Genomic DNA, 89,421 nt, shown 5'->3' with positions numbered 1-89,421 from the left:
CCCTTCCGGAAGAAGGAGACGATAACCGTTGGTTTCCATAACTGATAATGATTTGTTGTTCTCAAAGATACGATTTTATCGAATTTACCCCTCATATTTTTACGTTGATCCATTATATGACTGCCTTCAAGAAATGAGTGGATTAACTGATGGTATGAATAGAATATGAGATTATCTAAATTTATCCTTGAAAAGTTTGTTATCTAGAAGTATATTTCTATATTTGCAAAAAGAGTTATGTGAAACTTTTTATTGAAGTTGAAAACCTAGCTATGAAAAAGACCGATTTTGCTAATAAGCCTATAGCTATGATTAGTAAGATTTTTGAAGGTGATTGGTCTTTGGGCTAATCACCTTTTTTTGTATAGCTAGTCCAGTAAATATATATGATTCTTTTTATGATTGTTTATTTCCTGAATGGATAAAAATAAATGAATTTTGCTATAAAAATATTGCGATTTAAAATTTAATTCATATATTTGCAATGTGAAGATGATGACGGTTTAAAATAACCATTTTAACTTGATTACTTGATGAAATATTTTGTTAACCAAATTATTAATAGTGGTTAGTGAAATTGTATTGAAATAATACGCCGATAGTATTGTTTTTATCACGTTGTAAAGATCTTTGATATACTGTGATGTTGATTCATATTATAATAATCAATTTTTATTATATATGTTTGTTGTATGAAAATTTATTTTTATATTTGTAACATAAGATAAGGCCAGTACGTTAACTATGAAATGGTGGCTGTATTCAAGGCCACCATTTATTTAATAGCCTTAGATTCATAAGAACGTTAAATGAATTCTTTATGCTGGTGCTTAGCGAATAAATAATTGGTTATAATGAATTTAGTTTTAAATTGAGTTTATTTATTTTATTATATCAAATCAAGTCCCTGACTATGAAGAGGAAAAGGTTTCGGTGCGTTTTACATGAAATTATAGAAACCTTTTGAGGAGAGCACATTTAATTGTGTTCTCCTTTTTTTATGGCTTAAATTGTATTAGTATTTTGATACATGAATATATTCAGTTTTAGATTACCTTTTAATAAGAAAGGCATGCCAGAATTCCTGACATGCCTTAATGGTTATTGGTATTTTAAGAGTTTAATTCTGTAGAATTAGAAATTACCAACATTTGCTTTATCCCACCAAACTCGAGTTCCTCCAATATCTCCAGTGAATTTTGAGCTTGAATTTTCTTGATTCAGAAGTTCAATGCCTTTTTGTAATTCTGCATTGTTTGTATTGATTTCGTTATCTGAATAAATCAGACGACGAATCTGCTCGTCTGTATCAATTGTTCCATTACTTAAATTAACACGATTAGGGAAGAATTTTGGATAACCTGTACGGCGATATTCAGCCCAACCTTCGCATGAGATAGGGAAGTTTGCAATCCACTTCTGAATAATGATACGTTGTAATTTTTGTTCATTAGAAGCTCCTTCATCCCATTTAACACAAACATCATTTTGAGCTTTAATGCTATTTTGACTGTCGACGGGATCAACGAAATCTTCTTGTAAAGTTGTTCCATTAATATATGCATCAATTTCAGCATCTGAAACGGAAGTAACTCCGGCAAGAACTTCAATGCCTTTATAAGCAACCTCATTTTTGATGGATGTACGGATACCATCTTCATACCATTGTTGAGCAGTACCACCACCCATGTTCCAACCACGAAGAATACCTTCTGCTCTTAAGAAATAACCTTCTGCTGCTTTCATGACAGGGAATGCTGTTGTATAAGAGCAAACGATTTTTGAGAAGTTACCCCATTGATTAGGTTTGGCTGGTAAGTTACAACCTCCACGGATACCTAAATATTTTGTTCCTGATGCGATTGTTGAGCCATCTTCGCAAGTTACGTCTGCTTGGTTTTTGGTTACATATAATGGAAGACGAGGATCGTTATAACCTTCCATGATAGTGATCAAATTAGCATTCATACCAGAGTCACCCCATTCAAACATGCGAGTTTGTTCATTACTGAAACCTTGATTAATCAAGATATCCTGAGTTAATACGCCAGCTTGAGCTGCCTCTTCTGCCTTTTGTTTAGCTAATGTAGGATTGGCTTTTACAATTCGCATAGCCATACGTAACTTTAACTGATTAGCAACCTTGATCCATAAGTCCAGATCACCATTACACCAAAAGTCGAAAGACTGTCTAGACGCTAAATCTGAAGTTGGATTCTGGAAGTTCTTAATTGCTTCATCCAATAAAGCGAACATCGAATTGTAAATGTCTTCCTGTTTGTCATAGTAGAAAGAAGCACCGTTGGTTGGATCTTCAATCGCTGATGTATAAGAAACCGGACCATAAACATCTGTTAGCATCTGAATGGCATAAGCCTGAATGACGCGCATCATACCTGCATAATCAGTAAAACCTTGTTCTTCGCAAGATGTAATCAAGCGACGAGTATTGTTGAAGATATGCAGGTAAACATTCTCGTACATACCTCCACAGAAACCACGATTCAAAGCATAATCGACGTTACCAGAACCATTGAAGTTATGCGGGGTCATGAAGTAACCACTGAACAAGTCTATATTTAAGCTGAAACAATACTGAAATAAGTTTTGTTGTGGGGCATAAACATAAGACATCGGTTCTTGGAACTGAGCAGAGAACGGAAGTGCATCTGGATCCAATTCATACTGGTCTGTATTCAACTCTTCAAAATTATCTGTACAGCCGACGGTCATTACACCTGTTGCCAAAGTCAGAGCTGATACTGCTGTATATTTTAAAAGTTTATTTAGTTTCATACGATATTCCTCAAAGATTTAGAAGTTAAGTTTTAAGTTTAATCCAAAGCTACGAGATGTTGGTAATGCAAACATATCAACACCTTGCCAGCCGTTACCAGTTGCAGCTGCTACATCCGGATCCATCGGGGCATCTTTGTAGAAGAAGAATAAGTTACGGCCAATAATAGACGCATTCAGGTTTTTGCCTGCACCAAACAGGTTACGGAAAGTATAACCGAATGATAATTCACGCAGACGAACGTTAGTTGCGTCATATACATATTGTGATGTCAAGATATTTGAGTTATAACTTGTACCTCCTGTTGTTGAGTAGTAAAGTTGCGGATCAAAAGATACACCGTCAACGACAACTTCTCCGGCATCACGAGCGGCTCCTGAACGTTCTGAAACGCCCCAACCGTCTAATGTTGCTTCTGTCATAGAGAATACTTTACCACCTACTTTGGCATCGATCAAGAAAGATAAAGTGAAATCTTTGTAGTGGAATGTGTTAGTCCATCCCATGTTTACTTTAGCGTTCATATCGCCTACATAAACCAAATCGTCATTATCTGTTCCACCTAAAACAGGAGCACCATTTTCTCCTTTTACAGGAGCACCATTTTCGTCACGTTCAAAGTCACGAACATACAAGTCTCCGAAATGTCCACCTTCTTTCAAGATGATTTTAGCTCCAGTACAGTAACTAGCCAATGTCCATTCAGGTAATTCCTCAGATAATTCGATAATTTTGTTGTTATTGTAAGAGAAATTGAAGTTTGTACTCCAACTGAAGTCATTTGTGAACTGATTGTACCAACCTAAACTAATTTCAAATCCCTGGTTTTCTACGTTACCAGCATTGATATAGCGGTTTCTCAGACCTGTTTCCCATGGAGCTGAGATGTTGAAGTATTGGTTCTTTGTATTTGTCTTATAGTAAGTCAAATTAACATTAAAACGGTTCTGGAAGAATGTTCCATCAAAACCAACTTCCAAAGAATTTGTTTTTTCCGGTTTCAATGTGCGGAATGAAGAACTTTCAGGAGGAGCGATTGAGCCGGCTGTTTCGCCGAAGTTATAAAGTTCATTTGTTACACCGATAGGTACGTCGTTACCTACGATAGAGTAAGTAGCACGTAATTTGAACAAATCTACATTTTGACCGAAATCAACAAACTTGTCTAACAAAGCACTGACACCAAATGAAGGATAGAAGAAGGATACGCCATCTGTAAATGCTAAAGATGAAGACCAGTCGTTACGTCCACTGATATCAACAAATAAACCTTCTTTGTAGCCAAATTGTGCTGTAGCGAATACAGAATTCAAGCGTTTTCTTTCTCTTGAGAATGTTGTTTGTACTGTATAGTAGTTTTTGGGATTGAAAACGTTCGGGAAGTAAGCTCCTGGAGTAACAACACCGTTATTTACTGAGTAAACTTTATCACCCCAACCAATGATTTCTGAACTTGTTCTTTCAGTCTTCTGATAGCTACCACCGGCTGTTACTGACAATGAATAGGTATCATTCCATGTTTTATTGTATTGTGCTAACAAGTCTGCATATGTCTGATCACTGAATGTACGTGTGTCTTTTAATGTTCCCAGCAAGTTACGGTTTGCTGTACTTGAGGCATATTCATTCAATGTCCATTGTTCTTCACCACGTTCATAACGTAAACGACCTGTTACTGATAAGCCTTCGAGGATATCGTATTTAACGCTACCACCAAATTCATAACGGTTACGATCAGTTACCGGTTTCTGACGGTTTAGCATCCAGTATGGATTCGTAAACTGTTCCTGAAGTGTATTGGTCCAGTTGTGTACATTGATATTGCGTGTACCATCATAAATTTCATAGTTATTCTTGTAATAATCCCAATCTTCGCCTCTAGGGAACAGATATGCACCTGTGATTGGGTTACTCAGATAACCGGCAGCAGGCTGGTTTTCGATATGCTGGTTGTTGTAACGAGCAGATACGTCTACATGGACTTTTTTCCATAAGTTAAAGCCAACCTTTGCCATCAAGTTGTGACTCATATAATCATTTTCTGGTACGATACCATTTGATGACACGTTTGCGTAAGAAAAGTAAGAAGAGATATTTTCATTTCCACCAGATAAGGCGATAGAGTTGTTGGTTGTATAACCCGGCTGATAGAATTCTTTCGCATAATTAGGAGCCGGAGACGCCAATTTATCACCCCAACTGAATGTACCTTCGTTACTTACACCATATGTATTTTGGAATTTCGGTAATACCATTGGCGTTTCAACAGTTGTATTACTTGATACATTGATGGAAACTTTTCCTGATTGTGCTGATTTTGTTGTGATCATGATGGCACCGTTGGCTGCAACTGCACCATACAAAGCGGCTGCTGATGCACCTTTCAACAAGGTAATCTGGGCGATATCATCAGGGTTAATGGTTGACATGGCATCACCACCATCACGTTCACCACCATAAGCCATGGTTGTTTGAGCTGTAGAGACGTTCATCATCATAGGAACACCATCTACAACGATCAACGGTTGGTTACTACCACTAATTGACTTATTACCGCGGAACAGGATCTTTGAAGAACCACCGGCACCTGTTGAGTTCGGAGTAATCTGTAAACCTGCACTCTTACCTTGTAAGGAGTTGATCATGTTTACGTTCTTGATTTCATTCAAATCTTTACCACCTACGGTTTGTGCTGAATAAGTCAGGGTCTTAGATTCACGCTTAATACCCATGGCTGTTACAACCACTTCTTCCAGCGCTTCTGAATCAGAAGACATCTCTACATTAATTGTAGAACGGCCGTTAATGGATTCTTCAACGGTTTTCATACTAACATACGAAAATACAAGTGTACCGTTCCCTTCTACATCGATGGTATAATTACCATCCATATCAGTAACAGTTCCTGTTGTAGTACCTTTTAGAAGTACATTTACGCCAATCAGCGGTTCTTTTAAATCTTTATCTGTAACTGTACCGCTAATCGTTCGCTTTTGTGCATAACCTACTATGCACAAAAAGAATGTCATAAATAGGATAATTGACTTTCTCATGAAAAATCGATTTTTGGAGTTAAATAAATGTTTTAAATTTTTTGTTTTAAGATGAATCAGATGGATATAATAATCCATACGCGTTAAATCTTTTTCTACTACATAGGCATTTCGTTTAAAAACGGTTAATATATATGAGTTCTTTTCTCTTTATTTTGTTAGATATAAGACAAAGGTATGAATTTTTTATGACATTAGGTAATATTTTGTTTGTAAAAATTTAAGAATATCTTTAAATCAGAATTTGATTTTTAATAAAATGAAAGAAAATCCTGGTAAATAAAAAGCTTTTAAAAATAGATTTGACGATATATGGGGGTAAATAGTAACTCTATGGCCTGGTTAAGTATGAATTTGCTAGTATGGATAAATATTTATTTGATCTATTATAACATGATGAATGCTATTTTCGGAAGAGTGATTCTTGAAATAATTAGTTTATGGTTTTATAAATTTAAAATCTTTACTATTATTCTTTAATCCACGTTGTGGATTACTTAGTTCACGGCGTGAACTAAAGAATTTCCAGTGAGAGAATGAAGTTTTATTGATGAGAAATAAAAAAACCGTTCGGATTCCGGACGGTTTTTTAAACTGCATATATAAATATGTATATCAGAACAAACTCCAGGTGACGGTCAGGCCTGCCATGACGATAGCAACCATGCTCATGAGTTTGATGAGAATATTCAGACTCGGACCGGATGTGTCTTTAAAAGGATCGCCTACGGTATCACCTACGACGGTTGCTTTATGTACTTCTCCTCCTTTGCCGCCGAAGTTTCCTTCTTCGACGTATTTCTTGGCATTGTCCCAGGCGCCTCCGGCGTTGGCCATGAAGATAGCTAATACGAATCCGGATGACAAGCCACCAATCAGCAGGCCAATGACTCCGGGGACTCCAAAGAAGATTCCGGTCAGGATAGGAGCGGCAATAGCCAGTAATGAAGGAAATACCATTTCTTTTTGGGCTCCTTGAGTGGAAATTTGTACACATCGGGCGTAGTCGGGTTCGGCTTTCCCGTCAAGAATACCTTTGATTTCACGGAACTGACGGCGTACTTCTTCTACCATGTGGGCTGCGGCGCGACCTACGGCATTCATCGTCAGTCCGCAGAAAAGAAAGGCCATCATACTTCCGATAAAGATGCCTGATAGGACTTTCGGATTCATCAGGGTAACATCATAATAAATCATGAAGTCGGTAAAGCTGGCTTTGTCCACGGCTACTTGTAGTCCGTTGGGTAATTCCAAAAGGCTTGTCCCGATGCGGCTGAGCCCGATACGTATTTCTTCAATATAGGATGCCAGCAACGCTAATCCGGTTAAGGCTGCCGAACCGATGGCAAAGCCTTTACCTGTAGCGGCAGTTGTGTTGCCTAACGAGTCGAGTGCGTCGGTTCGTTTGCGGACATCTTTCCCGAGTCCGCTCATTTCAGCATTACCACCGGCATTGTCGGCGATTGGTCCATAGGCATCTGTTGCTAAAGTAATACCTAAGGTAGAAAGCATGCCGACGGCAGCGATACCGATTCCGTATAATCCCATTCCGATATTGGCAAAATCGAATCCTGAAGCCAGCCAATAAGAAAGAATGATACCGGCAACAACAGCCAATACCGGAATTGTGGTCGAAATCATACCTAATCCGATACCGGAAATGATCACAGTGGCTGGCCCTGTTTTCCCGCTTTCCGACAAACGTTGAGTCGGTTTATAGGACTGCGAGGTGTAATATTCGGTAGATCGGCCGATAATGATACCGACAATCAATCCAACGACAACGGCACACGAGATCTCAATCCAGTTTTCCAAGCCTAATGCCCAAAGGATTGTAAAAGTGGCAACTACGATCAGGGCAGAACTGAGATTTGTCCCGACAGCCAAGGCATTGAGTAATTCTTTCATTCCGGCATTTTCTTTCGTCTTCACCGAGAAAATACCGATAATCGACAAGATAATACCAACGGCAGCGATCAACATCGGAGCAATTACCGCCTTGAATTGCATTTCCGTATTTCCGGAACCGATAAATGCGGCTGCTCCTAAAGCCGATGTTGCCAAAATCGAACCACAATACGATTCATACAAGTCTGCACCCATTCCGGCTACATCTCCTACGTTATCACCTACATTATCGGCAATAGTTGCCGGATTTCGCGGGTCATCTTCCGGAATGCCTGCTTCTACTTTACCTACCAAATCAGCTCCAACATCGGCAGCTTTGGTATAAATACCACCACCCACACGTGCAAACAAGGCTTGTGTTGAGGCTCCCATACCGAAAGTCAGCATGGTTGTTGTAATGATACACAGTTTAGCTGTAGGATTCATGGCGTCTGCAGGAATCAGATTTTCCAGTAACAGATACCAGAAAGAAATGTCGAATAAACCTAATCCGACAACGACCAATCCCATAACGGCTCCGCTACGGAAGGCAACCCGTAACCCTTTGTTCAATGAATCTCTGGCCGCATTGGCAGTTCGGGCCGAAGCATAGGTGGCTGTTTTCATTCCTAAGAACCCGGAAAGTCCGGAGAAGAAACCTCCCGTCAGAAAAGCTATTGGCACCCAATGATTCTGTAGGTTAAATCCATAGGCCATTATCGAAAAGAGAATGACCAGACCCAAGAAGACCATGCCGACAATCTTGTATTGTTGCTTCAGATAAGACATGGCGCCCTGCCGGACATGCGATGCAATCTTCTGCATGGCAGGGGTTCCTTCACTTTCACGCATCATTTGCTTGTAGAAGTACCAAGCCAGTACGAGTGCCAGAATTGATGAGAATGGCACAATCCAGAATAGTGATGATTCCATAACGGGTAGATTTTAATTGTTATGAGCCTAAAGATAACGATTTTATTTGTAATAGAAAAGGGATGAAGGTGAAAAACAGTGCTCTATTTTCCGGAATAATCAGGAGAAAAATCCCTACCTTTGTCCGGTTTTTAGCTGAAGAGTACAAAGAAGTTATGCTTTATTCCAGTCGTCAGAATATTTTAACGACCCCGTTTACCGTTTTCTATCTGCTGATAGGTTGTATTGTCTGCTGGATAGCGTGTTATATCACTTCTACGGGTTATCCGGTGTATGGTGAAGTGACAGCGCCCCCGTTGTGGAATCTGATCTGTCAATATTTACCGGGTAAATGGGGAACATACGCCATCGGTTTTCTCTTGATGTTAGGTGGAGCTTTTATGATTCATCGAGCTAATTATGTATTGATGCTGATCCGGGAGAAGACCTTGTTGCCAGTTCTCTTCTATATTTTACTGATCAGTACCAATAAGGACTTTCTGCCTTTGAAATCAACTTCATTTGGTGTATTTTTCCTGATTTTGGCTATTTATTATCTGTTTACTTCCTATCATGATCCTAATAACAAGCGGAATGTGTTTAATGCAACGTTCGTGATAGCAATTGGAAGTTTGTTGTGGATTCATATCTGCTGGTTCCTGCCACTCTTTTGGTATGGAATGTATAAATTCCGGACACTGACATTGCAAACCTTCTTAGCAAGCCTGATGGGTTTGGCAGTAGTGTATTGGTTCGTCGGGTTTTACTGTTTATGGCAACAGAACTTTGATATGTTTACCATTCCGTTTGATTCCCTTTATAAAGTTCGTCCGTTGAGCATCAAAGGAAATGGTTGGCAGGATTGGCTGGCGATTGGCTATATGATTGCTCTTGTGGCAATAGCATCATTCAATATTCTGGCCCATGAGTATGAGGATAATCTGCGGACTCGTCAGTTCTTGTCTTTCCTGATTTTGTTGGCTATTTCATCTTTTGCTCTTTATTTTCTATACGAGCAATCATCGGAAGAGTATCTTCAGATTGCCTGTTTCCCGTCTTCTATCCTGATTGCCCACTTCTTTACGGTGGTACGGAATAAATATGTCTATTGGATGTTTCACGCATCTGTGGTTGTTCTTATCTTATTATTGTTGTTGCGAATATGGAGTTTTTAATAGATTACGGTTATATCGGCGTATTCATTGCCGCTTTTCTGGCAGCCACAGTTTTGCCTTTCAGCAGTGAGGTTGTATTGACGGGTGTTCTGTTGGCGGGTTCATCTTATTGGCCTTGTATGATAGCTGCTACCTTGGGAAATTTCTTGGGCGGAATGAGTTGTTATTGGCTGGGAATGCTGGGAAAGATAGAATGGATAGAAAAATATCTGAAGCTTGATGCTCAAAAGGTTTATAAAGTGCAGAATTGGATCAAAGACAAGGGTTCGTGGATGGGATTTTTTGTCTTTCTTCCAGGTATTGGTGATTTTATTGCTGTCGCTTTAGGCTTTTTGAGAGCAAATATCTGGATTGTGGCGATCTCGATGTTTTTAGGAAAAGCCATACGTTACTGGATCTGGATGGAGTTTGTATTTAAAGTCCAATCTCTTATCTGAAATACTGAAGAAAATAGTAATTTTGTGCCCATAATTTATCTTTGGAGATGAACGCTAATATTTCTAATTTAACTAACAAGCAAGTATTGTTCCGTGAGGCAAAGGACTATGTGATGATTGCCTTGGGAATGATTTTGTACGGCATTGGATGGACCATTTTCCTTTTGCCGAATGATATTACAACCGGCGGTGTTCCGGGTATTGCTTCTATTGTGTTCTTTGCAACCAAATTACCGGTTCAGTACACTTATTTTGCAATCAATGCGTTTTTGTTATTGTTGGCCTTAAAGATTCTCGGATTTAAGTTCTGTGTCAAGACAATTTACGCAGTTTTTGTCCTAACGTTCTTTTTGTCGGCTTTACAGGGGTTGGTCGGAGAAGTTCATATTCTGCAAGATCAGCCTTTTATGGCGTGTGTCTTAGGAGCTTCTTTTTGTGGTAGTGGCATTGGTATTGCTTTTTCGGCAAATGGTAGTTCGGGTGGAACCGATATCATTGCTGCCATTATCAACAAGTATCGGGATGTTTCGCTGGGCCGAGTCGTCATGGCTTGTGATATGATTATCATTACTTCCAGTTATTTCGTATTGCAGGATTGGGAAAAGGTCGTTTATGGTTATGTGACGTTGTATGTCTGTAGCTTTGTGCTTGATCAGATAGTAAATAGTGCACATCAGTCCGTACAGTTCTTTATTATTTCCAAACATTATAAAGAAATCGGAGAACATATCAATAAGGATATGCATCGCGGTGTGACAGTATTGGATGGAACAGGACTTTATACCGGTAATGGGGTGAAAATGATGTTTGTCTTGGCAAAGAAACGTGAATCGACAGCTATTTTCCGTCTGATTAAAGATATTGATCCAGATGCTTTTGTTTCGCAGAGCACAGTTATCGGTGTCTATGGAAAAGGTTTTGATCATATTAAGGTAAAATAAAAACGACAGGTCGCTGTCTTTTTTCTTTTGTGGGCCTTCGAAATGATTTCGATGGCCTTTTTTTATTGCATAAGGCTTTCGAAATCATTTCAAGGTTTAAAGGTGTTTGTTTGGGGATTTGAATATCAGTATTATCTGACCTTATCAGATGCCCAGATTGCTTTTATGGTTTCTTCCTGGTTATATCCGTAAGGAGACTGTGCACTTCGGGTATTGGCCCGATAGGTATTTCCTGTTTTGTTTGGACAACAGCTACCACGAATACCAGGCATTTCAATATGACCATCCGGATCCGTCTTCTTCATCCATTGCCAGACATACTGTAACCATTCATTCCGATACTTTTCCGGTTGTTTGGCAAACCAGGATATTTCGTCCCAACCCCACGGGAAATAAGACGTAGTGTCTGCTACATTTACAGGTTCTTCTTTCCCGTAATTATCAATCTCAACTAAATAGGGCAGATGCTCGCACGACCAACCTGAAGGCGTCTGACAACCCATGCTCTTCTTATAGAGAGCATCTAAGTGATTGACTCGTAGTTCTGCGGGTTGTATATCTCCTTCTTTCCAAGGAGTAGCTGTTGGAAGAGCACAGATACGCATCGGGAATGAATTGAAATCAATCAGGCTTTTCCCATTAGTCACCATACCTCCTTTGGGCGTGTGTGCATCCAGAATCACCCATTGCCGGCGGGCATGCTGGGCAGCGAAGGAACGGATTTTGTCAATCAGTGTAATCCAGTGTGTCCGGTCAGGATCATTCATGCCCATCAGTTCAATTTGTCCTAAATGAAAGGCTTCACAACCGATACGGATATAAGAACAAGCCAGGAAATAGAACCATAATTGTGTTTCCTGCCGGCTGATATCCGGCACACTTCCTCCCGTATGCCAGTGATCCACATATTTCCCTTGCAGGTTCAGCATATCTTCATACCTGAAATTCCTTTTCTCAGGTTTCAGTCCGTAACTATCAAATACCCATTCCGGGATTTCAATCTGGCTGACTTCAGTAGAAATAGCTTCGAACAGACAGGCTTGAAATACCAGATCCGGATCATCTGCGTGCATTCTTTGGATGATCTGTTCTGCTTTCGTCCAGAAAGTAGGGTCTTTTAATATCTGTTCGTTTTCCCACAGGAGAATGGAACGTCCCAAGAATTTGGCTCCGATATTCTGTATCATGCGGATATCGTCGTTGAGTTGTTCTTCTCCTTGATTGGGTACCAGTAAGTTCGTGACTGTTATGGAACGATCCAGGTAATTTTCCAGTACTTCTTTTTGAATACCGTTTTTATCGAATGAATAAGGTGAAGTTGATTCTCCTTGTGCCTGTCCGGCAAAAGATACGAGAATCCAAATCAAAAGTAGTGAGAATCGTTTTTGAATCATATATCAATCGTTTTTATAAGTAATAGGACTTCCTTTCGTCTGATAAATAGTTTGTTGGAACTGCTGAGGAGATATCTGTACCTGATCTCGAGTCAGTTCTGGCACATTGTAACTTTTGAGTCGCTTCATATTATGTTCCGGATCTTGTTGGGGCAGAATAAAAGCTTTGCAGGCTTTTCCTTTTGGATTGAAATAAGTTATGTAAAGTCGGGTATAAGAACCGTCATCACGTCTGGAACTGAAGACGATCCATCGGCCGTTACTACTCCAGCAATGATAACTGTCTGCATCTGTGCTGTTGGCTTCTTGCAGCGGATAGACAGAGTCTGCTTCCAAATCTTTTATATAGAGGTCTGCGCTTTTATGCCAGATATGGAATTGTCCGTAGGATCCGGCTGTAAATAACAGATAACGTCCGTCTGGACTAATCCGGGGAACGGAGGCACTGATTCCAATAGAATCGCAGTTGATTTCGGTAACTTCTTCTCCGAAACTTTGATCGGAGGGCTGGAATGTCCGACTGACAATATTATAACGTAGGGTATTGAAGTCTTTTGGACGAACAGTGCCCATAGATTGATGGTCATAAAGACTGCCTACGCAATAATAGATTTTATCACCGGTTGGCGACCAACAGGGGAATGTTTCGAGTAGACTGTCTGTGTGACAGACATATTTCACTTCCTTCTGATTGGCATCATAGAAGAGCAGGTCGGAAGCCATATCAATTACTTCTACCTTTTCTTCATTCAAGATATGGAAGGCTTGTCCTGTCTTGTTGGATGAAAACAGGATCCAGTTTTGTGTCGGATGCCAAGCTGGATAGACTGCTCCGAATGGGATGGAATCATGCTGGAAGTTGATTTTCTCTATAGTCTTACCTTGAGCAAGGATGGTTCCACTATGGTTCGTACGAACGTGAAACAGCATCTTCTGGGTACTATAATTCTGGTAATTATGGCAGTTGATGCAATGATTATCTTCGTAATCGAATGTCCGGTTATTCTCATAGATCACTTCTTCCTGGAAGTTCGTGAGGTTACGCTGATATAAGCCCAGTTGGCGATAGTAGGAATAACCGGGCTCGATCAACCGATAGGAGACGAACGGATCAATCTCTTCTTCGGCCACATGCCAGGTAAAAGGTTGGAAACGTAGCCATTTCTTTTCCGTATAAGTATAGACCTGTATTTGTATCTCTTTTCCTCGGGAAACACTTAAAAGAGATTTCCATTGTTCTACATTGAATTGTAATGTTGATCCGTGCGAAGTAGAGGCCGACAGTTTCTTTCCTTCACTGGAAGTCAATACGGCTACAAACTTCTCACCTGGTGTACGGACCAGAAAGTTCAACGGAGCGATATTGGGTGGAATGATAATATCTTTATAATCCGGATAAATAGATGCGGGTTGTCCCACTTCTGTAAAGTTAGCAGGCTCGTCTGTCTTAGAGGAACATGCTGTCTGCATTCCGATGATGACGTACATGAGTACGGAAAGTATATAAGGTATTGTTTTCATCAGTTTACTCCTCCTTTCATCAGTATTTGGTATCGTTTCATCTGTTCTTCATCTATTTTATTCTGGCAGAAATAATAGAACGGGTAGAAATGACCGTATTCTTCCTGTAGTTGAGGAATCAGTTCATCGGCCACTTTCCCGTCTTTGACATATTGAGAGAGGAAGTTTTCGACTTGTTGGATTGTGCTCGGACGAATCTGGAACTGTGACAACAGATTCGTTGTTCGTTCTTTTTGCAGATAAGTATATAGAACAACAGCCTGCTCTACTATGAGCGGAAGCTCCTTCCCTTTGTAAGGACGCGTTCGATTCACCACTTCATCTAATAATTTGGTATATAAGCATGCCGCCATGGATACATCAAATGTTTGCTGATTACGGATATGATTTCCAGTAATAGGATATCCGATGAATAAAGGTGAGCGATATGATTGTTCAAAGCTGTCGTTCGTTGGTTTGAGTGCCAGTATGCGATTGAAGAAAGGTTGTTCCAAGATGACTTTGGGATTGGCTACCAAAGGCATGTATTTCCGTACAAAGTCGGATTCAAAAGGAACTTGCTGTAACAGGTAAAGATATTTGTTGGCAAGAGCATATTCTTCGTTCAGTAAGGAACAGAAAAAGAGTAGCTTGAGCGTGTAACAACTGGGTCCGTCGATAACCATGCGTTCCATTGCTTGGTGATAAGCCGTATTCACTAAGCCGGAAGAAAGGCAACAGTCGCTAAGGTACAGATCTGTTCCGTCGTCGGGTAATCCACCTCGATTGATTAAGCCTAAGTCAGGATATTGATAAGGTATATCGAGCAGATTATTTAATAAACGTCCGGTTTGTAACAAGGCGATGGCATGATAGGCAGCAACATTTCTGGTGGGTTGTTTTGCCTGTTTGGCTTGTTGAATCATTTTATCCCAATTTTGTTCCTGATATGCACGTTGCATGGAGGCGGTTATCCTTTCGTTCTCTTTTCCCGTCCAAGTATAGAGATAAAGTCCTAGAAACAAAACACCACAAATTCCTTGTCCCCATCGGGAAGAAGAAACCGGTTGCGAAGGTTTTCCGGAAATAAAGTGGAAAGCTATCGATACCAGGGCTGCCAGTATAAAAACAGCGAGTGGCCATAAAAAGACTACTGATGGTTCTTGTTGGTAATACAGGTTTTGTCCTTTCAGGATGAGATACCACAACACCAGGATGGAAGGAAGAAGAGAAATCCATTCCCATTTACCTTGAAGTGCGAAACTCTTTCTGACGAGGCAGACTGTTCCGGTGAGCAAAACCGACATCAGAAATCCTCCAATCCAAGGTTCATGATAGGAGAGTAACAAAAGGCGACCGAACCAATAGAGTTTTCCTCCTGGCTGGTCGAGTATGAACTCCATGATTTGTTGGTCGAAAGCAAACAAACTGTATTGTTCGGCCATATAAAATACATCACCATAAAGAATGGCTGCAAAAATCCAGAATCCGATGAAGGCAATGACCGGAGTGGAACTCAAGATTGTTTTGATTTTCATCCTTTTCATGTAATTAGATCTAGTCTTTTAAAAGCAGTTTAAAGGTAAGATATTCCTCGAAGGAATGTACAGCCGGCACGGCTGTTTTGCAACATAAAAAAGCGACCTGCCCAATTGGACAAGTCGCTTCGATGAAGTTATTAAAAGTTCTTATGTGATTAGTCTTTCAATTTAGCCTTCAAGAACTCACGGTTCAAACGAGCGATGTTGCTAACAGAGATGTTCTTCGGACATTCCATTTCGCAAGCACGCGTGTTTGTACAGTTACCGAAGCCCAGTTCATCCATTTTGGCAACCATAGCTTTTGCACGGCGAGCTGCTTCAACACGACCCTGAGGCAATAATGCCAACTGGCTGACTTTGGCTGAAACGAACAACATAGCTGAACCATTCTTACAAGCTGCTGCACAAGCACCACAACCGATACAAGCTGCTGCATCCATAGCTAAATCTGCATCTTTCTTAGGAATAGGAATTGCATTAGCATCAGGAACACCACCTGTATTAACTGATACGAAACCTCCGGCCTGCATGATTTTATCATAGGCAGTACGGTCAACCATCAAGTCGCGGATAACCGGGAAACCAGCTGAACGCCACGGTTCGATAGTGATTGTTTCGCCATCGTGGAAACGACGCATGTACAACTGGCAAGTAGTAGCACCTGTTGCCGGTCCGTGCGGATGACCGTTTACATACAGAGAGCACATACCGCAGATACCTTCACGACAGTCGTGATCGAACACGATCGGTTCTTTACCTTCATTGATCAAACGCTCGTTCAAAATGTCCAACATTTCCAGGAAAGAGACACTCTGATTGATCTTATCTATTTGGTAAGTCTCGAACTGTCCTTTTTCCTTCGGACCTCTTTGACGCCAAACTTTAAGCGTTACTTTTATATCTTTATCCATAGTGTTTTCTAATTATTTTTTGTAATTACGTGTTTGCGGAACTACGAATTCATAGTTCAAATCTTCTTTCAGCATAACCGGATCTTTATCTTCTCCTTGATATTCCCAGCAAGCAACATACATGAACTTATCATCATGACGCAAAGCTTCGCCTTCTTCAGTCTGATGTTCTGTACGGAAGTGACCACCACAAGATTCTGCACGATTCAATGCATCGTGAGCCATCAATGTACCGATTTCAATGAAGTCAGCCAAACGTAAAGCTTTTTCCAATTCAACATTCTGATCATCACCTGAACCCGGGATATATACATTGCTCCAGAATTCTTTCTTCAGGTCTTTCAACATGTTGATTGCTTCCAACAAACCTTTTTCGTCACGAGCCATACCGATGTGTTCCCACATGATGTGACCTAACTTACGGTGGATAGTATCAACTGTTTCTTTACCCTTGATGTTCATCAATTTTTGGATACGAGCTTTGATTGCGTTTTCTGCTTCAACAAATTCCGGCAGATCTGTGCTGAAACGCGGAACCTGAATCTGGTCAGACAAGTAGTTTTGGATGGTGTATGGCAATACGAAATAACCATCAGCCAAACCTTGCATCAACGCAGAAGCACCCAAACGGTTTGCTCCGTGGTCAGAGAAGTTAGCTTCACCAATAGCGAATAAGCCCGGAATTGAAGTCTGCAATTCATAGTCAACCCACAGACCACCCATTGAATAGTGCAATGCCGGGTAAATCATCATCGGAGTTTCATATGGATTATCGTTGGTAATTTCTTCGTACATATCGAACAAGTTACCATATTTCTGCTTAACAACTTCCTTACCTAAGCGGTTGATAGCATCAGAGAAGTCCAGGAATACAGCTAAACCAGTGTTGTTTACACCATATCCTGCGTCGCAACGTTCTTTAGCGGCACGTGAAGCAACGTCACGCGGAACCAAGTTACCGAATGCCGGATAACGACGTTCCAAATAGTAGTCACGGTCTTCTTCCGGAATATCTTTACCTTTCTTGGTACCTGCCTGTAATGCTTTGGCGTCTTCCAGTTTCTTCGGAACCCAGATACGACCATCATTACGTAATGATTCAGACATCAATGTCAATTTTGACTGATAGTCACCTTTTACAGGAATACAAGTCGGGTGAATCTGAACCATACAAGGATTAGCAAAATAAGCACCTTTCTTATAGCACTGCCATGCAGCTGAACCATTTGATGCCATCGCGTTAGTTGACAAGAAGAATGTATTTACATAACCTCCAGTTGCAACAACAACAGCGTGAGCAGCATAACGTTCAATTTTACCGGTGATCAGGTTACGGGTAATGATACCACGAGCGCGACCGTCAACCAAAACAACGTCCAACATTTCGTGGCGAGTGTACATTTTTACTTTACCTTTACCAATCTGACGGCTCAATGCAGAATAAGCGCCTAACAATAACTGCTGACCGGTCTGACCGCGGGCATAGAACGTACGGGATACCTGAGCACCACCGAATGAACGGTTATCCAACAAACCTCCGTATTCACGAGCGAAAGGTACACCTTGAGCTACACACTGGTCGATGATGTTATTTGATACTTCAGCCAAACGATATACGTTAGCTTCACGAGCACGATAGTCACCACCTTTGATTGTATCGTAGAACAAACGGTAAACAGAGTCACCATCATTCTGATAGTTCTTAGCAGCATTGATACCACCCTGTGCTGCGATTGAGTGAGCACGACGAGGTGAGTCCTGAATACAGAAGTTCAATACATTGAATCCCATTTCTGCTAAAGAAGCTGCTGCAGAAGCACCGGCCAAACCTGTACCTACTACGATAATGTCCAGACGACGCTTGTTAGCGGGGTTCACCAATTTCTGGTGATCTTTATAATTTTTCCACTTGTCAGCCAACGGGCCTTGAGGGATTTTAGAATTTATTTCAGCCATATTGTTTTTAGTTTTTTAAGTTTGTTAGTTTCTTAGTTTTTAAGTCATTTTGTTTTTGAGCCTGTTCGTTTTGAATGTTTGATTCCAAACTCATAAACTTATAAACTTATAAACCTATAAACTCAAAATTTACGCTCCTACACCATTCAGGTAGAATACAATAGTAATAATCGCGAACAAACCGCAGATGATTGTTGCTACCCATTTAGAAATGCATTCCCAACGGCTCAACCATACAGTGTTGTTCCAGCCTAATGTGTGGATTGCTGACCAGAAACCGTGAGTCAGGTGGAACCATAATGCAGCAAACCATACCAGATATAATACTGTGTTTACAATATTACCCTGGAAGTAGAAGTTGATGAATGCAGCACCGTCCTGAGGATGGATGTCTCCATGAATACCAGCTAATTCTGCAAACATCATGTTGTACCAAAACTGTGTGAAGTGAAGGATCATAAACAGAATTACGATCAAGCCCAGTACGAACATGTTCTGTGATGCCCATTCAACGCCTTTCGGACGAGAATTCAGTGCATAACGGTCGTTACCACGAGCTTTTCGGTTCTGCAATGTCAAAATCACTGCATACACGAAGTGAACTACTACACCTGCAGCCAGAACGAGTGTTCCTACGATGGCATACCAGTTACTTCCCAGCAAACCGCAAATCGTGTTATACGCTTCGCCTGAGAATACTGCCGCTACGTTCATCGACAGGTGGAACAATAAAAACAGAATTAGGAAGAGACCTGATATACTCATTATCAGTTTCCTCCCGATAGAAGAATTAAGTAACCACATAAGATAATAATTTAAGTTATTTAATTGTGTATAAAAATCACACTTATATAGCATTTAATTATGCAAAGGTAGTTTAATTCCATGGATCAACCAACAAGATTAAATAAATATTTCTGTAATAATTCGTCCCCCTCCGGGGAAAAATAGTTGAATCGTAACGAAAAGAGTTCTGTTTTGAAGAGAATCTTTTATACTATAATATGTGATGCTGAAAAATGCATTGCGCGAAATGGGCGGTTATGAGGCTGATGAGGAAATAGATTAAGGAAGAAAATGTATCTTTGTACGCAAAATAGTATTGATTTTAGATGAATTGCGTATGAGAAGTAAAGTGGTTATATTTTTGTTGCTGATAAGTCATTTCATAGGAGCTCAGCAAGTGACGGAGATCAAATCGTTGGATGGTGAGTATTGGTGGGGTGGCGTAACGGCCTTAGGCTCAAAGATGCCTTACATACAGCCGATGGAATCTTTTGATCTTTCTTCTCAGAATAATAATAACCAGGTTGTTCCGCTATTGGTCTCTAGTAAGGGACGGTATGTCTGGAGCGATTATCCATTTACGTTTTCAGTTACGGAACAGGGTATCCGGATTGATTCCAAATACGAACAGGTAAAGGTACAAGAGGCGGGCCGATCTTTGCGGGATGCTTATTTGGATGCTTGTCGTCAGCACTTTGCCCCCAGTGGTCAGTTACCGGATACTTTGTTTTTTACGAAGCCCCAATACAATACATGGATCGAACTGATGTATAATCAGAACCAGGCGGATGTGTTGGATTATGCACGGCAGATCAGCAAACAGGATTTTCCGGGTGGAGTAGTGATGATTGATGATAACTGGCAGAAGTATTACGGAAACTTCGAGTTTAAGCCGGATCGTTTCCCGTCGCCTAAAAGCATGGTGGAAGAGTTGCATGCAATGGGTTTTAAGGTAATGCTGTGGGTTTGTCCGTTTGTTTCTGCTGATAGTCCGGAGTTCCGCGAACTGGAGAAGAAGAAATACCTTTTGAGATGGCAGAATGGAGAAACAGCGATGATCCATTGGTGGAACGGTTATAGTGCCTGTTATGATCTGACGAATCCGGAGGCAAGGGATTATTTTATCTCTCAGTTGAAGAAGATGCAGGACGTTTATCAGATTGATGGCTTCAAATTTGATGCGGGTGACAATGGCTTCTACAGCCATGCGGAACTGAAAGCCTGGAAGTCGGATGCCATTTCTGTCGATCATACCCGGGCTTGGGCGGAAATCGGGTTGCATTTTCCTTTTAACGAGTATCGTGCCTGTTGGCAGATGGGCGGTCAGCCGCTGGTACAGCGTTTGGGCGATAAAGATTATTCCTGGGATGCGGTTCGTCTGTTAATTCCGGAAATGATAGCTGCCGGTTTGAACGGGTATGCGTATGCCTGTCCGGATCTGATCGGAGGCGGACAGTTTGCTTCGTTCTTGGGCATTGATCCTAACCGCTTCGATCAGGAACTGATTATCCGCTCGGCGCAGATTCATGCCATGATGCCGATGATGCAATTCTCGGTCGCTCCATGGCGGATATTGAACCCGGAAAATCTTTCGATTGTTCGCGAAGCGGCTCGCCTTCATGTTCGTATGGCTTCCTATATTATCCGGCAGGCCCGTCATGCAGCTGCCACCGGCGAACCAATTGTCCGGCATCTTGCCTACGAATTCCCAGATCAGGGCTTTGAAACCTGCAAGGATCAATTTATGCTGGGAGACAAATACCTGGTGGCGCCGATGGTAGAAAAAGGAAACAGCCGGGTTGTCAGATTGCCGAAAGGACGATGGAAGGATGACTTGGGAAAGATTCACAAAGGGGGAAAGTCGATCACAATCGATGTTCCGCTGAATCGTTTGCCTTATTATGAAAGATTGTGTGATTAAAATAAGAAGCCTCTGTTTCTTTTATAGTTTTGTATAAGAACAGAGGTTTATTTGTTTACAAACAATCGTCCTTATAAGAATAATTATAAAGTGAACGAAAATGTATATATAATCTCCCAATATAACAGAAATGATATATATTATCTCCTAAAACCTCCCTTTTCCCCATATCCTAAATTTCAAACAGGGGTTCACACATCCCTCTATATGGATAATATTCAATGAATTATTGTGAAGGGTGTGAAACTACCCTATATAAATTGCCATAACGGGTATGGATGCGTTCTATACCGATGGCCGATAGGGTTTGTGCCAAACGTTGGACGGATATGTTGCGCATTGACTCCGGACTTTTCTGTTTCAGTCGGCGGTAGATTTCTGCTGCGGAATACGTCTCGACGGATTCCCCGGGAAGAGGTTTGTGATAGTAGCGGTTGAAGACATCTTCTTCGGCAGAGATCCGATAAAAGGATTGGTTGACTTTTTTCCAGGCAGCTTCTTCTTCCTTGTTCATCCAATATCGTTCACCTTGGTCCAGCAGCGTTTTCAGTTGGGCATATAGCTGGGCGTAATCAATGAGAGATAGGAGGGAATTTGAAAGGAATAGACAAAACGGCTGACATCCCGGTCCCAACAGTTGATCCCTTGTTTCTTGGCTTCCAGGCACAATGTATTCATTCCCCGTTGGTCGATACGGATAAAATCATCGTGCGTATTCCGTTTGCGAAATTCAGTACAGTCTTTCAACTGATTATAACGGAACTCATAATTTTCAGTCAGAAAAGTTTCCAATGAGAATAATACTTCATCCGGATTTTCATTTCGACCAGACAACAGAGGGGGCTTCTGTTTTACCGCTTTATCCATCTCACCAAAACATATTTTTCTGATCCATGCAGACCACTGATTCCAATAGTTTCTTACATTCATTTTCTGTGTTTTCATATTCGCTTATTTTTTGTTTTGAGACAAAAATAAGCCTATACACTTATGATTTGCAAATAAATATACAAGAATCTAATCTATTGAAAAACAGATGTAAATTAATGTAAATCTCGTGTAAAACTCATGAAAAAACAGTTGTATATTATTTGATTCACCAATGTGATGCAATCAATTCATATTGGTAAATTAATCAAATCATATTTGTGAATTAATTAATTCACATTAGTGAATCAATTAATAAATAAGATATAAATAAGAAACATTCGTTAGAAAAATATGAGTTTTCTTTGAATTTACTATAAGTAAATGAATTTCCAACAATACTTTGAATTATAAGTAATCCAACTTGACATTGCCGATTTGAGAAATAAGATCATACAAAAACACTCAGAATTACTAATAAAATAGCTAATTTTATCACCTATTTTTACAGCAGTTAATTCGAGCGAAGAACACGATAAATTATAAAAGCACTTTTATGTATACTAAGAAATTTACCTTTTTGATTTTGTCCGCATTATTGAGTATGAACGTTGGTGGACAAGAAGAAGTTACGAATGCATTCCATGATTTGCAACGTACGGGAATTGTTCAGGAAGATCAGTCCATCATGAGAAAGGTGGCATCTGAGCAGCAGGTAGAGGCTTTGATCCAGAAACGACCTGATGCCGGTTTCTTTTGCTTTACGGAAGATCGAGAACATGATATCCGGCTGAAAGATCAAATTCCTCTTCACTGGATCGAACGGACAGAACAAGAACGTTCCTTGTTTAAAGGGAAGGCTTTGCCTGGTGAATTTTATACCTGGCAAATCGGAGTGTATGCCCCGTATAATAAACTGGAGCATATATCGGTTTCTTTTTCTGATTTGAAGAACGAACGTGGAGATAAAATTAAAGCTTCCGCCTTGACTTGTTTCAATACGAATGGAATTGATAAATATGGTAAACCGATTCAATTTCCAGTCCAAGTAGAAAAAGGTGATGTGCAACCTCTTTGGATCGGTATGGATATTCCAACTCATGCTAGTGGTGTTTACAAAGGGAATGTATGGATTCATGTAAACGATGAGAAGAAGGCTTGTGTTTCCGTCGAATTACGTGTCAGTGGAGAAGCCATTGCCAATCATGGAGATGATGAAGGGTGGAGAAAAACCCGACTTCGCTGGCTGAATGCAACGATCGGAAATGACGATAAGCCAACAGCTCCTTATACGCCCGTAACGGTAAAAGATAAAGTCTTAACCTGGCTTGGTGGAAAGATCCATCTAACCGCTACTGGTTTGCCATCTTCTATCACTACTTGCTATGATGCCAATAATAATTTGTCGGACGCTACGAATGAAATATTGGCAGAAGAGATGAAATTCATCATTGAGACAGATCAAGGAGAGGAGATTCTTAAAGGAGGGAAAGTTCGCATTCTGAAACAAAACCAAACGAATATTACTTGGAGTTCCGAACAGTCCAACTCCCGTTTTCAAGTTAGTTGTAACGGCGATTTCGGATTTGATGGAATCAGCAATATTTCGATTCAAGTAAAAGCTAAACAACATGTTTCAGTGAAGGATATCCGACTGGAAGTTCCTTATTCCAGCTATGCTTCTAAATATATGATGGGATTAGGACATAAAGGAGGTTTTCGTCCGGATTCTTTAATTTCCTGGAATTGGGACATAGAAAAGCACCAGGATAAAATATGGATGGGAAATGTCAATGCCGGAATGAATTTACGATTCATGGATGATCACTTTGTTCGTCCGCTTGTCAACATTTACTATGCGCTTGGAAAACTTAATCTTCCGGAATCATGGGGTAATCAGAATAAGGGAGGAATTAATATCTATCCTACCACCCATGGAACAACCAAATTAGTAGCTTATAGTGGCGAACGCTCGATGGAAAAAGGAGAGAAGTTATCTTATAACTTTGATATGCAGATAACTCCTGTCAAACCCATTAATTGGAAAAAACAGGTGACTAACCGGTTTTACCATTCCAATTCCGATTTAAGTGCCAATTATATCGATGAAGCGCTCAAAAACGGAGCCAATTTGATTAATGTCCATCATAAAAAGGATATTTATCCATTTATCAATTATCCGTATCATGATGATGCAGTATCTGATCTGAAAGCTTTTATTCAGAAAGCACATCAGAAAAATCTGGGAGTTCGTTTATATTATACAACTCGAGAACTGACTGTTAAGATTCCGGAGTTATGGGCTTTACGAAGCTTGGGAAGTGAAGTAATACATGACGGACCGGGAAAAGATACACGTACGCTTATCCATCCGAACGGACCGAATGAATGGTTAAATAAGAACCTGACCACTCATTTTATTCCTGCCTGGTATAATGCGTTTAATGAAGGGAAATATGCTGGCGATATGGACATTTCTGTCATTACGACTCCTGATTCTCGTTGGAACAATTACTATTTAGCCGGATTAGACTGGATGGTTAAGAACTTAGGTATCGACGGTGTTTATATTGACGATAGTGCTTTGGATCGGAAAACAATTCAACGTGCCCGCAGAATTCTTGATTCAGACGGAAAAGAGCGACTGATTGATATTCACTCTTGGAATCACATGAATAAATGGGCTGGCTTTGCCAACTCTCTCCATCTTTACACAGAATTACTTCCTTACGTAGATCGGACTTGGATTGGTGAAGGTTTCCCGGCAAACAATACGGCAGATTTCTGGCTGGTAGAAATGTCGGGTATTCCTTTTGGCTTGCTTAGTGAGACATTAGATGCCCGGAATCAGTTCAGAGGATTAGTCTATGGTATGTTACCTCGTTTACCATGGAGTGGAAATCCGGTTCCACTTTGGAATCTATTTGATCAGTTTGACATGAAGAATGCTTCCATCCACGGATACTGGGATGAACAATGCCCTGTTAAAACAGACAATAAAGATTTACCAGCCACAGTATTTGTCAATGGAGATAAAGCGCTGGTCGTTATCGCTAATTGGACAGATCTGCCTCAAACAGCCAAAATTCAGATTGACGAAAAGGCTCTTGGATTCAAACCAACCAAGTTCACTTTACCGGAAGTCAGAAATCTTCAATGGGGAGGAAAGCTATCCAACCTGAACAATTGTGAAATTTTGGGTAGAAGTGGTATGATCGTTTGGTTAGAGAAGTAAGTTTAACCACAATTGTTAATACAGTCACATACCTAAAAACATAGTTAAAATGAAGAAGTATTTATTGTCTTGCTTATTATGTTTCTTTACGCTTGTTCCTTTTTATGGGCAACGAGTATTGTTTCCAACTCCTTCGTCTTATTCACAAGATAAAGGGAATTGTAATATTGGCCGGTTGGCAAATGTTTCAGGAACAGGAAATGAAGCCATTCAGTTAGTCGAAAGTCTGAAAGCCGAATTACAACATCTTCCATTATCAGCAACGGAAGGAGGAACTATCCAATTCGTTTTGGATGAAAAGAATGGATTATCCGAAGAAGCCTACCAGCTGACGGTAACAGCAGAAAAGGTATTACTTGAAGCCTCAACGGTTTCCGGTTTGTTTCATGCCAAAGAAGCCCTTTTACAGATGCTCCGTTTCGGAAAAGGAAGCCTGCAATGTTGCCGGATTCAGAATCACCCGCGTTATGCCTGGCGTGGATTTATGCTAGATGAAAGCCGGCATTTCTTTGGAAAGGAGAAGGTGAAGCAATATCTGGATCTGATGGCATCGCTGCACCTGAACGTATTTCACTGGCACCTGACGGACGAACCCGGTTGGCGCATTGAAATCAAACGTTTCCCAAAACTGACACAAGAAGGGGCTATCGGAAACTGGCATGATCCCAAGGCTCCGGCGGCTTTTTATACACAGGAAGATATCAAAGAGATTGTAGCTTATGCAGCAGAACGTCAGATCATGGTTGTACCGGAATTTGATATGCCGGGTCATGCGACTGCTGTTTGCCGGGCTTATCCCGAAGTATCGGGTGGAGGAGAAGGTCGTTGGGCACACTTTACGTTCCATCCTTGTAAAGAAGAGACGTACACCTTTATCAGTCAGATCTTCGATGAACTCTTTGCCTTGTTTCCTTCTCCTTACATCCATATAGGAGGAGATGAAGTTCATTACGGTAACCAAAGTTGGTTCACGGATCCGGAAATACAGCAATTCATCCAAGATAAACAGTTAGGCAACGAAACCGGTTTGGAACATTACTTTATCCGCCGTATTGCCGATATCGTTGCTTCAAAAGGGAAAACGATCATTGCCTGGGACGAAGCCATCGACGCGGATGTTTCTCCCGATAAATTAATTGTCATGTGGTGGCGTCACGACCGTAAGCATCAATTGGTAAAGGCTTTGGAAAACGGTTATCGGGTAATCATGACGCCACGTCGGCCTTTCTATGGGGATTTCATCCAATACGGAAGCCATAAAGTCGGACGTTTCTGGAACGGCTATAACCCGATAGAAGACGTTTACCGGTTTCCGTCGCAAGTATCCAACCTGACGCTGGGTTATGAAGATCAGATTCTAGGTTTGCAATTCTCGTTGTGGACAGAACGCGTAGCGGATAACAAACGACTTGATTTCATGACCTTCCCCCGTTTGATTGCAACGGCCGAAGCCGGTTGGACCATCGAGAAGAAGAAAGATTATAGTTTGTTCATGCAAAAACTCCCTTATTTCCTGGAATTACTGGATACATACGGAATTTATTATTTCAATCCGTTTGCCCCGGATACAACTCCGGAACCATCTGCTCCTGAAAAGGAAGATGTTCTGCAAAACGGATAATATATTCGTATAGACCAGCTTTATCATTCTCGTAAAATATACGTCATATTATTTAATTCACTATCGCGATGCAATCAATTCACCAATATGATTTAATTACATCACAATAGTGAATTAATTGATTCATATTGGTAAATTAACTAAATTGTAATAGAAAAAACACGAAAATCCACCGACTAAACAAGAGTTTCTCAATGTATTAGGGAAAAGCTGGGCAGTAACTTTTCTCTGTTATTCAATCCTTCTTCAGGCAAACCATTCATAAAAATCAGAAAATCAAAAAATAAATCGGGAATTTGATTTTTCCTTTCGGATACGTATCTTTGTGAAAATTGTTCTTAAGCGGGCATAAGACTTGGGGAAATATGGAATGGAGTTGCGAAGAAGACATCATCCGTGATCTGCAACACGGAGACAGAAAGGCTTATTCTTTTCTGTTCAAGAAATATTACCCCATGCTATGTGCCTATTGTTCACGTTTTGTCTCACTGGAAGATGCCGAAGAAATTGTGCAAGATACCCTGTTTTGGTTATGGAAGAGCCGGGAAGAGATTTGTATCAACAAGTCACTGGGGCAATACCTGTTACGAACAGTTTATCATAAAGCACTGAATCAGATTGAACACCAAAAGGTTCAGACAAATGCTGAAACTATTTTCTACGAACAAATGCAATACCTGCTGCATGATACCGATTATTATCAGCTGGAAGAACTGCAGAAAGTGATGAAACAGGCCATAGAAGCGTTGCCTCCCAGTTACCGGGAGGCATTCGTCATGCACCGCTTCCAACAGATGAGCTATAAGGAAATTGCCGATCAGCTGCATGTTTCCAGCAAAACAGTAGACTATCGTATCCAGCAAGCCCTAAAACAATTACGGACAGACCTGAAGGATTATCTTCCATTGCTCATTTTATTGTCTTTGAATTAAGCCATTTTTGTACTTTTTCCACCATAGGTAATTCATACAAAAAGAGCCAATCGCTATTCTGAGACTTAGCCGATAAATGATTATGATGGTTCATGTCTTCTATATAACCGGCAGGCTGCTCCATAAATCGTGTCTTGGAATAAACCTCTTCCAGACGAGTTCGCATAGACGAAAAAGAGGAACAAACTTCCGCCAGTTTCATCTGGGCCTCTTCGCGCTGCTGTTCATGAGTTGCCAAATCATAATCCCGCAAAGCCAAGATCAGGCGAACCGGATAATTCTGTAAATAATTATTCTGTTCATAAACTTCTAATGTATAGCGGTTCCTGCGAGCCATCTTTCGGGCATCCGTCAATTGTTTCCGGATCTTCTCAAAACGAAGAGATTCCTTTTCTGCCTGGATAATCTTTTCTTTATACTTTTCCGCCCACTCACCCGGTTTCTCTTGGTCCGGCAAATCGATGAGAGTAAAAGTTGTTGTTCCCCAAGCCGGATTTCTGCGTCCGCTTTCTACCAACGCTCCATCAAAAAAGAAGAAAGCCTCTTCCAGTTCCTTCAAGAAGTCCATCCTGTTTTCACCAGCCTTAAAACCAAACTCCCGTTGGCCGTGCGCTTCCATAAATTCATCAATAGTCCTTCCTGTAGGATTCCAGCCAAATTCTCCTTGTGCGATGTATCCTCGCCAGACTGTTTCCAAATGCGGAGAGCCATCGTCCCAAGCTGTTGCCAGGATTCCAGCCAAATGATTCTCAACTACCAACCGACTAAATCCTTGAATAAATCCGGCTTTCGTATTATTACGAGGTAAAAACGGAGAATCTCCCGAAGAAGCCGCAGTAGCAGCCATTACTTGCAAGCCTTTTTCCTTATACCAGTTCAGCAACTTCATATGTGCCGGCTTCGTCGCGTCTCCATAGTTCCAACGCATATAGATACAATCTTTCGGGAACAGTTCGATCGCTTGATCCAACTTTTTGGTATTCCAGGCCTTATCCAGTTCTTCACCCGACATATCACTTAAAATCGTAGTCCAAAGGCCTGCATATTTCAATGGCATATCATCCCAGAATATTGGAACACGCCCTTTCTCCTTCGCATAATTACATACATTCTGCAACCAATACATTTGCAACTCAAAAGCCGTTTTCCCGGTATCCTTACAACGTTTGTCTATCCCGATTGCAGTAATCTCATCCCCGCCGATATGCAAATACTTACCATAAGGCATCGCTTCCAAAGCATCTGCATACAAATCATACAGCAAATCGTAGGTTTCCGGATTGGAAGGACACAGTTCCCAATCGCTTTTCGGATTTTCTCTCAATTCCCAATGATGTTTCAGGATAAAACTGGCATGTCCCAATCCTTGTACCAACGGAGATACATCGATATTTCTTTCTTTGGCATAACGACATAAAGCCTGCATCTCCTGTTTACTGATTGCATTGGGAGAAGCTATTTCCGGACGTCTCGTATATCGCAGCTTATCTTCCAGTTCCCAAATAACCGCATTGATCTTATATCGGGCCAGCTTGTCCATCATGGCATAATAATATTCCATACGGTCCAGATGATGTTTAGTATCCAAATGAACGGCCCGATAAGCAATCGAAGGGAAGTCTGTTATCTTCATCGCCGGAATAGGACAGTTATAATCACGGCTGTCTTCCAAGACTTGCTCCAGCGTCTGACAGCCATAAAACAATCCAGCCTCACTCCGAGCAGCAATAACAACTCCTTTTTCATTTACCGACAAGACATAACCTTCTTCCGATTCCGGGACATCCTTATCCGTAATCGTCAGATAAACTCCTTTTCCCTGCATCTCTGCCTGGGGCAAAGTGTTCAAGATAGGACCCAAAACCGGCATTTCCCCGGACGACTGATTAACAATAAACTGTAAATCTGTACCGGAAATTCCTTTTCCTTTCAATTCCTCTATATGCTGAGGTTTAGGAAGAATCTGAAAAACAGAACTGATGGCCTGAATCTGTGTTATTCCAACACTGACGAGCATCAGAATACTTAGAAAAAACTCTTTATGTCTCATTTCTCTGGATCAAATTGAATGCTGAAATCTTGAATAGATGAAACCAATGGGAAACTGCCCAACTTCTTCGGCAAACCTATTTCCGCGGGAGTAGGAGGCAAGAAGTTTCCTTTCGTTCCCTTCATAGACATTCCCTTCTGACTCAAGGAAACAATTCCGTATAAAGGCTTATCAAAAGTAACCGAATACTTCAGCAACGAATATTTCTGATTAATCTCTTCCGGATAACGTTTCTCGGTTTGAGTTTCATCTCCCACCCAAACATAAGAGGCACTATTGATCTGAACATAAGTAATTCCGTTGATCTCATCTACATAATTACTATGATTATGCCCGCTAAATGCGGCAACAACTTTCTTAAAACCAGCTCTTTTATTTTCAGCTTCCAAGACATCTCTTACATCATATCCATTCCCCATCGCCCGGTCAATGCTCTGATGAGAAAAAAGAATACACCGTTTGTTGGTCGCAGCCAAATCCTTCTTCAACCATTCCATTTGTTCCGGATCCATAAATTCCCTCATTTTCATATCCACATAATAATTCGCTTTATTATAAGGGATATATTTTTCTCCGTCAAACAAGTTATTCCCATCCAGTACAATGAAATGGAAATCTCCTTTATCAAAGGAATAATATCGTCCCGGCATATTAAATCCAGCAACAAATTCTTCCTTCGAATATTTATCCAAATCATGATTTCCTAACACATGAAACGTCTCTCCTTTAAATCCATTCCAAACTTCTCTTAAAGGCATACTGACACTATCCAAACGAATAAAGTCGCCTAACTGAATCAAAAAGTCTACATCTTCCTTATTGGCTGCCTCTACGACCGCTTGCATACGTTCCTTTCCATCAGGCAAATCAGGAGCATGCAAATCCGAAACAATAGCAAAACGGATCTCTTCCTCTTCTTTCTGCGTAGAACAAGACAACATACATAGACAAACGACACACCATAATAAATATCTTCCTGCTAATTTCATTTGTTTTTCATTTTATATTCAACAATAACTAAGATTTAAGTCTAGCAAAAATACGAATTTACCTGAAACTTATTGGAACGCTATCAAAAAATTCCTACTTTCGCTTTATAATGATTCACGTAACTATTAAATTCATATTTTATCATGACAAAACAAATGTATCTTTTCCTATGGGTGTTAATTTGTTTAATGCCTTTTTCTGTTACTCGGGCAGAAGCCAATAAAAAGCCGTTTGTGATTCCTGAATTGAAAGAATGGAAAGGGGCAAACGGTGATTTCATCCCTGGGAATACGACTCGTATCACTTATTCGGAAAAAGAGAATGGAAGCCGTCAGGTAGCTGAACAACTGGCTGCCGATTATCAGACTTTATTTGGGAAACAGATTCCGGTTGTTGCCGGTAAAGGAAAAGCCGGAGACTTTGTCTTACAGCTTAAAGCCGACAAGAAACTGGGAGATGAAGGATATGCCATTCAGATTAAAGACCGGGTGATATTGACAGCCCCTACTACCAAAGGGCTTTTCTGGGCAACTCGTACCTTGCTTCAGCTGGCAGAACAAGACGAACAGCAGGTATTGCCTAAAGGAGAGATCCGAGATTTCCCGGATTATGCCATCCGAGGTTTTATGTTGGACTGCGGACGAAAGTTTATCCCAATGTCTTTCCTGCGGGATTATGTCAAAATCATGTCGTATTATAAAATGAATACCTTCCAGATCCATTTGAATGATAATGCCTTCAAACAGTACTTCGAACACGACTGGATGAAAACCTATGCAGCTTTCCGCCTGGAATCAGAGACTTTTCCGGGATTAGCTGCTCCCGACGGACACTATACCAAGAAAGAATTTATCGAACTGCAGTTACTGGCCGACAGTCTAGGTGTAGAAATTATTCCGGAAATAGATGTACCGGCTCACTCATTGGCACTTACCCAATATTGTCCGGAAATAGGAAGTCAGGAATATGGTATGGACCATTTGGATTTATTCAACCCAAAGACATACGAATTTGTGGATGCCCTGTTCAAAGAATATCTGGAAGGAGAAAATCCGGTGTTCCGAGGACCACGTGTACATATCGGTACAGATGAATATTCCAATAAGAAGAAAGACGTCGTAGAGAAGTTCCGTGCCTTTACCGATCATTATATCCGTTATGTAGAAAGTTTCGGAAAACAAGCCTGCGTTTGGGGCGCTTTGACACATGCTAAAGGCGATACGCCTGTCAAATCAGAAAATGTACTGATGTCTGCCTGGTATAACGGATATGCTGATCCAGCTGAGATGATGAAACAAGGTTATCAATTGATCAGTATTCCTGACGGTTTATTATACATTGTTCCGGCAGCCGGTTATTATTATGATTATCTGAATACAGAAAAACTATATCAGGAATGGACTCCGGTTCAAATAGGAAAGGCGGTCTTTGAAGAGCATCATCCACAAATATCCGGCGGTATGTTCGCCGTATGGAACGACCACTACGGAAACGGAATATCTACCAAAGATATTCATGACCGTGCTTATCCGGCAATGCAAACATTGGCTGTCAAGATGTGGACAGGTAAAAGTACAGCTCTGCCTTACCAAGAGTTTAACGCAGATCGCTTACTTCTCAGTGAAGCTCCAGGCGTCAACGTGGCCGGTCGGGTAGGAAAGGAACCTGCTTGTGTAATGGAATTACCTCAAATTGAATCCGGACAAACGACCGAATTAAAAGAAATCGGTTATCCTTATTCTGTCTCTTTCGAAATTGAAGGAGCGAAAGAAGAACCGGGAACCGTCTTGTTCCGTTCAGCCGATGCCGTAGTTTATCTGGCTGATCCGATTACCGGACGTTTAGGATTTGCACGCGATGGTTATCTGAATACCTTTAATTATTATCTTCCGGTAGGACAAAAAGTAAAGCTAACTATTTCGGGAGACAATAAACATACAGCATTATATGTCAACGACCAACTGAAAGACGATCTGACGATCCAGAAACGTTGGTTCAATGAAGGTAAAGACAAGATGAATTACGTCCGTACCTTAGTTTTCCCTCTGCAGAAAGCCGGACAATTCAACAGCCAGATCCGCCAATTGAAGGTGTATAATTATTGGGTGAATGACTGAATAACTTCAGAAATTCATAAATAAGACGATTAATCAAATTACAAAGGTAAAGCATGGAAACAAAGATCTTGAATAAGATCATGTTCAATACTTTACCTTTGTTCTTACCTTAACTAAATATTCCTATTCATATTTATATACTCCATTTTTACATCTCTAAAAAACAAAACTACAATTATGGCAAAAATTAAAGTTCAAAATGCAGAAATATCTGTCGTATCATACAATGACAATGACTATATATCGCTAACAGACATGACCCGTAGCCAAATGCAAGACCATATTATCTTTCGATGGCTCAGTTTAAAAAGTACACTAGAATATATCGGAGAATGGGAAATCTTGTATAATCCCCATTTTAATTGTACCGAATTCGGTACAATTAAAAATATGGCGTGAACAGCATCCAGAACTTAAAGGAAACATCCGTGATTATGCTTCTATTAACGAACTTATTTGTCTATCCAATATGGAAAACCTAAATGCCGTCTTTATTGACCAAGGAATGTCTCAACACGAACGAATATTTAAACTCAATCAAATAGCTATTCAACAAATGCAAATACTTGAAGACGGTGGAAACAGGAAACTACTGAAATAAAGAATATCCGATAAATAATTAAGATCCAGATAAATATAATCCATTCCACAAAATATATTGAAATTAATGAGCTTTTTCTGCAACCAAACTATTTTGAGGTGCGTCTTATAGATAAACAAATAAAATAAACAGATATGAAAACAAAAGGTATGGTTGCATGGATTGCTCTGATAGCAATGACAATGGGAGGTTTCGTAACTCCGCTACACGCAGAAAACATCGAAGGAAATGAAAATCTGATAACAAAGGATATCCAAATTGACGATTATACGGCAATTCAGATAGGGCATATCCATCAGTCGGGAGGTTCTTTCAAGTCGCTGTTCGCATTTATCATGTCGGGCGGAAATTCTTCTAACTCACCTAAGGTATATTACAAGCAAGGAAAGGAGACAACACTGACTGTAACTACCGATGAAAATATTTTTCCTGTATTGACTTTTCATGTAAAAGGGAATGAATTACAAATACAGACAAAAGAAGGTGTACAGATTTCTCCGAGTAAACTCGTCATTGAAACCTCTTCCAAAGACTTGAATAAATTATCAATCGGCGGAGGTACCGATTTCTATCTGCAATCAGCTTTGGATATTGCCTCTTTAGATGCTTACGTTTCCGGCGGAGGGAACATGGAAATTAAAGAACCAGCTCACATAAAATCTGCCAGTTTCTCAATCAGCGGTGGTGGAGATCTAGACGTTACCCAATTAACCAGCGAAGAGGTTTATGTTAAAGTTTCAGGAGGCGGAGATGCGAATGTTGCCGGAAAAACCCAAAAAGCAGAAATGAAAGTATCGGGTGGTGGAGACTTAAATGCTCAGGATTTACAAGCGAATCATGTTATTTGTAACGTTTCCGGTGGGGGAGATGCGACTGTTTATGCCATCAGTCAATTGGATGCTCATGCATCTGGAGGCGGAGATATCCGTTATAAAGGAAATCCAAAAACAGATACTTCATGTTCTGGTGGCGGAGATATTCATCATATCAACTAAATTTTTCCTACATTTGTACATGTTTGTGTAAATAGAGTTGATGTACAACTGTAAATGGAGGAAAAATGAAAACAAAAGGATTCTTATTGCTGGCATTCTTATTCGGTCTGTTTTTGAATGCTAAAGCAGCCGACAATGTAAACGGCAACGGTACATTGAGTACCAAGACCATTAAGATTGATGATTTCAACGAAGTGCGGATTGACGGTATCATGGACTTTAGTTATGTTCAGTCGGATGATCCCGGTAGTTTGGAAGTAACATTAGATGAAAATCTTCATCAATATCTGAATGTAGATATTCATGACCGTATATTAACCTTAAGCTTTGATAAGAAAGTAAAGGTTGGCAAACTGACCAAGTTTGTGGTAAAAACCAACTCGAAATGGCTGAAAAAGGTCAAAGCTGCAGGCAACGCCAATTTCATGGTAAACAGCAAACTGTCTGGTGATGAACTGGAAGTAAAAGCCAATGAGAATTGTTTAGTACAGTTTAAACAGCCAATTGAAGTAGGAGTCTTGGATTTAGACGTTTCAGGTAGTGCCAATATGGTCGTTGAAAACATGAAGGTCGACAAACTGAACTGTAATATGGGAGGTTCTGGTTCTATCCGTCTGAAAGCCGGATCAGCCAATCAAGGGAATTATACAGTATTAAGTAGTGGTGACATTCATGCTTATGGCGTAGCTATTCCGGATGTAAAATGCAAAATGGCAGGCAGTGGCTTGGCTGAAATTCATCCGACAGGTAATCTGAATGCCACCTTGGTCGGTAAAGGAAACATCCGTTACAAAGGTCCGACCGCTGTACAACAACGTGTCATCGGAAAAGGAACTATAGAAGAAGTCAAATAAGAATATCGGGAATATTTCCGAAAGCATGATTCAAAACCAACGAGGATTGATTCTGATTCTCGTTGGTTTTATTTTTAATTCCCGTTAGATTCAGTAAAGAACCTGCCAACATTCAAATCAGACACTCAGACACGGTCTGACGATCCTGTTCCAACTGAGATTTCAAGGCCAATAAGGAAGGGAATTTCCGGTTATCACGAATCTTAGACACAAATGAGACTTCGATCTCTTTACCATACAAATCACCGGAGAAATCCAATAAATACACTTCTATGGACTGACTATTCCCATCATCCAATGTCGGTCTGTTTCCTATAGAAAGCATACCTTTATAACGTTTACCGGAAAGAACAGCCCAGACTGCATAAACACCATTTCCGGGTAGGATCTTACGAGAATCTTCTACCGAAAGATTGGCTGTCGGGAAACCGATTGTACGTCCTACCTGATGCCCCTTAACGATCTTTCCCTTCAAAGAATAAGGATATGATAACAAAACTGACGCCTGCTTCACTTCGCCCTCAGCCAAAAGCCGACGAACTTCAGAAGAACTTACTTTCGTCTGCCCATTATCATAAGGTAGAGCCTGGATCACATCCATTCCCAAAGCCTTCCCATATACAACATACTGATCAAATCCTTCGGCCCGATCATGCCCGAAACGATGATCATAACCTATCAGTAAAGCCTTTACCCGAAAAGCTTCGGCCAATATTTTAGTAATAAATTCAGCTGCCGAAAAACGGGATAACTCCAACGTAAAATCGAGAACCAGACAATAATCCACCCCGGTCGTAGCCAATTGAGCCAACTTTTCCTCCCAAGTATTCAACAGCTTCGGTTGATAATCGGCATGCAAGACAGCCCGAGGATGTATCCGAAACGTAATCACGGCCGAAGGCAAGCCTCTCTCCGCTGCCACTTTCTTCAACTGGTCTATCAGGAAACGATGTCCCAAATGTACACCATCGAAAAAACCAATCGTTGCCGCCAAAGCCTCCGGACATTCCTTTTGTCCGTTTCTATCTATTACTATCATTCCGCTGTTTTCTCCCTATTTTTACGCGCCTCTTCACGGGCTTTCAGTTCTGCCTTGCGAGCTTTTTCCCGTTCTTTCAGCTTTTGCTTATAAGCACGTTCTTTCTCTTTCCGTTCTTTTTCCTTCTGTTTCAGTCGTTCTTTATAAGCACGTTCTTTTTCTTTACGCAATTCTTCACGAGCTTTCAACTTCGCTTTCCGATCAGCTTCAGCCTGTTTCAACTTCGCCTTACGATCAGCCTCCAATTGCCGCTCGCGTTCTTCCTTAGCCTTCAACAGTTTTGCCTCTTCGGCTTGTTGCTGAGCCTCTATTTCTGCCCGGATCTTCGCATTCAGTTCCAATTCTACCTGTTCGGCTTCCTGCTCAGCTTCGAATACCCGTCGTGCCTCTTCCTTCTGCATTTCCTCAGCTTCTGCCTGCAAACGGCGAATTTCTTCGATATCCTCCAATGTCAAACCCTTGTCTTTTTCAGGTTTAGGAGCTGTAAATACAGGTTCTTCTCTCTCTGGCAACGGTTGTTCTTCCAGAACAGGTTGCAGGGTATCAGCCGGTTGTGCAGTCAACGTATCCGGAGAGATAACAGGTATGACCGTATCTGTAGCCAACGTATCTGTTGGAGCTACCTGTGTTTCCGGTACAACCTCAGCTTCTTTAACCGCCGGAACTGTATCCGTCGGAACCTTTTCAGTCTCCGTTTCTTCCGCTTTCTGGGCTTCCTTAGCCTGAGCTTCCTTACGAGCAGCCCAACGGGCAGCTAACTCAGGAGCCTGATCGTGGAAATGTTCATCAAAGAAAGCAATATATTCATCCAGCGTTTTACCATGCATCAACGTTTCATAATTATCTTCCGAAATAGGCAAAATATCAATGGCTTTATCCAAGCTAGAAGCATAACCACCCTTGTCATATATCATCTTATAATAATGCCAAGCCTCATCGAAATTATAGAAACCACTCAACACGAAAATACTAGCAATACCAGATTCCTCAAACGACATATCCAGCTGCTTGACCATAAAGTTGGCAAAGTTGTAAGCTGCCACCGTAAAGAGCAATTGGTTACGATCTACCAACCCCGTCGGGTAAATCATAATCATCCGATAAGGAACATTTGGCTCAGCCTTAAACGTCCGGGCAGAATCAGCTGCCGACAATGAGCCATCTTCTCCTGTACCAAAACGCAGATTCCATGTCATACCCGTAACACCGCCCTGAACCATCTGACGGCCACGTAAAACACCTTTCAACATCTCACCGGCAAGTTCCGAAACATCCTCTGAAGGATATTTATCCAATAAAGCTTTCAATGCCTGCTTAAAGCCTTCGGCATCGCCAGCCTGTACATAAGTCAATGCATCCAGGAACATAAATTTCGGCAACAGTTTTGCCAATGGATACTTCTCGCTGACCATCCGGAAATTCCGTCGTACAGTAGAAGTATCTTCTGCCAGATAACGTTCGTATGTCTGTTCATAAATAGAATCCTGCACCACATCCATCATCCGGATATTATATTCATAATTCGGATCGGAAATAGCCACGGCATAATCACTTTCAGGGAACTTGGCCATCATCTTCTGTTTATACTCTTCCGCCAGTCCGACATCCTTCAGACGCAAAGCCATTAAATAAATCTGATAATAACTTTCCATCAGATGTGAATTATCCGGGAAGCGTTTCTCCAAATTCTGAAAAGCTTCTATTGAAAGCGACAGATCTTCCAGTTTATCCTTATAGATCATAGCCATGTTATACAAACCATCTTCAATGATTACGTTCGAAGCATCTACATCTTCGGGCGTCATCGGAAGCTGTTGTAAATAATATTCCCGTGACTTCGGATCGTCTGAACCTACGACAGAAGAAGTATCGCCTTCACCGCCGGCAGCCAAATCCTGTGATTGCTCTCCCTCCATTCCTTCTTGGGCGGTTTCCTCGTCCATGTCATTCGGATCATTAAATGTCGTGAGTGTTTTCTTCCGTCTTCGCCAATCATCTTCCAGCGGACGACGTCCCCATTTTCTTTGGAACTGAGTTTTACCTTGCGCTACGGCCTGCGGATTATAGAAATAGAACGAAGTACTACCCGACGCCGTAGGGAGTGTAATTGTATTAGCTTCCGTTCCAGGGCGATTGATACCTGTTCCTTTAGCACTCTGTTCTGCCAGAAAAGCCTCCTTTTCGGCCTCTTCCTGAGCTTTCTTTTCCTCTTCAATAACTTGTTCGATGATCTTATCGATAACAGCCAAGCGTTCTTTTTCCGGCATCTTGGCCAACGTCTGTAAACTATCTTGTAAATGGACTGCTTCTACATGAACAACCAACTCATCCAATACAGCCGACAACTTGGAGATCCGTTCATAATCTTTGTATTCCTTCTGAATACCGGCTAAAGCACCACTGAAGTTAGGTTGTGCCTTTACATAATCACGCTTCTCGAAATACAAATCGCCCAATCGAATCTGGCAAAGAGCCTTATCCAGTCCATTCTGTGTGCTTTTCTCAACCCCCAACTCATAATTCTTAATGGCATTTACCGTATCTTCCCGGCTCATATATACATTTCCCAGGGCATAATACACCTGATCCAGCATATCTTTATTCTTCTGGTTCTTGGCCATCCGTTCCAAACGTTTTACCACCTTCTGGTAATCACTGCCCGAAAAGACTTCCGTCTGACGGATACGAGCGGCAAATTCCAATTCATACGGAGGATTCGAACGTATCACTTCGGCAAAGGTCTTGTATGCCATACCATCCATCTCGAGGGAAGCATACATTTGTCCAAGCAGATACCGCATCCGACTCTTTTGTAACCGGTTCTTTTCCGCCTTGATCGCCGTCTTCATATAAGGAATTGCATCTTCGAACTGCTGATTCTTGATCAAATAATCCGCATAAACAGCCGCATATTGATTCAGGCATTTCTTCGGAATACCGTTTGTATTCAGTTTACCCAAAATATCTTCCGCTTCATAATTCCAGCCCATCTCTGCATAACAACGAGCTTGCCAGAGTTTGGCAGAAGCGACCAGTTCTTCATCTTCCTTGTAATGACGGGTAATATAAGAGAAAGTTGCAGAGGCTTGAAGAAAGTCGGCATTGTAAAACTGAGCTTCCCCCATCAGCATCCAGCATTTCTTCAGAAACGGATTATATTCTTCTTGATTCTGCCACTTGACTTGTTTCGGGTCATTCCTCCAGCCCGCTTTCTTCTTAGGTTTTGTCTTTATCGAATGTAATTTGATAGCCTTATTACTTTTCTCGATAGCCCGGTCGAAGGGACCACCGGTTTCTGCTTTTTCCTTTGGTTGTGCACTGATCGGATACATCAGAATCATATCTGAATAATTCTCCTTATATCCTTTCTGCATCGACAACAAGGCTTCATCAAACGAAGTTTTCCCGTTATAGTAGATATTAAAGCGAGAATTCAACGCATGATAAAAACGATTGAACCGGGTATTTTTCTTCGTACTGCACGACCAAAGAAACGATACCGCAAATAAAGCGACTATGTAATAAAAACCTTTCTTCAAAATAACAAACGACTAACGACTTCTCATGAAGTAAATGCGTATATATTAACGTATCAGAAGCGCTTTTATTGCCTTTACTGCCAAAAAGAGCAGTACCAATACCAGGATAATAAAAGCTCCTGAAGGAATATTCAAGTAATAGGATAAGAACAGACCGACGACAGACCCGACAAAACCAATCAGAACACTGCCCCACATAATCTTTCGGAAATCGGAAGTCAACAGGTTGACCGTGATTTGAGGCAATGTCAGTAAACTCATCAACAACATAATCCCTACCATACGGATCGCCAACACAATGGTTATGGCAATCAGGCACATCATCAGATATTCTATCAAACGTACAGGCAATTGTTGTGTCTTGGCAAAAGCCGGATCAAAAGCCACATAAATGATCTCCCGGGTAAAAATACCAAACAACAGCAAGACGACAACCGACAAAACAGCACTCGCCATGATATCTGCCGGAGCTATCGTCAGGATATTTCCAAAGAGATACGCCGAGAGATTAGGAGCATAACCTGGTGTCAGAAAGATAAAGATCACACCCAAGGCCATACCTAACGACCAAACGCCCGCTATGGCAGAATCTTCCCGTATTTGCTGAGTCCTGCTGGCCCATTCTACCCCAAAAGCAGCCAGAATAGCAAACAGCATAGCCGAAACAATCGGATTCATTCCGGTATAAAATCCCAATCCCAAACCTCCAAATGAAGCGTGGGTGATTCCTCCGCTAATGAATACCAAACGCCGGGAAACAATATATGTTCCCACAATTCCACAAGCTATGGCTGTAAATAAACTACCTAACAGAGCATATTGGAAAAAAGCATATTGAAACAATTCCATCTTTCTTTCCTCTCCTTAATGAATTCGTCGCTCACCGACAATCAGAAAAGCCTCGTCTTTCAGCTCATCCGGCAAACAAATACCACGCAATTGCAAACTGCGTAGCCATCCGGCAACTTCAACTTCCCGCAAGGTAAAAAGGACTTCCCGAAACTCATCTACTGCCGACTCATCATATGCGTCCGATTCTACACCTTTGAAACGGTCGAGTTCCTCATCATTATAGTACTCAATAGACTTACTGACTGCCGCCAATAAACTATCCCGCTCACAAACTTCATGCTGACCGCAACATTCTTCCGGAATCTCTTGAGGTTCCGGTATTTCAGTAATTTCGCCACGTTCCAGCATTTTCTGTAATTTCTTATTGCGGAAATAACCCAAAATGGCAGCAACAATACCTAAAACAACCAGACTTAATAGGATATACCACATGACTTATGTATGTTTTATTCTGTCTTTTCTTCTATCAGGAAACCCGCTTCTGTTAAATGTTCCCAATAATGCGGATAACTCTTGCTAACGACTTCAGGATGCATAATCTCGATTCCTGCCGGACGAACCAAAGCCAACGGAGCAAAGGCCATAGCCATCCGATGGTCTTCATACGTTGCTATCTGTGGATTCTCTTCGGCTTCGCATCGCTCTCCATCCCATTCCAGAATACTGTTACAACTATCTTTCAACACATAGCCTAACTTATGTAATTCCTGTTTTAAGGCTTCGATCCGGTCGGTTTCCTTAATCTTCAAACTTTGTAATCCGGAAAAGCGGAAAGGAATATTCATTCCAACACAGGTTACAACAAAGGTCTGTGCCAGATCCGGCTCATTCACGAAATCATATACTAACTTCCGTGTTACATTCCCGGTCTTTTTCAATACAACTCCGTCGGAAGTAAATGAGGTACCCACACCCAATTGGGCAAACAATTTAGCTCCTGCAGCATCACCCTGTAAACTTTGTTTGAACAAACCTTTGAGTTGAATCTCGGCCTGACGCGACAAAGCCATCATTTCATACCAATAAGAGGCGGCACTCCAGTCTGATTCTACCGTAAAAGGTATAGGCTGATATTCTTGAGGTGCTACCCGGATGGTCGATCCTTTCCATTCCGACTGGACACCAAACTGCTTCATCAATTGAAGGGTTAATTGAATGTAAGGCTTTGAAATAATATTCCCTTCCAAATGAAGGACTAACCCTTTCTCCATCAAAGGAGCTACCATCAATAATGCAGAGATATACTGAGAACTTACACCACCAGACAAAGAGATTTCCCCACCTTGCAGCGCACTACCCCAAATACGTAACGGAGGAAAACCCTCTTTCTCCATGTATTCAATACGAGCCCCAACCGCATTAAGGGCATCTACCAATATTTTAATCGGCCGGTTTTTCATTCGTTCTGTCCCGGTGATAGTCCATTCACCTACAACCTTTGCCAAAAAGGCCGTCAGAAAACGCATCGCTGTGCCGGCAGCCTGTATGTCAAAATCCCGGTCATTCGAATTTAAAGCCTTTACCAGCACTGCCGTATCATCACAGTCTGAAAGATTTTGAATAGGATAGGAGCTATAACTAAGTGCATTCAATATCAACGCCCGGTTACAGATACTTTTGGAAGAAGGCAGTTGAACAACTGCCTTCATTTCTGTTTCCGGAGATTTTATTCTATAGTTCATACTTACCTGTTATTTGGCTACAAAAATAAGGATTTCCACACGCATAAAAAAACGGAAGGCAATCTGTTTTCACAAACAACAGCATAAGTACAAACTTAACGTCCAATTGATGCTGGAACTTCGCCAGTCCAACAAGCCGGTTGCTTAATCTTGAACAAATGTAATATGACAGCAGCTGTATTAACTGTATTATTCGGTTCCTCCATCTTCTTTCCCCGAGGAATATCCGGACCGACAATTCCCCATGGAACAATCATTTCATCCGTACTAACGCCGCCATGTCCGTATTCAATGCCTCCATGATCTGTCAGGAACATAAAGTGTGTATCTTCATACAGTCCTTCTTCTTTCATCTGATCCAAGAGTTTTCCGATTTCTACATCGGCTTCTTCAATCGACTGAATATACTCAGGCGACATCCATTTATGTTTATGCCCGGCATGATCTGTATGAACCGAGTATAAGAATACTACCGTCGGAGATTTCCGATTAGCCTTCATGAATGCCAGTGCCTTTTCATAATTCGGCACATACGCATCGTTTTCCAAGTAACTTACTTCATCCAAGTATTTCTTATTATAGGGATAAAACAAATTAATCCAATTATAATAGAAAGCTGTTTTGACATCCGGCAGGTTATCTTTCAGGACTTTAAATAGAGAAGGATAATATCCAGACCTGTCTTTTTCGACTGCGGGCAATTTGAATTTCGTGATTTCCCAACTATTATCAACAACTCCATGCTGTTCAGGTCCGCTTCCTGTTAAATGACTCGTCCAATTAGGCAAAGTGACTGATGGCATCACCACACGTGTCTGTAATGACAATACGCCTTCTGCCAACAAGGCATCGAGGCGAGGTGTATGGGCTTTTAAAAAACCTTCCACACAAATTCCATCCCGTGAAATCATCAAAACCCGTTTCGCTCTTTTGGCTTCTACCATTGATGTCACAGCCTTTGCAGAATGAGATAAAGAAGCTGTGCCCAAGACCAATGAACCCATCAATCCTTTCTTAAAGAAGTCTCTTCTTGATTTTTCCATGATATAATCTTACGTTTTAGAGTTAGTAAGTCTCCGTTTGTTTACCAAGTAAAAGTAACCATTATATCTTTATCAAACAAGTGATGTGTCTGTAAATACCCCCAATAAGACTTCAATAAAACCATTAAAGGCCGTTTCATTGACTTGGGTTTTATACCTTTGTATCCAAACATTCAGTATTATTCAACATGTATCATTACTTATTCTTAATCTTCCTTTTAGGATGGCTGAGCCTTCCTGAGAGCATTCTGGCCCAAACAAAGCAGGAACCTTTGAAAGTAGCACTTATACAAGCCCAACTTGCCTGGGGATATGTTGACGCTAATTTGGATGCCTTCGGCAAACGTATCGAACAATGTCCGGACTGCGACCTGATTGTCTTTCCTGAACTTTTCACCTCCGGTTGCGAAATGAAAAAGAGAGATGCGCAAGAAAAGGCTGATACCAAAGACATCGTTTCACAACAATACCTGAATATCATCGAGAAAATGCAACAATGGGCCAGACAGACAAATGCTTTGATCGTCGGTTCGACTATCTATAAAGAAGACAATCTTTATTTCAACCGCTTGCTGGCTGTTTATCCGGACGGTACATACCAAATCTACGACAAGCACAACTGCTTTAAGAAAGGAAGTTTTTCACCAGGAAAGGAACGGCTTATATTTTCATGGAAAGGATTCCGTTTCTCTCCTTATATCTGTTATGATCTGAGATTTCCCGAGTGGAGTAAAAACCAGAACGAATACGACATCGCCATCTATATTGCCAACTGGCCCGAATCTCGTCACAACGACTGGATAAAACTATTAGAAGAGCGTGCAACCGAGAATCAAGTGCATATCATTGCCGTGAATTGTGTCGGAACAGATCCGGCAGGTATTACCTATCGGGGCGGTAGTTGTTTATTGAATCCAAACGGAGATGTGATCGTTCGGTGTCAAGATTACAAAGAAGAGATTCAAACCGGTCAAATTGTAGAAAAATGAACGTATATAAAATAAAAAAAGGTGCATTCCGACGCCTAAAGGAATGACACCTCTTTTAGCTCTGCAATGAAACAATCTCACGACTCCTTCCTAACAAAGACTTGTTAACCTTAGATCTAAAATACTATGAAAAAAACTCGATACAAAGATAATGTATTTACTACATCATACCTCGTTCGAATGTATCAAATTATTATAAAAACCAGAGGCAAAATTTATACTTTCTTTTAAAAAAGGCTAAAATCGTCTCAGATTTCGAATTTTTCGGGAATTGAATCCATAATTTCGAACAATTCTTTAACCGTTTCAGCTCTCAGCATAGCTACACGCGTCTGCTTAAAATCGGGTATTCCCTTAAATAAAGTAGTCGCTGCCAGATGCCGGCGAATATGTAAAATTCCCCGACGTTCGTCCAATCGGTTCACACTGTCCGTAACTTGTTCTTTCAGGATATCTAAATACCAGTGAAAAGACTCTTTAGGCAATAATTCACCAGTCGTGAGATAATGTTTGACTTCACGGAAGATCCATGGACGACCAATACTGCCTCTGCCGATCATGACTCCATCTACTCCATACGAATCAAAACGTTCCTTACAGATTTCAGCACTGGTTACATCGCCATTTCCTATAATCGGGATAGAGATTCTCGGATTTTGTTTAACCGCTCCAATTAATGTCCAATCGGCTTCTCCGGTGTACATTTGGGCACGTGTACGGCCATGTATGGACAAGGCTGCAATACCACAATCCTGTAACTGCTCGGCCAATTCCACAATAATCTTATGATCGGCATCCCAACCCAAACGAGTCTTCACCGTAACCGGTATATTTACAGCTTTTACTACTTCCCGTGTGATTTCCAACATCAAGGGAATATTCTGTAACATACCAGCTCCGGCACCTTTTCCGGCGACACGTTTGACTGGGCAACCGAAATTGATATCCAATATATCAGGATGCGCAGCTTCGCAAATACGAGCCGCTTCTACCATCGACGCAACATCTCGACCATAAATCTGGATAGCAACCGGACGTTCCTCGTCTGATACAATCAGTTTTTGCTGCGTTTTGCTGACACTACGGATCAAAGCGTCACTCGAAACAAACTCCGTATAAACCATATCTGCCCCAAAACGCTTACACATCAAGCGAAACGCAATATCCGTTACATCTTCCATCGGCGCCAAAAACACCGGCCGTTCTCCCAAATCTATATTTCCGATCTTCATATATTTACCTTACACATCGTTATTCTGTGCAAAGGTACGGAATTTATTTGTGGCCTAAAAAAGATCGCCCCTCGCTTCAACGCAATAAGATTGCCAACGTCGGGTTAAGCGAAGCTTTCTGGATCGACAAGCGGAATTCATCCACCAGCTGTTCGCAATCCTCGATGCTCATACCTTGTTCCGGTTGATTCCAATGCCACATATTTACACGTTTCTTTTTATTTTCTTTCTGTTCCATAATCAAATTCTCCTTTTAATTTATTTGTATCCTTCTTGAATGCTTTCTTCGTTGTTTTACCCATAAGACACCTTATTTCGAAAAACCCCTATTCATCCCTCAGATTTTTTTCTTACCTATTAAGAAACAGAAAAAATGATGTTTATGTTTACAGAAAGAACCGCTGTTTTCCTTTTCTTTATAACTTTGCCGTATTATGTTAGGAACTATAGTCAACACCGTTTGTATCATGATAGGCAGCACGGTAGGCAGTGTAGCCAAGCGTGCCATCAAGCCTCAATATCAAAGTGCATTGTATCATGCCATGGGATTGGCAGCCTTAGTTTTGGGAATCAATGCCGTTACTTCACATTTGCCGGAAAGTAATTATCCGGTCCTGTTTATCGTCAGTCTGGCGCTGGGTACGTTAGTCGGCACATTATTAGATATAGCCGGCAAGTTCAATCGTATCGTACAGCATTTCTCTAAATCCAAACTGGCAGAAGGACTCTCAACAGGTATTTTATTATATTGTATTGGAACCTTGTCGATGGTCGGACCTATCATGAGTGCTCTCTACGGCGATAATACATATTTGTTTACCAATGCGACCCTTGATTTGGTAACTTCTACCGTCCTGGCCAGTACCTACGGATTCGGAATGATTCTGGCAGCACCAGTCTTGTTCCTGTCCCAAGGATCGATTTATCTGATTACGTCTTTGGCAGGAGATGTGATCTCGGATGAACTGATGAATGAGATTTCCATCGTGGGTGGAGTATTGATTGCCAGTTCTGGTCTGGCTATCCTCGAAATCAAAGACTGCAAAACACTGAATATGCTTCCGTCATTGGTTGTTCCGGTATTTTTCTTTATTGCTAAATATATGATTGGTTTTTAGAAGTTTAGACCCAATAAGTAAATTCTTAATATATGTAAATAAAAAAGCCGGCGTATTTTTGTCAATTTACGCCGGCTTTTCAGCAAAATACGCCGGCTTTTGATGAAAAGATAAGGTAGATAAAAACAAAACCAACGAGAACCCAAAACAATCTTCGTTGATTTCGTTTTCGATTCTCGTTGGTTTTACAAACGCCTGCTTACAACCTTCCTGATAAAAGCCGCAAGCCTAGGGTCTTTTTATCGGATATTTCCTACTTTCAGCAAATATTCAGCAATCTGAACAGCGTTTAAAGCGGCACCTTTACGAATCTGATCGCTTACTGTCCAGAACGACAAACCATTCGGATTTGTTAAGTCTTTGCGGATACGACCTACATACACTTCATCGTGATCGGCAATAAACAACGGCATCGGATATACTTTATTAGCCGGTTCATCCTGCAGAACAACACCTTCCATCGTAGCGAATGCCTGACGAACCTCTTCTAATGAAAGCGGACGTTCTGTTTCTACCCAAGTAGCTTCACTATGGGCACGCATAACCGGAACACGTACACAAGTAGCACTTACTTCGATATCCGAATGCATAATCTTACGTGTTTCGTTATACATCTTCATTTCTTCCTTAGTATAACCATTATCAGTGAAAACATCTACATGCGGAATCAAGTTGTAGGCCAACTGATATGCGAATTTTTCAACCGTTGGTTCTTCACCCTTCAATAACTGTTCGTATTGCTTCTTCAATTCAGCCATAGCTGTTGCACCTGCACCACTGGCAGCCTGATAAGTAGCAACATGAACACGTTTGATATGTGATAAATTTTCGATAGCCTTCAAAGCAACCACCATCTGAATGGTTGTACAGTTCGGATTAGCAATGATTCCACGCGGACGGTTCAAGGCATCTTCCGGATTCACTTCAGGAACCACCAGAGGAACATCGTTTTCCATACGGAAAGCGCTGGAGTTGTCGATCATTACAGCACCATGTTTGGTGATAGTTTCAGCAAATTCGATTGAAGTACTGCCACCAGCTGAAACGAAAGCAACATCGATGTCCTTAAAATCGTCGTTGTGCTTCAGTTCCTTGACAGTATATTGTTTACCACGGAACGTATATTCACGTCCTGCACTACGAGACGAACCAAATAAAACCAGGTTGTCCATCGGAAAATTTCTCTGTTCAAGCACACGCAAGAATTCTTGTCCTACGGCACCACTTGCACCAACAATTGCTACATTCATTTCAGCAAAAATTTTTAGTTTAAAAAGTTTGTATATTCGTTTACAATTTTTATCTTTGCGATTAATTAATAACAAGCTGTTATCAAACAGCGTGCAAAGATAAACAATTCTAAAACAAAACTGGCTGACTATGAAACAAATTTTACTTTTCTTCCTCGTTAATCTTCCTCTTTTGGTATTTTCGCAGTTTCTGGAGACGTTTGATGGACCAGACATTACATCAAGAAATACTTGGCAAGGAGATTTGTCCGATTTTATCATTAACGAAAACGGTTGGTTAGAATTAGTAGGAGATTCCGAGAAAAGTTCTTCTCAATTACAAGTATCATTAGCTTTTTCTGATACTATGGTATGGCAATTCGACGTAAAAATGGATTTCATTCCAAGCAACTATAACCATATTCGCTTTAATTTACTAACAGACAGATTATCAATAGTTGGTATTGATGAAACATACTACGTACAAATAGGAAGTAATGATAAAACAATCAGTTTACGCCGTTTAAGAGAGACGGAAAGTAGCTCTAAACGATATATTGAACAAGAATTAGATATTTTAAAAACAGAAAATGTCAAATTAAGAATCAAAGTAACTCTCGAAAACAGTAAAAAATGGACACTGTATGTTCAAGAGGAAGGAAAATCCTTTTTTTCTACCATTGGAACTTTTGAACAAGAACTTCAGTCCAGACAATTGAAATATATTAAGTCTGGTTTTGATTTTCATTATTCTTCAAAGAAAAGAGGGCATTACATTGATAATATAGAGATTTCTTCACAAATCATTCCTACGGCAGAACCTGAAACTCCTATAGAAAGCGAAGTTCAATTTATCGATATTGAAGCTCTTACTTATGCCAGTGCCAAACTTTATTTTTCAGCACCCATTAATATCGAAAACGCAACATTTTATGCAGAAGGTGAAGGTTTCGAGGGAAAAGAAATGATAGATCGAAAGAAATTATATAATGAGAATAGTGTTATCATTGATTTCCCCCAAGAATTATCTTTTAATACGCCTTATACTTTCTATTGGGAAGGTATTGTAGATGAATTAGGTTTGCCAATCAAAGACGGAAATGTCAGTGTTAAATTGGTGAACGATGAATCCGAAGAAGAAGAGGAAGAAACACCCGAAACTCCGGAAGACCAACCCGAAGATCCCATAGAAACGTATCCAGAAAAGGCAATCCGGATCAATGAAGTAATGGCTGATCCGGATACATGTGGATGGCCTGAATACGTGGAATTATATAATACCCAAGACAAAACCATTTCTTTGGATGGTTGGATATTCGATTATGGAAACGGATACAGAAGAAAGGGACTAGATGGATTTTCTATTCCTGCCAACGGTTATGTTATTCTATTTCATGCCAAACATACCGATATATTCCCCGAAAACATAGCGATTCCGATCGAAACCTTTCCTCAATTATTTAATAACGGAAAAACATTGGCTTTATATGCTGGTGAGGAATGTATAGATTCTTATTCCTATCTACAGGCTAAACCCGCCTGTTCGTGGGAGTATGATGAGGATGGCTGGCATCTTTCAACCGATCCACGTGGTGGAACACCAGGAGAAAGCAATTCGGAACCTACTACAACGGAAGAGGAACCGGAAGAAGAACCAGAGGAACCGGAGACACCAGTCGTTCCGGAAGAACCGGAACAGCCGGAAGAATCTTATCCGAAAGGAAGTGTCATCATCCATGAAGTAATGGCAGATCCGAAAGGATTGACAGCCTTGCCCGAAACAGAGTACATTGAATTATATAATAAGGTAGATCAATCAATCGATCTTTCCAACTGGATACTCAACTACGGAACTACTCCGATTGCTTTAACCGACGTTGTCATCCCGGCACATGGATGGGCCGTTCTATATCGTTCCGGACGGGGAATAGAGGTGGGAAACGGACAAGCCTGCCCTTTGGATAAATTTCCTTCTGCTTTGGCCAATACCGGAAAAGAACTTTCTTTATACGATGCCAACGGTCAACTGATGGATCAATATACCTATCCGAAAGCAAAACCCGCTTGTTCATGGGAATTTGATGAGGAAGGCTGGCATCTTTCAAGCGATCCGCGTGGAGGAACACCGGGAGAAGCCAATTCGGAAGCGGAGGAGAATGAAGAAGAACCTGATGAAACGCCCGATGAACCAGAAGAAGAAACCAATCCTGAACCGGAAATACCGGAAGCACAACAACCTCAACCCGGTGATATTATCATCAATGAACTATTGCCGGAACCTTTTGTCGATGGCAGTGAATACATTGAACTGTATAATCGCTCCGAACAGGAATTAAGTCTGAAAGACGTATGCATTTCTACCCGGAAAAGCGATGGTTCTTTAAACACCCGTTATCCTTTGGAAGCTTATCCGCAAACACTGCAGGCAGGTGATTATCTGTTGCTGACCAAATCAATCGAAGGTGTAGAGAATTTCTATTCACTACCGGCTTCTCTGAATTGGTTGGAATGTAAATTACCTGTACTTTCCAATACTGGTTCAACCGTTGTTTTATATCGGGAAGAAGGAGAAATAATTATCGACGAAGTAAGTTATTCTCCCAAATGGCACGCACCTACCGTCAAAAACAAAAAGGGTGTTGCTCTGGAACGGAAAGATCCGGATAAAGATTCACAGAATGCCGACAACTGGACTTCGGCTGCTTCGTCGGCTGGTTTCGGTACACCGGGTTTGGAAAACTCACAATATCTGAATGGAGAGACAGAATCTGATTCAGAAGAAATTGATGATCCGATTTATCAGCCAACCGGAACTTTTCAGATTCCGTATCGGCTCAATCAGTCAGGCTATATGGCACGAGGATGGATTTTCGATTTATCCGGCAGGAAAGTAGCTTTAATAGCCGACAACACCTCGCTCGGAACGCAAGGATATTTAGAATGGAACGGAAAAGGGCGCGATGGTTCGCCAGTCAATACAGGTATTTATATCATATATCTCGAACTATGGCATCCCGGCGGAAACGTCATTCGTAAGAAACAAGTATTATTAATTCCATAGATTTCGTTGTTTTCTAAGTTCTTTTCAACATAGGAGTTGTATTTAGAACATGGAAGGCACAGCATGCGATATGTTGTGCCTTCATTTTTTCCCCGCAAATCTTTGAAATGACTTCAAAATACTTTCTCTTCCGAAAACTCTCTGAGCAACTATAAGGATTTATAATTTTACCTTCTTGCTCTTACCCTTCGGACTTTCATTATGGAAACGATCAACTGCCGTCACAACATAACGATATTTGATTTTACCCTCATCATAAGGCAGTTTATAGAACGTATTTCGAGTAATCCCTACGATCTTAGCCGGATTATTCAAATCAATTTCTTCCTTAGGATCGAAACGATAGACCACAAAATACCAGGCTAATTCCGGATTCGTCTTACTTTGTTCGGCTTTCCAATGCAACATGAAACCATCGGCCGTCCATTCTGTCTTTAGTTTCTTGACTTCTTCAGGAGCCCGGTTATGCATGTTTGTATAAGCCGGAATCAATGCCGGATACCGATGATAATGACGTTGCAGACTATCTGCTACCCCTTTATTATTCCAAAGAATTTCATTGGCCGGCCAGAAACAGTTACCTGCAATATGCGGCAAACGACGTTCATAACGCATTTTCTTAGTCAATTGATCTGCTTTCATCGTACGTGCAACATCTTGTCCGATATATAAATGACCGCCATACGCATGTTTGCTCCACCATTTAATCAGGGTTGTGTAATCAGCCAGCGGATGTCCCATCTCCCAATAAATCTGAGGAATATTATAATCAATCCAGCCTTGTTTTACCCAATAGGTAATATCGGCATACAAGTCGTCGTAATTCTGCAGACCATTCGTATTACTGCCGGAACCGTCTGGCGTACTCTTCTTATTCCGATAGATACCAAACGGACTGATTCCAAAGCGAACCCACGGTTTATTTAACAAGATCGTCCGCTTGATTTCACGGATCAGCTTATTGACATTCTCACGCCGCCAGTCGGCTTTCTGTTCAGGTTTATATCCTTTGGCTAAACCATACTTACGGAAACTCTTATCGTCCGGAAAGAATTGTCCGGCTGCCGGATACGGATAGAAATAATCATCCATGTGAATGGCATCCACATCATAACGAGAAACAATATCTTTTACCACCTTGCATATAAACTGACGTGACTGTGGTAAACCCGGATCAAAGAGAATCTGTTTGTTGTAAGTAACAAACCATTCCGGATGCTGGTGATAAATGTGCGAATCAGCAAACTTGGTATTTCCGGCTGTACTGATCCGATACGGATTCAACCAGGCATGAAACTCCATATTCCGTTTGTGACATTCCTCAATCAAGAAAGCCATCACATCGAAATTACCTTCCGGAGCACGACCTTGTTCACCTGTATAGAAACGACTCCAAGGTTCTAACTTCGAACGATAAAAAGCATCAGCTTCCGGACGAACTTGGAAAATAATGGCATTTATACCGCATTTCTCCAGAAAATCGAGTTTACGGATAAAGCTCCGCCGCATTTCCTTTACCGACATTTCCTTGTATTCTCCCTGGAAAGCCGTCTGAATCCAGGCACCCCGAAACTCCCGCTTCGGATTTTCTCCCAATACAAATGATTGTTTAACAGGCTGTTGTGTTGTTTTACACGATGACAAAATCGCTACAAACAAGACGAACATCCATTTCCAATACTTCAACATAAATAATCTAGAGTTAGTAAGTTCCTTCATTTATACGTTTTCAATATAGATAAGATACAAGCAAACGAGTTGACAAGGTTTTCAGGAAATCTCTATAACAGAAAAGAACCTCACACCCTGTCAACTCGTCAACTTATCAACTTATCGCTTCAATTATAATCCTTGAATCAGATAAGGCATACGAGCCTGAACACCGGTCTGCGACTTCATGCGCTGAATATTGGAATAAACAGCAAAATCTTCCTCACCTAAAGCTGTACGAATGAATGAAACCTTCGCTTCTCCCATCATCTTTTCCATATATTCCGTAAAGAAGTCTTTCTTGGTATTGGCTGTTGTTACGGTATAAGCAGTAACGCCTGCCAACGAAGCTGCCTCTTCGATCGCAACATCCATGCCACCCAGTTTATCAACCAAACCACGATCCAAAGCCTGTTCACCTGTCCACACACGACCTTGTCCAATATGATCAATTGAATCCTTCGGTAAACCGCGTCCGTCAGAGCAACGAGTCAGGAACAAATCATACGTATGCTCAATTCCTTTCTGTATCAACGCTTTTTCATCTTCCCGCATCGGACGGCTCATATCACCCAAGTCTGCATACGTATTCGTCTTGACTATATCCGTCGTTACATCCAACAACTTAAAGGTTCCTGCCATATTCCGGACAACACCAAAGACACCGATAGAACCTGTCAGTGTAGAACGTTCTGCAATAATCTTATTAGCGGCACACGAAATATAATAACCTCCCGAAGCAGCATAATCACCCATAGACACGACAATCGGTTTCTTGGCCTTCAGATCTATTACAGCTTTCCAGATCTGTTCAGAGATATACGCACTACCACCCGGTGAGTTTACACGGAATACAACGGCTTTTACATCATCGTCCTTAGCCAGTTTGCGCAATTCATCTGCCATATCTTCCGAGATAACGGCTTCATCCATGCCCATGGCTGAATTACTCTTTTCACGGATCTCGCCTTCGGCATACAAGACAGCTATCTTATTGCTGCTTTCCTGAGTCTTTTCCGGAATGGCAAGCATCTTTTTCACATCGGCCGATACCATCTTATCGTCCAAAGACTGTCCAGCCATCCGTTTTACGCAATCTTCAGCTTCTTTCCGATAAGCCAAAGCATCCACTAGCTTATAATCGACCATTACTTGCGCATCATCAAAGGCCAGCCCCTGATTCAGGAAAGTATCCAGATCGGCAGGAGCGATATTACGAGACGCACAAATAGCAGATGTCATATTTCCCCAAATACTACCTAAGAAAGAAGTCAGCTGTTCCCGGTTTGCATCACTAAACTTATCCGTCATATACGGCTCAACCGCACTTTTATAAGTACCTACTTTGAAGATATAAAATTCCATTCCCACTTTAGCAGCCAGATTCTTAAAGAAGATTCCCTGAGAAGCTAATCCAACCAAAGCAACTGTTCCCTGCGGATTCACAAAGACAGAATCAGCCACACTGGCCAGATAATAAGTTCCTTGTGTATAAGCATCAGCATACGAAACAATAAACTTTCCGCTTTCCTTAAAGTCTTCCAATTCCCGACGGATCGCTTCAAAGCTAGCAAAACCACCCGACATACCACTGGCATCCAAATAGATTCCCTTGATCTTATCGTTTGTCTTTGCTTTACGGATAGCCTTTGTAATATCAGTTAATGACATTGGTTCAACTTCTTCACTAAATAAACCGCTAAAAGGATTCTCGGTTACCTGATCAGAAATTGTACCTTCCAATTTCAATTTAAACACCGTATTATCCTTGGGTTTATATTCCGTCGAAGAACTGCTGGATGCAGCGACGCCAATCAAAAAGGAAATGCCAACCAAGATCAGCAAGCCCATTGCTATCAGCACTCCAAATACGGAGGCAAACATGGTTTGAAAAAAGTGTTTCATAAAACTATCTATTAATGTTTATCAGATTCTTCCTAAAAATTCATCCACTGTATAATTCAGAAAACGATTGAATGGTAACAACAATTGGAAATCGGCTACGGTCTTCTCCATCCAGTCCGGTTGCGTAAAGAAGCTATCCGGTTTTTCCGAACAAACACAGAAATCTTTGTGCCGTAGTATTTCTCCGTAAGCAAAATCAGCCGGATAACCGACAGGCATCCGCTTTAACGTTTCACCTTCCAATATCGGATAAGTTGCCCGAAAGACAGGATCTTCCAGGATGGCTACAAATTCATCTATATGATCATAAATATCCCGGCGCAGCATCTTCAACAATTGGGGAGGCGGGCACCATACACCGCCCGACAACATACAATGTCCGGGTTCCAGATGAATATAATAACCTCCACGTTCACTGGCCCTTCCGCCCAGGGCGATATAAGCCGCAAAATGACTCTTATAAGGTGTCTTATCCGGTGAAAAGCGGATATCCCGATAAATACGGAACAAACAGCTCTTTGCCTCCACATTCTTTACCTCCGGATCAAACAACGCTATCCGGTTGATCAGCTTTTGTACATCATCAATAAAAGCGTCATGCAGCCGGTCATACCGAGCCTTATTTTCCTGAAACCAGATACGATTATTATTTTCTCTTAATTCCGTTAAAAATCGAATGATTTCTTCATTCATAATTCCCACATATTTAATTCCCGCAAAGGTAAAAAAATTCAATTACCAACCTGCTAATATGAATAAATACTTCGACATTCCTATGTAAAATTCTTTGTCCCCTGCATAAAAGTTTGGGTATATCCCTCCCAAATTATCCGGTATTCATCGAATTTGAGAAGAGAAATAAAAGTTCGTAACCGTCTGTCTGAATACGAAACCAAGCACTTTGGAGTATCGATGTCGTTAACAATTAATTTTTTGACAGATGTGCTAAAGCTTTATCATATATGTGCTAAAGCTTTTTGACTAATGTGGTCAGGGCTGACGCATTACAAACTTCCAGACCTTTTAAAAAGTATTTATCTTTAGAGAGTCAAAGGGATAATAATAAAAATCAAAGAAGTAATGGAAATATTTTCTATATTAGAAAAAGTATCAGATCCTCGTAGAGATCATTTGAAAAAATATAGTTTGGAAAGTATCTTTTATATTACAATATCCGCTGTTTTATGTGGAGCCGAAAGCTGGAATGAGGTAGCGGAATTTGGTCGTGTACGGGAAGATTTTTTCAGAGAACGGATAAAAGACTTCCAAGGAATTCCATCTCATGATACATTTAACCGATTGTTTTCATTGCTGGATCCCAAAGAATTAGAATTAGGCTTTCGCTCCTGGATACAGGATATATGCGGTAAATATAAAGGGATAGTTAATATAGATGGAAAGGAAATATGTGGAGCCAAAGAAGAAAAAAGGAACGGAAGTTTTGATTCTCTTCGAATGGTAAGTGCATGGTCTTCAGAGAACGGAGTAAGTCTTGGACAAGAGCGGGTTGATAAGAAAAGTAATGAAATAAAGGCAATCCCTAAACTAATCGAATCTTTAGACCTGCAAGGGTGTATCGTGACTATAGATGCAATTGGTTGCCAACATGAGATAGTCAAAGAAGTGACCAAAGCCCATGCCGATTATCTTATCTGTGTGAAATCCAATCAAAAGACTTTGCACAAGACAATCACGTCGTGGTTTAACGAAATAGACATGGAAGGAAACAAGGTGGAAGGCCACGGACACATTCCTTCCACTCGTTATCAGATGGCTTACAAAGAAGAAAAGCGAGCTCACGGACGGGAAGAGAAACGCTTCTGCCAAGTATATAATAATGGTTGTACAGCAGCAGTATTAGGTTGGGAAAATGCAAATTCCGTCGTTTGTCTGACAAAAGAAAGTACTCGTATAAAAACAGGAAAGACGACAATAGAGAAGCGTTATTTTATTACCTCTTTACCCCTGGATTCAGAAGGTATCCTGCAGGCCATCAGAAGTCATTGGGGCATAGAAAATAAGTTACACTGGCAACTGGACATCACTTTTAATGAAGATGATCAGCGAAAGAAAGGTAATGCCGCACAGAATTTCTCTTTGATAGCCAAGATAGCCATGACCCAATTGAAGAATAATCCACGTAAAGGGAGCATGACTATGAAAAGAAAAATGGCAGGATGGAATTCTGATTTCCTCGTAGAACTACTTGATGCAGACTGGAATCCTCCTTGTAATAAAATTGATTCCAATAAAAAATGATTGTAATGCGTCAGCCCTGATCCCATTACTTTTTAATTTTTTGACAACTGTCGAAAAGCTTTACTACATATATCGAAAAGCTTTTTGACAAATGTGATAAAGCTTTACCACATCTGTCAAAAAATTAATTTCTCATAGATTTTAGATGCCGATCTTACTATCAAGGTTGCTTTTCCACCTATTCTTGTTGGCTCATGCTCAATTATCTGACACGAAATGACAACGAACCGAAAAAAATAACTACATTTGCAAGTAATCTTTTATAAACTATACCATTCATTTACTAATCTTTTAAGGTAATGAAAAGAGACAACATCATTTTTGACATCATTGAGAAAGAACATCAGCGCCAGCTGAAGGGTATTGAACTGATTGCTTCAGAGAACTTTGTAAGTGATCAAGTTATGCAGGCAATGGGTAGCTGCTTAACAAATAAGTATGCCGAAGGTTATCCCGGAAAACGTTATTATGGCGGTTGCGAAGTCGTTGACCAAAGTGAAACGATTGCTATCGAACGCCTGAAGAAGATATTCCATGCTGAATGGGCCAACGTACAGCCTCACTCAGGAGCTCAGGCTAATGCTGCTGTTTTATTGGCCGTTCTGAATCCGGGTGATACTTTCCTGGGCTTGAATCTGGCTCATGGCGGTCACCTTTCTCACGGATCAGCCGTAAACAGTTCTGGTATCTTGTATCACGCTACAGAATATAATGTAAAAGAAGAAACGGGTCGTGTGGATTATGACCAGATGGAAGAAGTTGCTTTGCGCGAAAAACCGAAATTGATTATCGGTGGCGGTTCTGCTTATTCACGTGACTGGGATTATAAACGCATGCGCGAGATTGCCGACAAAGTTGGTGCTTTGTTGATGATTGATATGGCGCATCCGGCAGGTTTGATTGCAGCAGGTTTGTTGAATAATCCGTTGGAATATGCTCATATCGTAACTTCTACAACTCACAAGACGTTGCGTGGTCCGCGTGGTGGTATCATCTTGTTGGGTAAAGACTTCGAAAATCCTTGGGGAAAGAAGACTCCGAAGGGCGAAATCAAGAAGATGTCTCAATTATTGGATTCTGCTGTATTCCCGGGTATCCAGGGAGGACCACTGGAACATGTTATTGCAGCTAAAGCCGTAGCTTTCGGCGAAGCTTTGGAACCGGAATACAAAGAATATCAGATGCAAGTGAAGAAGAATGCAGCTACTATGGCACAAGCATTCATGGATAAAGGATACAAGATCATCTCGGGCGGTACCGACAACCACAGTATGTTGATCGACCTGCGCACGAAGTTCCCTGATCTGACTGGTAAAGTAGCAGAAAGAGCCTTGGTTGCTGCCGACATTACAGTCAATAAGAACATGGTTCCGTTTGACAGCCGTTCAGCATTCCAGACTTCTGGTATCCGTATCGGTACGCCGGCTATTACAACTCGTGGTGCCAAAGAAGAACTGATGGGTGAAATCGTTGAAATGATTGATACCGTTTTAGCAGCTCCTGAATGCGATAAGACGATAACAGCCGTTCGCGAGAAGGTAAACAGCATCATGAAAGAATATCCTATTTTTGCTTGGTAATATCTAACACAACTTTTTATTATTTCAAAAAACACAGAAACATGAAGAAGCTTCTTGCAACATTTTGTGCCGGTATGGCCTTATGTTTTTTAGCTTCGTGTGCCGAACCGCAAGGTGAAGTGAAGTCGTATAATCAGGGAATCAACATCATTCCTACTCCACAAAGCCTGGTTCAGCATGATGGATTTTTCCGTCTGGGTAGCAATACGGCCATCGCAGCGGCAAGTCCTGAAGCTAAAACTGTTGCCGAATTCTTTGCGGCAAAGATGAGAACAGCTACTGGCTTGAACATCCAGGTAGCAGAAAAGGGAAATATTCAGTTATCCGTAGATCCGTCATTGGATGTCGCTAACGACGAAGGTTATACGCTGGATGTAACGAAAGACGGTGCCGTTGTTGTTGCTAAGACGGCTCAAGGTTTGTTCTATGGTATGCAATCGTTCTTACAATTGCTGCCGGCCGAAATCGAAAGTCCGTCGAAAGTAAACGGAATTGCCTGGCAAGCTCCGGCTGTAAGCATCAAAGATGCTCCTCGTTTTGGCTATCGTGGTATAATGTTGGATCCTTGTCGTCATTTCATGCCGGTTGAGAATGTAAAGAAATACCTGGATGTATTGTCTTTATTCAAGATGAACCGGATGCACTGGCACTTGACAGACGATCAGGGCTGGCGTATTGAAATCAAGAAGTATCCGAAGCTGACTGAAATTGCTTCGAAACGTATTGATGGCGAAGGTACAGAACACAGTGGTTATTATACGCAAGAGGAAATCAAGGAGATTGTAAAATATGCTGCCGACCGTTTCATCACGGTTGTTCCTGAACTGGAATTACCGGGACATGAAATGGCTGCCATTGCTGCCTATCCGAACCTGTCTTGTAAAGGAGAACAGGGAACTCCGCGTGTTATTTGGGGTGTAGAAGACATTGTGATGTGTCCGGGTAAAGAAGATATGTTTACCTTCTTGCAGGATGTTATCGACGAAATGGTACCTCTTTTCCCAAGCGAATACTTCCACATCGGTGGTGATGAGTGCCCGAAGATCAGTTGGAAGAACTGTCCGCTTTGCCAGAAACGTATTAAAGAAGAAGGCTTGAAAGCAGACAGCAAGCACTCAGCTGAAGAAAGATTGCAGAGCTATGTCATCCAACGGATGGAGAAATACCTGGCAACAAAAGGCAAAAAGATTATCGGTTGGGATGAAATCCTGGAAGGAGGTCTGGCTCCTTCGGCTACAGTGATGTCATGGCGTGGTGAAGATGGCGGTATTGCCGCTGCTTTGATGGATCATACCGTTATTATGACTCCGGGCGGTAACGGAATGTATCTGGATGCTTACCAAGGAGATTCTAAGATCGAACCGGTAACTATCGGTGGTTATACGTTGTTGGAGAAGACTTACAGTTACGATCCGATACCAGATACATTGGTAGCTATGGGCAAGAGCAATTATATTTTAGGTGTTCAGGGTAATACCTGGTCAGAATACATGTACGACGAAGCCAAACGTGATTATATGGTTTTCCCGCGTATCCTGGCCGTTGCTGAAATTGGTTGGACGAATCTGGACCGCAAAGACTATAAAGACTTCGAACGCCGCATTGAGAATGCCTACGTTCGTTTGGATGGTCATGCTATCAATTACCATATTCCGCAGCCTGAACAGCCTAATGGTTCATGCAATTTCGTAGCATTCACCGACAAGGCTTCGCTGGAATTCAAGACAACCCGTCCGATCAAGATGGTTTATACCTTGGATGGCAGTGAACCGACTCCGGCATCAACAGCCTACACGGCTCCGATTGAAATTACCGAAACTACAACCTTGAAGATCGCTTCTGTATTACCTTCGGGTAAGATGAGTCCGATCCGTACAATCCAGGTAGAAAAGCAGTCGCTGGCTCCTGCCAAGGAAGTTGCGAAGACAACTCCGGGATTGAATATGGAAGTAACTGACGGCATGTATCTGAACGTTAAGGAACTGGAAGCAGCCCAAAAAGAAACGAAGAAATCGGTTATCAAAGACCTGAAAGAAATTCGTTCGGTTGTTAAGACATCCGAGTCTATGCGTGGTGTTAACCAATATGCAGCCGTTGCAACAGGTTATGTAAACATTCCGGAAGACGGTGTTTATTTCATTTCTTCTGATCTGGAAGAAGTTTGGATCGATGGTAAATTATTGGTAAACAACGGTGGTGAAGTAAAACGTTTTTCTCGTCATGACAGTTCAGTTGCTTTGGCAAAGGGATTACATGAAATCAAAGCTGTATTTTTAGGTCATATCATTGGCGGTTGGCCTTCTAACTGGAACGACGGAAGCATCAAGCTTCGTAAGTCGGATGCTAAAGAATTTACAGCGATTACACCAGAAATGTTATGTCATTGATTGTGTGTCTGAAATTCAGATAATAGGAAGCCAGCCTTTCGGGGCTGGCTTTTTTTATGTCCAAATTCTGCGTAAAATAAACTTTACCCAAAGTTTTTTATTACATTTGCTCCTATTCAAGTGGCTGATAACATGAAGATATTAATTATAGAAGATGATCCGTCGTTGCAGGAGATAATCAAGAAGTCTCTGGAAAAGGAACGGTATGTTGTCGAAACTGCCGATAATTATCAGGCAGCTCTATTGAAGCTGGACGATTATGATTACGACTGTATCCTGTTGGATATCATGCTTCCCGGTGGAAGTGGCTTGCAAATACTGGAATCACTCAAGAGAGAAAAACGGAAAGAGAATGTTATCATTATCTCTGCCAAAGATTCTCTGGAAGATAAAGTGGCGGGATTGGATTTGGGAGCCGACGATTATCTGGCCAAACCCTTTCATCTGGCCGAACTGAATGCGCGGATCAAGAGCGTGATCCGCAGGAATAATCATGGAGGAGAAAAACTGATTACATTGGATAATATAGAAGTTAATCCGGCTACGTTTGAAGTAAAGGTGAATCAACAACCGATTGATCTGAGCCGGAAAGAGTATGATATCCTACTCTATTTTATCAATCGTCCGAACCGATTGATTAATAAGCAGACATTAGCCGAATCAGTGTGGGGCGATCATATTGACCAGGTTGATAACTTCGACTTTATCTATGCACAGATAAAGAACCTCCGGAAGAAACTGAAAGAAGCCGGGGCTAATCCGGAGATCAAAGCCGTATATGGTATCGGGTATAAATTAAATACGAACAACTGATTATGAAACTTTTCTATCGCGTCATAGGACGTTTATCTGTCGCCTTGATTGTAATCCTGGCTATTTGGGCAGGATTGTTTTACTTTGCCCTGATGGATGAAGTCAATGACGAGGTAGATGATGCGCTTGAAGATTATTCGGAAGTAATCATTACCCGACATTTGGCCGGAGAGAAATTACCTTCTCATAATAATGGTTCCAACAACCAGTATTTCCTACAGGAGGTTGACGCGGCTTATGCGGCTTCACGTCCTCACATTCTCTATGCCGATTCGATGATCTATATAACAGAAAAGAAAGAAACAGAACCGGCCCGGATTCTGACGACAATCTTTCAGGACCGTAACGATCGTTTTTATCAACTGATTGTATCGACACCTTCCATTGAAAAGGCCGACTTGATTTCGGCTATCTGGTTCTGGATCATGTTCCTTTATGGTGTTTTATTGCTGACCATCTTGCTGATTAATATTCTGGTTTATCGGCAGAATATGAAACCTTTATACAAACTCCTGAACTGGTTGGATACTTATACGCTGGGGAAAAACAATCGTCCGCTGGATAATCCGACCGATGTAACCGAGTTCCGTAAACTGAATGAGGCTTTGATTCGCAGTACTTCCCATAACGAAGCTATTTATGAGCAGCAGAAACAGTTTATCGGAAATGCTTCGCATGAAATACAAACTCCGTTGGCGATCTGCCAGAATCGGATTGAAATGCTGATGGACGATGACTCTATGTCGGAACGTCAGCTAGAAGAATTGAGCAAAGTCTACCAAACTCTCGAGCATATCTCGAAACTGAATAAGTCGCTGTTGCTGATCTCGAAGATTGAAAACGGACAATTTCCGGAAAGTTCGAGGATACAAATCAATTCGCTCGTGCATAAATACCTGGAAGATTTCAAGGAAGTATTCGATTATAAGCATATCCATGTGTCTGTAGAAGAAAGCGCTTCTTGTGAGGTTTGCATGAATGAATCGTTGGCGTCTATCCTTGTTGCCAATCTGTTGAAGAACGCGTTTGTCCATAATTCAACAGACGGACAAATTGATATCCAAATATCTGCTCATGATTTTGTGATCAGCAACACCGCCGAGAGCGGCGCTTTAGACGAGAAACAAATCTTTACCCGTTTCTATCAGGGGAAGAAGAAAGAACAATCTACCGGATTAGGCTTGGCCATTGTCGATACGATTTGCCGCTTATATAACTTCTCTATACATTATTATTATCAGGAAGGAAAACATTTTTTCCACTTTTCTATCTGAAAACTGAATAAAAAGCCGAAAATTTCAAATTCTTTTCAGAATTGACCTCCATCTTTGTCTTAGAAATTAAACGAAAGTATAAGGAGGATTTGAAATGAAAAGAATATGTATGACTTTAATATTGGCAAGTACGTTGTTAATACCCGTTCATGCCGACGACGATAAACCCATCCAGTTCTCGGAATTGCCACAGACTGCTCAACAGTTCGTCAAGCAGAACTTTGCAGACAAGAAGGTGGCGCTTGCCAAAATGGAATCCGATTTCTTCGGGAAGAATTATGATGTCATCTTCGTGAATGGTGACAAAGTTGAATTCGACCGTTCGGGTAATTGGGAAAAAATCAAATGTAAATACAGTCAAGTGCCAGCTTCTCTGATCCCGAATCAGATTATGGTTTATGTACGGGATAACTATCCAGACAGCAAGATCATTGAGCTGGAGAAAGAAAGAAACACCTACGAAGCCAAACTTTCCAATGGCTGGGAACTGAAGTTTAATAAGAATTTTGAATTAATTGATTTAGATAAATAAAATGAAGAGAGTTATGAATATCAAGTTGTTTACGATGATTGCCGCAACAGTATGCGGAATGAGTTTTGTAAGTTGTGATGACGATGACAACATCAATGTGTCTAATCTGCCAAGTGCTATCCAGGAAGAGTTTTCAACCAAGTATCCGAATGCCCAGATTGAGGAATGGGAACAGAAGAACGGTTATTCGGTCGTTGATTTCCGCTGGGATGGTTTTGAAGCCGAAGCTTGGTTTGGAACAGATGGTTGGGTAATGACGGAAACAGACATCCCTTATCAGTCGTTGCCGGAAGCTGTAAGAACTTCGTTCGAAGCCAGCCAGTATGCCAACTGGAAGATAGAGGATGTTGACAAAGTAGAACGTCTTAATACAGAAACGGTTTATGTGATTGAAGTGGAAAGCGGAGAAACTGAATATGACCTTTATTATTCGTCGAATGGAATTCTGATTAAAGACCAGCCGGATCAGGGCGGTAATGATAATCCGTATCTGCCGGAACAGACTCCGACCGACATTGAATCGAAGGTAAAAGAAATGTATCCGAATGCGGTTATCATCGAAACGGATCGAGATAACGGGAACATCGAGGTGGATATTATCGACCAGAATATCGGGAAGGAAGTTGTATTCAATTCTGCCAACGAATGGATTTATACCTCTTGGGATATTCGTCCGAACGCATTGCCCGATGCAGTTAAAACAACGGTTACGACCAACTATCCGGACTATATGATTGATGATGCCGACTTTTATGAGACTCCGACAGGCAATTATTATGACATAGAAATTGAAAAGGGTGACAAAGACGTGCACATCAAGGTTTCTGAAAGTGGAGAGCTGCTGAAATAATCATTTTCTTCTCGTCTTGGGAAAATAAGATCTGAAAAACGCCGTGGTTAATACTTCTTAAGTGTAAGAAGTGCTAACTACGGCGTTTTTTATGCTCCTTTTGAAAAAGGAGTGCTGTCAACGGTGTTTTTTGTGCTCCTTTTGGAAAAGGAGTGCTGACAACGGTGTTTTTTATACTTCTTTTGGAAAAGGAGTACCATCAACGGCGTTTTTATCTGAATCAGAAACGATTTAATTCAGAATCGATGTTGGAATGCTTTTCCCGGCGTTTTTCCGAACCGCCAAAGGTGTAAGTGAAGTTTAATCGGACCATACGCGATTCTCCATAGCCGTAATTGATGGATTCGAAGCCGCCGAAGTAATTCATACCGTCGCCCCAGCGGTTGGACCAGAAAATATCTGATACCGACAATTTGACAGCTGCTTTTCCCTGACAGAACTTCTTCTGAAAGCCAATATCCACAAAGCCGGTCGGATTCATAACTTCCGTCGAGCCACCCAGCCGTTTGGTCAGATATACACCCAACACTTCCGAGCGTATGCCCCAAAATAAGGGAAATGAGGTCTGCAAAGAGAAATTTCCGGCCCAGCGTTTCCGCTGATAATACCGCTGCGCGTCGAATGCCATTTGATTATCCAGATAATAGGCATTTCCCGAAAGTGTCAGATTCCATCCGGGCAATAACCGCAGACCCTGCGAAACCGAGAAGCCCCAATAGGATTGTTCTCCCAGATTACGGGGTTCCATCACGATTTTGTCCGGTCCCAAGGTGTCGGTTACCTGTACTTGGTAATCGGTCGTATGGGAATAAGAAACTTCTACCGAAGTCCGGTCGTATTGATATTGCAGACTGATCCGGTTCGTTTTCTGAGGTTTCAGGAACGGATTCCCTTTCCAAGTCGATAAACCGTCAAGCGCTTGCTCGATCGGGTTCAAATCCGAATAGACCGGACGGTCGATGCGCCTCCCGTAACTCAACGACCAGCTTTGTTTCTCGTCCGGCTTGAATGTAACACCTGCCGAAGGGAAAAGATCCACATAATCCCGCCGCACATGGCTTTCTTCGTTCGTGCTCCCCGCTACCGGCATCAGATGGGCATCCGAATGGGTATATTCGGCACGAAGTCCCACGTTGGCATTCCATTTCTCCCCAAAATGGAAATCATATAAAAGGTAGGCAGCCAGAATTGACTCCAGATACGAGAAATCGTTGGAAATATCCTTATCCAGCACGTCTTCCTCAGGTAATACTTGGAAATATTGATACGTATTCTGTGAGGAAACATTGGAAAACTTCATGCCACCCCGAATTTCTCCTGGACCGGCAGTCTCAGTATAATGGGCAGACAAGGCATACAGATGGATGTCTCGTCCGCCCAACGACCGATAATTCCCGACAGAATCCAACACGCCATCCGGCGAATAATAGGTATTGGGCTGATAGATGCGTGAATTTCCATCGAACCAGCCATAATCCGCATCGAAAGTAAACGTCCTTTCGTCCGGTAACTCATACGTATAATTGAAGTTGAAGTTATATCGGGCCGCTTTCTGGTGTTCATACTGGCTTTCCGAAGCCAGAGAATACAAGAGGTGGCTGCGGGCATAATCATCATACACATTGGTGTACGTATAGATTGAACCCGGACCGAATACAAAGTTCCCCGTTCCTTGTACGCCGATCGCATGATGTTCTGCCAATTGATAATCCGCACCGAGAGTTGCCGCTACCGTATTCCGCTTATCTGTATCTGTGGATTGGCTGTCGAAGAGTTTCCCGTTCTGCTTCCGTTCACTGCCGTAATACAAATTCGAATGGCCGAAGTTATGGCTGTAATTCCCATAGATATTCCATTTCCCCGTAGCATAGTTGAACGCCGTCTCCAGATTCTGCTTCGGATTGAACCAATAAGCCGCCCCGACGTTCATCATCATCTGGAAGCCAGCCTCTCTCCTTTTCTTCAGAACAATATTCAGGATGCCACCCGAACCTGCCGCGTCATACTGCGCAGACGCGTTCGACATGACTTCGATTTGCTTGATATTCGCAGAAGACGTCGATTTAAGCAGATCCACGATTTCTGCCTGCTGCATATACGTTGGTTTGCCATTCAACAAGATCAAGATGCTACTCCTTCCGTTCAGACTGATGGTCTTGCTCTCTTCCTGGACGGAAATTCCCGGCAACTGCTTTAATACATCAAAAGCATTGGAGCCTTGCGCATTGATGCTATTCTCTACATTAAATACCAACTTACCGGGTTTCTGTTCGAGTACCGGCTGTGTCTTCTCTCCGATCACCACGACTTTTTCCAATATCTGCGATTCTTCTTCCAAAACAATTACGGGAAGATCCCGCTCTTCTCCAACGTTCATTACCGCAGAGAGATAAGGTTTGTATCCCAGACAAGTAACGGATAAACGCATATTTCCCGGCGTACAGGGAAAAGAAAACCTTCCTTGCGCATCCGTAATGGCCTGGTTGACGGGCTGCCCTTTTGCGGAGTCAATAAGACAGACAAAAGCAGCTTCTATGGCTTGATGTTGCTTGTTGATGATTCGTCCTGTTATTCCTTCGGCTTTCTTTCCTGCCGTACCGGTCTCGAGTGATTGTATTCGAGGTCTGTTCTGTTTTTTCCGGATGATAATCAAGTTTTGTTTGCGGATATAAGTCAGCGGTAAATCTGTTAAGAGAGAATCCAAAGCTTCTTCGATTGTCGGTTTCCACTCCGTCATCTTTACCTGAAATTTACTGACATCATCATATGTAAAGACAAGAGTCTGTCCGTAATGGGTTTCCAACGCCTTCAATGCTTCGATTAACGAAACGCGATCTTCCTTATAATACTCCTTGTTGAGACAATCGACTTCCGGCAAAGCTTGTATCCACATACAGCTACCCCACCACAAGACCAGCGAACAACCGATAATTCTTTTCATGATTCCTTCTTTTAAGTTCCATAGAAAGGCATTCTAATCGTGCCTTTATGGTAAATACAGGTAAAATGAAAATCGGGTACTGTATTTATTGCACAAAAATGGTATTTTCTTTCTTTACCAGCCGAAATCCACCCAGTTCATTCAGGATTTCAAGGATATCATCCAGTTCCAATGAACGTTTACATTTGAAATGAAGATTTCGTGTCGTCGCTTCCGGATGAAGAACCGTTACATTGATATTATACCAGCGCCCTAATTCACAAAGGACTTCCGATAAAGGAGCGTCATCAAACGAAAAGTATCCGGATGTCCACATCGGACGAGACGTCTCTCCTTTTTCCTGAATGATAATCTGTCCGTCTTCCAGCAAAGACGCATCATCTCCCGGCTTCATGATTTCCGGGGTATTTGTAGCTTCCGATTCAATAGCCAGGCTTCCGGTCAGCAAGGTGATATGTATTTGTTCCTGCTCGTAATGCCGGATATTAAAGCTTGTTCCCAATACACAGGCTCTGGCTGTTCCTGCCTGCACGACAAACGGATGTTCTTTGTCTTTCCTGACTTCAAAATAAGCTTCACCCTCCAATGTAGCAAGTCGTTTCTCCTTCTGCGTATAATTCAATCGGCTATGCGCGTTTAAGAGCACTTGACTGCTATCCGGCAATATCACCCGAAGGTTTTTCCCCGATGGTGTTTCTATCGTATAATGATCTTTCCCTTGATAGGTTTCATCCAGTAAATTCAACTCATCCTTTACAATAACTTCCATTGATCCATCCGGACTAGTCAGGATACATCCTGTTTCTTCTTTAGTGGCAGTAAATAGGTTATAGCTGGAGGTTCCTGATTCTGATATGAAAGAACGGTATCCGATTACGGCAATGAAGATAACAGCTGCAGCTCCTACCATTGCATAAAGAATGCGTTGTCGGTTTGTCCGTTTCCTTTTACGGGAAAAATCTTCCCAAGCTCGATCTGCAGGGAACATCTTTTCAATATCTTGCTCAGCACATATACGTCCGGCCTCCCGTAACAACTGGACATCTGTATCGGACAAGGATTCAAATTCCTTTTCCGAGGTTTCTGTTTGGTTCCTTTTGTCTTTTTGATCTTTTTCTTCCATAACCACCATGATTGTTGATTTTATTCAGACTTCCGTACGGCTTCCCGTAATATTTTTAAGGCTTTCACGATATGTTTCTTGACGGCATCGGGTGTAATTTGTAATTCCAAGGCTACTTCTTTATAAGTCTTATGATGAAAGTAACATTGGCTCAATATATATCGGGTTTTATCCGGTAGCTCTTTACAGACGGATTCTATCTTTTCCAGTGTCCGTTCTTTGTCTTCCCAATCCATTTCTTCCTCAAACAAATCTAATTCTGAGAAAGAAGTTCCATATTGTTGTTGTACTTTCCGATGTTCCAGCAAGTTTAAACATCTGTTTCTAATGCTTTTCATCAGATAAGTATCTATAGTATCCATCTGAAGCGTATGAAATTTGTTCCAAACTATCTCGAAGATATCATTTACGACGTCTTTTGACTCTTCTACATCGTTCAGATATTGATAAGCGAGCCCGCATAAACGAGAATAATTCTTCTTAAACAGTTGTTCGAAGAGGCTTCTTTTGTCCGATTGGTTCAACATTTATGGAAAGGTATAATAAAGGAAAAAAGTTCCTGAAGTAGCATCTGCTCTAGTGGGACTGTCCCACTAATACGGGTAGTTCATAAACACCTGTCTTGATGTGTCAGTCTCACTAGAGCTAGTGTGTCTATTCAGGCAACGTTACTTTAAAGTCCGGACTTTCGATGTGCTGTTTTGCAATGACTTCTTTCATTTGCTGAACAATATCCGGATGTTCGGCAGCTACGTCATGATCTTCATGCAAATCGGTAGCCAGGTTATATAAATGTGGCTGGCCTTTCTTGACAACCATTTTCCAGTTGCCCATGCGGACACCGATTTGATCGGTCTCTTCAAATTCCCAGTACAGGAAATCATGCTGCTTCTGTCCGGCTTGCCCTAATAAAGTCGGAGCAAACGAAATGCCATCGAAATAATCTACCGCTTTTTCCGGATTCATGTATTTAGCTACATAATCCTGTTCTCCTATCAGATCACAGAACGTAGGCATGATATCGTAGAATGCACAGATATGATCATTCACTGAACCTGCTTGAACTTTTCCTGGCCAACGGACGATAAACGGTACACGAATACCGCCTTCATAACACTGACGCTTCAATCCTCTCAGTTTGCCGTCCCTACCAAAGAATTCCGGATCAGCTCCGCCCTCTTCATGAGGTCCGTTATCACTCGAGAACATGACAATGGTATTCTCTGCCAAGCCTTTCTTATCCAGCAATTGCATGATTTCACCTACATAAGTATCCAAACGGGTAATCATGGCAGCGAACTGGGCATGTGTATGCATTATCGGATTATATCGCGAACCTTCTGAACCCGGATAAGATTTGTCGTTCTGGAATTTCTCCATGTAATACTGTACAATCGAATCTTGCGGTTGTACCAACTCGGCATGAGGTAAAGTATAAGTCAGGAAGCCATAGAAAGGTTGTTTCCCGTCTTGTTTACCAATCCATTCCATCGCTTGCTGGTGTATCAGATCTGCCGAATATTGAGTACGGTTGCGGTAATCATCACCATACATGGCATGTTCAATATTCTGTTCCAAAGGAATACGGATTACCGCTGTATCTCCTGCCGATTTACTATACCGGTTCATGAAGTTCGGATAATATAAATGAGCCTGGAATTGGCAGATATATCCGTAGTATTCATCGATTCCTCGTTTATCGGGTGTTGATTCCGAGCCTTCATAACCGCCTGCCCATTTACCAAACATACCTGTTGTATATCCATTAGCTTTCATGATTTCGGGAAGAATGATATGAGCGGTATCGTAAGGCATCTGCCCTGTCACCGTGTATTCCTTATTCTGTCCGTACATCATTTCGCCACTCCAGTATTCCTTGTTTCCACGGATCTTGCAATGTCCGGTATGTTGTCCGGTCATCAGCGACGCTCTCGACGGGGCACTGACAGGACTTCCGGCATAGGCCTGCGTGAAAAGCATACCTTCTGCAGCCAAACGGTCCAGATTAGGCGTCTCAATGTATTTCTGTCCATAACAAGCCAAATCACCGTATCCCATATCATCGCATAGAATGAAGATGATGTTTGGTTTCTGTTGTTGCTCTACGGTTGTCTTTTCCGAAGTTTTGGAATGACATCCGGTTCCTAACGCTAAAATGATTGTGCCTGAAACCAGCACAACTGAGTTTGTTTTATTCATATATATTTTACTATTACAGGTTGCCTGTTTTTCTACTTCATACAAAAGTATTCTTATCTCAGCAAACCTCAAAATCTTTTCCTTAGTATTTAAAAATAAAACTCCTGAGAATCGATTTCAAAAGTAACGAGATTTGAAAATGATTCTCAGGAGTTTTATAATTATCATAAATCAGGCTTTACGACCTACACCTCTGATTCCGGATTTACGGTCGCTGTCGCTGCTATTTTTATGTCCGGAATATCTGCCGGAACCTTTGGAAGGATGATCCTTTTTATGATCTTTATCCTGTTGATAAGAAGGACCTTTTGACGGTTTCTCCGGTCTGCCGGACGGCCTTCCTTCATGAGCCGGAGGAACAGGCCTTCCTACTGGCGGCCGAGGAGCAACGGGCTTTTCTGGCCGAACAGGTTGATGATGAGGTGGCCTTGGTGCCGGCTTATGTGGTGGCGGAGGCGGTGTCGGACGGGAATATTTGCCGGGATACCAACCGTGGGCATCGAAATGGCAAACCCAATTTCCCTTGGCATAAGTCCAGTTCCCTCTCCAATACGAATCTTCATACCAGTAACAGTTTCGTGTGGGATGATAGTTCGGATAATGCGGGTTATCATACCAACCGATATAATCGTGAATCCGTTGAGGAGTTTCCCGAATATAATATACATACAGTTCAAATTGACGGGGTGAAAGAATCCGTTGTAGTTTCCGGTCTCTCTCCATACGCAGACGATAGATAATCTGAGCTGAATGATCCCAATACCGGCAATCTTTCAGAGCCTCGTGTTCTATCTTTCGACCATATTTATGAATGATCTTATGATACTCTTTGGCTGCCCAAGGAGATAGATGTAATGTCTGTTCCATCCAGCGACATTCACGACACGTCGGGGCATTCCATTCAAAATGAATCCAGAATTGACTATAAGCAGGTAAACTAAATAGCAATACCAAAAATCCTATCCAAATTAATCGTTTCATAGCTTACTCTCTTTAAAAGTGAATAATAGGAAATTCTTTTAGTAATAAGACCTGACAATAGTCCGAAAGTTTATCGTCCTTTCCTTAATAAATCTTTGGCATTTGCTAAAGATGCTTTCGTCAGCGATGCACCGCTCAGCATCCGGGCTACTTCGTTGATTCGTTCTTCATCCGACAGGCGTTTGATTTGTGTAGCAGTGCCATCTTCCCGATCTTCCTTATAAACAAAGTAATGAGCTGAACCTTTTGCGGCAATCTGAGGTAAATGGGTAATGGCAAAGACCTGCATCTTCGAGCCTAAATCCTGCATGATATTTCCCATCTTGTCGGCTATATCGCCTGAAACTCCGGTATCTATTTCATCAAATATAATGGTTGGTAAAGCTGTAAAACCAGCAATCATGGCTTTGATACACAGCATTAATCGGGAAATTTCACCACCTGATGCTGTTTGAGCTACGGGTTGTAACTCTCCATTCTTGTTGGCTGAGAACATGAAACAGATATCATCCATTCCTTCAGCTTCCGGTTCCGGACGGGTAGTCATATCTACCTGGAAACGGATATTCGGCATTCCCAATGGCGAAACCATTTTCACCAGCTGTTCTGCAATCGTATTTGCCGCTACTCTCCGTTGAACACTTAAAACACCTGCCTGCTGCAATAACTCGGCATGTGAAACCTCTAATTGCTGATTCAAGTCTTCAATCAACTGATCGTATGAACTGATTTCACTCAATTGTTTCTCATATTGTTCCTGCAGTGCCAATAGTTCGTCCACACTCGAAACCCGGTGTTTTTGTTCCAACGTATAAATCAAATTCAACCGGTCATTAACCCATTCCAGACGCCCGGGATTAAATTCAATGTCTTCCTTCTGACTGTCTGCTTCTGAAGCCAAGTCGTTCAGGTCAATATAGGCAGATCGCAACCGTTCAGCAAATTCTTTGGCTTTCGGATAATAGCGCTCCAATCCGTCAGCCAACGACAAGGCTTCTTTAATCAATTGGACACTACCCATTTCTTCACCATCCAGCAATTCACTTATTTTATATAGCGAACCTTTTATTTCTTCTGCATGGGATAAAGTCTCCTGTTCCTGTTCCAGTTCTTCCTGTTCGCCGGACGAGAGAGATGCTTCTCTCAATTGATCCAGTTGGAAGCGGATGTAATCTTCATCCTGTTTACTCTGTTCCGCTTTCTGCAACAACGCTTTCAATTCCCGTTTTAAGCCTTGGTAACGCAAGAATTCTTTTTTATAGAGAATCAGCAGAATATCATTTTCGGCCATGACATCCAAGACTCGCAATTGGAAACGGCTGTCACCCAACAGTAAATTCTGATGCTGGGAATGAATATCAATCAGTCGGTTTCCCAATTCTTTCAGGATAGAAAGAGAAACGGGTGAATCGTTGACAAAAGCACGGGATTTTCCGGAAGAAAAGAGTTCTCTCCGCAAGATACAGCTTGAAGCGTCGTACTCCAGATCGTTTTCAAGGAAAAATGGCTCGAGCTGATATTTGGAAATATCGAATGAAACTTCAATAACACATTTGTCTGCTCCCTTTTTGATACTTTTCCCGTCAGCCCGTTGTCCTAGAACTAACGATAAAGCTCCGAGAATAATGGATTTTCCGGCACCGGTTTCACCTGTAATGACTGAAAAACCTTTATCAAATTGAATATCCAGGCTGTCAATTAAGACAAAGTTCCGGATAAATAATGAATTCAGCATAGTTCTATTACTTTTGCAATGATTCCAGGCGCTTGGTTTCGGTCGGATACAATTCATATAGTAATTTATATCCTTCCTGTTTTTCCTGCGTAGTCGCCTTTGAATAAATCAGGACCAATTCGTCTAATTTCGCATCCGAGAATACACGCATGATCACAGATGTCGGACGGGCACTTTTTACTTCTTTCAGAACCGGCAAAGCCTCAATAATCGTAGTTCTTCCCCGATCCGGATTACCAGCCATTTCATCCAAACCTTTCCGATGATACGTGTACCAGAAATTCCGGAACTTCTCTGATGTATTGTCGGTCAAGGCCGTAATCAATCCATGTCGGTTGTCATCTTTGTCGAAAGCTTTCCAGCCACTCCATGTGCCCTGAGACTGAGCCATGTTGACGATTTGCTGGGCTCTCTCGAAATAAGCTTTGCCTCCAAGCGGAGAAAAACTGTCAAAATCGAGTCCCAAGATAACATAAATGTAGAACATCACCGTTGCAGTCAGATTACTGCTTAACGAGTTCTCATTATATTCCAATTGTTCAAACTGGGCATATTCGAAATCAAGCTCCGTGTCCCGATAATTGAATAGCGTAGTCAGATAAGAGGAATTATACACCGGCCGGGTAGCCTGTACCTGGATTTCTCCTTTATAACTATTGTCGGATTTCTCACTCAGGATGATAGTCATTGAACAATCGATCCGTTCGTTGACAGCAAACGTGGCGTCAGTCCAGCGTCTGTTATTGACAAACTCGGTCAATGCCGTCTGCAAAGTCGTAAAAACCGATTTGTCCGTTCCCTGTATCTTGTCACTGTTAATAGTGATGCGGGCATTCAACTCTCCGTTGTTCGACATTTGTGCCATCGCAGAGACTGAACATATTCCTGCTACCAACAATCCCAATAGTTTTCTTCCTCTCATTTCAATCGTGAAACTAACTTATTAATAATATCTACAGCTACCTCCTGTTTACTCTTCAACGGATATTCAGTCAGTGTTCCTTCTTGATCCAGAATCGATATTTTGTTTGTGTCACATCGGAAACCGGCGCCCTGATCACGCAAAGAATTCAATACGATAAAGTCCAAATTCTTTCTCTTTAGCTTATCGGTTGCATGATGCACTTCATCCGATGTCTCCAGAGCAAAACCGACCAATATTTGGTCTGCCATCTTTATTTGTCCTAAAGATGCGGCAATATCCTTATTCGGAACCAGCTTTAACGTCATCTCTCCTGTCGATTCCCGTTTGATCTTTTCTGCAGAAGTCATCTCGGGTCTGTAATCAGCAACCGCTGCACATAAGATGGCTGCATCGACCGAAGGAAAGACATCCATGGCACATTGGTACATCTCTTCTGCCGATTCGATGGAAATCCGATGGATTGACGGGTGTTTGGCCTGTAAGGAAACCGGACCACTCACCAGAAATACTTCTGCCCCACGTGCTGCACACGCTTCAGCCAAAGCATATCCCATTTTCCCTGAAGAATAATTTCCTATAAAACGGACCGGATCTATCTTTTCATACGTCGGACCGGCAGTTATTAAGATTTTTTTATCCTTTAATGTCATCGACTCATCAAAGAAGGTTTCCAGTGTAGCTACAATTTTGTCGGGTTCCTCCATGCGCCCTTTTCCAACCAGATGACTGGCCAGTTCACCTTCGGCTGGTTCTATAATATGGTTGCCGAATGAGCGGAGTCGATCCAGATTCTGCTGTGTCGTCGGATGGGCAAACATATCCAAGTCCATGGCTGGAGCAATGAATACGGGAGCTTTACAAGACAAATAAGTTGTCACTAACATATTATCTGCAATACCATTTGCCATCTTTCCAATGGTAGAAGCGGTAGCCGGTGCAATCAACATCGCATCAGCCCATAATCCCAGATCTACATGACTATGCCAAGAACCGTCTCGATTGGAAAAGAACTCACTGATGACCGGATTACTACTCAATGCCGATAAAGTTATCGGGGTGATGAATTCTTTTCCGGCCGGAGTGATAACAACTTGTACTTCTGCCCCTTTTTTGACCAATGCCCGAATAATATAGGCAGCTTTATAAGCCGCAATACTTCCGGTAATTCCTAAGATGATATGTTTTCCTTTCAGCATACAAATCAGACTTTATTTTGCATTAAATCCGCGCAGTTTGATTTCTGTCAGTTTCTGCTTGGTGTTTAACGGGAAATCTCCGTTCATCATCCAACTGTAATAAGCCGGTTCTTGTTTGAGAACTTCTTCAACCAGGCGACCTTTGTACTTACCAAAATTGAATACTTCCTGATTCTTTTCATTATAAACCATCCGGCCGGCAAAATCAACGTTGTTGGTGAAGCTGGAGAATTCAGATAAAAATGTCACATCATTCTTCAATTCCGGATAACGATCCAGCTGGGCTTTCAAAACCTCATAAGTGGCCATCGTATCAGCTGCCGCCGTATGTGCATTCTCAAGTGATTTCTGACAATAGAATTTGTAGGCAGCAGCCAACGTACGTTGTTCCATTTTGTAGAAAATAGTCTGCACGTCAATAAATTTTCTTCGTGTCAGATCGATATCAACGCCGGCACGCAAGAACTCTTCTGCCAAGAGAGGAATGTCAAAGCGATTTGAATTGTATCCGGCCAGATCGCACCCTTCGATTTGGGCAGCCAATTGTTTGGCTACGTTCTTAAACAACGGGCAATCCTTTACATCATCGTCTGTAATGCCATGAATAGCTGTAGAAGCCGGTGGAATCGGCATTCCCGGATTAATACGCATGGTTTTACTCTCTTCTTTTCCGTTCGGAAAAACCTTAACATACGATATCTCTATGATGCGATCCTTGACAATATCAATTCCGGTTGTTTCCAAATCAAAGAAAACCAACGGATTTTTCAGATTCAATTGCATAGTATAACGCTTTAATCGTTCAACATCATTGGCATCAGCAAGGTCAATAAGTCCTCATTTTCCTCATTTACTTCCGGTACGATAACACCTGCACGAGAAGGATCTGCCAACTCGAATACAATTGATTCCGAACTGATGTTGCTTAGAATTTCAATTAGATAAGTAGAGTTGAAACCAATACTTAATTCCGGACTATTATATTGACATGGAATATGTTCTTCTGCAGCGATCGAGAAATCGATATCCTGACCAAAAATAGTCAGCTCATTGGTCTTTAATTGTAACTTGATCAAACTGCTTGACTGTGAAAAGACAGAAACACGTTTCAGGGCAGTCAGGAAAGATACACGGTCGATCGTTACCTTATAAGGATTTTCCTGTGGAATAACGCTATTGTAATTCGGATAACGTCCTTCGATCAACCGGCAAACCATCTCAAAGCTGTCACTGATGAAATGCGCATTGTTTTCATCGAATTTGATCATTGTTACGCCTTCGTCTTTCGACAGAATATTTTTAAGCAGATTGGCCGGTTTCTTTGGTAAGATAAAAGCTGCCCGTTGTTCACTCTTTACTGAGAAATTACGCAAACGAATCAGCTTACGGCCATCTGATGCAACGAAAGTCAAATTATCAGGCTGGATATCAAAATAAACACCATTCATCACCGGACGTAATTCATCATCTGCCGTAGCAAATAACGAACGGGAGATGCCACTTAGCAGCGTCTTGCTATCCATGGTCATGGAAATGGCATTTTCTTTCAACGGTTTCTGCTGAGGATATAAATCACCTCTGGCTCCGATGAAGTTATATTTTCCATTCTGGAAATAGATAAAGATTTCCAGATTCTCGTCATTAATATCAAAAGTCAAGGGCTGTTCCGGCAACTCCTTCAACGGATCAAGAATGTTTTTGGCAGACAATGCAAAAACACCTGAACCTTGTGCGTTCATCACCTGTACAGTTGTTACCAAACGTGTTTCTGAATCAGCTGCTGTAATTGTCAGCATATCTCCTTCCAGACTAAAGAGAAAGTTGTCCAAAATGGGCAATGAATTTTTCGCAGCAATTACCTTGCTCGCCACTTGCAGACGAGAAGACAATGCAGTACTTGAAACATCAAACTTCATAGTATATGTGTTTATATTTTACATCCGTTATAAGTACCGTATAAGCCTGTTGCTTTGTACGGCTCAAGACACAAAGTTAAGGATTAATTTGGGAACAAAAAAGAGGCTTTCTCCCTTTTTGGCGGGAAAAAGCCTCTTTTCTTATTTCTTTATCCTCAAGAATTATTTGCTGAAATAATCTTTAACAGCTTCATTCGGGATCATTTCTTCCTGGAAGATGTAAGCACCGGTTTTCGGAGACTTTACCATCTTGATTACTTTAGAGAAAGTACGTCCATCACCTTTCTTAAATGTTGCAACTGCTTTCTTTGCCATTGTTTAAATCTCCTATTACTTAATTTCTTTATGTAAAGTCATCTTCTTCAGAATCGGATTGTATTTCATCAATTCCAATCGCTGAGTTGTATTCTTTCTGTTTTTAGTAGTGATATAACGAGAAGTACCCGGCATACCGCTGTCTTTGTGTTCAGTACATTCTAGAATAACCTGAACTCTGTTTCCTTTTGCTTTCTTTGCCATTGTTTAAATCCTCCTATTAAGCGTTTAAATAACCCTTTTCAGCAGCCATTTTAATAGCAGCATCCAATCCTAATTTGTTAATTGTACGCAAGCCTGCTGCAGAGATCTTCAGGCTAATCCAGCAATCCTGTTCTACCCAATAGAACTTTTTTGTAAACAGGTTAACATCAAACTTACGTTTCGTTCTTCTCTTAGAGTGAGAAACGTTGTTGCCAACCATTGCTTTTTTTCCGGTAATTTGACAAATTTTAGACATCTCTATCTTCTTTTTATTACATGTAATGATTCGAAAAATAATCTCTATAAAGAAAAAGACCTGCACGCCTCCTATGACATACAAATCGTATTTCTTTTTCTCAGAAACTTCTTTTCTGAACTAGCATCACGAACAGAGCGGAAGTGTTTTCTTGGATAGCGGTTATTTACCGCTTACGGGGTGCAAAGGTATAAATAAATTTAATATTCTCACAACTTCTCTCTAAAAAAATCGACAAAAAGAATAAAAAATCAGTCCTTTAGCCTTTACTTATTGTTTTCAGAGAGTTGTTTAAGCAGATTAATTAGGCTATTGACAAGGATTTATCCTTCTTCTCTTAAATCAATACTTAAACAACTCTCTGTTTTCATGATTAACTGGGACGTAATGCCCGATTCAATCAATAAGCATATATTCCTGTATTTACATCCATCTTCTTTCCGGATGGATCATATACGTTGAGTTGCAGCAATCCACCGTTATAATCAAAGTATTGTACTTCTATTGGATGCAAGCCTTTCGCCAGTGCTCTTTGTCCGGATATTTCGGCCGGAGCATGAGGCCCGTCGTTGTTCACGACGATTTCATCGTCAATCTTCAGAATACTTCCGTCGTCCGAAAGCAATGAGAACGTATAAACTCCTTCAGCCGGAATATTAATGTAGCCTTTGATTACTAATCCGATATCTCCTTTCACTTCCGATGGAATCGTTACATCTGTGATTTCGAATGTTTCTTTTGCCGGAATCTTTTGAATGGCAGCACACGAGTCAAAACGTCCTTCGTGCCATGTAGCCTGAAGTCCGGTCTTTTGTGGCTGGGCATTGGCATCAGCCGGAGCATATTCCTGCTTTATGTAACGGGTACGGAAGATATCTCCTGCCTTTCCGTTTGCTTTAAAAGTACGGAAGACATAATCGGTGGATTCGTTTATTTTCATCGGTCCTGTATAAGCCGGCGATTCCAATGTTGGTATTGTACCATTTGTGGTATAATGGATTTCCACACTTGGATCTGCGCATGTAACACAAACGTTGGTTTCTCCAACGAAGGCATTGACAGCATGGAAACCTTCCAAATCCGGAGTACGATAATTTACATCCAGTATATTCAAACGTTCGAATTGACCGATCATGCGTTTTTGGAAATCATCCCAGTAACACATATCCGGATTGCTCCATGTTTTCTCCGCCAGTGCCATTACCCGTGGGAAAGCCATATAGTGCATTCGTTCACGAGACGGAATCCATTCGCACCAGATATTTCCTTGAGCGCCTAAGATCAGACTACGCTGTGCCTCGCTTAAAGAATCAGGAGCCAGCACATATTCATAAAGGTTTCTGACGGATTTACGATCTTGTTGTACATCCAGATAGAAATTTGCATTCGGACAATAAATAGCCTGATTTCCCTGGGCCGTTGCTTCCGGCAACGATTGCGGATACCAATTGCGCCACCACATAATAGTTGCCGTTTCTGAAAGTCCACCTTCCAATATTTCATCCCAACCGATCAGATTCTTGCCGTGTTCGTTGAAGAAGTGTTCCATATAATGAACAAACCACGATTGCAATTCTTCTTCGGTCTTTAATCCTTCTTCTTTCATCCGTTTCTGGCAGTCCGGACATTTCTTCCAATTCGTTTTTTCTACTTCATCCGCTCCCAGGTGAATATATTTATAAGGGAACAGAGGAATGACCTCGGCGTAAACGTTTTTACAGAACTCTAAAGCCGATTCTTTTCCCGGACAAACCGGCGATGAAAACGTCTTTCCCCAGCCCGTTTGTGCAAAGCAGGAAACACCGCCATAGTTACTGACTGCTGCCAGCATGTGCCCCGGCATATCAATTTCTGGTATCACGTCAATTCCGCGAATACCGGCATATCTGACGATCTCCTTGATTTCTTCCTGTGTATAAAAGCCTCCATACAAAGTGTCTCCCTGAACGATACGCAGCTTCTCGGCGGGAATCTCAAAATCAGAGTTGTCTTCAGCTTGGGCCCGACGCATACATTCCCGGTCTTGCGAATTAAACGGACGCCACGCTCCTTTTTCAGTCAGCAGCGGATATTTCTTGATTTCAATACGCCATCCCTGGTCGTCTGTCAGGTGCCAGTGAAATTTATTTAGTTTGTAAAGAGCCATCAAATCGAGCAATTCCTTCACTTCATCCGGAGAATAGAAATGACGGGAAACGTCCAGCATCACACCTCTCCAACTGAAACGAGGCTCGTCTGTAATGGTTACGGCAGGTAAAGTCCAGGTATTACCCGGCAGTTCCGTCATTGATTCAATCTCGGCAGGGAAAAGCTGGCGAATTGTCTGGATTCCGGCAATAAAGCCTCCGTAATTACCCGATGAAATCGTAACCTTTTTCTTGTCTATGTGTAGAGAATAGCTACCTTCCTTCGGAGAAAAGCTGTCGGCCAACGACAATTGGATATCTCCTTCCTCTCCTTCCTGGATGGATAAATGATAGCCTGTTGAACGATTTAGCAGCGATGATAAGTACTCGGCCGCAGGCATTAATAATTTGTCTGAAATACCAATCGTCATTCCGTCTTTCAATAGAAACGAACCGGATTCCTGGGTGATGGAACTGGGCAAAGGAATGATGTTGATCTCCGATACCGATGTGTCCGATGTACTTGTACACGACATATTGGCCAATAATGCGCCAGCCAGCGTGCAAGCATAGAAAAGTCTTTTATACATTTTAATTTGTGTTTTAGGTTGTTTGCAAACTTACTGATTAATCTTGGGATAACCTCGCTTTTTGACTAAAAAACGTCCAAGATAATCTGAAACAGACTTTTTAATTCTATTCCGGCTCACTGGGAAAGATACAGAAATTACCGGTAATTCTTTAGTTCACGCCGTGAACTACTTAATCCGCGTCGTGAACTAAGTAATCCACGGTGTGAACTAAGTAATCCGCGACGTGAACTAAAGAATATCTCGGCGGTTTTCCAACTTTCATGTACGATCCGGATACTTTTCCGCCGGACAAAAAATACTTTATCCTAAAAATATCTGTATCTTTGTTCCGCACATATAATAATGTATAGAAGATGAAAATACTCTTTTTTGATCTGGAAACGACCGGGATTCGTTATTGGCGAAACGGGATTCATCAAATCAGTGGTGAAATTGTAATTGATGGAGAATGCAAGGAATCCTTTAATTTCCATGTCCGTCCGAATCCTCAGTGTGATGTTGATGAAGAAGCATTGAAAATATGCCACGTAACCAAAGAACAGATATTTGCCTATCCTCCGATGGAGGAAGTCTACAAGCAGTTCACGCAGATGCTTTCCAAATATGTCGATAAATATGACCGTAGTGACAAGTTCTTTTTGGCCGGTTACAACAATGCTTCGTTCGACAACTATTTCCTGAAAGCGTTTTTCGTTCAGAACGGAGACAATTACTTTTATTCCTGGTTTTGGGTAAACTCGATTGATGTGATGGTCTTGGCTACCCAACATTTATTGGAAGAACGCCATAAGATGCCCGACTTCAAACAAGAAACAGTAGCCCGTGCGTTAGGAATCGAGCTTGAATCCGACAAGCTGCATAATGCTTCGTATGATATTTATTTAACCCGGGAAATTTATAAACGCCTCATAAAATAAAGATGAAACACAAATACATTATATTATTGATCTTACTTTTCTTTGTGCTTCCAGCAAACTTGGGAGCACAAGAAAAAGCCTATCCCAAAAATGGAGAAGGAATCGAACTCTTTCTGAAACGATTCAACCGGACAGGCAGTTATTATCAGAAAGAATTTATCCGGCTTAACAAATCAAAGTTAGGCAGAAACAATATGCTGATCACCGGTGTCAAATACACCATTCCTCCATTGAAGAAGGATGAACAACCGGTGAAATCGGAATCGACTTCGAAACGGCGCAAAGGATATGAGCCTTTATTTGGAAAAAACTTAGCTTCCTACAACGTTGAATCTAACGAATTGAAAGGAGCTTGCTTTTATCTGGTTAGCGGACATGGCGGACCAGATCCGGGAGCTATCGGAAAAATGGGAAATCATGAACTGCATGAAGATGAATACGCCTACGACATTATCCTCCGCATTGCCCGAAACCTGATGATACGCGGCGCCAAAGTACATATCATTATCCAAGATGCAAAAGACGGTATTCGTAATGATATGTATTTAAAGAACAGTAAACGGGAGACTTGTATGGGGGAAGCTATTCCTCTCAATCAGGTCCGTCGCCTGCAACAACGTTGCGACAAGATCAACCAACTGAATAAATCGGATAAGGAAAGTTATAAAAGAGCATTGTTCATTCATGTTGACAGCCGAAGTCGGAGCAAACAGACCGATGTCTATTTCTATAATACCGGTTCGAGAGCCAGTCGGAACTTAACCAATACGATGAAGAATGTCTTCCAACGTAAATATGCTCATCACCAGCCGGGAAGAGGTTTCCGTGGAACAGTCAGCAAACGAGATTTGTTTGTATTACGGAATACAACTCCAGTGGCTGCCTTTATCGAATTGGGAAACATCCAGAACAAATATGACCAGCAGCGGATTGTATTGAGCAATAACCGTCAGGCTTTGGCCAACTGGATCAGTGAAGCATTTGTTATTGATTACAAGAACTACAAGAAAAAATAAAATCGAAATCATGAGTAACATTTCACCTTTCGCACGACCTGTGTATGTCATGCTGAAACCTGTTGGTTCGGTATGTAACCTGGCTTGCGACTATTGCTATTATCTGGAGAAGGACAAACTTTATCCGGATGTCAAGAATCATATTCTGACAGACGAACTACTGGAAAAATTCATCCAACAATATATGGAATGCCAGACGATGCAGGAAGTCCTGTTTACCTGGCATGGCGGAGAAACATTGATGCGTCCGATCAGTTTCTACCGGAAAGCACTGGCTTTGCAACAGAAATATGCCAAAGGCAGAAGAGTTGACAATTGCATTCAGACGAACGGAACCTTGTTGAACGACGAATGGTGCCGTTTCTTCAAGGAAAACAACTTTCTGGTGGGTGTGTCGATTGACGGTCCGCAGGAGTTTCACGATGAATACCGGAGAAACCAGCAGGGTATGCCTTCCTTTTATAAAGTCATGAAAGGAATAGAGCTTCTCAAGAAACATGGCGTGGAATATAACGGAATGGCTGTCGTAAATGATTATAATGTAGATTATCCATTAGAGTTTTATCGTTTCTTCAAAGAGATAGATTGTCATTATATCCAGTTCGCTCCTATTGTTGAACGTCTGGGCTTTCATGCCGACGGTACCAAATTGACGTCTCCCGAGCAGCAGGATGCAAGCATTAAGTTGGCTCCTTTCTCGGTTGATCCCGGCAAATGGGGCGACTTCTTGTGTGCCTTGTTTGATGAATGGGTACAAAAAGATGTAGGAAATTTCTTCATTCAGATTTTTGATGCGACTTTAGCCAATTGGGTGGGTGTGCAACCGGGCGTTTGTTCGATGGCAAAGACCTGTGGTCATGCCGGAGTGATGGAATTTAATGGCGACGTATATGCCTGCGATCATTTCGTTTTTCCTGCCTACAAACTCGGAAATATCCGGACACAGACATTGACAGAAATGATGTACAGTCCGAAACAGCTGCAATTCGGTGCTGATAAGTACGAAAAACTTCCGCAAGTGTGCAAACAATGTGAGTTTTTGTTTGCCTGCAACGGAGAATGCCCGAAGAACCGTTTCCTGCATACTGCCGACGGTGAGTCCGGACTCAATTACTTATGTAAAGGTTATAAGAAATATTTTGCCCATGTGGCTCCATTTATGGATTTCATGAAGAAAGAACTGCAGGCCCAGCGCCCACCAGCCAACATCATGGATCATATCCGTATGGAGAATGGGAATATAATACTGAAAGCATGATGAAAGATAGTAAACAGCAGGCTTCTTGGCAAGCCTGTTCATTTATAATGGAAGGAAAGACCTTTTCTATGGAAACTTATAGAAAAGGTCTTTCCTCTTTTCCAGATAATCCCTATCAGGAATTGTTGCAGTTTCTGGATGAATGGTTCGACGAATCTCCTACGCTGCGTGTCTTTACTTCCGGTTCTACCGGAACGCCCAAAGAACTGCTTGTCCGGAAAGAACAGATGATGAACAGTGCACGTATCACTTGCGAAGCCTTACATCTTCAAAAGGGAGACAAAGCGTTGCTATGTATGCCACTCCGATACATTGCCGGCAAGATGGTCGTCGTAAGAGCTTTGGTTGCCGGTTTGGAACTCATTGTCCGAGAACCTTCCGGTCATCCGTTGGCAGATGTCAACGAACATCTCCGGTTTGCCGCTATGATTCCATTGCAAGTATTTAATTCGTTGTCGGTGCCCCAGGAAGCCAGCCGACTGGAAGATACGGATATCCTTATTATTGGTGGAGGAGCTATCGACAAGCAACTGGAAACAGCCTTGCGGAAAATGAAGAATACGATTTATTCTACCTACGGAATGACCGAAACGCTTTCTCATATTGCACTGAGAAGACTGAACGGAACAGAGGCATCTGAACGCTATACACCTTTCCCTTTGGTATCCATATCGTTATCCGCTGATCATACATTAGTCATTCATGCTCCACAAGTCTGCGATGAAACGCTTGTCACCAACGACGTTGTAGAACTGTTTCCAGACGGAACTTTCCAGATTATCGGTCGGAAAGATAACATAATCAATAGTGGAGGTATAAAAATTCAAACAGAATGTGTAGAAAAGACACTACGTTCTATTATTTCTGTTAACTTTGCCCTAACAGCGGTTCCGCATCCGAAGTTTGGGGAAGCTTTGGTTTTATTGGTAGAAAAAGACAATGAGAAGAAGATTGATCCCAAAGAATTGGAAGGACAAGTCAAATCTGTCCTACCGAAATACCAACAGCCTAAGCAAATTCTTTGGATAGAAGCTCTTCCCCTGACACAGACAGGTAAGATCAGTCGGGCGGAATGTCGGAAACTCGCCGCAGAACTTGTACATTATTAACTTTTAATTATTAGTTGAAAGAGATGAAATATTTACCAATTGTAACGCTCTCTATGCTGTCATTCGCTTCTGTTGCCTTGGCTCAGAGCGGTGAAAGCTGCCAGGCTCCGCAAGATCCGACATTAGAGAATCCGGCATTTGCAGGTTATGACTGCATTACTTTGCTGGACAGTACAGCTGTTTCCGTTCAACCAACCGGTTCCGGATCATTTGCTGTTTATCGTAAGTTTAAAGTACAAACACCAGCCGGTGGTGTGGCCAACCATGTTATCAAATACGATTATGATCCGTTGACAGCCTTTGCCGAATTCAAACAGGCAACGATCTACCGGGCTAATGGTGATGTAGTCAATGTTGATATTACTCAAGCTTGTGATTATGCGGCTCCTGCCCGTGCTATTTATTGGGGCGCCCGTCAAATTATGTTGGAACTGGGCCGTCTGGAAGCAGGAGATGTCGTTGAATATGAAATCAGCAAGAAAGGATTTACCTATGCTTTGCTGACAGGTGCTGAAGACGATGAGTCCCGTTTCATTCCTCCTATGCGCGGACAGTTCTATGATATCGTTCCGTTTTGGGTTTCTGAGCCAACCGTTCGTAAAGTTTACAAGCTGAGTATTCCGATGGAAAAGGAAATCCAGTTTGAATTCTTCCAGGGAGAATGTGCTTCTTCCATGCATTACGAGAATGGCCGGAAATCTTATACCTTTACTCTCGAGAATGCTCTTCCGACAAAACGGGAACCCAATATGGTTGACTTGTTTGATGCGGCTCCTAAGCTCATGTTGTCTTCTACACCCGAATGGAAAGACAAATCTCTTTGGTTTAATAAGGTGAATGAAGACTATGGAAGCTTTGAACCAATACCGGAAGCCCAGAAGAAAGTAGATGAACTGATCAAGGGGAAGAAAACGGAAATGGAAAAGATCGCGGTCCTGACTCACTGGGTTGCTGATAACATCCGTTATTCCGGTATCTCAATGGGAAAAGGCGAAGGTTATACCTTGCATAACCTGAAGATGAATTATACCGATCGTTGCGGCGTTTGTAAAGATATTGCCGGTACGTTGATTGCTTTCTTACGTATGGCGGGTTTCGAAGCTTATCCTGCTATGACAATGGCTGGCAGCCGGGTAGAAAAGATTCCGGCAGACCATTTCAACCACTGCGTGGCAGTCGTTAAACTTTCGAATGGAACATATATTCCTCTTGACCCGACTTGGGTTCCGTTCGTTCGTGAATTATGGAGTAGTGCCGAACAACAACAGAATTATCTGCCTGGTATTCCGGAAGGTTCCGACTTATGTGTAACTCCGGTTTCTGCTCCTGAAAATCATTACTTCCGGATGAAAGCTAACAACAAGCTGGATGCTAACGGAACGTTGCGTGGAGAACTGATTGTTACTGCCGAAGGACAATCTGATTCCAACGTGCGCAGAGTATTTACAACCGGATGGCAAAGCGATTGGAAGAACAGCATGGAAAAACAGTTGCTGGCTGTTTCTCCTAAAGCCAAATTAATCAGTGTAGATTGGGGAAAAGATCCGGCAGATTATCAGGCAGCTCCTATCCGATTGGTTTTCCGTTATGAAATTCCTGACTATGCCATTAAGGGAGAAGATGCGTTATTGATCAAACCGTTGGTCATGAATAACCTTTATAATTCGGTTAAGAGTTTCTTACGAATTGATACAAGCCTGGAAAAGCGTGAATTCGGTTTCAAAGATGCTTGCTCTCGTTTGGTTGAACAAGATGAAACCATTCAGTTGCCGGCCGGATATTCATTAAGTAACGTTTCTAAGAGTGATGCGAAACAAAGCCAGGCAGCCGACTTTGAAGGCTCACTGAAACAGGAAGGTGATAAAATCGTTTTGCACCAAAAGCTGGCTCTCAAGAAACGTGTATATGAAGCTTCCGACTGGTGTGGATTCCGGGAAGCCGTTAATGGATTCAAATCATACGGAGACTATTTAGTAATCAAGAAATAACTCTAATCAATACAACTATGACTAACTTGATCAATAAAATTATATGTCTTCTTATTGTATTAGGAACAGCCATCTCTGTTTCTGCGGCTCCTGAAGCCGAATTTAAGAAGCTTATCAAATCATGGACATTGAATACGGATGGAAGCCAGGAGTTCCACTATAACATGGAACTTACCATCTATTCTTATCTGGCTATGCGAAGTTTATATGGAGAATCATTTATCCAATACAATCCGGAATACCAGACACTGAAGATCAATTCTTCTTTTACCAAGCAAAAGGATGGTACGATTGTCAAGACTCCAGATAACGCTTTCGTGGAAGTTCTTCCCCGTTCTGCTGCAGACGCTCCAGCCTATAATCACTTAAAAGAAATGGTAGTTGTTCATACAGGTTTGGAATTGGGAGCTACGATTTATCTGGATTATACGATTACAACGAAGGCGGGTTATCTGCCGGGATTGGATATCTTCGAACCGATTCAACAGGCAAGTCCTATCAAGGAATATTCTCTTTCTGTGACTGTCCCGGTTGACAAAGACTTATCGTACAGTTTGGCTAATCCGCAGGTAATGGCTAAAGTGAATGTAGAAGAAGGCATGCGGACAATCAGTTGGAAGTTGAAGAATGTAAAACCGGCTTCGTTGGCTCCTATGCAACGTATCGAGTCGGGCGACATGCAATATCTGGCTTGCTCCACATTCGAGAATAATAAAGAAGCCTTGAATTATCTGTTTGGTCAGTTTGACCGTCCGGAAAGTATGCCGCTGATTTCTTTGGCAGAAACACTGACGGAAGGGAAAAATACCGATACAGAAAAATTACAGGCTATTCATAGCTTTATTGTCAATGATTTCGCACATAGCCGTTTGTCATTAAGTGAAACGGGATATCATATTCGTCCGGCCGAAGATGTGATTCGGAGTGCCTATGGAACAGATGCAGAACTGATCAATCTGTTGTATGGACTTTTGTCGGCTGCCAAGATAGAAACAAAGGTTTGTGCTGCCTATCCGGTAAAAGATCCTCAGGAATGTTCTATTCTGAAAGCCGTTCGGCTTTTTATCCAGGCTAAAGCCGACGGACAGACTTATTTATTGACTTCCGGTAGCTCGAAGATGAGTGAAATAGGTTGGATTGCCGATTATTGTGATATACGGGATCTGAAGACAGGCGAAGAGGTAGATCTGACTCCTTGCTCACCGAATCTTTCTTACGATGTAACGATGAAATTGTCGGATAAAGAAGTAGTATCCAGCATCAAAGCAAATATTCCATCTGCTTTTGTGGCTTATTCAGACTCAAAGGCAACTGCATTTTCTGCAGGAGACAAGAATGCTTCCGTCAGTCAGAAGGAAAATGTGATCACTGTCAATTATCAGACAACCGGCAAAGTCGAATCTGTTCCGGGGTATTATCTGCTTCGTTTGCCTGATTCTCCGGCAGGCGTTGCTCATCAGCCGTATGCTTCTTTCAACAGCACACGCGACTGCAATCTGTTTTTACCGTATGCGCCCAACGAAACTTATACATATACAATCGAAGTACCTGCCAATATGGAATTAAGTACTCCGACTGCCGAGAAAAACATCTCGAATGCAGCCGGTAATTGCATCCTTTCTATCAAACAGACAGGTAATAAGGTAGAAGTTTCACGTAGCCTGAAAATCAATTCGAATCTTATCAAACGTGCCGATTATCCAGCCTTCCATGCTTTAATGGCTGCTTGGGCGACGATGAACGACACGCCAATCTTGTTCAAACAGAAATAATCTGTTCTTTTTATCTACTGGCAAGAGTATCTATATCCTGAGCAGGATTGTATGATCTCTTGCCAGTATTTATTTCTAAAAGCCACATGAAAATAGTTCGTTGATAACGAAGAAATCTTTATTCGCCCAGGGCGAACATATATTCAGCATGGGCGATTATATATTCAGCGTTGGTGAACATATAATCAGCGCGGGCGAACAAAATAAAATTCATCTGTTCTTTCATAAAACAATACTTAGGTGAAAATTTACTGAAGTGTTGACATTATCCTATTCCGAAATAA

The 89,421-nt window shown here is 41.6% G+C and carries 65 protein-coding genes and 1 pseudogene; 27 read left to right on the top strand and 39 right to left on the bottom strand.

Annotation, left to right across the window (positions count from 1 at the left end; all coding sequences use genetic code 11):
• Positions 1-1,134: 1,134 nt before the first annotated feature.
• The 3 genes from MUN53_RS00815 to MUN53_RS00805 all read right to left on the bottom strand — a co-directional run bounded on the left by MUN53_RS00815 (position 1,135) and on the right by MUN53_RS00805 (position 8,670).
• Positions 1,135-2,796 carry a SusD/RagB family nutrient-binding outer membrane lipoprotein gene (locus MUN53_RS00815; protein WP_243322995.1) on the bottom strand — a complete coding sequence of 554 codons (1,662 nt, stop codon included), beginning with the start codon at positions 2,794-2,796 and terminating at the stop codon, positions 1,135-1,137.
• Positions 2,797-2,814: 18 nt separating this feature from the next.
• Positions 2,815-5,850: a SusC/RagA family TonB-linked outer membrane protein gene (locus MUN53_RS00810; protein ID WP_243322994.1), complete on the bottom strand. Its 3,036-nt coding sequence runs from the start codon at positions 5,848-5,850 to the stop codon at positions 2,815-2,817.
• Positions 5,851-6,465: 615 nt separating this feature from the next.
• On the bottom strand, positions 6,466-8,670 hold the full coding sequence (locus MUN53_RS00805; RefSeq protein WP_243322993.1) for a sodium-translocating pyrophosphatase: 2,205 nt from the start codon (positions 8,668-8,670) through the stop codon (positions 6,466-6,468).
• A gap of 155 nt (positions 8,671-8,825) precedes the next feature.
• On the opposite strand from MUN53_RS00805, the gene MUN53_RS00800 reads away from it, so the two are divergent.
• From MUN53_RS00800 to MUN53_RS00790, 3 genes are read left to right on the top strand one after another with little or no spacing between them, the layout of a single operon-like run.
• Positions 8,826-9,824, top strand: a complete 999-nt coding sequence (locus tag MUN53_RS00800) for a hypothetical protein (RefSeq protein ID WP_243322992.1) — start codon at positions 8,826-8,828, stop codon at positions 9,822-9,824.
• Positions 9,812-10,261 (top strand): YqaA family protein, encoded by a 450-nt coding sequence (locus MUN53_RS00795; RefSeq protein ID WP_022454689.1) that lies wholly within the window; start codon positions 9,812-9,814, stop codon positions 10,259-10,261. Before MUN53_RS00800 ends, MUN53_RS00795 begins: the two co-directional genes overlap by 13 nt.
• Positions 10,262-10,308: 47 nt before the next feature.
• Positions 10,309-11,202, top strand: coding sequence for a YitT family protein (locus MUN53_RS00790; RefSeq protein WP_243322991.1), 894 nt, complete (start codon positions 10,309-10,311; stop codon positions 11,200-11,202).
• Between the two features lie 131 nt (positions 11,203-11,333).
• On the opposite strand, the gene MUN53_RS00785 is transcribed toward MUN53_RS00790, so the two are convergent.
• The 6 genes from MUN53_RS00785 to MUN53_RS00760 form a co-directional block, all read right to left on the bottom strand.
• On the bottom strand, positions 11,334-12,596 hold the full coding sequence (locus MUN53_RS00785) for a hypothetical protein (RefSeq protein WP_243322990.1): 1,263 nt from the start codon (positions 12,594-12,596) through the stop codon (positions 11,334-11,336).
• Positions 12,597-12,599: 3 nt separating this feature from the next.
• Complete coding sequence (locus MUN53_RS00780) at positions 12,600-14,117, bottom strand: TolB family protein (RefSeq protein WP_243322989.1); 1,518 nt, start codon at positions 14,115-14,117, stop codon at positions 12,600-12,602.
• A complete protein-coding gene (locus MUN53_RS00775; RefSeq protein WP_243322987.1) occupies positions 14,117-15,634 on the bottom strand; it encodes a DUF6057 family protein in 1,518 nt (505 codons plus the stop codon). Before MUN53_RS00775 ends, MUN53_RS00780 begins: the two co-directional genes overlap by 1 nt.
• 158 nt (positions 15,635-15,792) lie before the next feature.
• Positions 15,793-16,548, bottom strand: a complete 756-nt coding sequence (locus MUN53_RS00770; protein WP_022454684.1) for a succinate dehydrogenase/fumarate reductase iron-sulfur subunit — start codon at positions 16,546-16,548, stop codon at positions 15,793-15,795.
• Positions 16,549-16,560: 12 nt separating this feature from the next.
• Positions 16,561-18,504 (bottom strand): fumarate reductase/succinate dehydrogenase flavoprotein subunit, encoded by a 1,944-nt coding sequence (locus tag MUN53_RS00765; RefSeq protein WP_022454682.1) that lies wholly within the window; start codon positions 18,502-18,504, stop codon positions 16,561-16,563.
• Between the two features lie 129 nt (positions 18,505-18,633).
• Positions 18,634-19,308 carry a hypothetical protein gene (locus MUN53_RS00760; protein WP_022454681.1) on the bottom strand — a complete coding sequence of 225 codons (675 nt, stop codon included), beginning with the start codon at positions 19,306-19,308 and terminating at the stop codon, positions 18,634-18,636.
• A gap of 319 nt (positions 19,309-19,627) precedes the next feature.
• Between MUN53_RS00760 and MUN53_RS00755 the strand changes: the two genes are divergently transcribed.
• The gene (locus MUN53_RS00755; protein WP_243322986.1) at positions 19,628-21,211 is read left to right on the top strand and encodes a glycoside hydrolase family 31 protein; all 1,584 of its coding nucleotides are present in this window, start codon (positions 19,628-19,630) and stop codon (positions 21,209-21,211) included.
• Between the two features lie 226 nt (positions 21,212-21,437).
• Here the strand turns inward: MUN53_RS00755 and MUN53_RS00750 are convergent, their stop codons facing one another.
• Together MUN53_RS00750 and MUN53_RS00745 are read right to left on the bottom strand one after the other, a co-directional pair.
• Positions 21,438-21,725: a DUF3874 domain-containing protein gene (locus tag MUN53_RS00750; RefSeq protein ID WP_243322983.1), complete on the bottom strand. Its 288-nt coding sequence runs from the start codon at positions 21,723-21,725 to the stop codon at positions 21,438-21,440.
• A gap of 32 nt (positions 21,726-21,757) precedes the next feature.
• The gene (locus MUN53_RS00745) at positions 21,758-22,156 is read right to left on the bottom strand and encodes a hypothetical protein (protein WP_243322981.1); all 399 of its coding nucleotides are present in this window, start codon (positions 22,154-22,156) and stop codon (positions 21,758-21,760) included.
• A gap of 526 nt (positions 22,157-22,682) precedes the next feature.
• Here MUN53_RS00745 and MUN53_RS00740 point away from each other — a divergent pair.
• The 3 genes from MUN53_RS00740 to MUN53_RS00730 all read left to right on the top strand — a co-directional run bounded on the left by MUN53_RS00740 (position 22,683) and on the right by MUN53_RS00730 (position 27,866).
• A complete protein-coding gene (locus MUN53_RS00740) occupies positions 22,683-25,313 on the top strand; it encodes a glycoside hydrolase domain-containing protein (protein WP_243322979.1) in 2,631 nt (876 codons plus the stop codon).
• A gap of 49 nt (positions 25,314-25,362) precedes the next feature.
• On the top strand, positions 25,363-26,934 hold the full coding sequence (locus MUN53_RS00735; protein ID WP_243322977.1) for a beta-N-acetylhexosaminidase: 1,572 nt from the start codon (positions 25,363-25,365) through the stop codon (positions 26,932-26,934).
• Between the two features lie 365 nt (positions 26,935-27,299).
• Positions 27,300-27,866 (top strand): RNA polymerase sigma-70 factor, encoded by a 567-nt coding sequence (locus MUN53_RS00730; RefSeq protein WP_022454771.1) that lies wholly within the window; start codon positions 27,300-27,302, stop codon positions 27,864-27,866.
• Here MUN53_RS00730 and MUN53_RS00725 read toward each other — a convergent pair.
• A complete protein-coding gene (locus MUN53_RS00725) occupies positions 27,844-29,916 on the bottom strand; it encodes a family 20 glycosylhydrolase (protein ID WP_394803017.1) in 2,073 nt (690 codons plus the stop codon). The genes MUN53_RS00730 and MUN53_RS00725 overlap by 23 nt on opposite strands.
• Positions 29,913-30,905 (bottom strand): metallophosphoesterase family protein, encoded by a 993-nt coding sequence (locus MUN53_RS00720; RefSeq protein ID WP_022454773.1) that lies wholly within the window; start codon positions 30,903-30,905, stop codon positions 29,913-29,915. Before MUN53_RS00720 ends, MUN53_RS00725 begins: the two co-directional genes overlap by 4 nt.
• 144 nt (positions 30,906-31,049) lie before the next feature.
• On the opposite strand from MUN53_RS00720, the gene MUN53_RS00715 reads away from it, so the two are divergent.
• The 4 genes and pseudogenes from MUN53_RS00715 to MUN53_RS00700 all read left to right on the top strand — a co-directional run bounded on the left by MUN53_RS00715 (position 31,050) and on the right by MUN53_RS00700 (position 35,473).
• Positions 31,050-33,023 (top strand): family 20 glycosylhydrolase, encoded by a 1,974-nt coding sequence (locus MUN53_RS00715; RefSeq protein ID WP_243322976.1) that lies wholly within the window; start codon positions 31,050-31,052, stop codon positions 33,021-33,023.
• Positions 33,024-33,200: 177 nt separating this feature from the next.
• A pseudogene (locus MUN53_RS00710) lies at positions 33,201-33,624 on the top strand (KilA-N domain-containing protein).
• A 134-nt stretch (positions 33,625-33,758) separates the two neighbouring features.
• Positions 33,759-34,619, top strand: coding sequence for a head GIN domain-containing protein (locus MUN53_RS00705; RefSeq protein WP_243322973.1), 861 nt, complete (start codon positions 33,759-33,761; stop codon positions 34,617-34,619).
• Between the two features lie 65 nt (positions 34,620-34,684).
• On the top strand, positions 34,685-35,473 hold the full coding sequence (locus MUN53_RS00700; protein ID WP_243322971.1) for a head GIN domain-containing protein: 789 nt from the start codon (positions 34,685-34,687) through the stop codon (positions 35,471-35,473).
• A gap of 112 nt (positions 35,474-35,585) precedes the next feature.
• Here MUN53_RS00700 and MUN53_RS00695 read toward each other — a convergent pair whose 3' ends face one another.
• From MUN53_RS00695 to MUN53_RS00670, 6 genes are all read right to left on the bottom strand, one after another.
• Entirely contained in the window at positions 35,586-36,509 is a 924-nt protein-coding gene (locus MUN53_RS00695; protein WP_394803019.1) for a bifunctional riboflavin kinase/FAD synthetase, read from the bottom strand.
• Positions 36,509-40,051, bottom strand: a complete 3,543-nt coding sequence (gene porW / locus MUN53_RS00690) for a type IX secretion system periplasmic lipoprotein PorW/SprE (protein ID WP_243322967.1) — start codon at positions 40,049-40,051, stop codon at positions 36,509-36,511. Before porW ends, MUN53_RS00695 begins: the two co-directional genes overlap by 1 nt.
• A gap of 45 nt (positions 40,052-40,096) precedes the next feature.
• Entirely contained in the window at positions 40,097-40,900 is an 804-nt protein-coding gene (locus tag MUN53_RS00685) for a metal ABC transporter permease (protein WP_243322965.1), read from the bottom strand.
• Positions 40,901-40,915: 15 nt separating this feature from the next.
• Positions 40,916-41,335 carry a hypothetical protein gene (locus MUN53_RS00680; protein ID WP_022454780.1) on the bottom strand — a complete coding sequence of 140 codons (420 nt, stop codon included), beginning with the start codon at positions 41,333-41,335 and terminating at the stop codon, positions 40,916-40,918.
• Positions 41,336-41,349: 14 nt separating this feature from the next.
• A complete protein-coding gene (locus MUN53_RS00675) occupies positions 41,350-42,585 on the bottom strand; it encodes a 3-phosphoshikimate 1-carboxyvinyltransferase (protein ID WP_243322963.1) in 1,236 nt (411 codons plus the stop codon).
• Between the two features lie 95 nt (positions 42,586-42,680).
• Entirely contained in the window at positions 42,681-43,628 is a 948-nt protein-coding gene (locus MUN53_RS00670) for an alkaline phosphatase family protein (RefSeq protein WP_243322962.1), read from the bottom strand.
• A gap of 272 nt (positions 43,629-43,900) precedes the next feature.
• Between MUN53_RS00670 and MUN53_RS00665 the strand changes: the two genes are divergently transcribed.
• Positions 43,901-44,617, top strand: coding sequence for a nitrilase-related carbon-nitrogen hydrolase (locus tag MUN53_RS00665; RefSeq protein WP_243322961.1), 717 nt, complete (start codon positions 43,901-43,903; stop codon positions 44,615-44,617).
• Positions 44,618-44,865: 248 nt separating this feature from the next.
• Here MUN53_RS00665 and dusB read toward each other — a convergent pair whose 3' ends face one another.
• Both dusB and MUN53_RS00655 read right to left on the bottom strand, forming a co-directional pair.
• Positions 44,866-45,849 (bottom strand): tRNA dihydrouridine synthase DusB, encoded by a 984-nt coding sequence (gene dusB, locus MUN53_RS00660; protein WP_022454785.1) that lies wholly within the window; start codon positions 45,847-45,849, stop codon positions 44,866-44,868.
• Positions 45,850-45,925: 76 nt separating this feature from the next.
• Entirely contained in the window at positions 45,926-46,087 is a 162-nt protein-coding gene (locus MUN53_RS00655) for a hypothetical protein (RefSeq protein WP_022454786.1), read from the bottom strand.
• 196 nt (positions 46,088-46,283) lie between these two features.
• On the opposite strand from MUN53_RS00655, the gene MUN53_RS00650 reads away from it, so the two are divergent.
• Complete coding sequence (locus MUN53_RS00650) at positions 46,284-46,967, top strand: DUF554 domain-containing protein (protein ID WP_243322960.1); 684 nt, start codon at positions 46,284-46,286, stop codon at positions 46,965-46,967.
• Between the two features lie 239 nt (positions 46,968-47,206).
• On the opposite strand, the gene MUN53_RS00645 is transcribed toward MUN53_RS00650, so the two are convergent.
• On the bottom strand, positions 47,207-48,217 hold the full coding sequence (locus MUN53_RS00645) for an aspartate-semialdehyde dehydrogenase (protein ID WP_243322959.1): 1,011 nt from the start codon (positions 48,215-48,217) through the stop codon (positions 47,207-47,209).
• 130 nt (positions 48,218-48,347) lie between these two features.
• On the opposite strand from MUN53_RS00645, the gene MUN53_RS00640 reads away from it, so the two are divergent.
• Positions 48,348-51,257 (top strand): lamin tail domain-containing protein, encoded by a 2,910-nt coding sequence (locus MUN53_RS00640; RefSeq protein ID WP_243322958.1) that lies wholly within the window; start codon positions 48,348-48,350, stop codon positions 51,255-51,257.
• Positions 51,258-51,416: 159 nt separating this feature from the next.
• Here MUN53_RS00640 and MUN53_RS00635 read toward each other — a convergent pair whose 3' ends face one another.
• From MUN53_RS00635 to MUN53_RS00625, 3 genes are all read right to left on the bottom strand, one after another.
• Complete coding sequence (locus MUN53_RS00635) at positions 51,417-52,946, bottom strand: glycoside hydrolase family 10 protein (RefSeq protein ID WP_243322957.1); 1,530 nt, start codon at positions 52,944-52,946, stop codon at positions 51,417-51,419.
• 153 nt (positions 52,947-53,099) lie between these two features.
• The gene (gene sppA / locus MUN53_RS00630; RefSeq protein WP_243322956.1) at positions 53,100-54,872 is read right to left on the bottom strand and encodes a signal peptide peptidase SppA; all 1,773 of its coding nucleotides are present in this window, start codon (positions 54,870-54,872) and stop codon (positions 53,100-53,102) included.
• Positions 54,873-54,893: 21 nt separating this feature from the next.
• Positions 54,894-55,565 carry a DUF2461 domain-containing protein gene (locus MUN53_RS00625; protein ID WP_243322955.1) on the bottom strand — a complete coding sequence of 224 codons (672 nt, stop codon included), beginning with the start codon at positions 55,563-55,565 and terminating at the stop codon, positions 54,894-54,896.
• A gap of 387 nt (positions 55,566-55,952) precedes the next feature.
• Between MUN53_RS00625 and MUN53_RS00620 the strand changes: the two genes are divergently transcribed.
• The 7 genes from MUN53_RS00620 to MUN53_RS00590 all read left to right on the top strand — a co-directional run bounded on the left by MUN53_RS00620 (position 55,953) and on the right by MUN53_RS00590 (position 64,567).
• Complete coding sequence (locus MUN53_RS00620; RefSeq protein ID WP_243322954.1) at positions 55,953-57,131, top strand: ISAs1 family transposase; 1,179 nt, start codon at positions 55,953-55,955, stop codon at positions 57,129-57,131.
• 299 nt (positions 57,132-57,430) lie between these two features.
• Positions 57,431-58,711 (top strand): serine hydroxymethyltransferase, encoded by a 1,281-nt coding sequence (gene glyA / locus MUN53_RS00615; RefSeq protein WP_243322953.1) that lies wholly within the window; start codon positions 57,431-57,433, stop codon positions 58,709-58,711.
• 41 nt (positions 58,712-58,752) lie between these two features.
• Positions 58,753-61,098, top strand: coding sequence for a family 20 glycosylhydrolase (locus tag MUN53_RS00610; protein ID WP_022455455.1), 2,346 nt, complete (start codon positions 58,753-58,755; stop codon positions 61,096-61,098).
• Between the two features lie 132 nt (positions 61,099-61,230).
• Positions 61,231-61,911 carry a response regulator transcription factor gene (locus MUN53_RS00605; RefSeq protein WP_243322952.1) on the top strand — a complete coding sequence of 227 codons (681 nt, stop codon included), beginning with the start codon at positions 61,231-61,233 and terminating at the stop codon, positions 61,909-61,911.
• 2 nt (positions 61,912-61,913) lie between these two features.
• Positions 61,914-63,185: a sensor histidine kinase gene (locus tag MUN53_RS00600; RefSeq protein WP_243322951.1), complete on the top strand. Its 1,272-nt coding sequence runs from the start codon at positions 61,914-61,916 to the stop codon at positions 63,183-63,185.
• Between the two features lie 94 nt (positions 63,186-63,279).
• Positions 63,280-63,717 carry a PepSY-like domain-containing protein gene (locus tag MUN53_RS00595; protein ID WP_243322950.1) on the top strand — a complete coding sequence of 146 codons (438 nt, stop codon included), beginning with the start codon at positions 63,280-63,282 and terminating at the stop codon, positions 63,715-63,717.
• 13 nt (positions 63,718-63,730) lie between these two features.
• On the top strand, positions 63,731-64,567 hold the full coding sequence (locus MUN53_RS00590; protein ID WP_243322949.1) for a PepSY-like domain-containing protein: 837 nt from the start codon (positions 63,731-63,733) through the stop codon (positions 64,565-64,567).
• 220 nt (positions 64,568-64,787) lie between these two features.
• On the opposite strand, the gene MUN53_RS00585 is transcribed toward MUN53_RS00590, so the two are convergent.
• The 14 genes from MUN53_RS00585 to MUN53_RS00520 all read right to left on the bottom strand — a co-directional run bounded on the left by MUN53_RS00585 (position 64,788) and on the right by MUN53_RS00520 (position 81,074).
• Positions 64,788-67,508 carry a TonB-dependent receptor domain-containing protein gene (locus MUN53_RS00585; protein WP_243322948.1) on the bottom strand — a complete coding sequence of 907 codons (2,721 nt, stop codon included), beginning with the start codon at positions 67,506-67,508 and terminating at the stop codon, positions 64,788-64,790.
• An 85-nt stretch (positions 67,509-67,593) separates the two neighbouring features.
• Positions 67,594-68,631 carry a FecR family protein gene (locus MUN53_RS00580; protein ID WP_243322947.1) on the bottom strand — a complete coding sequence of 346 codons (1,038 nt, stop codon included), beginning with the start codon at positions 68,629-68,631 and terminating at the stop codon, positions 67,594-67,596.
• Positions 68,632-68,651: 20 nt separating this feature from the next.
• A complete protein-coding gene (locus tag MUN53_RS00575) occupies positions 68,652-69,158 on the bottom strand; it encodes an RNA polymerase sigma-70 factor (protein WP_243322946.1) in 507 nt (168 codons plus the stop codon).
• 127 nt (positions 69,159-69,285) lie between these two features.
• Positions 69,286-70,830: an arylsulfatase gene (locus MUN53_RS00570; RefSeq protein WP_243322945.1), complete on the bottom strand. Its 1,545-nt coding sequence runs from the start codon at positions 70,828-70,830 to the stop codon at positions 69,286-69,288.
• A gap of 171 nt (positions 70,831-71,001) precedes the next feature.
• Positions 71,002-71,811 carry a hypothetical protein gene (locus tag MUN53_RS00565; RefSeq protein WP_243322944.1) on the bottom strand — a complete coding sequence of 270 codons (810 nt, stop codon included), beginning with the start codon at positions 71,809-71,811 and terminating at the stop codon, positions 71,002-71,004.
• A gap of 70 nt (positions 71,812-71,881) precedes the next feature.
• Positions 71,882-73,546 (bottom strand): DNA repair protein RecN, encoded by a 1,665-nt coding sequence (gene recN / locus MUN53_RS00560; protein WP_243322943.1) that lies wholly within the window; start codon positions 73,544-73,546, stop codon positions 71,882-71,884.
• 7 nt (positions 73,547-73,553) lie between these two features.
• Positions 73,554-74,411 carry a type IX secretion system protein PorD gene (gene porD / locus MUN53_RS00555; RefSeq protein ID WP_243323009.1) on the bottom strand — a complete coding sequence of 286 codons (858 nt, stop codon included), beginning with the start codon at positions 74,409-74,411 and terminating at the stop codon, positions 73,554-73,556.
• 53 nt (positions 74,412-74,464) lie between these two features.
• On the bottom strand, positions 74,465-75,667 hold the full coding sequence (gene coaBC / locus MUN53_RS00550) for a bifunctional phosphopantothenoylcysteine decarboxylase/phosphopantothenate--cysteine ligase CoaBC (RefSeq protein ID WP_243322942.1): 1,203 nt from the start codon (positions 75,665-75,667) through the stop codon (positions 74,465-74,467).
• 12 nt (positions 75,668-75,679) lie between these two features.
• Positions 75,680-76,450 carry a 3'-5' exonuclease gene (locus MUN53_RS00545; RefSeq protein WP_022457272.1) on the bottom strand — a complete coding sequence of 257 codons (771 nt, stop codon included), beginning with the start codon at positions 76,448-76,450 and terminating at the stop codon, positions 75,680-75,682.
• Between the two features lie 11 nt (positions 76,451-76,461).
• The gene (gene dnaN / locus MUN53_RS00540) at positions 76,462-77,583 is read right to left on the bottom strand and encodes a DNA polymerase III subunit beta (protein WP_022457271.1); all 1,122 of its coding nucleotides are present in this window, start codon (positions 77,581-77,583) and stop codon (positions 76,462-76,464) included.
• A gap of 162 nt (positions 77,584-77,745) precedes the next feature.
• Positions 77,746-77,898 carry a DUF4295 domain-containing protein gene (locus MUN53_RS00535; protein WP_022457270.1) on the bottom strand — a complete coding sequence of 51 codons (153 nt, stop codon included), beginning with the start codon at positions 77,896-77,898 and terminating at the stop codon, positions 77,746-77,748.
• A gap of 15 nt (positions 77,899-77,913) precedes the next feature.
• Entirely contained in the window at positions 77,914-78,102 is a 189-nt protein-coding gene (gene rpmG / locus MUN53_RS00530; protein WP_005638127.1) for a 50S ribosomal protein L33, read from the bottom strand.
• A gap of 16 nt (positions 78,103-78,118) precedes the next feature.
• Positions 78,119-78,358 (bottom strand): 50S ribosomal protein L28, encoded by a 240-nt coding sequence (gene rpmB / locus MUN53_RS00525; protein ID WP_022457269.1) that lies wholly within the window; start codon positions 78,356-78,358, stop codon positions 78,119-78,121.
• Positions 78,359-78,758: 400 nt separating this feature from the next.
• Complete coding sequence (locus MUN53_RS00520) at positions 78,759-81,074, bottom strand: family 20 glycosylhydrolase (protein ID WP_394803016.1); 2,316 nt, start codon at positions 81,072-81,074, stop codon at positions 78,759-78,761.
• Positions 81,075-81,430: 356 nt separating this feature from the next.
• Between MUN53_RS00520 and MUN53_RS00515 the strand changes: the two genes are divergently transcribed.
• The 6 genes from MUN53_RS00515 to MUN53_RS00490 are packed head-to-tail and all read left to right on the top strand — an operon-like array spanning position 81,431 to position 89,137.
• Positions 81,431-81,994 carry a 3'-5' exonuclease gene (locus MUN53_RS00515; RefSeq protein ID WP_022457267.1) on the top strand — a complete coding sequence of 188 codons (564 nt, stop codon included), beginning with the start codon at positions 81,431-81,433 and terminating at the stop codon, positions 81,992-81,994.
• 2 nt (positions 81,995-81,996) lie between these two features.
• Positions 81,997-83,010 carry an N-acetylmuramoyl-L-alanine amidase family protein gene (locus tag MUN53_RS00510; RefSeq protein ID WP_243322941.1) on the top strand — a complete coding sequence of 338 codons (1,014 nt, stop codon included), beginning with the start codon at positions 81,997-81,999 and terminating at the stop codon, positions 83,008-83,010.
• Between the two features lie 10 nt (positions 83,011-83,020).
• Positions 83,021-84,268: an anaerobic sulfatase-maturation protein gene (locus tag MUN53_RS00505; RefSeq protein WP_243322940.1), complete on the top strand. Its 1,248-nt coding sequence runs from the start codon at positions 83,021-83,023 to the stop codon at positions 84,266-84,268.
• The gene (locus MUN53_RS00500; RefSeq protein ID WP_394803015.1) at positions 84,265-85,377 is read left to right on the top strand and encodes an AMP-binding protein; all 1,113 of its coding nucleotides are present in this window, start codon (positions 84,265-84,267) and stop codon (positions 85,375-85,377) included. Before MUN53_RS00505 ends, MUN53_RS00500 begins: the two co-directional genes overlap by 4 nt.
• A gap of 23 nt (positions 85,378-85,400) precedes the next feature.
• A complete protein-coding gene (locus tag MUN53_RS00495) occupies positions 85,401-87,365 on the top strand; it encodes a DUF3857 domain-containing protein (RefSeq protein ID WP_243322939.1) in 1,965 nt (654 codons plus the stop codon).
• 17 nt (positions 87,366-87,382) lie between these two features.
• The gene (locus MUN53_RS00490) at positions 87,383-89,137 is read left to right on the top strand and encodes a DUF3858 domain-containing protein (RefSeq protein ID WP_243322938.1); all 1,755 of its coding nucleotides are present in this window, start codon (positions 87,383-87,385) and stop codon (positions 89,135-89,137) included.
• The last annotated feature ends 284 nt before the right edge of the window (positions 89,138-89,421 follow it).

This window comes from Parabacteroides faecalis (assembly GCF_022809355.1).
Taxonomy (GTDB): Bacteria; Bacteroidota; Bacteroidia; order Bacteroidales; family Tannerellaceae; genus Parabacteroides; species Parabacteroides faecalis.
The sequence above is the reverse complement of the archived record's forward strand: the minus strand, read 5'-3'. Positions and strand labels throughout refer to the sequence as shown.

Bases quoted from the DNA above. Each gene is read 5' to 3' on its own strand.
- MUN53_RS00815 (WP_243322995.1), bottom strand. From the start codon at position 2,796: ATGAAACTAAATAAACTTTTAAAATATACAGCAGTATCAGCTCTGACT.
- MUN53_RS00810 (WP_243322994.1), bottom strand. From the start codon at position 5,850: ATGAGAAAGTCAATTATCCTATTTATGACATTCTTTTTGTGCATAGTA.
- MUN53_RS00805 (WP_243322993.1), bottom strand. From the start codon at position 8,670: ATGGAATCATCACTATTCTGGATTGTGCCATTCTCATCAATTCTGGCA.
- MUN53_RS00800 (WP_243322992.1), top strand. From the start codon at position 8,826: ATGCTTTATTCCAGTCGTCAGAATATTTTAACGACCCCGTTTACCGTT.
- MUN53_RS00795 (WP_022454689.1), top strand. From the start codon at position 9,812: ATGGAGTTTTTAATAGATTACGGTTATATCGGCGTATTCATTGCCGCT.
- MUN53_RS00790 (WP_243322991.1), top strand. From the start codon at position 10,309: ATGAACGCTAATATTTCTAATTTAACTAACAAGCAAGTATTGTTCCGT.
- MUN53_RS00785 (WP_243322990.1), bottom strand. From the start codon at position 12,596: ATGATTCAAAAACGATTCTCACTACTTTTGATTTGGATTCTCGTATCT.
- MUN53_RS00780 (WP_243322989.1), bottom strand. From the start codon at position 14,117: ATGAAAACAATACCTTATATACTTTCCGTACTCATGTACGTCATCATC.
- MUN53_RS00775 (WP_243322987.1), bottom strand. From the start codon at position 15,634: ATGAAAATCAAAACAATCTTGAGTTCCACTCCGGTCATTGCCTTCATC.
- MUN53_RS00770 (WP_022454684.1), bottom strand. From the start codon at position 16,548: ATGGATAAAGATATAAAAGTAACGCTTAAAGTTTGGCGTCAAAGAGGT.
- MUN53_RS00765 (WP_022454682.1), bottom strand. From the start codon at position 18,504: ATGGCTGAAATAAATTCTAAAATCCCTCAAGGCCCGTTGGCTGACAAG.
- MUN53_RS00760 (WP_022454681.1), bottom strand. From the start codon at position 19,308: ATGTGGTTACTTAATTCTTCTATCGGGAGGAAACTGATAATGAGTATA.
- MUN53_RS00755 (WP_243322986.1), top strand. From the start codon at position 19,628: ATGAGAAGTAAAGTGGTTATATTTTTGTTGCTGATAAGTCATTTCATA.
- MUN53_RS00750 (WP_243322983.1), bottom strand. From the start codon at position 21,725: ATGAACAAGGAAGAAGAAGCTGCCTGGAAAAAAGTCAACCAATCCTTT.
- MUN53_RS00745 (WP_243322981.1), bottom strand. From the start codon at position 22,156: ATGAAAACACAGAAAATGAATGTAAGAAACTATTGGAATCAGTGGTCT.
- MUN53_RS00740 (WP_243322979.1), top strand. From the start codon at position 22,683: ATGAACGTTGGTGGACAAGAAGAAGTTACGAATGCATTCCATGATTTG.
- MUN53_RS00735 (WP_243322977.1), top strand. From the start codon at position 25,363: ATGAAGAAGTATTTATTGTCTTGCTTATTATGTTTCTTTACGCTTGTT.
- MUN53_RS00730 (WP_022454771.1), top strand. From the start codon at position 27,300: ATGGAATGGAGTTGCGAAGAAGACATCATCCGTGATCTGCAACACGGA.
- MUN53_RS00725 (WP_394803017.1), bottom strand. From the start codon at position 29,916: ATGAGACATAAAGAGTTTTTTCTAAGTATTCTGATGCTCGTCAGTGTT.
- MUN53_RS00720 (WP_022454773.1), bottom strand. From the start codon at position 30,905: ATGAAATTAGCAGGAAGATATTTATTATGGTGTGTCGTTTGTCTATGT.
- MUN53_RS00715 (WP_243322976.1), top strand. From the start codon at position 31,050: ATGACAAAACAAATGTATCTTTTCCTATGGGTGTTAATTTGTTTAATG.
- MUN53_RS00705 (WP_243322973.1), top strand. From the start codon at position 33,759: ATGAAAACAAAAGGTATGGTTGCATGGATTGCTCTGATAGCAATGACA.
- MUN53_RS00700 (WP_243322971.1), top strand. From the start codon at position 34,685: ATGAAAACAAAAGGATTCTTATTGCTGGCATTCTTATTCGGTCTGTTT.
- MUN53_RS00685 (WP_243322965.1), bottom strand. From the start codon at position 40,900: ATGGAATTGTTTCAATATGCTTTTTTCCAATATGCTCTGTTAGGTAGT.
- MUN53_RS00680 (WP_022454780.1), bottom strand. From the start codon at position 41,335: ATGTGGTATATCCTATTAAGTCTGGTTGTTTTAGGTATTGTTGCTGCC.
- MUN53_RS00675 (WP_243322963.1), bottom strand. From the start codon at position 42,585: ATGAACTATAGAATAAAATCTCCGGAAACAGAAATGAAGGCAGTTGTT.
- MUN53_RS00670 (WP_243322962.1), bottom strand. From the start codon at position 43,628: ATGGAAAAATCAAGAAGAGACTTCTTTAAGAAAGGATTGATGGGTTCA.
- dusB (WP_022454785.1), bottom strand. From the start codon at position 45,849: ATGAAGATCGGAAATATAGATTTGGGAGAACGGCCGGTGTTTTTGGCG.
- MUN53_RS00655 (WP_022454786.1), bottom strand. From the start codon at position 46,087: ATGGAACAGAAAGAAAATAAAAAGAAACGTGTAAATATGTGGCATTGG.
- MUN53_RS00650 (WP_243322960.1), top strand. From the start codon at position 46,284: ATGTTAGGAACTATAGTCAACACCGTTTGTATCATGATAGGCAGCACG.
- MUN53_RS00645 (WP_243322959.1), bottom strand. From the start codon at position 48,217: ATGAATGTAGCAATTGTTGGTGCAAGTGGTGCCGTAGGACAAGAATTC.
- MUN53_RS00640 (WP_243322958.1), top strand. From the start codon at position 48,348: ATGAAACAAATTTTACTTTTCTTCCTCGTTAATCTTCCTCTTTTGGTA.
- MUN53_RS00635 (WP_243322957.1), bottom strand. From the start codon at position 52,946: ATGTTGAAGTATTGGAAATGGATGTTCGTCTTGTTTGTAGCGATTTTG.
- sppA (WP_243322956.1), bottom strand. From the start codon at position 54,872: ATGAAACACTTTTTTCAAACCATGTTTGCCTCCGTATTTGGAGTGCTG.
- MUN53_RS00625 (WP_243322955.1), bottom strand. From the start codon at position 55,565: ATGAATGAAGAAATCATTCGATTTTTAACGGAATTAAGAGAAAATAAT.
- MUN53_RS00620 (WP_243322954.1), top strand. From the start codon at position 55,953: ATGGAAATATTTTCTATATTAGAAAAAGTATCAGATCCTCGTAGAGAT.
- glyA (WP_243322953.1), top strand. From the start codon at position 57,431: ATGAAAAGAGACAACATCATTTTTGACATCATTGAGAAAGAACATCAG.
- MUN53_RS00610 (WP_022455455.1), top strand. From the start codon at position 58,753: ATGAAGAAGCTTCTTGCAACATTTTGTGCCGGTATGGCCTTATGTTTT.
- MUN53_RS00605 (WP_243322952.1), top strand. From the start codon at position 61,231: ATGAAGATATTAATTATAGAAGATGATCCGTCGTTGCAGGAGATAATC.
- MUN53_RS00600 (WP_243322951.1), top strand. From the start codon at position 61,914: ATGAAACTTTTCTATCGCGTCATAGGACGTTTATCTGTCGCCTTGATT.
- MUN53_RS00595 (WP_243322950.1), top strand. From the start codon at position 63,280: ATGAAAAGAATATGTATGACTTTAATATTGGCAAGTACGTTGTTAATA.
- MUN53_RS00590 (WP_243322949.1), top strand. From the start codon at position 63,731: ATGAATATCAAGTTGTTTACGATGATTGCCGCAACAGTATGCGGAATG.
- MUN53_RS00585 (WP_243322948.1), bottom strand. From the start codon at position 67,508: ATGAAAAGAATTATCGGTTGTTCGCTGGTCTTGTGGTGGGGTAGCTGT.
- MUN53_RS00580 (WP_243322947.1), bottom strand. From the start codon at position 68,631: ATGGAAGAAAAAGATCAAAAAGACAAAAGGAACCAAACAGAAACCTCG.
- MUN53_RS00575 (WP_243322946.1), bottom strand. From the start codon at position 69,158: ATGTTGAACCAATCGGACAAAAGAAGCCTCTTCGAACAACTGTTTAAG.
- MUN53_RS00570 (WP_243322945.1), bottom strand. From the start codon at position 70,830: ATGAATAAAACAAACTCAGTTGTGCTGGTTTCAGGCACAATCATTTTA.
- MUN53_RS00565 (WP_243322944.1), bottom strand. From the start codon at position 71,811: ATGAAACGATTAATTTGGATAGGATTTTTGGTATTGCTATTTAGTTTA.
- recN (WP_243322943.1), bottom strand. From the start codon at position 73,546: ATGCTGAATTCATTATTTATCCGGAACTTTGTCTTAATTGACAGCCTG.
- porD (WP_243323009.1), bottom strand. From the start codon at position 74,411: ATGGCACAAATGTCGAACAACGGAGAGTTGAATGCCCGCATCACTATT.
- coaBC (WP_243322942.1), bottom strand. From the start codon at position 75,667: ATGCTGAAAGGAAAACATATCATCTTAGGAATTACCGGAAGTATTGCG.
- MUN53_RS00545 (WP_022457272.1), bottom strand. From the start codon at position 76,450: ATGCAATTGAATCTGAAAAATCCGTTGGTTTTCTTTGATTTGGAAACA.
- dnaN (WP_022457271.1), bottom strand. From the start codon at position 77,583: ATGAAGTTTGATGTTTCAAGTACTGCATTGTCTTCTCGTCTGCAAGTG.
- MUN53_RS00535 (WP_022457270.1), bottom strand. From the start codon at position 77,898: ATGGCAAAGAAAGCAGTTGCAACATTTAAGAAAGGTGATGGACGTACT.
- rpmG (WP_005638127.1), bottom strand. From the start codon at position 78,102: ATGGCAAAGAAAGCAAAAGGAAACAGAGTTCAGGTTATTCTAGAATGT.
- rpmB (WP_022457269.1), bottom strand. From the start codon at position 78,358: ATGTCTAAAATTTGTCAAATTACCGGAAAAAAAGCAATGGTTGGCAAC.
- MUN53_RS00520 (WP_394803016.1), bottom strand. From the start codon at position 81,074: ATGTATAAAAGACTTTTCTATGCTTGCACGCTGGCTGGCGCATTATTG.
- MUN53_RS00515 (WP_022457267.1), top strand. From the start codon at position 81,431: ATGAAAATACTCTTTTTTGATCTGGAAACGACCGGGATTCGTTATTGG.
- MUN53_RS00510 (WP_243322941.1), top strand. From the start codon at position 81,997: ATGAAACACAAATACATTATATTATTGATCTTACTTTTCTTTGTGCTT.
- MUN53_RS00505 (WP_243322940.1), top strand. From the start codon at position 83,021: ATGAGTAACATTTCACCTTTCGCACGACCTGTGTATGTCATGCTGAAA.
- MUN53_RS00500 (WP_394803015.1), top strand. From the start codon at position 84,265: ATGATGAAAGATAGTAAACAGCAGGCTTCTTGGCAAGCCTGTTCATTT.
- MUN53_RS00495 (WP_243322939.1), top strand. From the start codon at position 85,401: ATGAAATATTTACCAATTGTAACGCTCTCTATGCTGTCATTCGCTTCT.
- MUN53_RS00490 (WP_243322938.1), top strand. From the start codon at position 87,383: ATGACTAACTTGATCAATAAAATTATATGTCTTCTTATTGTATTAGGA.